A 115,343-nucleotide genomic window follows, 5' to 3' on the forward strand; every position below is an offset into this window, starting at 1 on the left:
CTTGATTGTTGAATCTGCGCTTGTCATCGATAGTTCGGCAACAGAGAAATACGGTGCTTTGCAGATAGCTCCTGATGGCAAAATATATATGGCTATTGAAGGAAGTGATTTTCTGGCTTCAATCGGAGAGCCAGAGCGAAATTCTGCCTCTGCCATTGAATATGAGAAAGAAGGCGTGAATCTTGGCGGAAAGAAAAGCGAGCTGGGTCTGCCAAGTATGGTTCAGGATTTTACTCAGGAGGCATCCGGCCCAGGATTTTCTGCGGATGGTTTTTGTACGAATGAACCGACAAATTTTGAAGCCGGGCCGATTTGTGATCCAAAAGAAGATACATACAGCTGGAACTTTGGTGATGGAACTGCACCTACTGCTCCATCCAAGGAACAGCAAACAGCATCACACATATACACGCAACCTGGCAGTTATTTAGTCAGTCTTTCACAGACTAACGACTGTACTACAATGGTTACGAGGGATACCATTGTAATTTATGAAACACCGCCTGCCATGAACCTCAGGGCTAATATCGATACTTGTGGACAATACATTCAGCTGGATATGGGTATTACGGCGCAGGTCTATGAATGGTATAACCGTGGTAGAATTATAAGTCGTTCGAGAACTTTACGGGTGACAGCTACTGGCCGTTACATAGCGGTAGCTTATAATGGCCCAAGCAGAGATTGTTTTACAGCGGATACAACGGAGGTCACACTCCGGAAACCACCTCCATTTGAACTCGGTGCCGATACAACCATGTGCCGCGACAGTTCTATTCTGATAACAGCGCCGGGATTGACATGGCGGGAATTTTTGTGGAATACCGGTGAAGATACCCGTAGCATAACAGTGCGCCAGCCTGGTACTTATTTTGTTCAGGTTAAAAATGGTAATGATTGTTTTAACTATGACACGCTTCAGGTTGCAGAATTGCCTTCGCCAATTTTGCGATTAGCACCAGAATATTATATCTGTATTCCAGACGGAGGCTCCACCATTCTAAACGCCAACGGAAGCGATGTCATACATTATGAATGGCCGCATTCCGGTGATACCACGCAGACGGTATCCGTCAACACTGAGGGAGTCTTTACTGTTTTAGCGACAAACAAAGAAGGATGTGTGGCCCGGCAATCCACAACGGTGCTGGATCAATGTGAGCCTCGCTTCTTTATACCGGATGCTTTCACGCCTAATGGTGACGGGCAAAATGAGAATCTGGATGTTTTCGGCGCTTATTATATCAATTATTCCATCAGAATTTACAACCGCTGGGGTGAAGTAATTTATGCAACAACATCCATTGAGGATAAATGGGACGGAACCTATAAAGGTGTAAAAGTCCAGCCAGGTGTTTATCCTTATGTAGTGTCCTATGAAGCGGAATATTTCCCGGAAAGAAATCCGGTCGTAATTCGCGGATCGGTGATGGTGGTGCGCTAGAAGTTCGGTTTTGCCAGTAAAAACGGTTATTTTTGATTAAAAAATCGTTATGTTTTAATCAGAACGTAACTTAATAGTAGCAAAACAGCTTATGCGCCAGGATTATTTGTCCGGAGATAAAGAAACTCTTTCCAATACTGACAAAGATATTGACCGGGCACTGCGTCCGTTGTCGTTTGAAGATTTTACAGGACAGGATAAAATTCTTGAAAACCTTAAAATATTTGTTCAGGCGGCCAAACAACGTGGTGATGCGCTGGATCATGTCTTGCTGCACGGGCCTCCGGGTTTGGGCAAAACAACTTTGTCACATATCATAGCGAATGAACTTGCTGCCGGCATCAAAATAACGTCCGGGCCGGTTTTAGATAAACCAAGCGATCTTGCAGGTCTGCTAACAAATTTGCAGGAACACGATGTACTTTTTATCGATGAAATCCACCGTCTGAATCCGATTGTTGAAGAATATCTGTATTCTGCGATGGAAGATTACAAGATCGATATTATGCTCGACAGCGGGCCTAACGCACGCAGTATCCAGATCGGCCTGAATCCTTTTACATTGATCGGTGCTACAACAAGGGCGGGTATGCTGACCTCGCCATTACGCGCACGTTTTGGTATCAATGCGCGGCTTGAATATTATGATGCCACGTTACTGGCTTCTATCCTAAAACGTTCTTCTATTATTCTGGGAACACCGCTGGAAGACGACGCAGCATTTGAAATTGCCCGACGCAGCCGTGGAACGCCTCGTATTGCGAATAATCTGTTACGCCGGACCCGGGATTTTGCACAGGTAAAGGGCACAGGTAAAATTACGATTCCAATTGCTGAAATGGCATTATTGGCCTTAGACGTTGATCAAAATGGACTGGATGAAATGGATAATCGTATTTTGTCCACCATTATAGAGAAATTTAAAGGCGGGCCCGTGGGACTTTCCACCATCGCAACTGCATGCGGCGAAGAGGCTGAAACGATTGAGGAAGTATATGAGCCGTTCCTGATCCAGGAAGGTTATATGAAGAGAACTTCCCGTGGGCGGGAGGTAACTGAAAAAGCTTACAGACATTTGGGGATACTGCCAAGACACCGATCGGGAGAACTGTTTTAACCCAAAACATGATCACGAAATTTTTATATTTTTATTTAACGGTAAAACCAGTGAAGTCTTGAAGATCAATTCAATACTCGCTGGTTTTTCTCGATTATACTCTGTACTTTTGCGGTAAATTTTGTGTCACCGTTGGGTATGGTCGAAAGTATTGTTGCTGTAAAATTAGTCGTCCGCGTTCCTTGCGCCATTATTGAACATAATGGTAAGGTATTAGCTGGTCAGCGCAGTGCTGCACTATCATTTCCTTTACAGTGGGAATTTCCGGGGGGCAAGCAGGAAGACAATGAAACGGACGAGGAAACGCTCGTTCGTGAGATCAGGGAAGAGCTTGACGTCGAAATTGATATAATTCAAAAACTGCCGGTTACAACCAAAGATCAGGGATGGCGGGAAATAATTCTCGTTCCTTTCGTTTGTAACCTTCGTACCTACAACATTACGCTTACCGAACATGAGCAGATCTTATGGCTCACACCAGAAGATCTACCCGCGCTCGATTGGACAGAAGCTGATTTGGGTGTAATCAAAAGTTACTTTGACTACCTAGCGGGAAAAAACTAATCTGCTTCCTTTGACGGTTTCGTCAAAATTCCCGTTTTCATAAGCCAGGTGGCCTGATACGAAAGTATGGGTGATAACGGAATGGAAATTTGTTCCTTCAAACGGAGACCAGCCACATTTTGAATACAGGTTTGAAGGTTGTACCGATGTCGTCCCGTCAAGATCAACCAATACCAGATCTGCCCAGTAACCTTCACGAATATATCCGCGCTCTTTAATCTGGAAACAATCTGCCACGGCATGGCTCATTTTTTCAGCTACACGTTCCAATGGAATTTTTCCTTTTTTACTGAATTCCAGCATCACATTCAACGTATGCTGAATCAAAGGCAAACCGGAAGGAGCCTGCCAGTATGGAAGTGCTTTTTCTTCGATGGTATGCGGCGCATGATCCGTTGCAATCACATCGATACGGTTATCCAAAAGTGCCTGGAAAATGGCTTCCTTATGATGGGGCGCTTTGATGGCCGGATTACATTTTATTTTATTCCCAAGCGTATGATAATCTTCGGCGTCAAACCATAAATGATGTACGCAGGCTTCCGAAGTTACCAGTTTTGGAGCTCCGTTTGGCAGCATTATCTGCCCGTTTTTACGCTCTCCTACTTCAAAAAGAGATACCTCATCTCCCGTTGATATATGCAAAATATGTAATCTCGTGCCATGTTTATGGGCAAGTGCGCTGGCAAATGAAGACGAAATCAGACAGGCTTCCTCATTTCTGATCAAAGCATGAATATCATAAGGAACATTTTCGCCGTATTTCTCTTTATAAAATTCCATTCTGTGACGAACGGTTGCTTCGTCTTCGCAATGTGTCGCGATCAACATCGGCGCATTGGCGAAGAGTTTTTCGAGCACTTCCGGCGAGTCTACAAGCATATTCCCCGTGGAAGAGCCCATGAAGATTTTTAACCCGCAAACCTGCGTTGGGTCTGTGCGCATTACCTCGTCATAATTGCTGTTTGAGCCGCCCATGAAGAAGGAATAATTGGCCAGTGAGGTTCTTTCGGCAATGTCGTATTTATCCTGTAACAATGGCTGCGTCAGCGCATTCGGAACCGTATTGGGCATTTCCATAAAAGAAGTTACACCACCTGCGACCCCGGCACGCGCTTCTGAATGAATATCTGCCTTATAAGTCAGGCCGGGTTCCCTGAAATGGACCTGGTCATCTATTACGCCGGGAAGTAAATACGTGCCTTTTGCATCGATAATTCTGTCGGCTGAAAGGTGTTGCAGGTTTTTGCCAATACGTTCAATGTGACCATTGCTAATATATACGTCAGATTCCTGAATCGTGTTTTCGTTCACGACGCGGGCATTCAGAATAAGGGTATTCATCGCGTAACCGGAATAGTTAAGTAAAAATCCAAAGATAGTCTTGAAGTGGTAAAGTTAATAAGTCTGCGCTGACAGGCTAAATAATTCGGTCATTCTCTCACTCCATCATTCAAAATTATTCATGAGCCTGATATCCATTTGGTTTGATTTTGTGGATTTAATTTTCCCACGTTGCTGTGCGGCTTGTGATAAAGGATTGATTGGCAATGAAAATGTCATTTGTACCGCATGCCGGATTGCACTTCCACGGGCAGGGCAGGATAGTATTTTCTCTGAAATGATCGGGCAAAAGTTTTTAGACCGTCACGAAGTAACAGAAACGCACGCCTTTCTTTTATTCACTAAAAAGGGAAAAGTTCAAAAGCTTTTGCATGCTTTGAAATATAAGGGACAGCCTGAGGTCGGAGTGGAATTGGGTTTTATGTTTGGGCAGGAAATGCTGGAAAATGATATGCTGCCTTATGCCGATTTAATTATCAGTGTGCCGCTTCATAAAAGAAAATTAAAGAGCCGCGGCTACAACCAAAGTGATAAACTGGCGGAGGGATTTTCAAAAGCAACAAATATTCCGTGGTCAGGCAATGTGCTTTTGCGGGTTAAGTATACCGAAACTCAGACAGGAAAAACAAGAAACGAGCGATGGGAAAATGTGCGTGGTGTTTTTGTTGTACAAGGAGATGTTAGAGGTAAAAAGGTAATTATTATGGACGACGTATTAACCACAGGTGCGACGATTGAAGCTTGTATCGAGGTTTTGCTGGAAGCCGGATGTACTGAGTTTATAGTCCTGACAATTGCCTCCACGCAGCATTAAGTGACTTTTTTAATATCAAAAAAGCCGTCGCCAAACAGGCAACGGCTCTTTTCATATTTTAACAAAAATATATTTCTTATTTGTGGCTACCCGTAGCGATCATTGCGCAACGGAAACCAACTGATGCAGTAGCAGAATCCTGATCCATGTAACGACGCGTTCCAGGAGACAACCAATACGCTACGTCCGACCACGATCCACCTTTGTAAACACGAAGGTTATCATTTACCAGAGAGTTGCCATTTTTAGCATCGTAGTTTTTTGCTTCATCCTGGTATCCGTCACGACGGAATGCATTCAAATCATTTACGTCATTATTGGAAAGCGGGCGGTAAACGTCATAAACCCATTCGCTAACGTTTCCAGCCATATCAAACAAGCCATTGTCATTAGCCGGATATGAACGAATTTCCTGCGTAATAATCGCACCATCATTTGATTTGCCTGCAATACCTGCGTAATCCCCAGGTCCGCGTTTGAAGTTAGCAAGCATTTGCCCCTGCTTACGTCCACGTGGCTGGCGCATTGTTGAGCCATCCCATGGGTAAATACGCTGGTTTGACTGGTTCTCGTCAGAATATTGTGTACCGATCATTGCGATGGCAGCATATTCAAATTCTGCTTCGGTTGGCAGACGGTATGGAGGCATCACGTAACCACTTTCGATCGTAAGTTTTGCAGGTTCCGCAGAAGCAACTGACTCAGCTTCGGCAGCAGCGGCAGCTTTCTTCTTTTTACCGATCGAAAATCCTTTTTTGGACTGACCTGCTTTTGCTCCGGCAGCGTTATTGCTTATGCTGACAGCAGCCGTTCTCCATGCACAATAATCATTTGCCTGAACCCATGAAACACCTACAACCGGGTATAAACGGAAACCAGGGTGACGAAGATACATCGTTACGTATGAATCATTAAAGGATAATTCATTGTACCAAACAGCGGTATCAGGTAAAGCTTTACTGTAAAATTCTTCAGATGAATCCTTTTGAATAGCATTTAAATATTCAAGGTAGTGAACGTTGGCAACTTCCGTCTGGTCCATATAGAACGACTGGATACTTACCGTACGTTTCGGATTGTCGCGTCGGTTCATAACATCTTCTTCCAAAGATCCCATGGTGAAACGCCCTCCTTCAATATAAACCAAGTCAGGACCAGCAGGCAATGCTTTGTATTGTTTCACCTGATATCCATCCTTGCCATTATACGCCAGGCCTGTTTTTGAACTTTCTTTTCCAGGCTTTAAGCTCGTTGGCCTTTTTTTCTTACTACAGGAAGTAGCCGCTAATAACACAATCAGTATCAACGCGATCGATCGGATACCCATCTTATGCATGCAAATCATTGCTTTAAAGTGACTTAGAGTGTTTGGTATTTAATAGTATGCGAAACTGCAAATGTATGAAATCAATCGAACTTATTTGCTATAAATCCATTATTGACACATTTCCACTAAAATCTTATGCGCCTGGTCAATACTTTGCACATTTTCATAGATCAGCATCAGTTTCCCTTTCTGGTCTTTCAATGAGCTTTGTCTTGGATGCATTTTAATATAATCGATAATTTTCCCAAACCTTGGCGACTGAAAAAACTCATCGTTCTGCGAAGTAACGAAGTATCCTTTCAATGTATTGCTTTTCAATGTCAATTTTTCAAAATACAATCCTTCTGCTTCCCAACGCAACCGGACTGTTTTCAGCAAATCCTCCACTTCTTTGGGCATCGGCCCGAAACGGTCAAGGATTTCTTTCTCGAAACCGATCAGTTCCTCATTTGTCTTCATATCATCAAGACGCGTATACAACGAAAGTCTTTCCGAAATATTTTTAACGTAAGTTTCCGGAATCAAGGTTGCAAAATCCGTCTCAATCTGACAATCCGGCAATAGTTTTTTTGGAAGACCAAGTGCATTGGAGAACAAATCCTTAAATTCATTATTTTTCAACTCCGCAACCGCTTCATCCAGCATTTTGTGATATAACTCATAACCAAGATCATTCACAAAACCGCTTTGCTCAGCACCCAGTAAATTTCCAGCGCCGCGTATATCAAGATCGCGCATCGCCACTTTGAAACCATCCCCAAGTTCCGAGAATTCTTCCAAAGTCTGAAGACGTTTTCTGGAATCACTGGCTAAGGTAGACGCGTTCGGTGTTAAAAGGTAACAGAAAGCTTTTCTGTTGGAACGCCCTACCCGGCCGCGCATCTGGTGCAGATCTGAAAGTCCGAACATGTGCGCGGAGTTGATTATGATCGTGTTGGCATTGGCAATATCAATTCCGGACTCAATAATATTGGTGGAAACCAGAATATCATATTCTCCCTCTATAAAATCTACCATCACTTTTTCAAGCTTGTCGCCATCCATTTGTCCATGCGCCACACCGATTCTTACTTCCGGAACCAGACGCATAATAATGTTGGCAATAGACTCAATATCATTCACCCGGTTATGCACAAAGAAAACCTGTCCGCCACGCTGCACTTCAAAACTGATGGCATCGCGGATAAACTCTTCACTGAACGAATGAACTTCCGTGGTTACCGGCTGGCGATTTGGCGGAGGGGTTGCTATAACCGAAAGATCTCTTGCCCCCATCAAAGAAAAATGAAGTGTTCTTGGAATCGGCGTAGCTGTTAATGTCAGAACGTCCACATTTACACGCATTTCCTTCAAACGGTCTTTTGCTTTTACACCAAATTTCTGCTCTTCATCTACAATTAAAAGACCCAGATCTTTGAAATGCACATCTTTGTTCAAAATACGGTGTGTCCCGATCAGAATATCAATTTTTCCTTCCGCCGCTTCTTTAAGCGTATCTTTTATTTGTTTAGTCGATTTAAAGCGGTTGATATAACCCACTTTTGCAGGGAAATCAGACAAACGTTCACTGAAAGTTTTGAAATGCTGCATGGCCAAAATCGTCGTTGGCACCAAAACAGCCACTTGTTTACTGTCACAGACTGCTTTAAAAGCAGCGCGGATGGCTACTTCCGTTTTTCCAAAACCAACATCACCACAAACGAGACGATCCATCGGATGGCCTTTTTCCATATCATCTTTGACACTGGAAATCGCCGTTGCCTGATCCGGCGTATCTTCATAAATAAATGACGATTCCAATTCGGCCTGCATATAATTGTCGGGAGAAAACTGGAAACCGGGTGCCTGACGACGTTTTGCATAAAGCGCAATAAGCTCGTGGGCGATATCTTTAAGCTGTTTTTTAACTCTTGATTTTTTCGCTTCCCATTCTCCCGAACCCAGTTTACTCATAGCAGGCGGCGTTCCCTCCTTGCCGGTATATTTGGCAATTTTATGTAGGTTATGCACACTCACATATAGCAAATCATTGTCACGATAAATCAACCGGATTGCTTCCTGCTCTTTTCCATTCACATCTTTCCGTTCCATACCGGCAAAACGGCCGATACCGTAATCCACGTGCGTAACAAAATCGCCCGGATGAAGCGATTTCAGTTCTTTAAGCGTAATCGCTTTCGACTTGCTGAATTTTTCCTTTAACCGGTATTTATGAAAACGGGCAAAAATCTGGTGATCGGTGTAACAGGCGACTTTAAGATTTTCGTCAATGAAACCTTCCCGAAGTGAAATATTCGGTATCGGCTGAAATTTGACAAACGGATCAAGATCTTCAAAAATCCTTTCCAAACGGTCCAGCTGTTTCGGTTGTTCCGCAACTATGATATTAACAAAACCTTTGGATTGATTTTCCGAAAGATCGTCCAATAAACGCTTAAAGTCCTTATTGAAAGATGGTTGCGGTTTGGAGGAATAGGGGAGTTTATTTTCAGTTTTAAAATAAAACCTGCGCCCGAATTCCACCGTTTTGAATTTCTTAACCTGATTTAAAAAACCACGTCTTGTTTCAAACAAATCGGCCGGATTCGAAACAATTTGAATTCCTCCGCTGGTAACTTCCTGCAATGCTTTTTCAGCTCTTTCGAAACAATTTTCAATGACTTCAAGCGTCAATTCTGCGTCTTTAAACCATAACACAGCATCCTCGTCCAGGAAATCCATGAAAGATTCTCTCGTCTCGTGAACCAGTTTTTGCTGAATATCAGGAACAATATTGATTTGTTTGGCCGTTTCAATCGAAAGCTGGGTATCGGGATCAAAAGAGCGGATACTTTCCACTTCATCGCCAAATAGTTCGATACGAAACGGATGTTCGCTGGCAAATGAAAAAACGTCCAGGATACCTCCACGCACGGAAAATTGTCCGGCTTCGAAAACGAAATCGGTAATTTCAAACCCATAACTATTCAGGAATTCCGTCAGGAATGACGGATCCAGCTTCTCGCCTACTTTCACAGAAAAAGTGTTGGCAATCAACGATCTTTTGTTAATCACTTTCTCAAAAAGCGCCTCGGGATAAGTAACAATCTGAAACGGTCCGGGTTTGGCCACGTTCAGTTTGTTAAGGATTTCTCCGCGCATCAGAACGTTGGCATTATCGACTTCTTCGTAATGATATGGGCGTTTGTAGGACGTTGGATAGTATAAAACCTCCGTTTTGCCCAGCAAATTCTGCAAGTCATTTTGAAAATAAGCTGCTTCTTCCCGATCGCTTAAAATGTATAAAGCCGGACTTTTCTTTTTTTTCTGAATGGCCGCAGCAATTACCGCATCCAGACTTCCGACTAATCCTTTGATCTGGATATGTGCGGCATCTTCTTTTTTCGAGGCAATTTGTGATATGAACAGATCGAGATAACTGTCACCTCCGTATAGCGTCAATAAATCTTTTACTTCCAAAAGTATATCTTAATTATTAGAGGAAATTTCCCCGGTTTTATAAACTATATCAAACACAAAAAGCCGTTCCAGGGATTTTCCCGGTCGGCTTAAATGATAACAACAGTTTTTCTACTTTTGTTGATACCATTGATTACTTTACAAAAATAACTGGTAAATAAATAGCATTTGTAATGAATGTGTTAATTTGATAAAATGATCGACTGGCTCAATCAATCCATAACTTTCGCAGGCTTAACCACAACGATTCTTGAGATATTCGGTTTTCTGACAGGCGCGATCTGTGTTTACCTTAATACCCGTCAAAATGTGCTGGGCTGGTTTTTCGGTATAATCAACGCCGTACTTTATGTGATCGTTTTCTGGCAGGTGAAATTATATGCTGATATGGGCTTGCAGGGTTATTATTTTTTCACCAGTATTTATGGCTGGTGGATGTGGTTGTATGGCGGGAAAAGCCACGATGGGATTTCGGTGAGTAATACACCAACCAGACTTTATATCATTTTCGCAGTTATTTTTATTGTCGGAACATTATCCTGGGGTTTTCTTCTGGATCGCTTCACCAATGCCAGCCTGACCTACGCAGATTCCGCGCTAACCATTGCCAGTTTGATTGGACAATGGATGATGGTCCGGAAATATATTCAAAACTGGATTGTCTGGATTGTTGCTGATGCCTGTTATACCGTCATGTATTTTTATAAAGACCTGCACCTCACCGCTATTTTGTATGCCGTTTTTCTGGCATTAGCAGCAATAGGTTATGTACAATGGAGACGGGATTTAAAGCACCGATAATTAAAAATTGATTGTAAATAATATCACATCCTTCCAGACAGGCTCCATCTTGAGAGATATTCAAAACGGTATAGCTATACGCAGTTAGGGTTACATAAATAAAAAGACTGAATTTTCCAAAATTTAATTAGTGGGTTTGCCTATTTTATGCTTTTCTTAATCACGGGTAGAGAAGAAATAGTTGATTTATTGATGAAATACAAATATTTGAACATTTTTATTATTTAATAAAATGTTGGCAAATTTTCCTCGTTAACTATTTTACAGTCAAGAAGTTATAATTTTTTCTGAATTAAAAAGTTGACAAAAAATGAAAAGTAACTTAGAGAAAGATTATCTTTGTTATGTCGAGTGAAAGGGCCTTTTACGAAAAAAGGATGATGCTTGCAACATCACCCTTTATAAACACCGATCTTACGTATGGAAGTACTTGTTGATCTGCTACATTGGTGGCAAAACCTATCTGGAACAGACCAGGTAGCCATGATTATTGCTCTTATCCCTATCGGTAGAGAAGTTACACTGTTCGTTGTACAACATATAACGCAGTATTTTAAGTAGTAGTGTTATAGCAACAACTTATTACTTTGTCGTGCTTCATTAACATCTGTTAGTGGAGCACTTCTTTTTATTACTGCTTTAACTTGTTTACAAAGATAATTGGATTGTTTGTAATTGTTTGTATGTATCTGTAATTATTTGTACCCTTTTGTACGCATCTTTTGTTTCTGCTTACAAATAGTATCTCCTGTAATATAAACTCACCTTAGCAAAACTTGATGCCCTACAATATTAATTCACTTCTTAAGTTATATTTCATCCTTAGTGTTAACATTATTTCTTAAAGTATCTGATCCATTGTATGGTCCAAGAGGTGTACCTTATAATTTAAATCAACAATCACCAAAAGGAATTTCCTGTTCTTCCAGAATGGTACGGATTCTTGGTGAATCTTCAAAAACAATTCGCAGCTCTTTTTTAGCAACATTTTCCTCGTCATCCATCCATTTCCAGTCTTCCGCAGTTGCGTCGAAAATGTCAATAAGTGCGAGAATTTTGTCGTCCGTTTTTTCTTTCGAAAGCCAGTCAGCAGAATTTGTGATATAAATAACAACCTTTTCCTCTGCGATCCATTCAAGATCGTTCAGCATTTCATCCAGCGCATCCAGATTTTTACCGGAATAATCTGGGAAATTCAGGGCCTGACCGATCTGTTCGTGAAAGTCCTTCATTGAAGTGGCTTTCTGGCCGTCAACCCTGCCGATAAATGCGCCCAAAAACGACTTACGAAGGTCAAATCCTTTTTTTGCAAGAAGAAAATGTGTGTTTTTCATAAAATATAACACTGATCAATCAGCTTAAAATTAAATAGTCAGACAAAGATAAGTACCTGCGATGAAAAGTTTTCACTCGATTTCGATAAATGAATTATAATGGTCCCGCGTATACCAGGCATGTTCATTTTCGCTGGTAACCAGACGTTCCGCACCGCGGTTTTTCCCGTTCTTTTTAGGGTTGACATCCCATTCCCTATACTTCATCGGTTTCCCGGATTTATCTTTTAAAGGCAAATGTTTTTCATAATTCCCGAATTTTCGGCCTCCCTGATAGCCTTCCGGTGCCCGGCCGGTTTCTCTCACATAAGCAAGTACTTTGTAAACCTTTTGAGGAATATCATTTCGCTGATTTTTCTGAAGATTTTCCCTGGCCGCTTTCCCGGACTTTTTTAAAGTCCCTTGCGTTTGTTCAGTCTTTTGCTCCGTCTGGGAAATATCCTGATTTGTATTTCCAGAACAGGCCACGGCAAATAAAGTTGCCACGGCAAAAAGTATTTTTTTTAAAAAATTCACAAAAGTCAGAGGGGAATTCTTTGTAGGCATATTAAAATAATAACAGTTAAAATCAGGGAATCGAACATAAAAGAACCTCATTGTCTGAACAATGAGGTTCCCGGAAAGTTATTTTTTTATTAATTCAAAGAGAACATCGGCAATCTTAGGGCCACAACATTATTAAACATTAGTTTGCAGATGGTTGGGTCCATGTAATCGATCAGCGGAAATTCTGACACCAGCGACATTACTTCAAACTCACTTTCCGCTCTTACCACGCACCAGAGTTTCATTCGATCTTCTGACAAAGCATAGGACATAAGCCGCCCCTGCTCCATCATTTCATTGATTTTCTTTCTCTGCGCCGGTATTTTTTCTGTGTATTCCTCCGTCATAACAGCCGGAAGTTGGATTTCAACCATATATTGACTCATGAGCGAAAGAGGTTAGTTACGTAAAAAGTCCAATTTATATTCTGCTCTTATAAAAGGATATGCGTAAGGTAATAGTTCCTGTGGCATATTCCTGGCCACGGATTTAAGATTTTTTAAGGTATGAATTGAAACCCTTGAACTTAGGTAAGTTAAAAAAAGTTTTTAATAATTAAATATCCCTTCCAACCCTTTGACAAATAATTGTGTCAATTAAATATTGAGCAAGCGTTTGGGTTGACCGATAAATAACAGATGGCGGATATTTAAGAATAAAAGCAGCCTCTTATTGTTTACAGTAGGAGAAAAAACAAAATAAATAAACCGGAAGTAGCACCCCTTGAGCTTCGGATGACTTTTAATGAACAGGAATTGGTGATTGGCTGTCAACAGCGCAACCGCGTCGCCCAGAAACAGCTATATGATGTTTTCGGGGGGAAGCTGTTTGCTATATGCCTGCGTTACACCAAAAACCGCACAGATGCGGAAGATGTTTTACAAGATGCGTTTATAAAAATTTATGAAAATATAGTTACGTTCCGAAACGACAGCCCGGTTGAGTATTGGCTTCGGTCAATTGTAGTCAATACGGCATTAAATCATTTGAGACAGCAGAAACATCTGAAGCAGCTGGACGACATTGATGGACATGAAAACGTGTTGGCGGGAAAAGAATTAGTCCTGGCGGATTTTCAATGGCAGCAGCTGATGGAGTTTATTAAAGAACTGCCCATTGGTTGCCAGACTATTTTTAATCTATACGCCATAGAAGGTTACCAGCATAATGAAATAGCCCAGAAATTAGGTATATCCGAAGGAACCTCGAAATCGCAATATTCGCGGGCTCGTACGCTTCTTCAGGAAAAATTGAACAAAGAAACAAGATTTGATGATGGATCCGTCCGAAAAAAATAGCTTTGAAGAGCAATGGAAGAAGGCGTTTCAGGAAGCTTCTGAAACACCTCCTCTCTCTGCCTGGGAAGGCATAGAGGCTCGCCTTGACAAAGAGGAGAGAAAAGTGGTGCCGCTATGGTGGCAGACACCACGGCTTTGGTATGCAGCCGCATCCGTAGCCGCATTGTTATTGGTTGGTATCGGTTTGTGGAATGGCTCTTACAATTCAGAAGAGAAAAAAGATGCACACCTGGCAGCCGGTAAATCAGAATTAGTCAGCCCGAATGCAGATACTAACACGAGCTCAAAAAATTCCGTAGAAGGTGAATCTGCGAAACAGAAAGAGGCGATTGAAGTTCCTTTGATCCAGCCGGAAACTGGTATTGCGCAAGTGGAATCTGAGAGACGGAGAAAAAATAGTGCAGAAAATCCTGCTATCATCAAGCAGAATGAGTCTCTGGCTTCGGCTAATACGGAAAAACAAGCAGAAGAAGATAGGGCTGCGCTTTCCTCTTTTAACAATAAAGTGGCAGTACGTAAGCTGGAAAATAATCCTGTTTCAGCGGAAACTATAACAGGCAATAATGATGTAATCAATGCTGATAAGTTTGCCGCTGCTCAAAGCAATAATGTTGCAGCTGAGCCTTTAAATCCTGCAAATCTTGATGCTGCAAGTCGCATTGTAGCTGAGTCACTTACGCCGATCGGATATAAAGATCTGGATGTTTATGTTCAGAAACGGTATGTGTTTTTCAAACCTGGTACGATTACGGAAAAACCAGTTGAAAAGGCACCCAAAAACCGCGAATATTATGCGGCTGTTGGTTTGATGCCTGCAACTTTTAATCCGGATGTTAAGGTTACTTCGGCCCCTGTTGCTTTTGCCAATGCCAATGCGTCGAGACAATCCCTGAGTGGAAATAGCCGTGCAGGAACTTCTTATGCTGTTCAAACCCAGGGTGGTAAGCGACTTTCCAAACATTGGTCTGTAGAAACAGGCGTAAGTTATTTGCAGGGAAATTCGACTTATGAGGACGAAGGGTATCTGCTGGATGCGGCGACAAGCCGTTCACAAAATGTTTTGCAAAGCGCATTGATGGATAAATCGGGACAGAATTATGGCGTTAACGGGCCGACGTCGAGCCCTCCTGCGAATTCGCTTTATATTGAAGTGACAAAGGATGTCCGTAACGATTATAGGTATCTTCAAGTGCCGGTACAGGCAGGATATACTTTGAATCCGGACAAGAAATTCAGTTATTCTGTACTTGGTGGGATGATGGCTAATTTTTTCATGAATAATGAAATTGAATCAGCTTCTGGTACCGTGATTACAACCACTGCGAGCGACGATGTGTACCGCAGCCTGAACTGGGCCGCGACAACGGGGCTTCGTTTTAATTACAGGTTATCATCTCAATGGAAAGCGACGCTAACGGGGTCATACCAAAAGTCGATTACGTCAGGATTTAAGAGCAACGAAACATTGGAATCCCGCCCCTACCTCTATGGAGTTTCATGGGGTGTTAGATATTCTTTTTAAAAAAACATGAATCTGGTTCCAACCATTCCAGCCGTGAAAGACTCATAGTAAAAGAAGCGGTTACTAAAAGCGGAATCGCTATCATGTTATATGCACATTTTATTTATTAGCCATGAATAAAATACTTAAAATCAGCAAGTTAATTATTGTATCCGTTGGCCTTACGGCTTTCGGATGCAATGATGACAACGTTGACTCCCGACCAGATCCGGTTCGCGCGGTGGTTATTCCTGAGAGAATTTCAACTGGAACCAATGATTTTGCCTTCGATTTTTTCAAAAACTTACAGCAGGTTGAGAATGCTGACAAAAATTTATTTGTCTCGCCGCTAAGCCTTCATATCGCTTTGGGAATGCTGCTGAACGGAGCAGAAAGTGAAACAGCTTCTGAAATTTTGAAGACGCTGAAAATGGAAGGCGTTTCACAGGCAGATTTAAATAAAGCTTACAAAACATTATTAAATGATATGCCGGCAGCGGATTCAAAAGTTACGCTGGGCCTGGCAAATTCGGTTTGGTACCGAAATACAGTTCAGGTAGAAACTGATTTCAAAAATGTTTTGAATCAATCATTTAACGCGGAAATTACCGGGCTGGAATTTAACAAGGCTGCGTTGGATAAGATCAACCAGTGGGCCAGCGATAAGACCAATGGAAAGATCAAGAAAGTGTTAGATCAGCTCGATCCTAATGATGTGATGTATTTATTAAATGCACTTTATTTTAAAGGCGACTGGGCGGCAAAATTTGATTCAAAAAATACTCAGGACAAGGCATTTCATCTTCAAAGCGGAACAGATAAGAACGTGAAGATGATGTATAACAATGGCGACTTTGTCGCCCTGACTTCGGATAAGTATTCAGCTGCCAAACTTCCGTATGGTAATGGCCAGTTTGAAATGACCATTTTATTGCCTCAGGCAGGAACTTCAATAAATGATGTTTTGAATTCCTTTACAACGGCGGAATGGACAAAGATCCGCTCAGCTTCAGGAACCAGAAAAGTTAATATCGGCTTGCCGCGTTTTTCATTGGATTATTCTATCCAGTTAAATAAAACATTGGCTGGAATGGGAACTAACAAAGCCTTTACGGATCTGGCGGAATTTGGAAAAATTAGTAAGTCAACTAAAACGCTGGTAAGCTTTATAAAACAAGATACTTATTTGGGCATAGATGAAAGTGGAACGGAAGCTGCGGCAGTAACGACAATTGGTATGACCACTACCAATGTCGGACCAGCTGAACCTCTTCAAATCATCTGCGACCGCCCATTTGGAATTATCATCAGTGAAAAAACATCAAATACAATTCTTTTTATGGGAAGGATAATGAATCCGGAAAGTAAATAGGCAATTTGGCTTTCGGCAATCGGCTGTCAGCTTTCAAATGGTAAGAAATTGCGACTTGGTTATGTGAAAGCCGATCGCCGACGTCCGAAGTGATATTTAAGATAACAAACGTTGGTGTCAATCGACGTTTTCGGGGTGCGTTATCGTCCGTTGGCATTGCTTACGGACGATTTTTTTTAGGCGGGTACCTGGTTTTGCTCATTAAAAACGGCCTCCACCAATTTGACGTCAGCGACCCTAAAAATTTGAAATAATTAAGCCTGATTCTGGTGTCAAAAGCTGAGCTTAAAAAGCTATTCCATTCATTTTCAGATAAATTTGCTTGAAAAGGTTACAACCTTTTAATGATACGCTGTGTCTTAGGATAAAACTGAGAAATAATATAAACTCAGGATACCTGACGAAAAACTCATCTATCATGAAAACACAACTACTTCCGCTGATTATCATCGTCTTTTCTTTTGGATTATTTTCTTGTAATGACCAATGCAAGGAGACCCGCGTAACACGCAGGCTCACGCCCTTTACCCGATCACTTGCTGAGATCAGAAGCAGTGTAAAAGCAGAAACAAAAAGGGAACTGGTCCGGCCAGGTAAAATTTACACCAAAGGTAATTATCTATTTATCAATGAAATAAAAGAAGGTATTCATGTGGTTGACAATAGTGACCCATCCAATCCGAAGTTTATTTCCTTTATCAATATTCCGGGTAATGGCGATATTGCTGTTCGTAACAATATTCTGTATGCAGACAGCTATTCTGATCTGGTTTCACTGGACATTACAGATCCTGCCAATGCAAAGGAAGTGGGACGGGTGCAAAATGTTTTTCAGTTTGGACAATTTGATGGTGTAGGCTGGTCTTTGATGGGACAGAATAGTGCTGCCGGCATGATATCAATTCAGGATTTTACAGTTGATTTTGTAACGGAGACTGTGACGACAAACTGTGAGGAAAACGTTTCTCCGGGACTTATGTGGTTTGATTCGGGGTTTTTGTCCTCAACTGCTTCTTTCAATTCTGCCGGGTCTGCGTCTTCAGCTCAACCCAACGGTCAGGCGGGATCCATGGCGCGTTTTGCATTGTATGACAAATTTTTATATACCGTTCAACAAAACAGGCTGCACTTGTTTAATATTTCAAATCCGGCGCAGCCAACTGATTTCACAACGGTCAACACAAATTTCAATATCGAAACCATTTTCCCATACCAGAACAAACTCTTTCTTGGAACAACAACCGGAATGATTATTTTCGACAACTCCGACCCTGCCGCTCCAACGCAGATTTCAGTATTCCAGCATGGGCGGGCTTGCGATCCTGTGGTGGTTCACAACGACATCGCCTATGTAACGCTGCGAACAGGAACGGCTTGTCAGGGAACGCAAAATCAATTGGATCTGGTGGATGTCAGTAACCCCAGCAACCCCAAATTGATCAAAACCTACCAGATGGAAAACCCGCATGGTTTAAGTATCGATTTCCCGACTTTGTATTTATGTGAAGGTGATAAAGGTTTGAAAGTCTTTGACGTGGCTGATAAAATGGAAATTGATAAACACATGATTTCGCATTTTAAGGATATTGATGCTTACGATGTTATTTCGCTTGGCAAGACATTGATGCTGATAGGAAAGGATGGGTTTTATCAGTTCGATGTAACAGATCCGAGAAATATTCGTGAGCTAAGTAAAATCCCGGTGAATAAGGCTATTCCATAATTACTGTGACCTTTTAAGCTATTTACTCACCTCCAAAACACATAAGCACAATGAAAATTCTTTTTTCTCTATTCATATCAATACTGGTTGTAAGTGCTGTTAACGCTCAGGACGTAGTGGTTAAAAATAGGTTTGTTAACCACACGGAATTCGGGGGACTGTTTGGCCGGGTCAAATATTCAAACGGCTCTACGCAAAATACGGTTGATGGCAGAACCAGCTTAACACTCCAGACTTTTAACGGAATTCAAGTGAGCAGAAAACTTGGTGCCGGAATAACACTTGGCGCTGACTGGTATAAAAATGCTTTGATTAACCCTGTTGCAGCAGGAATCCGCTATGACCTTTCAGGCAGACCCAATTCCCGTTTTTTTGTTATTGCCGACGCTGGTTATGGTTTTACATGGCTACATCAGGATTCAGATGGTTTTAAAACAAAAGGTGGCTGGATGGTTAACCCCGGTATAGGACTGAGAATTGGAAACGTGAATACCTCTTCTTTCACACTTTCACTTACCTATAAAAGACAGGAAGTTTCTGCTGAAAAGCCATTGCTCTGGAATCAGATCGAACGCAATGAAGAACGTGTTTATAACCGTATTGCAGCCAGAATTGGAATAAGTTTTTAATGAAATGGTCATGAGAAAATTTGCTTCACTCGAATTGATCGTCATTTTTTTATGGCTTTCAGCGGCTGGCTGTAAAAAAGAAAGTTGCTGTAATCCGGAAAATCAGGTTTTGGAAGGCACGTGGCAATTGGAAGGATATCGGGACCGTATAAATAATAATTTGAATGAAATTCCCGCTAACGATGGCAGAAATGTCGTTTATACATTTCAGGACGACGGTCAGAAAGGAACGATATCGGGTACGACTTATTCAAATACCGTTGGAGGTTCTTACGAACTTGTGGGAAGTTCAAAATTGAAGGTTACTAATTTCGGCGGCTCAAAAGTCGGGGAACCGGAGTGGAGCGGAAAAGCATGGTTTCGCCAGGGCGAATATCTTTACGAAATCCGGGACAATTCGTTATCTATTTACCAGGAAACAGATTCAGAAAAGATCATTTTCAGGAAAAAGTGAGTGTTTCGGTGTATGGCTTTTTCGATGGATGTTTGTCAAAAACCTCAACATTTTTTACAAACATCTCATTTCCCAGGTGGTACCAATGCCTGAATTTCTGTGACTGGTCAACGTGATGCGGAAGATAATCCAGCAGCACAGACAGGTTGAAGGTTTTCGAAGTAACCCCTGCGCCGGAGATTACGCCGTCTAATGCGTTACATTCCTGCTCATAATGATTAGGAACGGGCACCATCATTACAGGTTTTCCGAGATACATCGCCTCGCAAACAGATTCAAAGCCAGCCGTGGTAACCAGTGCCCGGCAGCTTGCCAGTTTTGTTAAATACTTTTGGCTGTTGATGCGGTGGAAGCTCAGCGTGCTGTCATGAATTAACTCATCCGGAGCGTCGGCTTTGTCCCAAAAACAATGCAGACGGATCTCCGGATGCGTGCGGTGCCATGAAATAATCTGCTCGCTGAGGCTGTGATGCGTCATGTATACCAGGAAGAAATCATCGGTGACAGGATGAAGATCCTGAATTTCCTGTCTTAAAAGCGGTGGGACAACAATCAGTTTTTCATCAGGCCTGGATTCCATTTCCCGGAACGACAAGGCGAGCCTTTGACTTGCTTTCCAGGAAGCAGCTTTGGAATTGAGGTTGATGAGCGCACGGTTGAGACGGCTGTCTTTGGGTGAAGTGAAATCCGGATGTAGGATCAAATATTGATGCGCGACACAAATCATCGGTATTTTATTACCAAAAACGATATTGTAAAGCCCGCTGTATGTTTCGTAAAAACTGATGATTAGGTCCGGTTGAATTCCCCGGATTGTTTTGTGTATATAGTGTAAGCTTTTGATATAGGTCGGAAGGTTTGTCACCAGACTTAAAAGTGTCTTTTTGGTGTTCATTCCTCCTCCGTTGTAAACGATGCTGGGTGCGTTAAAATAATAAACCTGACCCTTGATTTGTTCTGTGAAAAAGGAAGGAATTTCTCGTCCAACCGCACTGCCTACCATTACACCAGAAATTTCATGGCCGGCATTTCGTAAAATCTGCCCCATTGAAATGGCCTGTGTAAGGTGTCCACGACCTTCTCCCTGTACCAAAAACAATATTCTCATACTAGATAACCTGTCTTTTGTCCTGACCCAGGATCATGCCTGTAAAAGCAACCTGTTTGTCTACTGTCGGGAAATTTTCAATAACTTTTTTTTGAGCTGTTTTTTGTTCAGCTGGTTTTTCCTGAAAATCCTGTTGATTATAGTATACCAGATTCCAGTTTCCATCGAAATCTTCAACCAGAGCGCTTAAAGTTTCAACCCAGTCACCTGAATTCATATAACTGATCCCATCAATTTCCCGTATTGCCGGATGATGGATATGTCCGCAAATGACCCCGTCGCAATCACGTGAACGCGCCAGTTCAGTCAGTTTTTCCTCAAAATCCGACATGTAATTGACCGCCATTTTAACGGATTGTTTGATTTTCTGCGACAATGAAAAGTATGGCAATCCTCTCCATTCACGGTATTTGTTGTAAAATTTATTGATCCAAAGCAAAAAAGTATAGCCGATATCGCCTAGGTAAGCCAGCCATTTCAGATTCGTCGTAATCGAATCAAAAACATCACCATGCGTGACATAAAAACGCTTGCTTCCTGAATTCAGGATATAGTCTTTCCTGATCTGGAAATGTTTTCCTAAACGCAACGGAATAATCTGATCAAGGAAATCGTCATGATTTCCGCGTATATAGATCACCTTGGTTTTATTTTCCTCAATCATTTTAAGGACACGTTTGAAAAACATGGTATGTTTCCGTTTCCAGACACCATATTTTTTTAACTGCCAGGCATCAATAATATCACCATTCAGAATAAGCTTTTTACAAGAATAGCTTTTCAGAAAATTGGTAACTTCTTCTGCCTTCGAACCACCTGCTCCGAGGTGTAAGTCAGAAATGATAATCGTTCGAAAATGAGTTGTTTCTCCCATGTTACAAATATTCTCATTTCATGTTAACTGGATATTACTAACAGGTTATCAGTAAGTTAAGATTACCTGTAAAACTACTACGACGAATCTTTTTAATTTGTTTATTTTAAAACACTAAGTATAATTAAGGTAAATAATAGATTCTTTATATTTGGGAACAGCAAACTCACCCGACGCATGAAAAAAATATTATTAATCTTGTTACTTTTTGGATATCAGTCTATTAGCCAGAATGTTTATCAGCCACATGAGGTGGAAACGCAGGCAATTCCGAATGGTGGTGTTACGATTCTAAATGAATTCCTTAAATCCAACATTCAGATTCCTTTAAAATCTTCGATCAAAGGAATTAATGCAAAAGTATTTGTCAAAGGAGTTGTCGAAACAGACGGATCGATAACCGGTCTGGGTATAGTAAGAGGAGTTGATTCCTTGTGTAACCAGGAAGCGATTCGCGTGCTGGGGTTGTATAAGGCATGGCAGCCAGCCGTTTTAAAAGATCAAAAAGTCAGACAAGCTGTTGTATATCATGTGGCTTTTGTCAGTGAAACAAAGGAAAATTTTGATACGACTTTATGGAGTTATGTCAACTACTACGACGTCAAATACCAGCCAACAAAAATCCCGAAAGATTACAAATACAGAAGTGTTATGCCGGTGGATGAGCAGGGTTATCTGAAAGGTGATATTTCTTATGAAGGTCTGGAATGGGGAAAGTGGAAACAAATTAATGCTATTCCGTTTAAGCGGAAAGAATTATGGTATAAAGTAAGTGAGGAGCCCGGCGTGGATTCGGTGCAGGCATATCAATTATCAGCCGAAGATAATCATGAAAGCAATTATGCACCGTTTGTCACTTTTCAAAAAAATGGGAAATTGCTCGCTTACAGGCAGAACGGCATATCGGGCAAACCGCAGCTTACCAGAGAATACTACCTCAGTGGAATGCTGAAAAATGTTGAGACTTTTGAGGACAGCAGCAGTACGCGCATTACCTGGTATGGCAACGGGCAGATAACCAATGTCCTTACCATGCATATTAACAGAGCGCGGTATGAAGAAAATAAGGTAATTGGCGCATGGGAAGCCAATGGAAAACAAACGGTTAAAGATGGAAATGGCTGGTGGACGTATTCCAGTTCTGCGGACGACAAATTGGTATTAGAATCAGGTGCCATACATTCAGGATCACAAGACGGGAAATGGGTTGGTAAGTTTAAAGATAGTACCGTTTATTATATTGAAGAATATGAAAAGGGCAAACTGAAAGAAGGAACGCGCTTTGTCAACGGAGAAAAAATCAGTTACAAGAATAAGATAATCCAACCAAAATTTCACGGTGGAACGAGGGCATTTTATCAATTTCTTGGACAGAATATTGTATATCCTGTGAATGCAGCCAGAAGAGGGATTTCAGGAAAGGTACTTGTTTCTTTTACGGTTTGCGAAGACGGAAGCCTTTGTGATTATAACGTAGAAAAGGGTGTCATGAAAGATATTGATGAAGAAGCGCTAAGAGTTGTCAAAAAAATGAGCGGGAAATGGGAACCGGGAGAAATGCGCGGACAGAAAGTAAGGGTCAAGTATAATTTGCCGGTTAATTTTCAATTGCAGTAATATTTTGGATTGAAGCTGATGTACACACTTATCCAAACACGATGAAAAAATTAATTTTAGCCTTGGCTCTTTTAAGTTTTCCCGCGCTTAGCCAACAGATTTTCCAGGTTCACGAAGTGGAAAAAGCTGCTGAACCTGCCGGAGGTGCGGCGTTTTTAAATCAGTTTATTGCAGCCAATATTCAGATTCCTATCAAATCAGCAGCCAGGGGAATGAACGCAAAGGTTTTCTTGAAAGGCGTTGTTGAACCCGACGGAAGTATGTCCGGACTTGAAATAGCGAGATCTGTTGACAAATCAAGTGATGCAGAAGCAATTCGCCTTTTAACATTGTATAAAGCCTGGAAACCGGCTTTGATTAAAGATAAAGCGGTAAGACAAACGACCATTTTTCCTGTACCATTCAGAACCATCCCGATTCAGGAGTTTGACAGCACTGAAAATGCAATCATTGAGTATTTTGATAAGAAGAACGTTCTGACCAGCGATCCAAAAAAGTTTAAGTTTAGAAATATTATTCCGGTAGATAGCCTTGGCTTTGTCCGGGATAATATCTTGTATGAGGAACTCCGGCTTGATAAATGGAAAACGGTAAAAACAATTCCTTTTGAAAAGAAGGAAATTTGGGCTCATGTTTCAGGTACTGTTAAGCCGGATTCTGTGAAGGCTTTTCGTATTTCGGCAAAAATGGATGATTATGAAAGTGCGTATGAAGAGGTGATCGTTCAGCCGGACGGCAAACTTCTTTCGCACAGCACTTACCCCGGTAGCGGAAGGCCGCCTTCAACAGGAAAATTTTACTTTCTGACCGGGATGTTAAGAGAAAATCATGCAGATGTTAGCGGTACTGTCAAGATAACAGACTGGTTTGATAATGGGCAGGTTCACAGCGTAACAGAGATTGTGAATGGAAAAGGAAAGATTATTAAAGATGTGTGGGAACGTGATGGGAAACAGATCGTGAAAGATGGAGTTGGTTGGGGTAAAATCGATGGCGATTCATACAATGGAAATGCCACTTTTGAAGAGGGGAAAGTAATTAACGGAGAGAAATCCGGCCGCTGGACGAGCAAACTGGTAGACAGTACTTTAATTTTTGAAGAATTTTATGAAGCTGGAAAATTAATAAAAGGAATTCGGCCGGATAAAACAGAATATACTGCGGATGATGATAAGCCGGCACAATTTAAAGGAGGACCTTCAAAAATGTATCAGTTCCTGGGGGCCAACATTCAGTATCCCTATGAGGCCTCGCGACGTAGAATTACGGGAAGAGTTGTCATTTCTTTTATTGTTCTGGAAGATGGGACTTTAACAGATTATAAAATTGAAAAGAATGCAGAGAAAAGCCTGGATGAGGAGGCTTTAAGAGTTGTGAAAAAATCGAGCGGTTTGTGGGAGCCGGGAATTATGAAAGGGCAAAAAGTAAAAATCCGATATACACTCCCAGTAAATTTTGATACAAATTAAAGTATTTTACCACTCATCCAATCCCAAAGCCAATCAAAAGCTTTGGGATTTTTTTATACTTTTTTATAAAAATATTAGACTCGATTTCGATAACATTGTGATATCATTTTACTATCACTTTAAAGCTATGAATGAAAAAGAATTACGTTCGATGTCAGGCTTTTTGCTGTTCGCGATTGGTCTGATCATGTTGTTTGGTGGTGTTATTTTTTCGGTGATGGAAGGCCGTCCTAATATTGGTATTCTGGTTTCCATAATCGGATTTATTATTCTGATCGGACTTACCGTTATTAATCCGAATGAAGCAGTGGTGACAACATTTTTTGGCGATTACATGGGAACGATGAAACAAAGCGGTTTGCGGTGGGTGAATCCGTTGTTTCGCAGAAAAAAGATCAGTCTGCGGGCGAGAAACCTGAATGGCCAGAAATTAAAGGTTAACGACAAACTCGGTAACCCGATCGAAATTGCCGCGGTGGTTGTGTGGCGCGTTGGAGATACGGCCAAAGCTTCTTTCGAAGTCGATGATTATACTAAATATGTAGAAATCCAGTCGGAAGCGGCGGTGCGGCATTTGGCAGGTGTTTATGCGTATGATACAATGGAAGCTGAGGAAGTGGAAGTACCCGAATTTACACTGCGAGACGGAAGCGGAAAAATCAATGAAATGCTTGAAGCTGAGCTGACTGAGCGGCTGAGTAGGGCTGGAGTGGACGTTCTCGAGGCAAGGATCAGTCACCTGGCCTATGCGCCAGAGATTGCGGGAGCAATGCTGCAGCGTCAGCAGGCTTCTGCGGTGGTTGCGGCGAGGCGTCAGATTGTGAATGGTGCTGTTGGCATGGTGGATATGGCGCTGGCAATGCTTTCTGATAAAGGTATCGTTGAATTGGATGAAGAACGAAAAGCAGCGATGGTTTGTAATTTATTAGTCGTTTTATGTGGTGAAAAATCAGTTACACCTGTGTTGAACGCCGGAACCTTGTATCCTTGATATGGCAGAAAAAAAAGCGTTCGTTTTACGGATCAATCCTGATATGCTCAAAGAGTTGGAAGCCTGGGCACAGCAGGATTTTAGAAGTTTGAACGGACAAATTGAATTTTTACTTAGCGAATCGCTGAAAAAGCAGCGGCGCTCGAAAATAAAGGATATAAAATCTGATCCTGAGGAAAAACATGATTAGAATTAAACAGGCGATTTTTGGTACATCATCTTTACCAAAAATTGCCTGTTATTATGCTATTATGATCTGTGTATGGGATTTGCGTTTCAAAGTGTTAAAATTGCATTAGCAATTGTTTGTATAAATATTAATTCATATCCATTTTCAGATGAAGCATTTGATCAAAGCACTAGTCTTTGTTATTATTTCTTCTCCTTTATTTGCTCAAATACCTGATAATTTCCAGTGGCTGAACGACGGCAGTGGTTACAGAGATGTGGCAGAAGGAGAAATTGTAGAAATAAAATTACCCGCACAACAGTCTAAAATTATTGTTTCAAAACAGCAGCTTACGCCGAAGGGTGCCAGCGAAGCATTGGCAGTACGCAGTTATTCATTTAATCAGGCCGGTAATAAAGTATTGATTTATACCAATTCGAAAAGAGTTTGGCGTTATGATACCAAAGGCGACTATTGGGTTTTAGACCTCACTTCAAATACATTAAAACAACTTGGAAAAGGTCGTCCGGAATCTTCGCTGATGTTTGCAAAATTTTCTCCCGACGGGAAAAAAGTAGCTTATGTAAGTCAGCATAACATTTTTTCGGAAGACCTTCAAACCGGTCAGATCAAACAAGTTACCATCGATGGAACGGATCGCGTGATCAACGGAACTTTTGACTGGGTTTACGAAGAGGAATTTGATTGTCGTGACGGTTTTCGGTGGAGCCCGGATAGCAAAACCATTGCTTACTGGCAGCTGGACGCGCGGAAAATCCGTAATTTCCTGATGATTAACACAACGGATTCTATTTATTCCTATACAATCCCGGTTGAATACCCAAAAGTTGGACAGACGCCTTCGCCTTATAAAATCGGTGTTGTGGATGTTGTTTCAGCAAAAACCAAATGGATGAATATCCCTGGCGACCCGCAAAATACTTATGTGCCTCGTATGGAATGGGCGGGAAGTGCAAATGAACTGGTTATCCAGCAATTGAACAGAAAACAAAATGTCAGTACGCTGATGTATATCAATGCTAAAACGGGTGTTTCAAAATCATTTTATTCGGAAACTGATGAAGCCTGGATTGATATCAAAAGTCGCTGGGAAAGTAGTCCTGCCGGTTGGGATTGGCTTAGCGATGGAAAAGAATTCGTGTGGGTAAGTGAAAAAGATGGCTGGAGACATGCTTATCGCGTAAGTAGGGACGGGAAAAAGGAAACGTTGATCACGACCGGGAAATATGATTTGATCAGCCCGGTTCGGATTGATGAAAAAAGCAATGCTTACTATTTCACGGCGTCGCCGGAAAATGCGACCCAGGCATATTTGTACCGCGCGCCGCTGGACGGAAAAGGTGAAGCACAGAGATTATCCCCAGCCGATCAGGCAGGCACACACGGTTACGAAATTTCTCCTTTAGCAAAATTTGCGACACATAGTTTTTCCAATGCACGTATGCCAACAATGATGGAATGGATTACCCTTCCTGACCATAAATCGATTGACCCGGATAATTCGATCAGTCAGACGATGATGCGTATCAGACCGGCAAGTATGGATATCGAGTTTTTCAAGATCAAAACAGCCGAAGGTGTCGAGGTTGATGGCTGGATGGTGAAACCAAATAATTTTGATCCGGCGAAAAAGTACCCGATCGTTTTTTCAGTTTATGGAGAACCTGCGTCAAGTACCGTTCATGACAGTTATGGAACGGGAAGAAACAGACTTTATGCAGGGAATATGCAGCAGGACGGATATATTTATGCATCCGTAGATAACAGAGGTACGCCGGCGCCGAAGGGTCGCGCGTGGCGTAAAGCGATTTACCGCAATATCGGAATAATTAATATTAATGATCTGGCTGGGGCTGCTACCTCCATGTTTAAGCAATATTCATTTATTGACACCAGTCGCGTGGCTGTTCACGGATGGAGCGGTGGCGGTTCCTCTACTTTGAATCTTATGTTTAAATATCCGAAAATTTTCAAAACAGGTATTGCCGTAGCTGCCGTAGGTAATCAGCTAACCTATGATAATATTTATCAGGAACGTTACATGGGACTTCCACAGGAAAATCGAGAAGATTTTGTGAAAGGATCGCCAATAACTAACGCGAAAAATCTGGAAGGAAATTTGCTTTACATCCACGGAACAGGTGACGACAATGTTCACTATCAGAACGCAGAAATGCTGGTTAATGAATTGATCAAATATAACAAGCAGTTTCAGTTCATGGCTTATCCAAACCGCTCCCACGGGATTTACGAGGGCGAAGGAACGTCATTGCATTTGAAAACTCTGTTTACTGAATATCTGAAAAATAATTGTCCTCCGGGCGCGAAGTAAGATAGGAATCCCGGATCACGCACGATCCGGGATTTTTTAAAATAATGAAAGCGGGTTAATCGTCAGAAATTCCTGCCATGGTAACCCAGAATCTCCGATAAGATAGATTTTTTTAGAATTAAACTTTTTTTGGAAAGCAGACATTCCCGAGGAAGATTGTTTAGCACCACTTTTAATATCCAAACCGATAATCTGATTTTTGTATTCTAAAACAAAATCTACTTCCTGATCACGATCCCGCCAATAGTATACCTTGAACTGCTCTGAGAAGGCCTTATTTAACAAATGCGCGCCGATCGCCGATTCAACAATCCTTGCCCATTCCGCAGGATTTGATTTAATTTCTGAGAAAGTTTCCTGACGTTGTGCACTGATCAATGCTGTGTTATGGACCTGAAACTTGGGACTTGAAGATCTTTTTCTTACAATATCTGCTGAATATTTTTCAAACCCCGCCAACAGTCCTGCGGTATCTAATAAGTGAAGATAATGAGAAAGGGTCGTCGTATTTCCTGCATCCTGCAGTTGTCCCATTATTTTAGTAAATGACAGAATCTGGCCTGAATAATGGCAACCGAGTTCAAATAATACCTTCATTAATGCAGGTTTCGCGATGCGTGACAGCATCAAAATATCTTTGGAAATACTGGTTTCAATAAGGGAGTTGCTGACATAAGCTTTCCATCGTGTTTCGTTTTTTATCAAATCTGCTGATCCGGGATATCCGCCAAACCAGGCATATTCCTCCGGGCTCCACCCAAATGTGGAATGCATCTCATCGAAAGACCAGTGTCCCATATAGATTGTTTCAAATCTACCGGCAAGCGATTCTGTTAATCCTTCTTGCAGAAGCAATCTTGAAGAACCTAAAAGTATTACTTTGATATTTGTTTTTTCGCGCGTATCAGCGTCCCACAGAAGTTTGACCTTTTCACTCCAATTGGTAACCTTTTGAATTTCGTCTATAATAAGCAGAAACTCTTTTTCCGGGGAATTATTTAATCTCAGACGGGCAATCTCCCATTGCTGATGAAGCCAGAAGGAATCGGAAATAGGTATAGAGTCTGCTGAAACGAAGTGGTAATTCATCTTTGTTTTTTCTACAAGTTGCGTTACCAATGTCGTTTTTCCCACTTGACGCGGACCCATAACGATCTGAATGAACCGGCGTTGTTCATTGAGTCGTTCGCTAAGTTGCTTTGATTGAGATCTTTCGTACATAATTTACAATTTACTCAATCTAATGAGTAAATCCATTGAGTAAATTGTAAATTCTGATACTTTATTTCCCATAAAGTTTCTTCGCTGCCGCCTCATACTTATCTCCAGCAACCCATTGTGGAGCCGTTTTACGATCCGCAACAAGTCTTACGGTGTAGGTATAAGCCTGGCAAAATCTTAATAAATAGCCAAAATCGACCGTCTCTGGATTATCCGAAACCTGGTGGTAATTTTTCATAATATCACCATTAAATTCTTTAAAACCGGGTGTAAAGGTTGGTGCAGGAATTCCCTCTTTCGCAAAATTCACATTATCAGAACGGTCAAATAGTCCCTGTTCCGGCGATGGATCAGCAAAAACGCCCAATCCAAAAGCTTTGCTGGCAGTTTCAATTTCGGTTTTTACACCGGTACGGTTTAATCCCATAACAGAAACGATTGTCGTATCGTTATAACCCGCGCCATCAGAATTCAGATTGAGAATACACTTGTTCAATGGAAATAAAGGATGTGCCGCATAATAACGACTTCCCAAAAGTCCTACCTCTTCGGCAGTTAAAGCTACAATCAACACCGACCGCTTCGGTGGATTTTTGGCAAGTGCCTCTGCGGCGGTTAAAAGTGCAACCACACCAAATGCATTATCACGTGCTCCGTTGAAAATGCTGTCTTCGGAAGTAAAAGGTTGGCCGCCTTGCTTTCCAACACCGACATGGTCATAATGTGCAGTCAGCAGTACATATTCATCTTTTAAAACAGGATCAGAACCTTTGATATAACCAGCAACATTGTAGCTGTTTACCAGCTGACTTTTGCGGCCTGAACTCTTGAAAGTTACATTTTGTGCAGCGCGAAGTGCTCTCGTAATTTTAGCTTCCTTTCCATTTACCCAGGCATGGGGAATTGATTTTGAATCACTTTTTGAATCTGCCAGCGCAATGCGTTCACCTGCAAAATAGCGATTGACCATATTCCAGGGCATTGGTGCATTGAATAATTCTATAATGGCGATCGCACCTTTTTCTGTGGCTAGTTTTCTTTTTTCAGTAGACGAAGCGATGATTTCCGAAGGCGTCTGCACATCTGGAGTTCCGCTTTGTAACAGCACAATTTTACCTTTTACGTCAAGTCCTTTATAATCATCCCATCCTTTAGCTGAATTTTCAAGTCCATAGCTAGCATAAACCAGAGGAGCAGCCAAGTCGGTTGCTTCTCCATTCATTAAAATCCAGTCTTTTCCGCTTTTTAGTTTTTCGGCATCCGCAATAATTTCTCCTGTACCGTTTGAGCCAATCTTTTCAAAAGGAACATTTTGGTAATAACCGGAAGTGCCGGAAGCCGTATTTCCCGGAACGGGAACAACGCCTGATTTCCGGAATTGTTCAGCGATATACCGCGCAGCTACAAAATTTCCCTGCTCGCCTGTACGTCTTCCCATAAGCTCATCACCTGCCAGAAAACGTATATGCGCCTCTGTTTCTGATTGTTTGATGTTGAATTCTGGCGGGAGGTTTGTCTTCTTTTGGGCGAAAACGGTTAAATTAAGTAATAATAAAGTTGGGACGAGAAGCAAGGATCTTGATTTAAGGATTTTAAGATTAATAAGATTGGCAGAAATGAATTCTGTGGAGTTGTGAATGTCCATTTTAGTTTTTCTATTTGATTTTGAAATGTTTGGTTGTACTCCAAAGCTAAGAGGTAATTATGTTAAAATAGGTAACAAGATAATTATGATTTTGGGATTAATAGGATAAAAAAAGAGGCTTACTTTTTTAAGAAAGCCTCTTTTTTTATCGTTGTAATTAATCCTGTTTTTTGACAGGGTTTTTTATTGAGTTAAATATTTTTTTATACTGCAAACTGGTCGATCCAAAGTTAATTAGTAAGCCTATATCAAAGTTGTAAGCGATGAGATAATTTTTTGCTTGGGCAAGATGCGCATCTTCTAAATTTATCACTGCTTTCAATTCAATAATTATCTGATTTTGGACCACAAAATCTGCCCTGCGGGTTCCAACGCGAAAACCTTCGTAAAATATTGTTTGGTCTTGCTCTCTAACAAATTCTATTTCCAAACGTGTCAATTCAATAGCTAAACAACGCTGATATATTACCTCTTGAAAACCATTTCCTAATGTATTGTGTACCTTCATCGAGGCACCAATAATTTTATAAGTTAGTTGATCGAGCTCCATCAAACAAATATTAAATCTCATAAATTACCTTAAAGCTACATTGGCAAGGATAGATATTAGACGCAATAGTTATTTGTAGGTAATGGAATCCAGATTTAAATACCCGGAAATGGCAAAGTTTAATCCCGAAAATCAAAAAATCCTAAAATCAGGATCCTAATATCACAGCAGCTTCCTTCGCAAAATAAGTCAGAATACATTTCGCGCCAGCGCGACGAATACTCATCAAAACTTCCATCATCGCACGGTCGCCGTCAAGCCAGCCGTTCAGGGCAGCCGCTTTGATCATGGCATATTCGCCGGAAACATTATACGCTGCAATCGGGATATCAAAATTTTCATCAAGCTGGCGAATAATATCAAGATATGATAATGCAGGCTTAACCATCAGCATATCAGCACCTTCTGCAAAATCCAATTGTGCTTCCAGCAAAGCTTCACGGCTGTTGGCGGGATTCATCTGGTAAGTTTTTTTATCACCAAATTTCGGGGCAGATTCTAAAGCATCACGGAAAGGACCGTAGAATGCGCTGGCATATTTTGCAGAGTAAGACATGATACTGATATTCGAATGTCCTTCACGGTCCAGCGTATCACGCAGATAACCGATACGGCCATCCATCATATCGCTGGGTCCAAGAATGTCCGCACCTGCCTTCGCCTGTGCCAAAGCCATTTTCCCTAAAATTTCAATGGTTGCGTCGTTAACAATTTCGCCATTTTCAACCAGGCCGTCGTGGCCGTCAGAACTGTACGGATCCATCGCGATGTCGGTCATAATCACCAGCTCGGGGAATTTTTCCTTGATTGCCGTGATGGCTTTTAGATAAAATGTGTCTTCCTTATAACTTTCAGAAGCATATTTATCTTTTTTGGCTTCGGCATAATTTGGGAAAATATCGATAGCTCGGATTCCCAGATCAGTTACTTCTTTTAGTTCTTCAAGAATGGTATCAAGAGAAAATCGGTACATGCCAGGCATTGATTTGATCTCAACTTTCTGGTTGGTGCCTTCCTGAATAAACATTGGAAAGATAAAATCTGAAACCTGAAGTGTGGTTTCCTGGACCAAATCCCTGATAGCAGAAGATTTTCGGTTGCGTCTTGGGCGACGGGTTAAATAGATCATTTTATACGGGCAGTCAGCTATGGGCGATCAGCTTTCGCTTATGGCTTTTTTAGTAAATAATTTCTTACACAGAAAACCGCGGAGAAATAATTTGAGTTTCACCGCAGTAATTTTTCTGCCTTATCCAACCATTAATTTGAAACCTTCGCCGTGCAAATTCATGATCTGGATATTGGGATCTTCTTTGAAATGTTTCCGGAGTTTGGTGATATAAACGTCCATACTTCGTGCATTAAAATAAGAATCGTCTCCCCAGATTGTTTTCAGTGCATAACTGCGACTGATTGGCTGGTTAAGGTTCTGGCAAAAAAGTTTGAGTAACTCGGACTCTTTGCTGGTCAGTTTTGTATTTTTTTCGTCAGCAGATAATTGATGGTGACTATAATCAAAAGTATAATTGCCAACCTGAAATACTGCGCTTTCTTCGGGCAGATCCGATTGTTTTCGATATCTTCTTAGTATTGCTTCAATGCGCAGGATAAGTTCTTCACGGTCAAAAGGTTTTGTCACATAATCATCCGCACCAACCCGGAATCCCTGCATGGTATCTTCCTTCATCGATTTGGCAGTCAGGAAAATAATCGGGACATCACGGCCACTCATTCGTACCTCTTTTGCCAGTGAAAACCCATCTTTTTTTGGCATCATTACGTCAAAAATGCAGAGATCATATTGATTATCAACAAAAGATTGCCAGCCCTTCTGCCCGTCTGTGGCGAGGTCTGTGGGAAATCCCTTATCGATCAGATATTCCTGAAGTAGTAATCCTAAATTAGCGTCGTCTTCAACAAGTAAGAGGTTGGGCATTTTTTCCTGGCTAAAATTATTAATGTTTATTGCTTCCTTGCTTGTCTTAATTGGAATGCAGTATAAAACTAACGAACTTTCGGAGTAAAGAAACCTTCAAAAATCATAATATATGTTAAAAATTATTGTGTGGATCGTTGCCATACTGGCCTTACTCATCATCGTGTATTTTGTTGGTCCGAAAGTAACTGCCACAGTGCCAGACCCTGCACTTCCTCAGGTGAGCCACAATTTGCCTCAGCTTGAACAGGAAATCAATGCATCTGAAGCTGCGATAAAAGACATGAAAAGAGATAATCAGGCCAGAATAGTTTGGGCGGATACCTCTAAAAAAGAAAAAACACCATACAGTATTGTCTATATCCACGGCTTCGGCGCTAGTTGGGCAGAAGGAGAGCCAATTCACAGGAACCTTGCCAAACGATATGGCGCGAATTTATACCTGGCGCGTATGCACGATGCGGGCATCAGTGATTCCAATGCTTTTGATGACCTTACTTCGGAAAATTTTATCGCAGGAGCAAAACGTGCTTTGGCTATCGGTAAAGCATTGGGCGACAGCGTGATTATTGTAGGAACTTCTGCCGGTGGATTATTAACCGTTTATCTTGCCTCGACAAATCCTGAAATTAAAGGCATCGTACTTTATTCTCCTTGCATGGCCGTGGCCTCGCCGGCGCTGAAACTGATCACAGGTCCATGGGGAAAGCAAATTTTGCATGGAATTATGGGCGACCGACGCAAGTCAGCGGACACGATTCCTGACCGCGCTAATTTCTGGCTGCAAAGTTATCATACTAACGGACTCATGGCACTCCAGCAAACGATTGATGCAGTGGCCAAACCAGAGGTTTACGAAAAGATTAAAATGCCTGTTTTTCTGGCTTATTATTACAAAAATGAAGAAGAGCAGGATCAGGTTGTTTCTGTGAAAGCAATGCTGGATATGTTTTCAAAACTTGGAACACCGTCCAATCTGAAAGTTGAGAAGGCATTTCCAAATAGCGGCGATCATGTGATTGGTTCCTACCTGCGTTCGAAGGATGTTGAGGGAGTTTACAAAGCTACGGAGCAGTTTCTTGAAGAAAAATTATCATTAAAACCAGTAGAATCAATTAAATAATATCCTTGACTGCTACAATCCCAATGCTTTCTATTATAAAAAGATTGTGGTTTAAGCAGTCAAAATTTTGTTACTTTGTCGGCCAAAAAGGGCGTTAACTCGTAATTAACAATAAAAAATCATGGCATACGGTTTATTAAAAGGAAAAAGAGGGATAATATCCGGGGCACTGGACGAAAATTCAATTGCCTGGAAAGTTGCGCTGAAAGCAAAAGAAGAAGGAGCTACATTCACTTTGACGAATGCACCGATCGCAATGCGTATGGGCGCAATCAATGAATTGGCGAAAGTTTGTGATGCGAAAATTATTCCCGCGGATGCCACTTCTGTTGAAGATATTGAAAAATTATATACCGAGTCGATCGATGTGTTGGGCGGAAAAGTAGATTTTGTTTTGCACTCGATTGGTATGAGCGCAAACATTCGTAAGGGAAAACCGTATGGCGATCTGAACTATGACTACTACCTGAAAAGTCTTGATGTTTCATCTCTTTCGCTTCATAAATTTTTACAGGTAGCAGAAAAGATGGATGCCATCAACGAGTGGGGTTCTGTTGTAGCATTATCTTATATCGCAGCACAGCGTACATATCCTTTCTACACGGATATGGCGGAAGCAAAAGCGATGCTTGAAAGTATTGCGCGCAGCTTCGGTTACCGTTATGGAAAAGCTAAAAACGTTCGTGTTAATACGATTTCTCAGTCTCCTACCAAAACAACGGCAGGTTCTGGAATTGGCGGATTCGATGCTTTTTATGAGTTCGCAGAAAAAATGAGCCCGTTGGGAAATGCTACGGCTGATGATTGTGCGAATTACACGATCTCTTTATTCTCAGATTTGACGCGTATGGTAACGATGCAGAATTTGTTCCATGACGGAGGTTATTCTTCAACTGGTATTTCGGAAGAACTGGTTCAAATGATTCAGAATCAAAACAAAGCTTAAAACTGATTTTAAGGCTGTTTTTTTCTTAATAAATTGAAAAATCCCTCCAAAACTGACCGTTCTGGAGGGATTCTTGTGTGTTGATAAAATAATTAAACCGTCCATCCCGTTTGGCGTTGTATGGTTCTGACGAACTGAGTAGTTTCGTTCGTAAATCTAATGCCATGAATTTGCTTATTAATCAATAGTCTCCTATGCAACGTTCGTTCAAAATCAAATATGCTGTGCTTTCCGGGCTTGTGTTCTTATTGGCTGCCTGCGGTATTGAAAAAGAAAAAGCAGAGGCAACTCCCGATACTCCAATTTATACCTTGGTATTTTTAGATAAAACCCAAAGTGTCAACGTAAACCGGGCTTACGTTAATGAAAAATATCGGAAAACGCTTACTGACATCATGGAGACCAACATGAAAAATAAAGGCGACAAGCTGGAGGTTTACTACATACATGAAAATACTTCAAAAGCGCGGGCCTTATCGTTGACAATCCGTAGCGAAAAAGAGATCAATGACGGCGCGAATGCAACCGACCGTGAGGCCATTGAAACAGCGTTTCAGCTATCTTTACAGCGTGAGAAGGGTATTTTTTTAAGACAACTGTTATTAAAGTTAAATCAGCAAAATACAGGTTCTTCCAATCAGTCAACGGATATCTGGGCTAGTTTACCTGTCATTGCGAAGGCTGGCGAAAGTGGTGCGCAAGTCAGCGTATACTATTTCAGTGATATGATCGAGAGTGTCAAAGGTGCAGATCGTCGCGATTTTCATAAGCAACCGCCGGTATCAGACGCTCAGGCCGAAGAGGAAGCAAAATCCGACGTGAAGAAGCTGGAAAAATATGTGATTGGTTCGCCTCAGATTACCATCGTTTCGCCCTTTGAGGCGACAGCTTCATCAAAGGAAAATAATCCACATGTGACGCATTATTGGCAAACACTATTCCAGGAATTGGGCGGGGTAAGTGTTGATGAGTTGTAGAAGTATAAACTAATATGATACGCTCATGGGACTGGTAAATCATGTTATCTGGACGATTTGTTTACTAACTTCTCCTTCTACACCACAAGTTCACCAGGAATATGACCGTCTTATTGTTGGTGACTGGACATTTGTTAAAGTAGAATTAAAATATGAATCACCTGCGGATTCAATGGAGAAATCACCTCTGGAAATTGGATCTAAACCCGGTTATACATTTAGTGAATCTGGTTTTTGCGAAAACAAACTTGGGTATTTCAGCAACGATAACCGGGAATATATTCAGTTTTTGGGTACTGAGACGAAATATCGTATCGAAGGCAACCGATTGTTAATTTTTGATCTGGCAAATAATGTATGGGATCGATACGAAATTCTAAAGCTTGATAGTAAAGTTTTAAAACTTACATTAAATGATTCAGCCCATGTAATTTATGAAAGGAGTAATTACAAGTTGGCTCCACAAGTTCCATTTGATCAAATTATTGTTTCCTCTTCCGGTTGCCTTGGAAGCTGTCCAATAAATAATGTAATGGTATCACAAAGTGGCGAAGTGATCATCCATAATGAGCATCATACAAAAAACAATGGTTTTTATTCTTCTAAAATGTCTACAAAACAATTTCGGGAGCTTGAACTAAAATTCAGGAAAGCTAACTTGAAAAAGTTGAAAGTCAAATATGAGGCAAGTTGGACTGATGACAACGAAATAACGATTTCGCTCATAAAAAACGGGAGAATTTACAGAACAATAAGTGATTATGGATACCAGGCTCCTACGGAACTCTATTGGGCCTATTTTCCAATCAGCTTAATTGATCAAAAACTGATTCTTAATCAGTTACCTAACCGGGACAAATTTTACATTCAAAAAATTTCTTCGTTTGAGAAAGGTAATAAGTTGATCCGGCTTGCTAAATCAGAAAGCTTTTACCTGGCAAATCTGTTACACACTGCAAATTCTGTAAACAGGAAGTTTGTTGAGAAATACGCTTTACATGCCTACGGAGAGCAAGGGTCAATAAAGGCTACGACGGATGGACGATATTATAAAATCAAGTCAGAGGACGGCAAATATGTGACGCTGGATCTTGGATACAATTTTTTGCAGCAGAATGATTTATTGGTCAGAATTTCCGACAGACGGGACTATGAGAAATAAATATAATTTTCCTCAAAAGCCGATCATCGCCTTCAATCTGTCAGTCTCATCAAAAATTGTTTAATCGGGAATTGAAATGATACGAAAGATTTAAAATCTTAAAACGTATTTACTAATTCGTAATTAAACTTTTGTATTATTGTAATTGATAGCGGCATGTGCATTTCCTCTGGTTTTGTCCAACGTATAGTATTAATACGGTAAGTGCTGTTATTAAAGATTGCAATATCCATTATACACACTATCATTATGAAAACAAATTCAATCTCCTTCATTTTAGCATCCGTATGCTGTTTTCCCATTGCAGTAGCCGGTCAGCAAGTTAATTTTCCGGTCTGGATCAATCAGCACCAAAACGGGTAATTCTCTTACATAAGCTTATTAAAACTCTACGGTGACCCGCATATGGGTCATGATCAAATCTTTATATAGATGGGACAAATCTCCTCGCATGGTAAAAATGCGTTTGGGCAATCAGGCAGATTACAAGAGCTTGATGCACTACGCGGTCTGGCGGCATTGAGCGTCGTACTTTTTCATTATACCTACAACCAGCCACACATCAATTCCGATTTTACGTTCAGGTATGGTATTACCGGCGTAGATCTGTTTTTTATGATCAGCGGATTTACGATCAGCCTCAGTCTTAATAAAATTAGTCATTGGAAAAGTTTTGTTGTCTATCGCTTCGGCAGGCTTTATCCGGCATTCTGGATGTGTGTGCTCATCACCTCTGCCTTTGTTTTAATATACGACTTTCAACATTTCAAACTTTCAGATATTCTGGTCAATATGACCATGGTTCCGGCCTATTTCGGCGTTGAGGATCTGGACGGTTCCTACTGGACTTTGGCGGTAGAGTTAATATTTTATCTTTGGATTCTCTGTGTTTACATGACCGGTAAAATCAAGGATATTGAATTGTCCGGAATGCTCACGCTGCTGGTAATATTAGCCTTTCATTTTTTTAGGCCATTTTATCCAAGTCTGTATACGTTGGTCGTTACCAAAATTCAGCTCATTAACCACTTCCCGCTGTTTTTTTCTGGTATTCTTTTCTACCAGTTTTCATGCAAGGGTTTTTCCATAGAAAATCTCTTGCTAATGGGCATATCGATTTTTGGGTCGTTCTATCTGCACGACAAGGGCGGAAGAGCTATGTACCTTATTTCTGGCCAGGAGCATCTGCTGATCATCCTTTTTTATCATGCCGTATTCGCGATGCTGATTTATGGAAAGATGAAATTTTTGGCAAAGCCCCAGCTGGTTTTTTTAGGGACAATTTCATACAGTCTCTACCTCTTACATCAATACATGGGGCGCAAAATAATTGACTCTCTGGTAACGTATACCCACGCCAATAGTTACTTCGTCATTGCTCTTGTGGTTTTGCTCAATATTTTGCTTGCATACATCGTAACAAGATTCGTAGAAATTCCTGCAAATAAATTTATCCGGAATGGTTATAAAGCAGCAATCCAACAATCTTCCTTCAAAACTTTACACCCTTTTGAAATTGAACGGAATTTTCAAAACCACTCGCATCCACAAACCTGAAAGTACTACCCATTTCAACCTGCCCAGTTTTCCCGATCCAGACTCCGATACTGAATGGCCTCAGCCAAATGTTCTACCCGGATTTCATCGCTCCCGGCCAGATCTGCAATGGTGCGGGAAACTTTCAGGATTCTGTCATATGCGCGTGCCGATAGTCCAAGCCTGTCCATGGCCGTGCGCAAAAGGGCCGTTCCTGCTGGCTCAATTGTACAGATTTTCTTTACCATTTCCGGAGGCATCATGGCGTTTGAATAAATCTCTTTGTTATCTTTAAAACGCTCTGATTGTCTTTCCCGCGCCCTTATCACCCGCTCGCGGATTTGCGCGCTGCTTTCAGATTTTCGTGTGGAGGCAATCTGGTCAAAAGTCACGGGCGTGACTTCCACGTGAAGATCAATCCGGTCTAAGAGCGGTCCGCTGATTTTATTTAAATATTTTTGAACAACACCCGGCCCGCAAACACATTCTTTATCCGGATGATTGTAATAGCCGCAAGGACACGGGTTCATGCTGGCAATCAGCATAAAATTTGCCGGAAATTCAACCGTTAATTTCGCTCTTGAAATGCTTACTTTTCTTTCTTCCAGGGGCTGGCGCATTACTTCCAGCACTGTTCTTTTAAATTCAGGAAGTTCGTCCAGAAACAGGATTCCGTTATGCGCCAACGAAATTTCACCCGGTTGAGGAAAACTTCCTCCTCCAACCAAGGCTGCGTCGCTGATGCTATGATGTGGCGCTCTATAGGGCCGGCGCGAAACCAATCCCATGTGTGTCCCGAGCTTGCCGGCTACCGAATGAATTTTTGTCGTTTCCAGCGCTTCGGGTAAGCTCAGCGGTGGTAAAATACTCGGTATGCGTTTTGCCAGCATGGTTTTTCCGGCTCCCGGAGGCCCGATCATGATGGCATTGTGCCCGCCTGCGGCAGCAATTTCCAAAGCACGTTTTATATTTTCCTGACCTTGAACATGCTCAAAGTCGGCATCATATTCATTTTGTGTTGTAAAAAATAAATCCCGGGTATCGACAACAAGTGGTTCTATACTGCTTTTTCCTTCAAAAAAAGCGATCGCTTCTTCCAGCGTTTCCACGGGAATAACATCAATATTATTAACAATTGCCGCTTCTTTCGCATTTTCTGCGGGCAGGACAAAACCTTTAAAACCTTGTTTACGGACTTCAATCGCTATGGGTAAAACGCCTTTGATCGGGCGTAACTTTCCGTCGAGCGAAAGCTCGCCCATGATCACATAATCTTCGAGATTATGAACGGAGCTGATTTGTTCCGAGGATTGCAAAATACAAAGTGCAATAGGAAGGTCGTAAGCTGATCCTTCCTTGCGGATATCCGCAGGTGCCAGGTTGACAATCACCTTTTGCCTGGGCATTTTATAATTGAAGTATTTCAAAGAAGCTTCAACGCGGTGTTCACTTTCCTTAACAGCACTGTCTGCAAGGCCAACAATGTGGAAGTGCATGCCTTGTCCAACCTGTACCTCAATCGTAATCATTTTGGCATTGACGCCATATACAGCACTTCCGAAAGTTTTTGCAAGCATAATACTGGTTTTGATTTGATAGTGTGTGGAAGTCAGCAGACAAATCCTTTCCAAAATTAACAGGATTTGTGATAACCTTGTATATGCAAATCAAGATAAGCCAGGCGCGAGATGTTGTTATTCTTAATTTGATTAAAACCCTGCAAAAAGGTTACAGTAGTTGCTTCAAGGTTGAGTAGACGAGAGATGAGATCCGCCTATCGCTGGCATCAGGATTGATTTCAAATTCGAAGAAAGAAGTAACTATTATTTAAACACCATTTTCAAGTCAAGCTCAATATTAGTTACCGGATCCACAAATAAGGAATCTGTAAAATACTGAACTGAATTATCAGGTAAAAATAGTTGAAGTGTTTTGACAGAAGGCATCACGATCCAGGCAGATTGCACACCGCTTGGAAAATATATTTTCCTGATTTTTCCCGTTAAGGCGTCATAAGCCTGTGTCGGAGAAAGGATTTCAATTGCTGTGATTGGCGGCTCTGTATAAAGGATTATATCTTCCTCCCAGTTGAAGACTAAATTCTGAAAAATTGAGATATCAGGTTTTACCCTTCCGCTGAATAATTCAAGTTCAAGTTCAGGCATAACGTCAAATTTGGCGTCATATACGGAAAGTAGTACACTTAAACGATAAGTTAATCGAGAATGATTCAAAGACATGGTTTCTTCAAGAGGGGTTTCAATTTCCGTAATTTCAACTGCTCGTAAGTCCATAGCGTCTTTGTTTTAAACAAATATAAAAAATTAAATCTTACAACTGTCACTCCACAACCGCCGAAACACAAATATAAGTCGGGATAATTCCGGTACTCCTGATCCGGACTTCTGCGTCGATGGCTTGAGTATTTCCTGTTAAAACCAACGCAGTATCCAGTCCGAATTTATTCCCGCCGAGTATATCGGTATGCAGCGTATCGCCCACCATTAAAATATCCCTTTTACTGACATTCGGGTAGTTTTTGATGTGCTGATATGCGAAAATAAACATCTGAGGATCAGGTTTTCCGAATCGGATGAACTGTCTGCCGATGGTATCTTCAATCATTTTCGCCAGCGCTCCTACGGCGATGGAAAGGCGCGTTTTAGAAGCAGGATAAGTTTTATCTGTATTGGCAACGATTACGGGAATGTTGCGTTTACGTAATAGGTTTAGCGTTTTGGTCAGATCGGTATTCCAGTCAAACCCTTCATCATCCAGAAAAACCAAAGCGTTGACATCGTTGATGTCCGCCAAATCCAGTTCACGAATGGATAGTGTTTTAATATCATCTGTGCCAATGTAATGAGCAGAATTTTCTGTTCCGAGGTAAGCCACAAAGCCATTTCTGACCTTCAATTCCAGATACTCCCGGGCCAGCATTCCCGAAGAAATAATCCGGTCTGGCGTCACATCATTGATGCCTAATTTTACATAGGATTCTGCCAGTTGTTCAGGACTGCGGGATGCGTCATTCGTTACAACATAAAAATCCTTTCCTGTCTCTTTTAGGTACGCAAAAGTATTTTCAATTCCGGGAATCAATCCATTGTAGGTTTTAAGAACGCCAAATGCATCAAAGAAAATAACTTCGTACTTCGATAGTACGGACTTAAAATTGTCTAAAATCATGTAATTGGCGTCTTAAATTTACGATTTGTCTAAACTTGTTTTTTTCTTACCTGTCTTAACTGCTGGTGTTATATTGAGAACTTTCAGAATTTTATCCGCATCGAAAGTGTCAATGGACGGGAAGTAGAGCTCGTAAGCTTCTCGCTGCAATTTGGTAGAGTAAGTTCTATGAAAAAAGTATTTTCCATATTTTATTACATAGTTAAGAATAAAAAAGCGATATGCCTCTTTCATAAACCTAACTTCATTTTCCGACAGTGGATATACTTTATGGTATTCTTCCAGAAATATCATAAACCGGTCTTCCATCAGCGGCGTGATCAGATAACTGAAAACCGTGCGGTCACCAACATTGGAAACTACCCTGCTGAAAAAATAGAAATCCATGATACGCGACGAAACCCGGAACCAATCATAATCCCACCGCGAAAATAAATGCTGATCTTCTGTGACTGAGAAATTTCCTATATTCCAATCTACAAAAACCGGCATCATATCAAAGGAGATGACGTTTAATTTCTGAACATTTTTCAGAAAAATCTCACATTGTTCTTTCAAAAAGTCGACATGCATTCTGTGTTCATATTGCCCCGCTTCGGTATCCAGAATATCAAGCAAATGCTGAATATCCGTTCTCAGTTTTTTTGAAGATTTGGGAATAGATTTTCCGACACGGTAACAAGCCTGGTGAAATTTCGCCATTTCGCGGCCAAGTTTCCGGATATGATCTTCGTCCAGTCTTTTCGGCATCCGGTGCATAGCCCTGATCGGATTATAAAAAACAACCCAGGTATCCAGAAAATCTTCCTGATACCGGTAAGTGTAAACCTGATTATTTTTTAAAAGTGATTTGGCAACTACGTTCTCAAATGGATATAACAGATTGTTTGAAACAGCCTGGATGATCCGGTGATCTTCTTTAAAATGTTCGTATTTTCCAAAATAGGAAAGCTTGGCAATAACAATATCGTCGTTGTCTAAGGTTACTCTGAATACGTGATTGGTTGATACTTTGGCACTTATGTCTTCAACCAATTTAATGGATATGGAATCATCAAATCCCGCCCAGGCTTTTTCAATAATGGCTGGATAGTCTTTTATACGCATGAAATTACTCAAGATTATTAGTTCGTTTGTTGCTGAATTCGGGTACTTTTTAGTGATAAAGTGTTACAAAGTTAACAACTTCACTGATAGAATATATGTTCTCGTCTTTATGTTAATGATGGCTGTTTTTTATAAAATATTGACAATCAGAGGAAAATGAAATTGAAATTTTGCAATACTTCTTTAAAAAAGAATTTAGCATTAGTTTTGTGCCGAAACTTACCTTAATATATTTTGTATTTTTTCTATTTTTCCCGCTTTCTGATACGTTTCGCGCTGCCAATTTTCCTGCGTCGTCTGCTTGTTGTTAATTTTAAACAAGTACCAAAGAAGGGACCATTGTTACTCGCATCTAACCATCCGGACTCGTTTTTTGATGCACTTGTGATTGGTGCAACGCTTACGCAGCCAATTTTTACACTTGCCCGTGGCGATGCGTTCAAAAAACCTTCGGTGGCGTTTTGGTTAAGACAAATTAATCTTATTCCTGTTTTCCGGGGCTCAGAAGGCAGACTTGCGGTTAAAAATATTGACATCACGATGAAGGAAAGTCTGGATGCAATGAGTGCAGGACACGCTGTTATTATTTTTTCAGAAGGTGTTTGTGTGAATGAGTGGAAATTGCGTCCGTTAGGAAAAGGAACCGCCAGGATGGCGCATCAGGCCTGGTTTGGAGAAAGTAATCTGAAAGAAATGCAGGTGATTCCGATAGGTATGAATTACGAACATTACCGCGGAACGGGCAAACGTGCCGCTATTCGTTTTGGTGATGCAATTCATTATACGGATATCAAAACAAGCCCGGACGATTATGAAAAATGGCTTCGGGAATTCAACGAGATACTCTATGTCAAGATGAACCAGGAAATTCTGACAATTCCTGATAATGCAACAAAGGAGGAACGTGTATCTGCTATCAATAACTTTTTCGGACCCAATTCTATACCTTCGAAAGGAAACTTTTTGCTTCAGGGGCTGGGATGGTTCGGCCGGTTAATTCATCGCCCGATTTATCAGATTTTTCATAAAAAGGTCGCGAAAATTACCGCCAGAAGTGTTTTTTATGATTCCGCACTATTTGGATTATTATTATATATCTACCCGCTGATCGTCCTTTTAATTTCAGCTATCGTTGGAATATTTGCCGGATTTAAAGTGGCGCTTGCGGTTTTTGCCGCTTTGCCAATTCTGGCCTGGATGGGAAACCGTTATCGCTAAAATTTTGTTAAATTTTTTTTGCTACGAATACACAAATTCCACGAATATTCGTGATTATCTGTGTATTCGTGGCAACCCCATTTTTTTCAAAGTCTAATTTTTTACCCTGTTCAAGCCCATCATTTTCAACATCCAGTCGGGCAGTGGTTTCTGATGTTTTCTTTTTTGAATATCTAAAAACCAGCTGATTTTCTTCAAAATTGGCAATTTGTGTGTTTCTACCATTTCGATCAAAGTTCCGTCAGGATCTTCCACATAGGCAAACCGGCCTGCGGCTGATTCCATTCCGAATGATGATTCGCTGTCGACCGTAAATTTGTAGCCTTTTGCCTGCATTTTTGTTTTAAGCGTGGCCAAATCAAGCGCGTCGAAGCATAGATGGATATATCCGCAGTCGCCCCAATAACGGTTCTCAAAAACTTTTTTCGGCGTGCGGTCCAGTGCTTGAATTAATTCGATTTGGATATTTCCCAAAAGTCTGCTGAATGCTCCTTCCGGTGTAAAGTTTTTTCGAAGTAGAACTCGACGAAAACGCTGGCCTGAAATTGAAGTAGGCAAATCTTCAAATACATCTGTTTTGTCGTAAACGACTTCCAGATTTTGTATCAGTGTCTGATAAAATAAAATTGATTTTTGTATATCGGTAACACCAACAACTACCCCTGCAACACCACCTACCGGTTTTCCGGTGTTCTGGAACCAGGAAGTGTCACTCGTGATCTGAAAAATATTTCCATAAGGGTCGTTTCCCCAAAAGCCCTCGCCTTCCGGAAGTGTGACCAACGGTCCTACGGCCTCTTTTGACTGCGATTTAACCCAGGCATGTGCTTTCTTAACGTCAGGCGTTTTGAAACGAATGGCATTGATCCCCAAATCTCCAAGTTCCAGTTTGAAATTTGCGGGTTGTGAAACACGGCTTGTAAATGACCAGATTTCCAGTCCGCCGCCACCTGCCAGATTGAGGGCAAGTGCTGCATGTCTCTGATGAACTTTTCCCCCGGTATAGGGAGTCATCAAAGGAGCTTCGGCTTTATCGTCGAAAACAGGAACATCAAAACCAAGAATCCGGCGATACCACTGCCAAGCCTCTGGTACATTTTGAACACCAAGACCAACTTGTTGTATTCCGGAAATAAGAGCAGCACTCATGAAGGTGTTATATTTTTTTAGGTATTCGTTAAAAAGATTTTATCCAAGGGCAGAATTTACTCTATTGGAAGCCTTAGGACACGCAATTTTACAAAATAAAACAGCAATAAAGACTGGGAAATGGAATAAATAATGGCCTGAAATTAGCAGGAGACATCGGTAACTTCGTAGTTTAGAGATAATTCGTATAGTTTTACGTCTTATCAGCGAATACGGAATTTTATAAAATGCGTTTTAACTAAGTGGAACTAACTTAACCGTTCGCTGTTTTCTGGATAATTAGCCTTAACTCCTGACATATATGATTTCCTTCGCTTTCGTATTTTTGCTTGATATTTTTACACCGTTCCTGCCGATACCATCAGGAAATCCTGTTGCTGTCGAGTCTGTCCATATCTCTCTTTCTAAAAATAAATTTATTGTATTTTCCGGCTCTGACTGGTGTAAGGGTTGCATTCAATTTCGAAAAAAAGTACTGAGCGATTCTTCATTTGAATCTTTTGCTAAAGAAAACCTGGAAGTCGTAGTTGCAGATTTTCCGCAGCGCGCGAAACTTGCCAAAGAAGTTGTAGCGCAAAATGAGGCACTTGCAGAAAAATATAATCCAAAGGGAGTATTTCCAAATTTAGTGCTCATATCAGACGACGGGTCACAGTTTGAAACAGTAACTTACAGTAATCAAACACCGCAGGAATTTGTAAGTGAATTGAAAAACCGATTACAAAGATTGAATGGATGAGTTTCGTCTGGTTGAAAGGCTGATGGGTTCAGCCTTTGAGCTGATCATAAGAGACAATGATAAAGCGAGAGCAGAAACACTTCTTGCGGAAGGACGGAATGAAATCAAGCGATTGGAAAATCTGCTCACAGAATTTTCCGATTCGTCATGTACATCATTGATCAACAGACATGCCGGAGTCAAACCGGTTCAGGTTGACAGCGAGGTTTATCAGCTAGTTCAGCGTTGTGTCGGGCTATCCAATTTGACGCAGGGCTCATTTGATATTTCCGTAGGGCCTTTGAAAAAATTATATAATTTCAAGAATCAACAATTTGTTTTTCCTGATAAAAGTGCCGTTAAAAAAGTACTTCAATTCGTCGGTTTTCAACATATTTCACTCCTGCCTGACAATCATATTTTCCTGAAAAAGAAAGGGATGTTTATCAGTTTTGCAGCAATTGGTAAGGGATATGCCGCGGATAAAGTAAAAAAAATGTGGTTGGAAAGAGGCGTGGAAAATGGTGTGATCAACGCAAGCGGTGACTTAACAGTTATTGGTAAAAAAACAGAAGAAACACCTTGGAAGATTGGTATTGCCAATCCGGATCAAGCGGCGGATATTTTATGTTTTTTACCAATCGAAAATGCTTCGGTTGCAACTTCCGGAGATTATGAGCAATATTTCATGCGGGGTGGAATACGTTATTCACATACCATTGACCCCCGAACGGGAAATTCGGTAAGCGGAATAAAAAGCGTGAGCGTTGTCAGCCCGGGAGCTGAACTTTGTGACGCTTTAGCAACGGCCGTTTTTGTTATGGGCGTTGAGGTGGGGATTCATTTTATCAATCAGCTTCCGCAAACGCATTGTTTAATTATTACGGACAAAAATGAGGTGTTCCACTCGCGAAACCTTAACTTTAAGTATGCGGAGAAATAAAATTTACTGTTTGATACTTGGAGTCATTTTGACGTTCGGTGGGATCAGCTGTCAGGCTGTGAAACCCTACCAGCGTGTGTATCTCAATGATCCGGAGATGCAGATGGGCAGCAATTCAGGGAAAAAATTTGAGGATTACGTTGAGACGATCCGTGAAGGTGCCACGCCAGCCGGTGGAGCGAAATCAAGCGGGGGATGCGGATGTAACTAGCGTTTTATGAAAAGGAAATTTTTACTTGCCGGAATACTCAGTGCATTTTTATTACAATCCAAAGCCCAGAATGCGGATAGTTCCTATCAAAAAAGTACATTGTCAAAAACAGAAGTAGAGCTTGTCTACAACCACTATATTCAGGATGGGCATAATTCTGCTGTGACAGGTGGAATCGGGACAGAAAAATTGACGGTTTATTCACCATCCGTTCGAATTGGGCAAACATTTAAAGAGTATAACACGCTACGTTTTGTTGGAGGTGTTGATATCGTCAGTTCTGCGTCCGCGGACAATATTGACTTTGTCATGTCTTCTGCCTCCAAACGCGATGCGCGCTCCTATGGAAATCTCAATTACCAGCGGCAATTAAAAAGGAAAGACCTGAAGCTTGGGATTGGTTCTGGTTTTTCCATTGAGTCCGATTATTTGTCGATTCCTATTTTAGCTTCCGCGGAGTATACAAATCCCACAAAAACCAGAACCTATTCCTTTGATTTTCAGGCTTATTTTGATGATATGCGCTGGGGTCGCCTGGATCCCGATTATTACCGGCCTGTCAAGTTGATCTATCCGGTTGAGTTGCGCAACAGGAAATGGTTTGATACTTACCGGCGTGATTCTTATAATTTCAAGTTAGGTTTGACACAAATTATTAATCCAAGGCTGGTTCTAGGAATTTTTCCGGAAATCTCATATCAAAAAGGTCTGCTCTCGACGCCGTTCCACCGTGTTTACTTTAAAGACAATTCTTTGAAAGTGGAAAATTTACCGCAGGAGCGATATAAGTTTCCGCTCAGTATACGGTTGAATTATTTCATGGGAAGCCGGACAATCCTGAAACTGAATTATGGTTTTTACTATGACAGTTTCGATATTCTTGGCAATAGTCTGGAATTGGAAGCAGCGATTAAAACTTCACCCCAATGGACTATTTCTCCTTTTTTTAGATTTTATAATCAATCTGGCTCTGAATATTTTAACCCTTATAAGCAACGTGAAATTTCTGCAAAGTTTTATACCTCAGATTATGACCTTGCTTCATTTCAGAGTTATAAGGCTGGTGTAAATCTTAGATATTTGCCGTCGGCTTATGTGACGAAGCGGATTTCTTTTGATGAATTGAATCTTAGATATGGTTATTATCACAGATCCAACGGCCTAAATGCACACATGGTCACGCTGGCGGTTAAATTTGTGAGAGAGAAACATTAACTTTAAGAAAGAAACAGGTTATTGTTGAAATATTGATTGTTATGCTTAGTATTCTCTTTAGTATATTAAACCCAATAATTAATGTGTTAAATTATAAATTTCGAAATAATATATTAAAATAATTGATAATTCACGCATCCATTTTGGTCTCATCATCGTATATTTGATGAGCATTATATTTTTTTATTGAAATAATAAGAATGACTCAGTCCGTAGTTTTAGCACCCATTACCGAAAGTTTACCAGCGTTTATTAATTCTGCACAGTATTCGAAAGTTTTTGTAATAGCCGATACCAATACCCGCAAGTATTGTTATTCTTTGATAAAACCTCTTTTACCGAAACACAAATTAGTGACGGTTCCAAGTGGAGAAAAACATAAGATACTGGCGACATGCACAACTATCTGGGAATCTATGACCGATGCGGAACTTGACAGACATGCGTTGGTGATCAATATCGGTGGCGGCGTGATAGGTGATATGGGCGGTTTTTGTGCGGCAGTTTACAAACGGGGGATTGATTTTATTCAGATACCCACTACACTTTTATCACAAGTGGATGCAAGTGTGGGTGGAAAATTAGGAGTGGATTTTCAGGGATTTAAGAATCATTTGGGCGTTTTCAATATACCGAATAGTGTTTTAATTGATCCTTTTTTTCTCAAAACATTACCGGAAAGAGAAATCAGGTCTGGTTTTGCTGAAATTATCAAACACTGCCTGATCGCTGATGCGGACAAATGGAAGGTGATCCGTCAGAATGATTTTGAAGAACAAAACTGGGAAGATCTGATCGCCCACTCTGTGAAAATTAAACAACAGATTGTAGATCAGGATCCTACGGAAAAAGGACTAAGGAAAATCCTTAATTTTGGACATACCTTGGGCCATGCAGTTGAGACCTGTTTTTTAAGTAAGTCAGAAAGCGAAAGACTGTTTCACGGGGAGGCAATCGCAGTGGGAATGATTATGGAAAGTTACCTGGCTTATAAAAGAAATTTGATTGACAAGAAAACTTTAATTGATATAGAAGAATTTCTTTTTGCCACATACGGCAGAGTAATAATAAATCCTGACGATGTGGATGTCATCATTGGGCTAACACGTCAGGATAAAAAGAACAGAGGAAATGAGGTTCGTTTTTCTCTTTTAGAAGGAGCAGGAAAATGCGGTTATGATATCGCCGTTCCGGTTTCTGATATGCGTAAAGCAATAGCTTATTATATGGGGTAGTTCCGGGGAAGAAGAACAGCATAAGCTATTGATTAGTGGGTTTTGAACATTAGAGTGAATATATCTATTTATAACCTGACAAAAAGTAATGCTTATGCTGAAGTCTATTAAACCTTATGCCGCTTTATTAGTGATATTGATATTAGCGGGTTGCTCGAGTGGTCGTAAAGTATTTGTGGAGCATGACTACAGTTATGAAACAAATTTTAAAGATTACTCATCCTACACATTTCTGGAATGTGAGCGAGACACTAACAATCTTTGTACAGAAATTTACGAGGCAATCCGTCGTCAAATGCAGGTGAGAGGCTACAAACTTACCGCTGAAAAACCAACATTATTAGTCAATTACGGTATCTTCTACGACAATCTTCGTTACCAGGGTTATATGCAGCCGGTTATTAAAAACTGGGTGGATACTGAGAACGATGGGTTCCGGTATGAGCCAATAAAATATGCCCTCGATAAAGGTACTTTAATCGTTTCTTTGATTGATGCAGAGAGTGATCAGGTGGTGTGGAGAGGTTATGCTTCGGGTATTTTTAAAGGTGTTGAAAACTCAAATAATCACTACCGAAGCGTGGTTCGCAGGATTTTTGATCAGTATCCGCTTTTTGCCAAAGGGTATGATCCAAGACGATACAGTGAGGCTGTGGGCAGATAATTTTTACGGTTTTGAATTGATTTAATACATAAAAAATAAGCCAGCCGAATTTCCGGCAGGCTTATTTTTGGTTATCTTAATTTTAAAGTTGCCAGCGTGAAAATGGCGAGAATGATACCGACAACCCAAAAACGTGTCACAATTTTAGCTTCGTGAATACCTTTTTTCTGGTAATGATGATGAAGCGGCGACATGAGTAAAATTCGCCTGCCTTCTCCGAATTTCTTTTTGGTATATTTGAAATAGCTGACTTGCATAATCACGGAAACCAGCTCCGATAGGAATACACCGCACAAAATAGGGATCATTAATTCCTTCCGGATTGCCAGCGCCACGACTGCAATTACGCCACCCAGCATTAAACTTCCGGTATCGCCCATAAAAACTTGCGCGGGGTAAGCATTATACCAGAGAAACCCGACACAGGCCCCGACAAAAGCCGCGCAGAAAATTACAAGCTCTCCTGAATTTGGGATATACATAATATTCAGGTATTGCGAGAATTTCGTGTTACCGGATAAATATGCCAGCACACCCAGCGTCAAAGCGATAATCCCGGAAATACCTGCTGCCAGACCGTCAATTCCGTCTGTGATATTTGCGCCGTTTGAAACCGCCGTGATAATAAAGATTGCAAGAATCGTGTAGATTACCCAGGTATATTCTTCCGGAAGCCAGCCAAAAAGCAGCGTACGGTAATCAAATTCATTGTTTTTGAAAAAAGGAAGCGTAGTTACGGTCGGGTGAACGATGTCTTTATATCGTTGTACTTCCCCAATAGTAGAACTTAATAAAGGTTGTTCGTAAATACGAATTTTTACATGATCACTGAAAGAGAGTGTTAATCCTACAATTAACCCAAGTCCGACCTGCCCAACAATTTTGAAACGTCCGTGAAGTCCTTCTTTATTATTTTTGAATTTTTTCAGATAGTCATCAATAAAGCCTATCAATCCTGTCCAGATGGCCGTTATGATCAGAAGGACGATATAGACATTGGTGAGTTTTGCAAATAACAATACGGGAATCAGTAGTGAGGCGAGAATAATAAACCCTCCCATCGTCGGCGTTCCTGTTTTTTCCATCTGACCCTCAAGGCCAAGATCACGGATAGATTCTCCAACTTGTTGTCTCCGCAAGAAGTTGATGATCCATTTTCCATACGTGGCAGCGATGAACAAAGACAGCACGGTTGCACCCAGTGCACGGAATGAAATATATTGAAATACACCGGCTCCGGGTATGTTAAAGTGCTTGTCTAGGTAGTCGAATAGATAATAAAGCATGTAAATCGTGATTAGCGCTTGCAAAGTTGCCTTTTTCTTGCAGACTACGCAACGGGTCCTGTATTTTTATTCTTTTTGGGAATGAAAACTGGAAAATGCTTCTCTCAACACCTGCCTGTCGTCAAAGTTATGTTTAACGCCCCGAATTTCCTGGTATGTTTCGTGTCCTTTTCCTGCAATTAAAATAATATCTTCCGGATTTGCCTCAGCAACAGCTTTAAAAATTGCTTCGTGGCGGTCAGGAACTACGCTTGTATTTTTAAATTTTAAAGGCGGCACACCTTTCAACATCTGGTCCAGAATATCCTGCGGCTCCTCATATCTTGGATTATCTGATGTAAGAATAACACGTGTACTGAAATTACAGGCAATCTCGGCCATTTTTGGTCGCTTGGTAACATCACGATTGCCTCCACAGCCAACGATGGTGATCACCTGTTCGTTACCGCTACGAAGATGCGCGATCGTTTGCAAAACATTTTCCAGAGCGTCCGGTGTATGGGCGTAATCCACAATCCCAACGATGTTATCCACAGAATGGATTTGTTCAAACCTTCCCGGCGGACTGTTCAGGTTGGAAAGCGCAGTAAGCACTTCTTCGGGCGACTCACCCAACGCTACGGCCGCTCCATATACAGAAAGCAAATTATATCCGTTAAACCGGCCAATCACACGGAACCAGACTTCCTGATTGTTAATTTCCATGTGCATACCCGTAAGCGTATCCGAGAGAATTTTTCCGTTGTAGGTAGCGAGTGTTTGCAGGGAATAAGTTTCAATCCTCGCTTTGGTATTTTGAACCATCACCGAACCGCGACGATCATCGATATTGACTAAGGCAAATGCGCTTTTAGGCAACTGATCGAAAAAGCCTTTTTTTGCTGCAATATAATTGTCAAAGGTTTTGTGAAAATCGAGGTGATCGTGGGTAATATTTGTAAAAATGCCTCCTGCAAAATGTAGACCTGTAATCCGATGCTGCGCCACAGCATGGGAGCTCACCTCCATAAAAACATGTGAACAGCCTTTTTCATGCATCAGCGCCAAAAGTTCGTTGAGTGCAACAGCATCAGGCGTAGTGTGCGTAGAAGGAATAACTTCGTCTTCAATCTGATTCTGAACGGTTGATAACATGCCGCAGCGATAACCCAAAGCCCTGAAAAGCTGGAATAAAAATGTTGCGACAGATGTTTTGCCATTTGTACCGGTTACACCAACCAACGTTAATTTTTTCGAAGGCTGATTGTAAAAAGAAGCTGCAATAAAACCCATCGCAGACGCTGAATCCTGAACCTGAATATAGGTTATTCCCTCTCGCAGCTGCGCCGGTAATTCTTCGCAAAGGATCGCGGAAGCGCCAAGGTCAGAAGCAGTTTCAATATACTGATGTCCGTCCGTCTGCGTGCCCCGAAGGGCTACAAATAAACTTCCTGGTAGGACGCGCCTGGAATCAATGATAATTTTATTGACGCTGACATTTTCTGATCCGTGTACCGTTGCGCCAGCGATTCCACTGATTAAGCTATGAATTGGTTTTTGAATAATTTCCATAAATGGATTTACTGTAATGTTAACAGGATCGTTTTAAGGCCACTTTTGTTTGTGCCGGGAGGAAGCGATTGTTCCACAACTTTTCCGGAACCTTTAAAAGTCACCTTGAAACCCTTATTTTCAAGAATAAATAACGCATCCCGCATCGGCATTCCTTGCAGATCCGGGACATCTTTTGATTGGATATCACGTTGTTTCCAGTTGGTTTTTCCTTTTCCAACAATGGAACCGGAAAGATATTCCGTTTCTTGTTCGGTAACAGGTGTCAATTTCAGATAGTCGCTGATCACCTTCAGATCCGAAGTTCTGCCAGCCCACTTCACCGGTTTTTCTTCTCCATGGGTTGTGTCCTTCGCCATTTTTTGAATGCTAACGTCATAAGCATAGATTCGGTCAGCCACTTCTTTAAAAACCGGAGCAGCAACACTTCCCGCATAAAGCTGATAATTTTCCTTGGCACCACGAGGCGTATCAATGATCACGATGCAGCTGTATTTCGGATTATTTGCAGGAAAGTAACCGGCGAATGACGTGTAGTATTTACCTGCCGTATGAATTCCATTGATCAATTTCTGAGCAGTTCCTGTTTTTCCTGCGATTTTATAAAGATCTGTTCTGATATTTCTCGCTGAGCCGTGTTCTACAACACCTTCCAGCATACTCTTAATTTTTCGTAAAGTTTCGGGAGAACAAATCGGCTTTTCGGAAACGTAAGGCGGAATTTTATCTTCCACTTTTTCAGCGCTTCTTACTTCTTTCACGACCATGGGCCGGACCCAGTAGCCATCATTCGCAACAGCATTATACAAAGCGAGTGTTTGCAGTGGCGTCATTCGCATTTCATAGCCATAAGACATAAATGTGAGCGAATAATTATTCCATTGTTTCGACGACCGGTCTTTAATGTAAGGCGGATTTTCACCTTTCATGTGAATTCCTGTCGGCTCAGTTACGTGGAATTGTTTGAGATAATTCAGATACGTATCAGGTTTTGAGAAAAAATATCGCTGCATAAGCAAATGCACACCAATATTGGACGATTTTTCAAAAACCTGAGCAGCTGTCAATACACCATGTCCGCCTCGTTTTGAATCGTTTATAGAAAGCCCGCGGAAACGAACAGAGCCTGTTCCCGTATTGACAGTTACCTGATTCGGATTCATTTTAGTTTCTTCCAAAAGCGCCATCATCGTTGGCAGCTTAAATGTCGAACCGGGGTCGGTACTTCCCGCCAGGGCATAATTAAAAACCTCTTCGTATTTATTATCCGCCCTTTTTGTAAGGTTTGCCATTGCTCTGATTTCGCCCGTTGCAACTTCCATAATAACAACACAGCCAAATTCGGCATTAGCTTCTGTAAGTTTTCTGCGCAGCGCAATTTCAGCCATATCCTGATAGTTCATGTCCAGGGTTGTGTAAATATCCTTTCCGGTTTCCGGCTGAATATTAAGTGCATCACCGACCGGAATTTTAATTCCGCCTTCGACCTGTTCTACAAGATTGACTCCTTCTTTGCCTTCTAGATCTTTGTCAAAACTGGCTTCAACACCAATATAACCCCGTCCGCTTTTAGGATCAGTGCCACCGATGGTGCGGTCGGCCATAGGACTGAATGGTTTATAGCGTTTGTAGATCATTTCGAATTTTCCACCTCCACCCTTCTTTTCCTTTGCGAAAAAAGGCCATTCTTTTACTTTTTCTCTTTCAAGATATCCGATCTCTTTGTTTTTTAACCGCAGATACCGTTTGTTTTTGCTTACACGATAGCGCAGTATTTTGCTTTTGTAGCCATCAAAAGTATTTTCACCAAAGTTTTTTACGAGCAAACTGGCCAGCTGATCAATATTATTATAGAAATAGGCAGAATCAGCAACTTTGGTATCAAAACCTACATAATAATAAGGCAGCGAGGTCGCGAGCAGACTGCCATCATTTGAAAAAATACTTCCGCGCATCGCCGGTATCGTATCCAGTTTTAAATCATTTTTTACAGCATATTCCGACCAGGTTTTGCCTTTGTGGGAAGCATAATACTGGACATGTATAAGTTTAAAAAAAACCATTATCGCAAAAACAAACAAAACCAAAGCGACCATACGTGCTCTGGTAATCAATGCTTTCTTATTATTTTGGCCGCTATCTATATCGCTTTTCATTTGGGCTGGTCAATAAACGGAAATTAAATTTTACTCTTCTTTTTTGAGAACAATCTTTTTCGGCGGATTAAGATTTTCTTCCAATCCGTCGGGTTTAACTTTTTCTATCACCACAGACTGCTTTCCGCTTTTCATATATTCGGCCTGTATCGAAGTATATTCCGCCCGTAAATCATCGACCTCTTTTTTTAATTTGATACTATTTCTGACATATTCCTCAGACTGAAACCCGATTCTCTCGTAAACTACCAAAAGAACTACGATCCAACCGAAATAGTAAAAGTATTTCACCGGAACCCTTTCTTCCTGTCCCGGTACCTTATCTCCGAAAATTTTGTCGAGAGGTAAAAATCGGTTCAGCCAGTTGAATAAACTGTACTCACGTGGCGGTCTTGGTGGCTTTTCTGGTGCTATTTTTGGTCTTCGTTTATTTTCAGCCATGTTTTTTTGCCACAGAATATGTTATCAAAAATCATTTATTTCAATTTCATCAATCAGATTGACTGGTATTTTCTTCTGGTTTACAATTATCGGCAATGTCACCCCTTCGGGGTTTAAATTAGCCGATTTTGCTTATTTCTCTATAATACTACCATCCCTACGGGATTGAATAGCGTTTTGCAAATATTTCATCAAAATCCCAAAAGGGTGATCGTATTGTATTAAAACGTAATAGAATACTTCTTTAGGTTTACAATTTATCGGCAATGTCACCCCTTCGGGGTTTAAATTAGCCGATCTTGCTTATTTCTCTATAATACTGCCATCCCTACGGGATTGAATAGTGCTTCGTAAATACTTCATCAAAATCCCGAAGCGATGATAGTATTGAAAAAACATAATAAATACTTCTTCTGGTTTACAATTTATCAGCAATGTCACCCCTTCGGGGTTTAAATTAGCCGATTTTGCTTATTTCTCTATAATAGTGCCATCCCTACGGGATTGAATAGTGCTTCATAAATACTTCATCAAAATCCCGAAGGTTTAAATTAGCCGATTTTGCTTATTTCTCTATCAAACTGCCATCCCTACTGGCTTGAATAGCGCTTCGTCAATATTTCATCAAAATCCCGAAGGGATGACAGTATTGTAGAAAAACATGATAAAATACGAATCTAAAACCCGGAACGGGTGACAGAATACCGTTTAGAATTTATTGCCAACGATGTTCTATTCTCAATAATATCTATTCCGGCTTTTCCGCAATTCTCAATTTCGCACTTCTGGCACGCGGATTTCTTTTCACTTCTTCTTCCGTCGCTTCAATTGGCTTCCTTGTAATGCTTTTTAACGGCTTGATTTCATTACCATAAAAATCTTTTTCAACTTCCCCGTCAAATTTTCCCTTTTGAATAAAATTTTTGACCGGCCTGTCTTCCAGAGAATGGTAAGACATCACAACCAATCTCCCTCTCGGATTCAAAACTTCTGGCACCTGCATCAAAAACTCTTCCAACACCTTCATTTCATCATTCACTTCAATGCGCAAAGCCTGGAAAACCTGTGCGAAATATTTATTCTCGCGATGTTTCGGCGCATAACGCATCAAAATCCCTTTCAGATCTTCAACCGTCTCGATGGCTGCATTGTGGCGCGCTGAAAAAATAGCTTCCGCAGCGGTACGCGCATTGGTCACTTCTCCATAGCGGCTCAAAATAGATTGAAGTTCAGTCGCAGAACGAACATTCAAAACTTCACGAGCCGTTTTTTCATTATTCGGATTCATGCGCATATCAAGATCGGCTTGAAAACGTGTTGAAAAACCCCGCTCCGGCGTGTTGATCTGGTGTGATGAAACGCCCAGATCGGCCAGTATTCCGTCAACCTTTTCCGCTTTATGCAGTTTAAGGTATCGTTTTATATGTCTGAAATTGGCTGCTATGAATGTAAACCTGGGATCGTCTTTCCACTGTTCTGCATTGGCAACCGCATCCGGATCCTGGTCAAAAACCAAAAGTCGCCCGGTTGTTAATTTTTCTAAAATAGCCCGTGAGTGTCCTCCGCCGCCAAACGTAACATCTACGTAGATGCCGTCGGGGCGAATATTCAAACCATCCAGACACTCGGACAGCATTACGGGTTCATGATATGTACTTGGAAGATCCATTTATTAAAAGCAACGTAGATAGGAACTATTTCTTGCCATGAGGCCGTTACAAACTTAGCAATTTTCAATGGTACGAATTGCCCATCGGTAGGGATTTAATTTTTTTTGGACACCTGTAATTCTATATCAATAAATTGAATATGAGAGCAATAAAATTAATAATTGCATTATTTATCACAGGTGGCTTTCTAAGCTGCCAATCTTCGTCTGACAAAAGCCTGAAACCAGGAACCTGGCGAGCCACGTTGACGAGAGATGGGCAGACTCTTCCGGTAATTCTGGATATAGCTGAAAATCCTGATGGTAAGACTTATACAGTTTATTCTATAAATGCAGGTGAGCGCCTGAAAATGGATACTGCTTACTTCGAAAAAGATTCACTGCATATTCCGATGCAGCTTTTTGATTCTGAAATAACAGCGGCTGTTGATGGAGAAAAATTAACCGGAGTATATAAAAGACTGGACGGAGATAAGGTAACAGGTTCTCTACCATTCAACGCTGCATTTGGCGTTGATTATCGTTTTTTCAAAGAGGAAGCGGTTGAAGGTGTGAAAAATGTGACAGGTAAATACGCAACGATCTTTAAAAACGAAGTCACCAAAGACTCTACCGAAGCAGTCGGAAGTTTTACTCAAAAAGGAAATATTGTGGAGGGGTCGTTTCTAACGCCTACCGGAGACTATCGTTATTTGTCAGGAAACGTAAAAGGCGATAGTTTGTATTTATCAACTTTTGATGGATCCAATGCTTATCTGATTAAGGCTGCTATTTTAAAAGATGGTGTTTTGAAAGGTGCGATGTGGTCCGGTATCAAAGGATATAAAACGTTTACTTCTATCCTGAATGAAAACGCAAAACTTCCTGACGCTACAAAATTGACATATCTGAAACCGGGCTCGGAAACTGTGGATTTTACATTTCCTGATGCAGACGGAAAACCCTTATCGCTGAAAGATCCACGTTTTAAAGACAAACCGGTTATTATCCAGATTATGGGTTCCTGGTGCCCTAACTGTATGGATGAAACAAATTTCCTGGCTCCGTGGTATACGAAAAACAAATCGAGAGGTGTGGAAATTGTCGGGCTTGCTTTTGAGCATTCGGATGATCTGGCAGTGTCTGCTCCGAAGCTGAAAAGAATGGGAAGCCGGTTTGGAATTGAATACCCGGTTTTGCTGGCCGGAACAAACACAAATGAAGCTACTGCAAAAGCTTTGCCGATGCTGAATAAGGTAATGTCTTATCCAACAACCATTTTTATCGATAAAAAGGGGAAAGTTCGGGAAATTCACACCGGATTTTCGGGTCCGGGAACGGGTAAATATTATGATGAATTCGTTGCTGATTTTAACCAGCTTATGGACAAACTGATCAGCGAGAAATAAATATAAATTTGCGCACCGGATACAAAATGTGTCCGGTGCGTTTTTTTTGGAACAAAATTAGTATGCTTGCATAATATTAATTTGATTTATTACATTTGTGTACAGACATCACTGACACCGTACCAAGAGAAAAGATGCGCAAGGAAAAGACGATAGATTTTCAGATCAAGTGGGCGTGGCATTCTATTTCGCGAATGTACAATGCTTACGCTGCCCGTTTCGATACGACCATGGCAGTTGGTTATGTGTTGTTGAATATTGATATAGAGCATGGTACACCGGCTACAAAAATAGCACCGCTGCTGGGTATGGAGCCGAGAAGTCTGGTTCGTATGCTTAAAAATCTGGAAGAGAAAGGACTGATCCGCCGCGAGGTTGACGACAGCGACAAGCGTTTTGTCAGAATTGTGCTGACTGATCTTGGAAAGGAAAAACGAGAGCTTTCGAGAGAAGGTGTGCTTTCTTTCAACACGATGATCCGTGATAAGATACCTCTGGAAAAACTGGTTGTTTTTTTTGATGTAATCAAGGATATAAACCGGTTGGTTGAGGAAGAAAATCAGAAACTCAAAGCCGGAGAAATTACTGATGAATTCTGAGAATGCCGGGATCATTTCTGAAATGAGCTGGTTGCCGTAGTTAACTGCCACAACAATTAAAAACCAAAATCTTTAAATAATGAATCGTTCTATTCGTAAAGTTGCCGTTTTAGGCTCTGGTATTATGGGATCACGGATTGCGTGCCATTTTGCCAATATTGGTGTAGAAGTGTTGCTTCTGGACATTGTTCCAAAAGAAGCCAGCGATGCAGAAAAAGGAAAAGGGTTAACAACCGATCATCCCGCCGTCCGTAACAGGATTGTGAATGATTCTTTTCAACAAACATTAAAAGCAACGCCTGCTGCGCTATATAACCCGGCCTTTGCCTCACGCATTAAACTGGGAAATTTCGATGATAACCTGAAAGATATTAAAGATTACGATTGGGTTATTGAAGTGGTTGTTGAGCGGCTTGATATTAAAAAGAGTTTATATGAAAAAGTAGATGCGCTTCGGAAACCCGGAACGCTGATCACTTCCAATACTTCCGGAATACCGATCCATCTGATGGCAGAAGGGCGAAGTGAAGATTTTAGAAAACATTTCTGTGGAACACACTTTTTCAATCCGCCGCGGTATCTGCGGTTATTGGAAATTATTCCAACGCCGGAAACTGACCAATCGGTCGTTGACTTTTTGATGCATTATGGTGATCTGTTTTTGGGCAAAACCACTGTGCTTTGTAAGGATACCCCGGGTTTTATCGCAAACAGACTGGGGATTTTTGCTTTAATACAGACAATTCGTGTGGCTGAGGAAATGGGTTTGTCTGTGGATGAAGTGGATAAATTAACGGGTCCGGTTGTAGGAAGACCAAAGTCGGGGACCTATCGTTTGTCGGATGTCGTTGGGTTGGATACTACTGTTCATGTAGCCAATAATTTATATGCTTCCGGAGAAGGCACGGACGAATCTCGTGATGCTTTCAAACTGCCGGTTATCATGCAAAAATTATATGATAACAAATGGTTGGGAGACAAAACCGGACAAGGATTTTACAAGAAAATTAAAGACGATAAAGGCAAATCAGTAATTCTAGCAATTGATTTTGAAACGCTGGATTATAAACCTTCTGAAAAAGTAAAATTCGCAACGCTGGAAGGAACAAAGGCGATTGGTGATGTTGCGAAACGTTTTAGTGTGCTTCTGGCAGGAAAGGATAAAGCCGGAGAATTTTATAGAAAGACTTTTTCTGATTGTTTCAAGTATGCGACTTTCCGCATTCCTGAAATTTCCGACGAAATTTTCAGGATCGATCAGGCAATCTGTGCCGGTTTCGGATGGCAGCTGGGGTTGTTTGAAACCTGGGATGCCGTTGGTGTGAAAGAAATGCTTGGTATCATGGAAGAGCTTAATACAAAACCAGCGCCGTGGGTTTATGAAATGCTCGAAGCGGGAAACAGCTCGTTTTATAAGGTTGAAAATGGAAAAAAACTTTATTATGACATTTCTTCAAAATCATATAAAGTAATTCCTGGCCAGGATAGTTTTATTATTTTAAGCAACCTGACAAATAATATTGTCTGGAAAAATGCCGGCGCGAACTTGTATGACATTGGAGATGGAATTCTGAATCTGGAATTTAAATCCAAAATGAATACCATGGGTTCAGAAGTGATCGAAGGAATCCAGAAAAGTATCAGTCTTGCGGAAAAGGAATACCGCGGACTTGTGATTGGTAATGAATCGAGCGAGGCGTTTTCTGCGGGTGCAAATCTTGCGATGTTGTTTATGTTCGCCATCGAGCAGGAATTCGATGAGATCAATATGGTTATCGCTCAATTTCAGCAAACGATGATGCGGGCGCGTTATTCTTCGATTCCGGTCGTTACAGCGCCTCATTCACTTGCTTTGGGTGGAGGATGTGAACTTAACCTTCACGCGGATAAAGTCGTCGCCCATGCTGAAACTTACATCGGATTGGTAGAATTTGGCGTAGGAATTATTCCGGCTGGCGGTGGTACAAAAGAAATGGCTCTTCGTTGTTCTGATCTGTATCAGGCGGGAGATACAGAATTGAATATTCTTCAGACTGCTTTTATGAACATTGCGCAGGCGAAAGTGTCGACTTCTGCGCATGATGCCAGGGCTATGAATTATTTACAGGAAAAAGATCAGATTGTCCTCAACCGGAGCCGTCTGATTGCTGAGGCAAAACAGGCTGCGATTGATCTTGCCGATAACGGATATACCCAGCCAAAACAGCGAAACGATATAAAAGTTCAGGGGAAAGCGGGTATGGCACTCTTCATGACGGGAATTGCACAGATGAAAATCGCTAATTATATCAGCGAACACGATGCGAAAATTGCAAACAAGCTGGCATACGTTATCAACGGTGGAGACCTGAGTTATCCACAACTTGTCACAGAACAATACCTTCTTGACCTTGAAAGAGAGGCTTTCCTTTCTCTGTGTGGAGAAAAGAAAACGCTCGAAAGAATGCAGGGATTATTAAACGGAGGAAAGCCGCCAAGAAATTAAATCAGGATAACCACCGGGTTGGACTGCCGGTTTTATCAAAAAGTGTGTTCGAAATCTGGCCGAGGTAAAGATTTGTGTCGTTTTCGAACGACAGATCATTCAGGATCAGCAGGACTTCGTCTTTTGTCACTTTTCGATATTTGGGATTCATCGTCCCACCAAACTCACCCGGAATGGCTTGTGGATTCCACTGAAAATGTGGATCCACAAGGCTTCCTCTGGGAGCCATAATGGGCGGAGGTGTGGCGCTCCCACGATAATCCAGGACGGCTGGATGATCAAGGCCGAGGCTATGACCAAATTCATGGGCGGCGGTTGTGGAAGTCCCCAAATTATCTGTCGTCAGCCAATGCCCGACATTGTCACCCAAACCATAACCCATAAAAGACCGGGTGATGTGATTTTCATTTTCAATCCGTATATAATTATTTCTGAAATTCAGGTTTACGGCAGCTCTCAGCGTGGCTTCACCCGTTGAAATAATTTTATAGGTAATATTAAAAACAACCATTACCTGTTCGTTGCCAACATTGACAAATGCTTCCGGTTCATTGTACATCCGGTTGATTTCTTCAACAATAGCGATTCCAATATCATCTTTGGCTTCTGATCCATATAAATACAGCTTTGAAGCAATTTCAATCTGACGTTTTTCGATTTGTAATGTTGCGATAGCAGCCATGATGTGTGTGTAAGTGGTAGAAATTTGATTTTAATATTTGTATTTATTACAAATTAGTTTGAAAAGTCTATAAATTAGTAGAGTAAGCAGATTATTTTATAAAATTGTACCAATTAAACAGCTGCGTTGAAATCAGACGTTCTGATACACAATTCAATAAGTGAATAAAAATTGGATATTTTTTGTTTTAAACGATGAACAGTTCAGTTTAGCAGATGAATTACATGGAGGATATAGAGTTATCAGGACCATGTAAATTAGTATTGGGGCATTTCAGTATACTTATCAACAATGATATCAAAAAAAGCAAAGTACGCCCTTAAAGCGCTTAAAGTATTGGCGGAACAGTTCGGGAAAGGTCCGGTCCTGATTTCGTATATCGCAGAAAAAGAGAGAATTCCGAAGAAGTTTCTTGAAGCGATTTTGCTTGATTTGCGAAATAACGGAGTGCTTCAAAGTCAGAAAGGAAAAGGAGGCGGCTATTTGTTAAGAATTCCCCCGGGAGAAGTAAGCTTTTCGAAGGTACTTAGAATTATCGATGGGCCTATCGCTCCCGCGCTTTGCGTTTCCATGTTTTTTTATGGAAAATGTGATGACTGCAAAGATGAGGAGACATGCAGCCTGCGTACTGTTTTAGAAAGATGGAGAGACGCAAATCTTGCCGTTTTAGACCAGACAACGCTTAATGATTTGCTTGTGAAAGGAGCGGGAGAACATCTGCTTGCTGAGTAACGAGCCTGTCTTTTCGCACATAAAGTGTGACATCGTCAATCGTGGATATCAAAGTATAATGCTGATGGACAAAGTCAGCCACCGCAGGGAAACTATTAATTCCCTGCGTTTTTTTATCCTGCACCCATAGGCTGTATATGCCTACAGCGTCAAGAATCACCGCTGGTTTTGTCCTCTGTAAATCGCTAACATAACGAGCCAGGTACTTTTCCTGCATGGGATGTTTAAAAATCGATCGCTCTGAATGGTTTTCTGCCGTTCCCTGAGCAAGTTGCGCTTCCACATAGTATTTGCATTGCCAGCCCCAAACAACCATATAATCTCCGGGTTTTGTAAATTTCATCAATGCAACTACCACCGGACTTTTGTCCAGTTTGTTTAATCCATTTACAGATTCAAAAGCGTTCAGGCGGTGCTCGCGGCGATATGATATCGCATCATTACCGGCAAACCAGAGAAGCAAAATAATTGGCGCTGCAACAAACCAGTTGTTGCGTGTTTTTATACCATAAGCAGCCAGTAAAATCCACGGATAAATACAAAAATTCAAATAATGGATAAAGCTGTTTCCTGATTTAGTTGAGGAGTATATGCCTGTTAAAATGAGTAATATTATCGTAGCGGGAATTATAAAATCGGCTGTGGTTCTGGTTACCGCTGAGGGGCGGATTGCGATAAAGAGCCCAAAAATAATCGGAATAAGCAGAACCAGCGAATAAATACTAAAATCAGCACTGAACAATATCAGCTTAAAAAACTGAGCAGGAATTTCAATAAAACTGCTTCCTCCGGCATAAATGGCATTTCCAAAAATATAAAAATCAATGAAGTCCTGGAAAACATCGTTCGCAAGAATCCAGAGAAATAGCAATATCGGAAATGTCAGCCCACCCGCGAGCAGAAAAAACAAAGTTTTAATTTCTTTGGATCTTTTATAAAATTGGTAACAAAGCCAGAAAGCAGCCAGCACAACAACCAATGCCTGGGGAACCGACTGAAGTTTTGCAAAAGGCATCATTCCGGCTACAAGACCCAGAAAAAAGGTTACCCACGAGGAAATCTGTCTATGGTCTGTGATCCTGGAAAGCAGCCAGACGGTGCAGGCCAGAAGAAAAACAGGAAGTTGTTCGGAGGAATAATGGACAAAATCATTTTCCTGTGTGAAGGCAAGAAAAATAATCGGTGCTGTAAATGCTACCCGGGCAGTCGATTCTCCAAACCATTTTTTCATGGCCGAAAAAATGAAAAGCAAAGCTCCGATACAGCATAATAAACCCATCACCCTGCCGGATGTGTAATTGATCTGAAAGCCAAGTATTTTTGGAATAACCAGAAGATAATTGTCTAAAGGGCCAATCGTTGTTCCATCAACAGACCGCCAGTAGACAGGATCCTGGTAAAGTGTTATCGCGTGACTGAGCATCTGGCTTTCGTCTGCATTCAGTTCCCGGTTAAATACAATAGCCGGCATTCTCATGAATGACAATAAACCTATGCAAAGTACCACAAAAGCCCATCCAGGCACTTTTCTGTAAATACTTGCCAGAATAACAATCCCGCCAAGCAGATATCCAAGAAACCAATAAACTGTCGGGGAATTGTCGAAAGTGAGCATAAGATACTAGTTGATTGTATCTACCTTTTCAACAAAATCGCGGTAATGAATCGCTGGAATAAAGTGTTGCTGCGAACGATACTGCAATACCATAAATACCAGAAACAAGGAAATCAGGAAGGATTGAAGCATCAGAATGATCAATGTGCTACCTAATGTGGAAGCCCATCCCGGTGTTGCATTGCCAATAAGTTTCAGAAAAAGAATAATAACAATAAAGGCAACAGCGAGGCCGGACATAAACATCGAAAAGATCAGAATCCGAACGGCGGTAGTATCAACCAAAACTGAAATTGCACTTAATCCATGTAAAACAAGCGAAACAAAATTCATCTTGCTTTCGCCTGCCAGACGCGTAGCGCGGTCTGTCAGAACGGAATCATAAGGAATACGGGACTTAATAATACCACCGGGATAATTATTCCAGATTTCAGAAACGCGAACCAGATTCTGGAGTCGGTTTTGAGGAATAATGCTGAAATTCCCGAATGTGATCACTTTTCCTGTAAGTAACTTAAATACAGATTTATAGATCACATAAAAAAACCTGAAAAGGAAATTTTCAGTACGTTTATTTCTTTGGGCAAAAATAATTTTCCCAGGCACTTCAAGCGATCTGGCGACCAGCTTGTTAATGTCAGAAGGAGCATCTTCTCCATCAGCATCCATTACGATCACTTTATCGCAGGCAATATTTTCGGCTGCATAAGAAAGTCCGATCGCAATTGCTTTTTGGTGACCAAGGTTGCGGTACAGACGTAATACCTGAATGGCTTTTCCACCAAAAGGCACAAAAGGTTCTGTCCGGTCCTTTGCGGAACAATCATCAACCACAAGTATGGACGCATTTTTCAGCACGGAAGGATTTAAATCTGTGTTTATTTTCGTGATCAGCAGATTAAGCGCTTCCCAGTCGTTGTACTGAGGTATAATAATTACAAAGTTTTCCGGCATAGTGGTGAAGAAAATAACCTCCGAACAAGTATAAAGAATTTTACTGGTTCGGAGGTTATAAGGATTAACATATTATTTTACACTAGCCAAACGAGACGATATTCCGTCGTGGATCTGAGTAAGCGTTTCAACAAGACCATATTCCCAATTCCAACCCGGATAGTGTTCTTTAAATTTCGAAAGATCACTTACATACCAGATATGGTCACCGATACGGTTTGTTTCAGAATACGAATGTGAAAGTTTATTTCCTGTAATTTTTTCGCACAAATCAATGGCCTCAATCATTGAACAGTTGGCGAAACGGCCACCACCTGCGTTATAAACTTCGCCCGGACGAGGGTTCTGGTAGAAATGCCAGAACATATTAACAAGGTCATGGCTGTGAATATTGTCACGAACCTGTTTTCCTTTATATCCAAAAATCGTGTAGTGATTTCCAGTGATCGCACATTTCATCAGGTACGCAAGGAATCCGTGCAGCTGAGCGCCTGAATGGTTAGGGCCTGTAAGACACCCACCACGGAAAACAGCCGTTTTCATCCCAAAATAGCGGCCATATTCCTGCACCATAATATCTGCAGCTACTTTCGATGCGCCAAAGATCGAATGTTTTGTATGGTCAATGCTATGTTTTTCGTCAATACCGTTTTTGAAATACGGATGACTTTCGTCGATTTCCCAACGCGTTTCCAGCTCAACAAGAGGCAGATAGTTCGGGTTATCTCCGTATACTTTATTGGTTGAAGTGAAAATAAACACAGCCTCAGGTGTATGAAGACGCGTCATTTCCAGCATATTCAGCGTTCCAACCGCATTTACACCAAAATCGGTAAACGGTTCACGCGCAGCCCAGTCATGACTCGGTTGTGCGGCAGCATGGATAATCAATTTGATATCGTTTCCGTATTCTTTAAAGATCGGTTCCAGTTGGCTAACTTCACGAATATCAGCAGAGTAATGTTTGTAATTAGCGTAGGCAGATTCAATACGGCTTTTATTCCATGCAGTGTTTCCGTCTGCTCCGAAGAAATATTCACGTAAATTATTATCAACTCCAATAACCAGGTCAAACTTATCAGCAAGGAAAGCAACAGACTCGCTTCCGATCAATCCGGCTGAGCCGGTAACTAATGCTATATTCATATTAAGTATTAAATTCTGTTTTAAAATGTGGTATTAAAATAATACTATATTCAGATGTGTATAATATAGGATGTAAAGTAAAATAAAAACAGACAATTATCCCAACTGGTTTCTTAAGCGGCTGCGAAATAACATTTCATTTTACCAAAAAAGTAACCTTCGGTTGGTTGTTCGACGAAAAAAATTAACCGTTTGCAAAAAAAATAACCTATTTGACAGAAAAATTTCTATTCTAGTTCCTACTTGCATAGTTTTACAAAATATTCTCCCTCCTCATAAAAAGCTTTTTATTTCAGCATTCAACAAAGAAGTATCTGAGCTTCCGTCATAAGAATTATTATAACATACCTACCATATCCCGAAGCTGCTAACCGGCTTCCGGAAAAGGCATTGTGCCATTGATTTTTTTTGGTGATTTTAAGTAATATATGTTTGGACAAATGACTGCCGCTTTTGGTAAAGATAGCTTTTTAAGTTATTTATTGATTGCCGGTATTATACTTCGGGTTTTTCTGTATAGCACATTACCCGGTTTTGGCGTCGATGCTCACGGCGAAGTAATTAATTTTATTCTTGAAAAAGGTAGGCTTCCCTTAACGAGAGAGGTTTTTTGCGCTATGCACCCTCCTCTTTATTATATACTCGCACTGCCATTTTTTTATTTTGACAATATTCATAGCCAGAAAATAACCCAGATATTTTCGCTTTTGCTCGCATGTGGAAATTTATATCTGCTTTATATTTTATGTAAAAACCTGTTACCGGATGTTGTGGTCAGAAATGTGGCCTTTTTGCTTGCTGTTTTTTTACATTCGTTTGTTACATTCTCTTTATATGTTTCAAATGATACACTAGCCTATTTTCTGGGGACTTGTATCTTTTACGTACTTCACCAATATATCCAAAAACCGGCTTTAAGGAATGAGTTACTCCTTGCTGTTTTACTAGGTCTCGGACTACTTACGAAGGGAACATTTCTGGCTTTCGGACCGTCTCTTGGACTCGTAGTAATTTTGTCACTTTGGAAAAAGAATCTGCCGGTTAAAACGATTGTAGGACGAATTTTTCTTTTTGGAATCATAACACTAGTCGTTGGGTCCTACAAGTATCTGGAAAATTATTATGCAGAACACCGGTTGATCGCGCACAATATCGACTTCTTCTATTACATGCCCGCAAACACTTTTATCGGTATTAAAAGTATTTTATACTTTAACCTGAAACAGCTGGTCAAATATCCCACGTATTTTCAGGGAGATCCGATGCTGGAACATGTATACCCAATTATCTTTTACGCGACTTTTTGGTACAAATTTTGCGAACCGCTGAATGGTTTTGAACTAGGATCAAGAACTTCCTTTAAGTATATCGGAAGTGTTATTTACATCGTCGGACTTATTCCATCCGTTTTGATCCTGTTGGGGGCGTTCTTAAAATCACTATCTGTTTTTAGTTTTTTAGGAAAATTAAAAACAAAAAATAGCGAAAGTTTTAAAAAAGCATTGGAAGAGGCTGCGTGGTTAAGTATATTACTGATGAGCATCTTACTTGTAATCGTTGCCGGCCTGAAATACAATGTCTGGGTTTGCTTTCAGTCGAGATTATTTCTTCAGGCATTCTTCCCGATTATCTGGATTTTGTATGCAGGATTGAAATTTGTGAAAGAAAAATCAAAACTGACATTTTATTTGAGCGCATTTTCAATGCTGACAATATCCCTTTTGTATATTGTTTATTACTTCACCGAAGGTATCTATATCCTGCTGACATAAACTGAAATTGCCAGGCACAAAAAAAGATATCCTCAAAAATGAGGATATCCTGTTTATGAAATCTTAACCTGTTAGGAGACAGTATTATTGTTTTACTACGGCACTACCAGCTCCACTGAATAACTTAGCGCGAATTGCTTCAACACGTGGTTCAAGTTCAGGATTTGCTTCGTATTTGTTAGCCATCTGACGTGGCAAAGAATCAGGGCTTACTCCGTAAACATACTGATTGTCTGCATTTAGGTCTTTTTGTTCTTTGTGGTTATATTTTTGATAATCACAAGAAGATAATAATGCTACGCATGCCACAAAAGCGGCTATTTTACTGAATTTCATCTCTCTGCTGTTCATAGTAATACGCACAAAAATAACCGCCTTTTCCATAACCACCAAATGGTTCGGAAATGAATTATCAAATTTTTAATCGTTCTAACTCATTACGCACAAATTGCATGAGTTCGGTGATGTATTCCCTGGAAAAATCAAACGGAATATTTGCCGCTGCATATATTTCAGTAATTGGCGCAGTGTAACCTAGTTTGAGCGCATCAAGATATCCTTTCAGGCCTTCTTCCGGATTTTCGCGGTAGTTTTTCCAAACACCGATCGCGCCTAATTGTGCAATACCGTATTCTATATAGTAAAATGGAACTTCATAAATATGAAGCTGACGCTGCCATAAATATTTCCGGAATGATTCCAGCCCTGACCAGTCCAATACTTCATCCGTAAATTCTTGGTAAATTCTTACCCAGGCATCGGTTCGTTCGTCAGCGGTATGCGTCGGGTTTTCATACATCCAGTGCTGGAATTTATCAACGGTCGCAACCCAGGGAAGGGTTTCTATGATAGATTCCAGATGCTGGATTTTTGCCCGGCGAAGGTCGTTTTCGTTATCAAAAAATTCATCCCAAAAATCCATCGTAATAAGCTCCATCGACATAGAAGCCAGTTCAGCAACTTCTGATGGCGTATGCTTGAATGAATTTAGGGCAAGATCCCGCGTAACCAGCGAGTGAACAGCATGGCCGCCTTCATGCAGCAAAGTGATCATATCGCGAAGGTTGGATGTCGCGTTCATGAAAATAAACGGAACTCCGATTTCTTCCAATGGATAATTATAGCCGCCCGGCGCTTTTCCTTTCCTTGATTCCAGATCCAGATGTTTCATGTTTTTCATGATCTGGAGGCACTTCCCAAGAAATGGATCAAGACGGCTGAAACAACGGATTGTTTTATCAAGCAACTCTTCACCACTGTTAAATGGTTTCAATGGAGCCAGCCCTTTTGGGTCAACTTTCGTATCCCATGGACGAAGTTGGTCAACTTTTAAAGCACTTTTCCGGTTATTGGCCATATCATTTAACAACGGCGCAACGGCTTCTTTCACCGAGGCGTGAAAGTTAAAGCAATCTTGTGGCGTGTAATCAAAACGGCCCATTGCCGCGAACATATAGTCGCGATAATTATCAAATCCAGCGTTTTTTCCAACCTGATCCCGCAGGGTTACCAATTTATTTAATAATTCATCCAGCGCTTCATGATCCTGGTAACGTCTTTCCGCTACTGCGTGCCAAGCCTCTTCACGAACTGCTCTGTCCGTGGACTGCAGGCGGTCTGATGCTTTTTGCAAAGTCATTTCTTCGCCATCGAGCGTGACCGTCATAGCACCTGCAATGGCACCGTAACGCCGTTCTTCGGTTTGCATTTCCGTTTGCAGCGGAATATTCTCTTCGCGGAATAATTCAATGGCTTTTTTCATACCACGAATTGTAATCGAAAACCCCTGATCTGTCAGCTCGTTCAGGTATTTACTTTCCACAGCTTTTTTATCCAACTCATTTCCATATTCTGCAAGTTTTGGCTGAATTTCTGTAATGAAAAACTGCAACGCGTTGATCAAGCCTGTGTTTGCAGTATCACAAGTCTGGCGGATATATCTCCATGCAAAATTTTCTGACAAATATGATTCAAGTTCACTCCGGTCTAAAAACCACTGACGCAGGTCTGAAACAGAATTTATTTCCCGGGCTTTTAGATTATCATAAAACGGCTGAAGATCGCCCCAGCTTTTCAGATCAAATTCTTCTCCTATAAAAACCCGTTCAGACCGGGCCAATGTGCTAGTTTCCTGATTTATCATCTTTCCTTTGATTGTGATAATTATATCTTCAAAGGTAAGGGGGAATTGCCTGAAAGTGAAATGGACGTAATTTCTTCCACTTCAAATGACCCGATTATTTTATCAGAAAGTGTCATGGAAAATGTGCCGGACTGAATTGATTGGTTGGATAAATCATTTTGAACTAGTCCGTATATAATTGAAAACGGATCGCAAGGCCATACGAATTCGTCCTCATAAACTTCATTTCTGTTGATGGCGATCATTCCCAGCTCAAAGCGGGCAATAATTGAGGTGAGACCAATTGTGTTTTTCGAAAGCCAGGACAAAAAGTGCGGACCGATTTCTTCGATAAACGAGGAGTGATTGTTGGCCTGAAAGTATCGTGCAGTGGTCGTTTCCATTTGCCCGGTAGCTTTTAGAAACCGGGAAGTGAAAAAGCAGTATCGTTCCAGATGATTTTGGCGCCACCATAATGCAATCGCGCGAACGAGTTGTAGATTTGGTGATTTCGCTACAGAGTGAAAATAAGCTTCATCCCCACATTCCGGCAAATAATTGTCTTTTACAAGACCAAGTATCTTCTTTTGAAGATCAGCAAGTGGCAGGTGATTTTTCATAAAACAGAACTTTTAATTTTTTAAGTTCATTTAGAATGGCTTCTTGCCCGACGCGGTCAACAAACTCGTCAAGTAATTCATAGGTGATCGCTTCCAGGTTTTGTGGTTGGTAGCGTTCTATAACCTGGTGGGTTAAGTCAAGGGTGGCATCGCTCGTAAGCCCGGCGTGGATGTCTGTCATGAAGCCGCTGTCCATAAAACCACTGGCGATATGAAATTCTTTGATATGATTGAAATTCAGCTCATTAAGGAATAATTCGATATTCAATCCATGATTAAAGGCATCACATTCCAGATTGTATATGTCGAGAATCAGACCACATCCTGTACGTTCACAAATTCTGTTCAGAAAATCTGCATGTGAATAATTACTATGATATTCCGGAATAAGGCTGACCACATTTTCCAGCAAAAAGGGAATGTTGTAACGATCCTGAATTTTATCAACACGATCGCATACCATATCAAGTGTTTCAGCATTTCGGGGTAACGTGACCATGGTGCCCAGATTTACGCCGTCAACATACATATAAGCCAGGTGCTCGCTATGCCATTTTAAGTCAAGATTTCTAAAAAGTTCGTCCAGAAGATTCAGATAGTTTTTCGAAACACCGTCGTAAGAGCCGATTGATAAACCGACGCCATGAACCAGAAGGTCAATTTTGTCATTAACTCTTTTTAGTTCTTCAAGCTTTTCAGGATTAATACTGGCCACTCCTTTTCGAGAAGTGGCCAGAGAATCGGGACTGAATTCGAGGTAGTCTACAACGGAAAGAAGTTTTTCCAGAAAATCGGGACGGCCTCCTTCATAAGTAGTTCCAATCTTGATCCGTTTCATCAGAATGGTTGGTTGACCTCGATACCATTCAGAATTTTGAAATCGACGACGGATTCCAGTTTTAATGCTCTACCGAATCGCTCACGATCGATCAGGATATCATCGATTCCAATGAAGAGGTCCCGTCCACCTAGTCCACAGGCGGCACATCCGCTTTCTTTGTAAATTCTTTCCAAAATTTCGTTGATCTGATCTTTGGTCACGGACGGACGAACCTTAACGGCCAGTGTTGTTTTACTGGCTGTCAGTTTGCTGGTAATTGCTTGATCTACCATAATAGTAAGAGTTTAACAGATAAAATCTGGCAATGTTTAAAAGGAAATTGCCTTACCCCAACATTATTGCACACTGGCCGGAAAGGCTGGGAAGCGATAATGTAGAAGCTTAGTCGTCGGCGAAAGCTATTTTGGTAACATGATTTTAGAATTTTTTTTATCTGTTGAATAGAAACATTTTTATAATCCTTAAACTGCTGATACATAGTTGTTAAAAACACTTGATTTTACGTATATTTCCATCAAGTATCCGCCTAGCACTATGCCATTCTTTCAAAAAAAGTTCTCTGATGATGATCTGATTGAGGGGATTTTATCCGACAACGGCCAACGCCGCTTTTCTGAAAATCGCCTTTACGAAAAATATATGTATCTGATCCGCGGAGGTGAGTGGAAACATAAGCTTTCGCATGATGAATGCTCGATGGTTTATTCCGATACGATCCTTACGGTTATAGAAAACATTCAAAACGGGAACTTCAAGGGGCATTCTTCATTAAAAACGTATTTAAATCAGATCTTTTCTAACAAATGTGTTGACCTGCTGCGTAAAAATGCGACTAATCGTCAACAGATTCATCATGGCGAAACATTGGACGATTATGTCAATATGCTCCCCGACGAATCACGTGGCATTGTGCAGAGACTTATCGATCAGTATGATATAGAACTTTTACATAACCGGTTACGTGAACTCGGCGAGAAATGTCAGCAAATGATCAAAGCCTGGGGTGAAGGATATATGGATCAGGAGATTGCTGTTGAGATGGGTTATCAGTCGGCAGCCGTGGTGAAGACAAGTCGCCTAAGATGTCTTGAAAAGTTGCGCGATTTGTACAAAGGGGGTAAAAATGATTAGTGGCGAACAAATCAGATTATGGAAGAGCGAATAGACGATTATTTTAAGCAGCAGCTCCCAGAGCTGGAGCGGAAAAAGTTTGAGGAAGATTTGAAATCAAGTCCTGAACTGGCCGAATCTGTTGCGTTTTATTTGGTAACACAGGATGTTGCAAAACAGAATACCCGCGAAAAAGAGCTCATGGAGCGGCATGCAGCATGGCAAAAATTAGGTGTTGTTGAAACAAAAACAATGACCAGACAATTGATTTATTATGCTTCTGCGGCAGTCATCCTGATTGCTTTGGGACTTGGCTGGTTTTTCCTGAAATCAGGAACTCAGGACAGAGAATTGTTGGCGAGCGCATACGTCGAAAAAAACTTTTCAACGCTGAGTGTGCAGATGGATGCTGAGGCTGATAGCTTGCAGCGAGCTATTAATGCCTACAATAACGGTGAATATGGCAATGCCGAAAATCAGGTGGAAGTTATTTTGAAACGGGATCCTGAAAACGCCGAGGCACAAAAACTTGCAGGGATTGTTTCCCTTAAACTTAAAAATTACGACAAAGCGATTACCTACTTTCATCAGCTTGGAGAACAAGAAAATCTGTTCTCAAATCCGGGAAAGTTTTATGAAGCGATTGCTCATATTCAGCGAGGTTTGCCGTTAGATAAGAAATTGGCGGACAGCTTGTTGGAGGAGGTAATTGATAGTAACTTGGACGGAAAGGAGGAGGCTGTGAAGTGGGTAAAATAACAAATGCATACTTAAATTTAACCCCATCCCCAAATCATGAGTGCAAAACCTTTAAGAGCCGCTGTTCCCACAAGCCTATTGTCATATCTCAACAGTTTCGAGCGTGACAGAAACCACTATATCCTTGACCCGGAAGATGAGCGACGGGTCGTTGTCGCAAATCAACAAATATTCAAAGCTTCCACAAATGGCATAGAAAATACTTCTCTAAAAGTTGGAGATATTATTAGGCTTTTTCCAAAAGGTACGAAACTAGATGACGCCAGTAAAAGAGAAGAGGAGAAACAGGAAGAAATAGAAAGTAAAATAAAGGACGAAGTAGAAAGTAAAACAGAGGAAGAAGAAAGACTTAGGACAATAGAGGAAAAAAGAGAAGAGAGAATAGAACTTTTAGGTATTGAAGTTGTAGTTATAGGACAGAGTCTATGGCGTCCGGGGTTGCTATTGCTACAAGGAATAGATCTTCACAAGTTCAAGAGTGGGAGTTGGAAAAATCGCGATGAAGATATTGAATTTGAGACCATTGGTTGTAACATAGTAACGACAACTTCGGATTCCTTGCCACAAGCGCACGATCCGACCAGAACAAGTTATGGCGGTGTTCAGGCGCATGATCCTACAAGAACAAGTGATGGCTCTACAAGAAACATAGAAAATTTCTCGGAAGGGGTTTATACACATTTGGCTGTGGACCACTGCGTGCCTCTTACAGAATTTTGGTTAGGAAAAGCCAAAGAGCATAATGAAACTCACACAAACTCTCCAATAGTCGCAATCCTGGATACCGGAATAGATCTTCGATATGACTGGACCATGTCGGCATTTCCTGAACCCAACTGCCCGTTGTGGTTTAACGAAGAAGAAATCTCTCTCCCACTACAAAAAGACTTAATAGGCTGGAATTTCGTGGGGACCGGTAGTTTATTGAAGCCTTCCCAGCACAATAATCCTTTTGATGATGATGCTACCCACAAACACGGAACACGTATTGCGGCAATTTTGGCGCAACAATGCCAAAGGTATACAAAAACTGATCGATGTGACTATGAGAAAAATGTGGACGTGCGGTTAATGATTTTAAAAACACATGATTATCGGGGTATTGGCTTGCTGTTTGACATTTTTTGCGCTTTTGACTACGTACTTTATCATCCGGAGGTGGAAATCATCAATGCAAGCTGGGGGTTTTATGGAACTGAAGTTGCAGAGTTCACCACATATATGTACAAGTTTGAAAAAAGGAAAATCTGGTTTGTCGCCGCTGCAGGAAACAGCGGTGACTTTGAGGATAATTTCAGACCGCACGAATTGACTAAAAAATCTGATGCGGAGCATTATCCGGCTTGTTATAGTTTGGGATTCGAGAAGGTTCTTACGGTAACGACGGCTTTGTTCACTAGAAGAATTGATTCAAATGACGGATCGAAGTTATTTGAAATTCAGCCATATGAAAATTATTCAAAAAAATATGTCGACGTGGCAATTACAGCTGGTCGCGACGGCTCTTTTCCCGAGCCATTGAGACGAGTAGACCATGTAATAAGAGGTACGTCATACGCAACGGCCTATGCGATCGGAAAATTGGTGCGTTCCAATCATGTATCGGAAGGTAAAACCGAATTTTTAGGAGGTAACGTGTTTATTTCGCGTAGTAATAATCTGAGTAAATATGTAAGAAACGGTTGTTTTATAACCTCTGATGTCGATGAGGAAAAAGAACGAATTTAACTCGATTTTTTTTTCTGTATTAATATTGCTCTTTACCGGGCAAGTAGTTGCTCAATGCCCTGATTTTACAAAAATATGGCTCAATGTAAGTCAGCCGCTTGATCCGAATATCGACGACTCCGGCTTGGCAGCGCAGGACAAACTTTTGACTGATTGGTATAATCAATGGAAAGCCTGCGGTGCGAAGCCGGACTCAATTTTCGGTCTGCTTTTGCAGCGCCGGGGAGTTGTCAATTCGTGGACTAATCGTAAAAAGGAGGCTTTGAATTTTTACGAAATGGCGAATGCTGTTTTTTCGAAACCTCAGGGAGACACCAGGATAAGTTCTAAACCCAAGGTGCAGTTTTTGATTGGAGAATGTTATTTGTATGCCAACGAATATATAAAAGCCGAGTCAATATTTGAAGCTATTGTAAGATCAAAAACGGATAATAGTCATCGGAACTTTCAGGTAAAAAGCTACCTCAAACTGGCCTACATCAACAATTCGTCGGGTGATTATGAAAAAGCACTTATTGCATTGGAAAAAGGTATTTTACTGGCAAATGGTATGCAAGATTCGTTTGCGGCACTTGAATTGTCGATAGAAAAAGTTTACTCTTTCCATAAATTAAAACGATACAAAGAGTCTAACGCTATTGCGTATGGAGCGATAGCGTTAGCAAAAAAATTGAACCGTCCTAATGAGCAAATCAGTACTTATGAATATTTGGCAACAAATTATAGTTCGATCAATAAGTTAGATTCAGCAATTCATTTTTACAATAAAGTTATACGCCTTTGTGAGCTTCAGAAGCAGAAAGTCCCGGTTTATTTATACACAAACATGGGTTATATGTATTTCTCGGCCGGACAATATGACAATGCCACAGAGTATTATAACAAATCGTTACCTGTACAGATTGATCCATACCATAAGGCACTCGTCAATTATGATATTGCTATGGCGGTGTCAAAGAAGAAGGAATGGACTAAGGCACTGAGCTATTTTGATAAGGCGTTTTTATTATTAAATCTTACTTCATCAGGCTCAAGATCAAATAATCCACCTGCTTCATTAATGAAGATTGCAGCCAGAAAGGAATATTTACTTACCATGGTGATGGATAAGGGAAATATATTATTAAGCTATGCAAAAGATAAAAACACATCGAAGAAAGAATTGAAATATGCGCTCAAAACGTACATGTTGGCAGATACAATGATTGACTACATGCGTTGGGAACATACTGGAAAAGTATCGAAACTTTTTTGGAGGGACAATACAAAAAGGATGTATGAAAATGCCATTGAGACTTGTTATTTATTAAATGATCCTGTTAATGCTTTTCATTTCTTCGAAAAGAGCAGGACGGTTTTGCTTAATGACCAATTGAACGAGCTTGGAGCAAACCAGCAGTTGACTGAAAAGGACGCGGAAAAAGAAAAATTGATCAAACAAAAACTGGCAAATCTTCAAATTAAGTTAAGCGAAACGAAGTCTGATTCGAAAGAATATGCCACTATCAGAAGTGAATTGTTCAACGCGCAGGATGAACAGCAAACATTTATCCAACAGTTGGAAAAGCACAACCCGCAGTATTACGCTTATAAATACAATAACCGGGTGCCGGACTTGAAGGATTTAAGAACGAAGGTAATCCCCGAAGGTCAGACTTTTATTTCTTATTTCGTAGGTGATAGTGCTGTATATGGTTTGGGTATTAGCTTGAATAAAAGCATTTTAAAACGAATAAGTATTAAAGAATATTTGCAGTATACACAAGAGTTTCAAAACCTATTAGGTAGCAGACAAAAGCAAAACAAAGAATTTGGAAGTTATCTGGCGGTTTCGAACAAGTTGTATCAACTATTATTTTCACCTTTTGCTGTTGAGGCAGATCGCATCATCATTTCTCCTGATGGTAATTTTTTGCCGTTCGAGAGTTTAAGTTTTTCCCCTTCCAAGCCGGAGTTTTTGGTTCGGAAATATGCGTTTAGCTATACATATTCTGCGGGATTTCTGACTAAAACGACACGGCAGAAAAGTGCTTTACCTTCGACAAATACATTTTTAGGTATTGCTCCGGTTACCTTTTCGCCAAAACTTAAACAAGCATCTTTGCCCGGATCAGAAATTTCTTTGAAGGCGATCAGCGAACATTTCTATTTCCCTAAAATGCTCACCGAAGCAAATGCGTCCCGTAAAGCTTTTTTGGAGGAGCTCTCAGATTATAAAATTATACAGCTTTTGACCCACGCAAGCGCAGATAGTTCTGATATTGAGCCAACCTTGTATTTTGCTGACTCGACGTTGAGGCTATCAGAACTTCCGTCTTCTGTACTATCAAAAACGCAATTAATGGTTTTGTCAGCCTGCCGTACCGGTGTCGGGAAAAACCAAAAAGGTGAAGGCGTTTTTAGTCTTGCAAGAGGTTTTGCTGGTATCGGTATCCCCTCAACGCTCACAACCTTATGGAGTGTAGAAAATAAAGCTATTTATGAGTTGACTGAATTGTTCTACAAGCAGTTGGATAAAGGGCTTCCTTTGGATTTGGCATTACAGAAAGCTCAGATCGAATGGCTGAATACGGCTTCGAAAAGCGATCAGTTGCCGTATTCCTGGGCAGGAATGGTATTGGTTGGCAATACCGAGCCGGTTGAAACAGGAATTGGCCAGGTTGGTATTTACATTTTTAGTCTTGCAATAGTTGTGTTGATTCCTGTTATGTTACGCAAGAGGCGACAAAGGTCTGTAAGCAGCAAAGTAACTGGTTCATTTACCAATTAACAGCCGCGTATTGCATTATGGCTTGAATAGCCTGTTTGGTCAATTGCGGATGTGCCGAAAGCAAATGCATTTCACAGCCTGACACTTTTAACTGGTTATTTACCAGCCTCTTGTGTAACATCCGTCAAATTGTCCGTTACAATATTCTCCGTTTCTCTAACATTTGCGAAAGCATAATTCATTTTGTCGCGATCGAACTCTTTCTCATTGTTAGCCAGCCAGATCGTCGCCACACCGTTCCCGATAATGTTGGTGATCGCACGCGCTTCTGACATGAAGCGGTCAACGCCTAGTAATAAGGCCAGACCTTCCAGTGGGATAACTTTTATGGCTGTCAACGTGGAAGCAAGCACGACAAATCCACTGCCCGTAACGCCGGCCGCTCCTTTGGAGGTAACCATCAAAATACCAATAACAGAAAGGATTTGTCCTGCTGTCAAATGAACATTAAATACCTGCGCCAAAAAAATCGTGGCCATGGAAAGATATATGGTTGTTCCATCCAGATTGAATGAATAACCCGCCGGAATCACTAATCCTACAACAGGTTTTGAACATCCCATACGTTCCAGTTTTTCCATGACAGATGGGAGAGCAGCCTCAGACGAAGAGGTTCCTAAAACGATAAGCAACTCTTCACGAATATATTTCAGATAACCCCACATACTGATTTTGTACGAGCGAAGGATTAATCCTAAAACACCGAAAATGAAAATGGCCATGGTCAGATAAACCGTTCCCATCAGTTTTGCCAATGGTAGTAAAGTATGTATTCCGTATTTTCCAATTGTGAACGCCATTCCTCCGAAAGCACCGATCGGAGCGAAAATCATTACAATATGCAGAGCTCTAAAAACGTATTTGGAAGCATAACTGAGCCATTTTATGATTAGATCCTTACCCGAATATTTGCTCAGAACGGTACCCAGAACCAGCGAAGCAACGAGAACCTGCAAAGTGACATTATCCAGAAAAAATTGAAGCCAGCTGAAATCATGCACTTTGGAGGCATACGCCGAGATATCACCTTTTTGAAGATTTGTAGTCACCACGCCATCGCCGGGCCGAAGAATATTGGCGACGATTACGCCAACGATAAGTGCCATGGTTGTTACAACTTCGAAATAAAGAAGTGCTTTTGCACCAACCTTACCGACTTTTTTCAAATCACCCATGCCAATAATCCCCAGGGTGATGGTCAGGAAAATGATGGGATTGATGAATAATTTGACGATTGAGATAAAACCTTTGCCCAGGACATCCATTTTTACTGCGGTTTCAGGATCATAATGACCCAGCAACGCCCCGGCAGTAATGGCAGTAAGAACCCAGAATGTCAGGTTGGTAAATAGCTTCTTCAATTTTACGAATGTTTAGGAATTAAGAGTTACGGGAAAAACTTTCGTTGCGGCGATTCAAAAGATTTCGGATGGTAGTCAAGATACGATATAAAAGCACTTTTCAATAAGTAGAAGGGACAGAAAACTATTTTTTTATTATTGTTTATACTTGGTCTAAATAAAATTGTATATTTGTCAGCATAAACTTTTGACAAAATAGATTTCCGAACTATTTAAAAGATCTCAGGGCACTTAATTCAAGCTACTTATGCATAATTCCTCGCACGATTATTCGTCATTGCGGATTTTAAGTCAGTCGAAAAACGGTTATATAGGTCAGTGCCGCTGCTGCGATCATTACAATTTTGTATTTGGGAATGCGCTTTTCATTTTTTCGGAAGATGGCCTGAACGGATTTCATTCAGTCCTCTACGACGAGCATCAATTTCACACGATGAACACTGCTTTGCCGCATGGCAGAAACCATCTTTTGCCATCGCCCATCCCGAATTTTATGCTCTCGTTCAATGATGAGGAAGTCGAAGAGATAAAAGGACTTTTTCAGGAAACGCTGCTTGCATTAGAGATCGACCAGATATTTTCACGTAAAAAAGAATGAATACAATCATGCGTACAACAACTTTATCCAAAGTGATTTCTGTGTTGGTTCTCAGCTTTTTTCTGCTGCTAGATCCTAAGCTGGGTATTGCGGCGAAACCCCAGCGTATCGTTTCAGTTAGTGGGACTTTGAGCGAAATTCTGGTTGGTTTAGGTCTGGAATCACAAATTGTGGGGGTGGATGTTACGAGTACTTATCCAGCCTCGCTGGAAAAGTTGCCGAAAGTAGGACATAACAGAAGCATTTCAGCAGAGGGAGTTTTAGCGTTAAACCCGGATGTGATCGTTACGAGCGATCAGAGCATGATGTCTGCAAATGTGCTTAAACAGTTGAATAGTACCGGAAAAAAGGTTGTCACCTTTAAACAGGAATTTTCTGAGGAGGGCACAATTAATCTGATACGGGAGATGGGAGCGTATTTTAATGCCAAACCGCAGGCTGAAAAAATGATTAAATCTTTAAAGTCGGATATGGCAAAACTTCCAAAAACAGCTGCTCCCAAAAAACTGCTTTTCATCTATGCGAGAGGAACAGGGACTTTAATGGTTTCAGGAAAAAATACATCGCTGGACAAAATGTTCTCCTTAATCGGCCATAAAAATGCAGTAACAGATTTTACAGATTTCAAGCCCTTAACTTCCGAATCACTACTGGCTGCAAATCCCGACGTGCTTGTTTTATTTTCAAGTGGTTTGGAAAGTGTTGATGGAATCGATGGATTGTTGAAAGTGCCCGGTATTGCGTATACTAATGCAGGGAAAAATAGAAAAATTGTGTCAATGGATGGCCAGTATCTTACCGGCTTTGGTCCGCGTTTGGGAAAGGCTGCTTTGGAACTAGCGCAAAAGGTCAGGTAATGTTTGTAGAAGAAACGATAACTAAAGAAGAGACCAAAGTATCTCAAAAAGCAGGTCAGGATTTTAAAAAGCCGGTTTCGCCGGGTTGGGTTATCCTGATCTTGGGTGTTGCGTTACTGGTTTGCGGATTATTTTCCGTGAGCACAGGGGCATTACAAATCTCTTATGCTGAGATAGCAGGAATTGTTGCCAATAAAATTGGCCTTATTGAGACGCCGGTTTTGGAAGAGCAAAAATCAATCGTTTTCTGGGTGATCCGTCTGCCGAGAGTTTGTCTGGGAATATTGGTAGGAGCGGGTTTAGGCATCGCCGGAGCCGCTTTGCAAGGTCTGTTTCGAAATCCGATTGCAGACGCGACATTGATTGGGGTTACTTCCGGTGCCTCGCTTTTTGCGGTGATTGTGATCATGATCAACATAAAAGTTTTCGGAATTATCAATGAATATGCCGGTGCCTATACACTTTCTTTCGCAGCTTTTGTCGGTGCGGCGCTGACAACACTGATCGTTTATCAGCTTTCCAAAATGACAGGCGATGGTGGCGTGACGACGATGCTCTTATGTGGCATTGCGATCAACGCTTTTGTCGGCGCGCTGACCGGTCTTATGACTTATCTGGCAACGGATGAACAATTGAGAACAATAACTTTCTGGACGCTGGGTAGTCTGGGCGGAGCAAACTGGACGACTGTTATTGCTGTTGCTCCGTTTGTAGGTATCAGCATTATATTTATGCCTTACCTAGCAAAATCTCTGAATCTTCTGGTTTTAGGCGAAAGCCAGGCCGCTCATTTGGGGGTAAATATGAAGATTTTAAAACGGTCGGTTATCATATTGGCAACGCTCGCTGTCGGTTCTTCGGTGGCCGTAGCTGGAACAATAGGGTTTGTCGGACTGGTGGTCCCGCACATTATTCGAAGTGTTTTCGGGCCAGATAACAGATATCTTCTTGTAGGTTCTGCCTTTGGCGGGGCGATCGTGCTGACGCTGGCCGATACGATTTCAAGAACGATTGTTGCTCCGGCAGAACTCCCGATTGGTATCCTCACTGCCATTTTAGGCACTCCATTTTTCCTTTATCTTCTTTGGAATCAAAAACGCAGCCGTGTATGATGAAGGTTGAGAATATTCAGTTTGCGGTGAAGAATAAGTCTCTTTTGGAGAATATCAGTTTCGAGGCAAAGCCGGGTGAGTTTTGGGCGATTGTTGGCGCGAACGGTGCCGGGAAATCGACATTGATGAAACTTTTGGCCAAAGAATTATCGCCAACAACCGGTAAAATTTCTCTCCGGGGGAAAGATTTAAAAAGGTATAATTTAAGAGAACTGGCGCAAAAAAGAGCAGTACTGGCGCAGCAAAATGTCATCACGCTTTCCTTTACTGTACATGAAATCGTTCTGATGGGCCGTTATCCTTTTTATGACTCCAAGCCGTCGCAGCGGGATTTGTCAATCGTTGATCATTGTCTGCGAAAAGTAGGAATTATCCATTTTAAAGACAGGTTATACCCGACGCTTTCGGGAGGTGAACAACAGAGAGTTCAGTTAGCCAGAACTTTGGCACAGATCTGGGAAGTGAAAGAAGGGCTTATTTTGCTGGACGAACCTACTTCCGGAATGGATTTGCTACACCAGTATGAAACCTTTCAGCTCGCCAGAGAAATGACGCAAAAAGGGTATGGAGTTATTGCAGTGGTTCATGATCTGAATTTTGCCCTGCAATATGCAGACCGTATTTTGATGTTGAAAAATGGTAAAATGTTTGCGATCGGAACACCTGCCGAAGTTCTTACAGGTGACCATATCCGGGATGCTTTTGGTGTTTCGGTCAGAATAATCCAGCCGGATGATACGCCCTTCCCGGTGATCATTCCTGAGGGCAGTCCTGTTGTTATGATTTAAATAAATTCGAATAAAATAAATATCTCCGTATCAAATAACCATTCACTATGAAGACATTAGTAGCGTCTAACCGTGCGGCCCTGAAAGAAAGCTGGGCAGAATTTAAAGTCCAAAATCCTAAGACACGCATTCGTGACGCGGCAAGGGAATTGGATACAACGGAGGCAGATTTGCTGGCCACTGGGCTTGGTGACAATATAATTTTGCTCGAAGGAGATTTTCGTGAATTACTAAAAGAAATTCAATCGCTGGGTTATGTGATGGCACTTACGCGTAATGACCACGTGGTACATGAGCGCAAGGGTGTTTATGAAAATGTGTCTTTCAATAATCATGTCGGTTTGGTTTTAGGTCCGGATATTGACCTGCGACTATTTCTTGGCGACTGGAAGTTTGGTTTTGCGGTTCATGAGGGAGATCGTTACAGCTTGCAGTTTTTCAATAGTTTCGGTGATGCGGCACATAAAATTTACCTGACTGAGCAAAGCAACAAAGAAGCCTATGACGCTTTGGTAGAAAAATACCGTGCAGCAGATCAGGACGGAATGGCATTAACGGCCACGAAGCCAGAGAAAAAAGCGGAGGAGCCGGCCGGTGACATTGACACAGCAGCATTTCAGTCAGAATGGTTGAATTTGAAAGATACGCATGAGTTTTTCGGACTTTTACGTAAATACAAATTATCAAGAAAAGAAGCACTTCGCCATGCGCCGGAAGGATATGCTTATCAGATCAAACCCGAAAGTATGAAAGCTGTTTTTGATGCCGCTTCGGAAACAGCATTGCCGATTATGGTTTTTGTATCAAATCCAAACTGTATTCAAATCCATACCGGACCGATCAACAAGATATTCGTTATGGGTCCCTGGCTGAATATTATGGATCCGGCCTTCAACCTGCATCTGCGTGAAGATGCAATCGATGAAGCGTGGGTTGTTAGAAAACCAACAGAAGACGGGATTGTTACGGGTATTGAACTGATTGATAAAGAAGGTGTTATGTTTAATCAGTTTTTTGGAAAACGTAAACCAGGTTCACCGGAACTTGCTGCGTGGCAAGAGCTGGTTGAAAAAGCGGTCATCAAAAAATAAGAGTTTAAACAATATTAAAGACAATATATAATTTCGCCATAGTGATTTAAATGGGCTGTCTCGTTTCGGGACAGTCCTTTTTTATATCGATTCTGGGATGGTTTTTACCGGTTGGACGCCGAAAAAGCCGTCCGACCGGAGGCCCGTCCGACGGTTTTTTCTACCGTCGGACGGGTAACAAAAGGTGTAAATACCAAATTGTTGCGTCCATTGCGAAAACCATTGCGCCTATTGCGTTAAAAAAGACCTTATTCAACCCTCAACTTCCCTCCCCCCGAATAACTCCGATACTCCCCCTCATACATCGCATCCGCTGCTGCCGGGCCAGCTAAAAATGTTCCTTTTGAAACAACCCTGACCTGATAATAAAATGATTTTTCCCTTTTCTCAGCCGTTGTAAAAAAGTGGATCCTGTCATCACGGATATCGAAATAAGTTGGTATGGCTGCGTTTTTGATCCAGGGCATATCACGAGGATCAGTGAGCCGGGGGTTTTCAATTTCAAAACCAGCGGGCAACAAATCAGTAACAACAACATTTTCAATGGGTAAACCACTAGTACTCAAAAGTGACAATTTTACTACAACCAGATCATTCTGGTGTAAAATTGTTACCGGTTTTCCATCCCTGGTCAAATATTGTCTGCGGATACTCATTCCCAGATCTTCCTGCGTAAATGCCCCTGTTGAAGACATCCCTTCAGATTGTGAAAACCAATATAAATCGCCTTTCCCCTGGGTTGAGACAGTCAGTTTCTGGTTATTAATACCTTTGGCGAGTTTTAACTCCTTACCATCAAAACCTGCCATTTTTTTACCATTGACGCTAACTGAGCCGGTAACCGTGGAAGCGGAAGTTTTCTTCGCAATTTTCCCCAGTGCCAAAACTGCAAAACTTGCCTCCTGTGTATTGATGTATGGAGTGGAATTAATTGCAGCTGAAAGTTGGCGCCCTAGTGATGTTATTTGCAGATTGTCACCATCGGTTTCCAATAAAGTATTCAAAACCAGTCCCAGATTTCTCAGCGGAGAAGAATAACTATCATCGGAGACCATGCTTCCATTTTGATAAGCATAATTTTTCGGTAAAATGGCTCCGAAACTCCGCGTATCGCCAATTAATTGAAATGCTCCTGCCAGTAAATAACGTGCGTCCAGGGTCAGCAACTGAATATTTTGTTTATAATAATTCATTGCTGCCCGGTTAGGAGATCCGGCCAGGGCAAGTACGTATAAAGAATAAACAGCTTCTCTTCGGGCGACCGTTTTTCGGACCTGCGAAACAGATTCTTTTGGCAAACTGTTATTCGTACTGGCAATAGCAATTTCTCGTGTTGCAGTTGTGCCGGTTTTAGACGTGAGATAATCGATTGATTTACTGAGTGTTTTAGGATTTATTTCGAACCCTGCCCTCCGTGCTTCTTCCATAAAATGAACGGCATAAGCGGTTGTCCACCAGTCTTCGGTTAAGGAGCCTGGCCACATGATCGCGCCCCCGTTAAACAACTGCTGCGACTCAATTTTACGAAGAGCCTGCTGAACATTGGTAACCGGGTTAAAATCGCTTTCTCCTGTTTTGACCAGATAAACCGGCGTTGCCATGGCTTTTGTCAAGTCGGCAAAGTAGAGTTGCGGGAATGCTTTTGAAATAGTTTGTTCCAGACAGCCATAAGGGTAACCCAATAATGTCGATAAAGCTTTTCCCCCGCCGGCAACCAAAGGTGAGCGGCTTAATATAACCTGGCTGCTGCTGGTCGCCGGAATAAAGTTATTTGCAAGATTTATTGCTCCTTGCTGCCCACCGGCGATCAATCCCGAGCTGCTTGTTTTTAATAAAGGGGAAGCCGGGCGAACGGTGATATCCGTTTGCTGTGTGAATGTTTCCCCAAACGCATTCACTTTTACAGTCACTTTTCCAATACCAATTGCCTGTGCGGCTTTTAAAGAAAATATTGCTCTTGATTCTTTTCCCGCAGGAATAACAATTTTCTGAACGATCGGTGCGGTTCCGGTATTCAGCGGACCGCTCACTTGTAAAGTAACCGTGGCATTCGTTGATTTTTGTTCTGTATTACTGATATTTACAGGTAAAACAAGCTCGTCGCCCGGGCTTAAAAAGCGGGGTAATCCTGCACTGATCACCACAGGGTCAGCAACTTTCATATTTTTTGTAGCCGATCCAAAAGCGTTATCCTTGTAAGCAACAGCCATTATTCTCAAATCTCCGCTGAATTGTGGAATGTTGATATCAAAGGTGGCTTCTCCGCTCCCGTTTGTCATTAATTGACCGCTCCAAAAAGAAACCAGCTCCGTTCTTCCATTGCTTAACGGATTAATACGTTTTTCAAGATCATAACCATCACCGCCAAAACTGGACGTACCGGAAATGTTTAATTCTGGGAATAACAAGGCATATAAATTATGACTGGAAACTTCCAAGGCGCGTTTTTGATAAAAATATCCGTGAATATCCGGCGTCTTGAAATTCTTGATCTGTAAAATTCCCTCGTCCACAACTGCTATGGTCACCTGTGTATTGGGTTGCGTTTTAACACGGATTTGCTGTTTGATTTTTGATCGTGATTTATCCACAGACGTTATCGAAACTGCCAGATTTCGCTTTGCATCTTCCACCAAAACGGGAATAAAACCATTGGCGACGGTTAGCGGAAGATCTGAATTATCAAGCGGACGGATCAGCGTTGCGGTAACAAAAACGTTAGGCAAATGCTCTTCTTTCAAACTAATTTTCAATTCCGCTGCTTTTTTTTCTGTCGTCAGAACATGGTGCTCCAAAACATGATTTCGCTCGACAGTAACCAATAGTCTTCCGTCAAATGGAGTTTTAAACAATACTTTCGCCGTTTCGCCGATTTTATACTTTGGCTTATCAGTTTCCATCAAAACTCTGCCTTCGTTACTCACCTCGAAGGAAGAGTATTGCGTGAAACCGGAGCCATAAGCGTAAAAATTGGCGACACTGTAATGGGTTGCATCTGGCCTGCGGATTCTCACTTCATATTCACCCGAAACAGTCGGGACATAACGAAATGTATTCCGCCCGTTGGCCAAATTCAACAGGTTTGAATAAACGACTTTTTCACTTTTTCTTGATGTATAGGTGAGCTGCTCATTTTTCTTTTCCACCACAGTCTGATATTCCAGGCGAACAACTTCTACTTTTGCTTTTATACCGTTTTGCAATGTTCCTTTGCTATTAACACCCACAACCTCAATCGGAATCGGCGCATTTACACCGACATAAGAATCGGGCAGATGAATGCCATAAAAGGTGTTTTGTGTGAAAACTTCAAAATGATGCAGACGATTTACAGGGCGGCCATTTTCATCAAAAACGGTCACGTAAATCTTTCCTTCCAAAACACCTATATCTTTCAGTGCGGCAGTCAACGGGAATCTCTCTGTTGCCTGCCCCTGTTCATTGGTTATGCCTTGCCTGCGCTCTTTTTCAAAAGTTGTTTCAGCAGGAATATCGAAGGTATATTCAGGATATGCAGGTGCAGAAAACGATTTTCTTTTCAGCTGCGATTCCATTTCGTAGGTCCGGTTACTGGCAGGCGGACCGAATAAATTCAAAGCCGTAGCAGTCAGTGAGATCGTAGCTCCGGATACATATTCTTTTTGCGCACCGCTCAGATCAACCCTGATCCTGTCGGGCATAAATTCTTCAACATTTACAGATTGTGACGCCAATAATACGTCGTTGGCATTGTAAACTTCCAGCACATAAGTTCCCGTCAGCGCGGAGGTTTCCATTGCAACTTCTGTTTCGACTGCGCCTTGCTTGTTTGTACTTTTTCGCCACGTACGAAATTCTCTTCCATTGGGTGTGACCAAACGTAATTTTAACGGAATTTCCGCCGCAGTATGCCAGTTTTGATTTCGTACTACTGTATTAAAATGGAGTGTCTCGCCGGGCCGGTACATATCGCGCTGCCTGTATATAAAGGCCTGCAAACCAGAAGTATTATCCCGAAGCCCTTCCACTTCGAAGCGGGAGGTTTCGACGCGCGTATCTTCTAAAAGCAAATAATTGAAATCTTCTTTACTGCCCGCGGTAAGCATGGCCAGCTTAAATCCGGGTGCTTTTTCACTTAATTTATCTATATGAGCAATCCCATCTCCGTCTGTCGTCGCAGTATAGACGGACTGGTTATTGCTGCTGATTAACGTAATTTCAAGGTTCGAAAGCGGTTCATTGGTTTTGATTGAATTCGCAAAAACCCATAGCTCATCTTTTGCCTGTTTCGCAATCAGACCGATATCGGATATAGAAACCAGTTTAGTCGCGCCGAGGTAAGCTTCTTCCTTCGAATTTACTGAAACCAGATAAATGCCACGGCGGCCATTATCATCGGGTAGCGCAATATTTAATGCAGAAATTCCTTTCGTTTTAGGTAAATTTTCTGTTTCAACAACCTTATTGACAATCACATCGCTGAAATTTCCTTCATCGTCGCCGTTGTAGTTGAAAGTCCCGGTGGCTTTCCACTCTTCGCCAACATATCCGTATTCCTCCCATCGATTGGATCGGACATAATTGAGAATGTTATTGGCATAAAGTTTTGAAATTTTAACCTGCACTTTTGGTACGTTCACAATCTGGACGCCCATGTTTTTTGAACCTTTCGGTGTCATATAAAGTGCTTTTTTGTTGACGAAGGATATACCAGCCGGCATTTTTCCGAAGAATAGATCACGCGAAGTTTCCTCTTCCAAACTTTTACCAAGGACACCTTTCAGGTTTTTATTGATTAAAAGGGCATACGTATCGGTTTCATTAAAATCGCCTCGCAGAATAAATCCATTCTCTGTTACCTCACTTGTAACTGTCGCTGTCGGGTTTAATGAGAAACCATTTTCGATACTTTCCCGGACAATTTCCTGGGTTGTAATAATTCTGATAAAAGCGGAATTATTTTCAAAACCGGTTTTGATATCTGATACTTCCAGATGAAGCGGAGAAGGTATACTTGACGTTGTTTCAAGTACCTCCTGGGTTGTATACGTCGTATTTTGTGCTTTGAGACCTTTGTCCAGTTTAATGATAAGTGGAACGGAATTATTATCGGCGCCTCCTGTATTTGACAAACCCAACACCACATTTTCACTTTCAGCCGAGGGTAAAAGTTTATACGAAACAGTGTTGTCCTCAATCAATAATTTCAATCGTTCAGCAACCTGCTGGGTATTGACAGGATAATTGAAGATTAATTTCACGCGGGCTTCCTGTCTTCCGGTTTCTTTGGAAAGTGTCCACCAGCTTTCAGTGTCAATCAGTTGGAGGTAAGGTGTGTGAAAGCTGATCGCTTCGCCGGAAACATCATACTTTTTATCCGTTTTTGATTGTTTTAATAAAGCGTCTGTGAGTTTGGCCTTATAATCTGTTGCAGAAGCAAAACCTGCAACTGGCGAAAATACCAGCTCATTTGGCGCTGACCATTTAAATTTTCCTCGCACAGCAGGCTCAAAATTTATATACTGCGTGGAATCCCAGTCATTCAGCTGATTTTCCGAAACAAGATCTTTGTTAAAAGTAAAAACCAAATTTTGCGACTGACCGATCTCCTCCTTAAAGTTTGTCCCGGCAATCTTTACTTCATTAAGGGACGAGCAGCTGTTGAAAAAATACGAGAGAACGAGAATAGAGGATAGTAAAAGAAACGAGATTTTTCTCATGAGGATTTTAACGAAATTTTCAGACTAACAGGATTTGCTACCGGCAATAACGTTTTTTTATTCCAAATCAGGATATAAAAAACGGATGATTTTTTTAAATAAAAACCATCCGTCTAATTTAGTTGAATTCGTAAGAAATAAGATTCTGATCCGTTGAGAAATGTATATACGGCAGTTGTTATTTTTCAAAAAGCCTGCATCACTTCTTCAATTGGTTTTGCTCCTTCAAAATAAGATAAAAGACGCATCAGAATGCCTTCAACAACGGCATCCGGGCAGGAAGCGCCGCAGGTCAACATAATTTTTACAGGAGATTTTACAGGAAGATAATTTTCAGAAACTACTTCCTCTTTGGTATGGAGGTTAAAATGTCTGATCAGTTGTTTATCCAGAATTTTGTTAACTGATTCGATAAAATATGTTGGAAGTTTGGCCTCACAAAGTTCTACCAGGTGAGAGGTATTAGAACTGTTGTAACCACCTGCAACAATTACCAGATCCGCCGGATGTGTCAGCAAAGCATAGGTTGCATCCTGATTATCATTGGTCGCATAACAAAGCGTGTCCCGCGTATTGGCAAAACGCGTTTCCACTTCTTCTGGCCGAAGTTTGTAATGTTTTGTCATTACATTTTTCAAATAATCTGCAATGCCTTGTGTATCAGAGGCCAACATCGTCGTCTGGTTCACGACGCCAATGCGCTGTAAATCTTTTTCAGGATTAAATCCTTCTGAAAACTGGCCTTTAAAATCCTCGAAGAATTGTTGTGTGGGTAATTCGCCGGTAATGTAGGAAGCCAGGCGAATGGTTTGCGCCATATCTTCAACGACAATCGTCGGCGCATTTTCTTTGCTATGGGAAAAAGTAGCACGTGTTTCCTCATGAAATGGTTTCCCATGAACAACGATTGAATAATCTTTCTCGCCAATCTGCGCAGCGCGATTCCAGACTTTTTCAACGAACGGACAAGTTGTATCGTAGATATATGAATTGATTCCAAGCTCATTCAGCTTTTGCTGGTTTTCGACTGTTGTACCAAACGCCGGAACGATCACAATATCAGCCGGCGTAAGTTCTTCCCAGGGAATGAGTTGTTTTCCTTTTGTATCCATAATGAATTTGACACCACGATCTGTCAGGTCGCGGTTCACATCGGGATTATGGATCATCTCGCTTAACAGGAAAATTCTCTTGTCAGGATTTTCTGAAATGGCCTTATAAGCGATATCAATGGCGTTTTCGACACCATAACAAAAACCGAAATGGCGTGCGATGAGAAACTGTACCGGTCCGAAATCGAGCACCGTTGGCGTGAAATCACGTTTCAGTTTATCGTTTTTACGACGGAATTCCTTGATCGGTGTGATAATTTGGCTCCGGTAAAAATCGGGTATGTTAAACGTCTTCATTTACAGTTTCGGTAGATTACAATAAACAAAATAGACCATTTTTAAGCAATAGTCAAAGCCGGAGCTTTTCTTTTTAGTAACAAATGGGAGATTGGCTTTGTTCAAAAGGCAGTCGGCTTTCGGCAGTCGGCTTTCATAATGTTGCTAAAAACGGAATTTTAATGGTTGTAAGCCGATTGCTGGCAGCTGATAGCCGATGGCCGCCAAATTATTTTGTACCTTGATGCAACATCTGTATTCTTTTTTGTCTCTTTGATTCAGACGTTCAAATCTAAACCTTCTGCTTGAAAACGAAATTGTACACCGACCAGCATGTCGAACTGGTAGAGCGTTGTAAACTCGGAGAGCGCAAAGCGCAGTATGAGTTATACAAATGTTACTCTAAGGCTATGTTTAACATTTGCATGCGGATCATAAATCATATGGGAGAAGCAGAGGATGTCTTGCAGGAGGCTTTTGTGGACGCTTTTACCAACCTTCACCAATTTCGGCAGCAATCCACTTTTGGTGCATGGTTTAAACAAATCGTCGTAAACAAATCGATCAATCACCTCAGAAGCAGAAAGGTGAAATGGGTTGAAATGGATGAATTTAATGAAACGTTTGAGGAAAGTGAAGATATTGAAAAGAGTTTCGGCTGGTATGAAAATGATACAACGTTAGAAGTGGAGCGAATCCGGAATGCAGTGCTGAGATTGCCGGATGGATACCGGGTTGTTGTAAGTCTGTATTTATTTGAAGGTTACGATCACGAGGAAATCGGCGAGGTTTTAGGAATCAGTGAAACGACGTCAAGGACCCAATACATGCGCGGAAAACGTAAACTGACAGAGTTGCTGGGAAAGGTTTAATGGGAAGTAGCGCAACGCTGGCTATAAAAGAAGAGTAAACAGAGACAGTATCAAACTAAATAATAGTATCATTTGAATCAAAACTTTACACTTTATATGTTAATGATCAATGAAAAAGTCTTCTGATAAAAAAGATCGTCTAGAGAGGTTTGTGCGGGATAATAGGGATGGATTTGACGCTTTCTTACCTCAGGATTCTTTGTGGGACCGCATCGAAAGCAATATTCCCCAGGCACCCGCAGAACCGCAGCAAAAAGTAAAGCGTTTAAACAATCCTTATTTCGACTGGCGGGTCGCAGCTGGTGTCTTGCTTGCCTTAGGTGTTGGTTATCTCTTCTACCTCAATAATGAATATGGTGTTACGCGCGATCCCGGAGTAGCGCTTAAAGTGCCTGCTTATGCCCGAGAGTTCAATCAGTATAATACGTTGATAGAGGAGAAACGGAGCGAGATTTTGAAACTGGCCAGTAATAATCCGGAACTCTATAAGGATTTTTCTGCTGATCTCGAAAGTTTGGAAGTGAGTTATCAAAATCTTAAATCAGATTTGGGCAATGCTCCTAACCAGGAGGCATTGATTCGTGCCATGATTGAAAATCTTCAGTATCAGGTGGATTTGCTCAATCGACAGTTAAGTATTTTACAACGTATCAATAAGGCAACCCAAAGCCATGAAAAAGATAATTCACCTACTGTTTAGTATCACATTATTAGGGCCAACACTTGGTTTTTCAGCAGATCCGGAGCCCTTTATGCTTATCGAAAAACGAAGGCATGTGGTTAAAGTCTACGAAGTCACTGAACGAGATCAGTTGATGGTTGATAATCAATATGGAGAGGTTAAGGTTAATTTGTGGGGGAAAAACGAAATAAAAGTTGAAGTGATTATCACGGCAACTGCGCCCACCGAATCTCAGGTTTCTGAATATTTGAGCTCGATTCGGATTGGTGAAAGCCGTTTGAAAAATTTGATCAGTCTTCGGACAACGATCGACAAAAATAGTTTTGCGAGAACGGGTTGGAGTAATATGAAGTGGAAAGCCGGCGAGAAGAATTTTATTCAGATCGACTATACGATCTTTATGCCGAAGGAAAATGAGCTCGTTGTTAAAAATCAGTTTGGCAATACCAATATTCCATCTTTCGAAGCACCGCTGACAATCGATTCCAGACATGGGAATTTTAATGCAAATGTTCTGGGTAACGCGCAAAATGTTATCAACTCGCAGTTTGGACAGGTTACAATTGGAAAAATGGAAGGTGGCAATCTGGTATTTGAAAATTCAGATTTGAAAGTGGATAAGGTAAGAACGCTGATGTTGAATATTAAAAGCGGAGAACTATCAATTGGTGACGTCGACGAGCTGACGACCAATATTAATTATTCAAAAGCAATAATCGGGAAATTGCGTGGCAGTGGAAAAATCAGACTGAATTATTCCAATAATTTCAGAATGGAGGAGCTTCCTTCGTCGGATGAAAACCTGAATATACATGCGGAGTTTTCATCGGTAACACTCCCGGCTGAGTCTAACAGTTTTAATGTGACGGTAACCAACGGAGATTTCAGCTTTCCAACCAATGTGAATTTTTCCAAACAGCCGACCAGTGAAAGTAAATCGTCCAGCCAATCCAAGCAATATCAAGGCAAAATTGGCTCAGGATCTGGTGCAAAAATTACTGTTTTCTCCAATTTTGGAGACGTGAAATTGAAAAACTAGACCGTCGTTATTTGTCCTTTTCCTCAATGAGAACATTATAACGGAAATCCAGCGGATCAAACGCGGTCATCAGTTTGGAAATAAATGTCTGGTCGTTCAGATAAAAATTCAGGAAATTGTCATAACGTTCCTGGGAAGATTTGCCAGGAAATAATTTGTATTTTAACGCAAGAAGCTGATCAATTTCACTTTCGTGATTTCTTTCTTCCGCTTTTCTCAAACGTTTTTCAAGGTTTTCAAAAGAATGGCGAATCCGTGTTTCTTCTGCTTTCACAGCGCCTTCCATTGATTTATCGATTGCCATTGCCTTGTCGAGAATTGTTTCGAAAAGAGCATAAAACGATTCCTTTTCTTCGTTCAAATCCAGGACGTTTGTTGAATGGGTTTCGACAAATTTCTTACGCAATGATACCTCATCAAGAAATAAATCTTCATAACGCACTTTCAGCTTATTGACGCGCTGCCGTTGCTGATCCGTAATATACATAGCAAAATTCCGGGGAATCAGCATCGGAAAAGTGACGTTGTAATGATCAAAAATACCTTTTAGCTGCATCCAGTAAGGCACTTCTGATGGCCCGCCGATATACGCAAGATTTGGTAAAATAATTTCTTCATACAATGGACGAAGGACAACATTCGGGCTGAATTGCTCGGGATGTTCTTCGGCGAGCGTAAGGATTTCCTCCTCAGTGAATATCAGGTCGGTATTAACTACCTTGAAAAGATTATCTTCCTTAATAATGCGTTCCCGCAAGTTATCAATCAGATAGAATAAATTGATTTCCCGGGCGTGAAGTGGCGTATGATAACCGAGCGAAGAGAGTTTTGAAGTAGTTTCGGTAACAATTTCCGCAGATTTGGAAGTTGTAAGCTCCTCTTTGATAACAGGGAGAAAATGGCGTTTCAAGTCGGCGTTGTCAGCATCTATACAAATCAATCCTTCCCGTCCGAACAGTTCGTGCATATAACATCGAACAGCGTCAGCTAATGTTTCATTTTCAAGGTATGCTTTTGCAAACAATAATGGCTTGTCCGGCAGCATTTTCAAGATGCTGTGTAGTTCTTTAGGATTAAGTCTTCCCACAGCTCCGCTGTGCTCGCCTTCCCATCTGTGTGTTTTTCCAAAAAGATTAAATGATGCAATTTCCGCAAAATCGTGATCTTCGGATGCCATCCAGTAAACCGGTATAAAATTATATTCGGGATACGTCTCCTTTAATTTTCTGGCAAGCTTTATAATGGTTACAATTTTATAAATCACATAAAGCGGCCCCGTAAAAATATTGAGCTGATGTCCAGTCGTAACCGTGAAAGTTTTCTGGTCAAGCAGAACAGAGAAATCCGGCATATAAGGCTGTCCCTCATATTGCTCTTTTAAAACTTTAACCAAAGTCTGCCGTTTTTCCTGACTGAAATTTGCCCGCTGTCTGATTATTTCTTCTGCATTTTCAACCGTTGGAAATGTTCCATAAAACGCTTTCAGTGAAGGTTTTTGGTCAAGATAATCGAGAAGTAATGTAGGGAACTGACCCGTAGTACGTAAATCAACGGAATGAACTGTCATGAAAGGTGGTTTTTCAGTCTCAATTAAAGAATGCAAAGGATTCAGTGTTTAGGGTAACATGCATTATCAAAATAAACCCTGCATGGGGACTGAAAGTTCATGAAAAAAATTGAGTTAAACTACTTCCTTAACACTTGTTATGCAACCGGCATAGGTGCGAGCCACAAATTCAAACAAAAAGGCCGGAACTGAAACAGTAACGGCCTTTCAAATTATTAGTTTTGGTTTTTAGTTGTTCAGACTGTTCGTCTGACGTGTTCAAAATAAGTCATTAGCTAGGTTAATAAAATTCATTGTAATAGGGCAACAGATAATTATGTATTAAAAAATATAATCATTTTTTGCGATAAGCGCATCTGCAATACGACGACGCGCATCTTTAAGATTAAGCGGTTCAATTTTAGTAAACCGTTTCAAACCCATCAGCATCACACGTAATTCATCGCTTTCAGCAAAGCTTGTAATAGCCGATTTGCCGGCATTGTTCACGCGTTCCACCGCTTCATGCAAATAAACCATCGCAATATCAGTATGTAATGTATTTACGTCATTGCCGAGTAAATCGATTCTTTTTTCAACACGAAGCAGAACAGATTCTGCCGCATAAGTTTCGATAACCATGTCAGCAAGGTTCATAATGATCTCCTGTTCCTCAGAAAGTTTGGTCATGAATTTTTGAACTGCTGCGCCTGCCACCATTAAAACAGCCTTTTTCAAGTTTTTGATAACTTTCTTTTCAGCAGCAAATGGTGTCTCATCTTCATCCATTCCAAAATCTGGAATAGACATAATTTCTTTCCCAACAGCCATGGCAGGTCCCATCAGATCCAGCTGGCCTTTCATGGCGCGTTTCAAAAGCATATCAACAACCAGCAGGCGGTTGATCTCATTGGTGCCTTCAAAAATCCGGTTGATACGGCTGTCACGATAAGCCCTGTCCATCGGAGCATCAGCAGAATAACCCATGCCACCATATACCTGTACGCCTTCGTCCACCACATAGTCAAGAACTTCCGAGCCGTGAACTTTCATGATCGCGCATTCAATCGCTAACTCTTCAAGTGCTTTCAATTTCGCGTCTGCGTCGGTCAGTCCTTTTTCTTTCAAAGCAACGATCAGATCATCGATATTCTGTCCAACACGATATGCTGCGGATTCGGTCGTGAACATACGAATTGCCATTTCAGCAAGTTTGTGTTTTATTGCTCCAAAATTGGCAATGGAAATGCCAAATTGTTTACGTTCGTTCGCATAATTTATTACCTGTTTTGTCACCTGTTTTGATCCTCCAAGCGCTGCCGCAGCTAATTTTATTCTGCCAATATTAAGTATGTTCACAGCAATTTTAAAGCCATTTCCACGCTCAGAAAGCATATTTTCTACCGGAACGGCACAGTCATTAAAAAAAATCTGACGTGTATCTGAGCCTTTGATCCCCATTTTATGCTCCGGCTCATTCATGGTTATGCCACCGAAGGTTTTCTCAATGATAAAAGCGGTCAGGTTTTTATCCGTTTCGCCGTTCTGTTCAACAACTTTGGCAAAAACGATCAGCAGGTCTGCGAAACCTCCGTTTGTGATCCACATTTTCTGTCCGTTGATGATATAATTCTTACCATCTTCGCTTAACCTGGCTTTTGTTTTCCCCGAGTTGGCATCCGATCCTGAATCTGGTTCTGTCAGGCAATAGGCAGCTTTCCACTCACTTGAAGCCAGTTTAGGCAGATATTTTTTCTTTTGAGATTCATTTCCGTAATAAACAATCGGCAATGTTCCAATTCCGGTATGCGCTGACAGTGCAACAGAAAATGAGTTTCCCGCACCTGTCGCTTCCGCAACCAGCATGGACGTATTAAAATTCATCCCAAACCCGCCATATTCTTCCGGAACAACCGTTCCCATCAATCCTAGTTCACCGGCCTTATCCATTAAAGAAGACATCAATTCAGGGCTTTTTGCCTGGTCAATTTCATCCAGACGCGGCCAGATCTCGGTGCGCAGAAAATCACGGCAGGTATCAGCGATCATTTGCTGTTCCTCATTAAATTCTTCAGGAATAAAAATCTGTGATGCCAGAGTTTCCTTAATTAAAAATTCTCCTCCTTTAATCGACGTTTTTTTATCTTCTGCAACAGCCATAGGATATGATTATTTGAGTGATTTAACAGTTGGAGATAAATGGTATGCTTGCATACTATTTATCTCGTAGCAAATATATTTCCTTTCCTAGTATTATGCAAGCATACTAATAGGAAATTAATTTGTGTTCCGGAAAGTTGAAAATAAGTGAAAATTCAGAAGAAGAAACTGTTGTTAATATCAGAACTCGTCAATGATTTTTTGCCATTGTGCCACTCCCTTTTCTACGCTAAATTCCAGGGCTTTTTTCCGGGATTTTTCTTTGTCGAAAGTGGAAAGTTTTTTATTCCAGTCAAGCATACTCTGCACAAAGAGTGCAATGTCAAGATTTGGAATTACGGTGCCTAACTCCGGTGTAATAAACTCGGTCGGGCCACCGCTTGCGAAGGAGACAATTGGTTTTCCCAGCCAGGCAGCCTCCACCAAAACCATTCCGAAAGGTTCCTGTCTGGATGTTAACATAAATCCGTCGGCAGCATCCAGATATGAAGCATAATCTTCTTTTTTTGCGCCAATCAGATGGATTTTAACATTGGTAATTTGCTCACATCTCTTTTTTGTCCAATAAACAAGTCCGTCATTGCCCAGATTTCCTACCCAGACAAGATGTATTTTTGCATTTTCAGGAATCTGAAGGGCAATATCCGGCAACAGATCAAAACCTTTTCTGTCGGAAGATGTTCCGGACATAATCCAGACAAAATCATCCGGTCCGACCCCCCATTCTTTTCTTATTTTCCTGACTTTTTCAGTATCCGGCTTGAATTCATTCAGGTCGACAAATGGATAAAGTCTTTTTACTTTTTTACTGCCCGATTCTGCCAGACATTTACAGACGGTGTCAGAACAACCGATATGCATGGTGGAATCATTTATGGCCGTCTCAAAATCAGCGCTGCTCACCTGGGAAAACATCGCGGATAATTCATGAATATGCGAGATTACCGGCATCTGAATTTCCTTTGCCATTCGGATCACATCGGTCAGCATCACCGTATTGACATACCACAGATCCGCCTTGAATGTCTGTGAAATCTTTTTTATAGCCCGATGTGTCGGGTGAAACCCGAGGTGAAATGCGATTTTATCCTTTAAGGAAAATTTACCGGGTGCCAGAAAAACAGGAATATCCGATGGCAAATCGTTTAATAATTCCCCTTGCGCAAAAGCAACCAGTCCCGCTTCAAATTTACTTCTGTCCAGATATTTAAGGATGTAATAAATAAGCATTTCAGAGCCAGTGCGCGTAGCATAAGGCGTAAAAAACAAAATTTTCCGTCGGGTACTACGAACTTTCATGATTGGCTAATTAAATCTATATTCTCAGACGGTTTTATTTTGAATAACTGTTTGCTGCCAAGAAGTGTCGGCCAGAAATAGTTTAATAAAACGCCTGTCTTTTTTGTGAAAATGGCCTGCGTTTTCAACTGTGAAAATGGATTGCCATCGTTTTTGATATTAAAAAGCATTTTCCAGATAAAAATCACAGGAATCATGACCAGATAATGCAGGATCATGAACAGGTATGCCCCAACGCCATATTGTTTTCGAACCCACAACATGTTGGAAACCTGCATCTGGGCACTGAAACGGTTGATCCAGGAAATGTTGGAACGGCGAAAAGGATTGTCATTTTCAAGATGTATAAAAGTACAGTCCTGGAAATAACACAACTTCCCTTGTTTCCCTAAGCGCGCCGACCATTCGACGTCTTCGCCATACATAAAAAAATCTTCGTCAAAACCTCCCGCCCGTTCAACAGCTTCTTTTCTTACAAAAACAAAAGCTCCAACGAGCCAGTCATACTGATCAGGATCAGAATATGTTGGTTCGGGATACATTTTAGTCAGCATACGGTCCACAAATCCGCTTGGGGGCAGTATGAAAAAAGTTTTCCGGAACTCGTTAAAACTTTTGTAAAACGGCATCGGTTTGCCATCCGCATAATGTTGAAGAGCCCCAGCCGCCGCAATATCTTTCCGCATATCCATTCTGTCAACACAACGCCCGATCACGTTATCTGTCACAAGCGTGTCTGCATTTAAAATCAGGAAATAACGTCCCTCAGCAGCCTTCATCCCCTCGTTGTTCGCACGTCCGAATCCTGAATTGTAGGTCATGTCAATCCATTTGATTTCCGGAAATGCCTGCCGGACTAAATCTCCCCCACCATTCTCAGGATCATTATCAACAACAATTACTTCAAATTTAACGCCGGATGTATGTTTGTAAATAGATTGTAAACAATTGATAATAAGCTGTGGTGTTCGGTAATTTATGATGATGATGGATACATCCATGAAATAGCGGCATATAGTTGATGGGCAAAAATAAAGAATCTCCCCGGAAGAAAGGCAAATCTTCCGGGGAGACCGATGAAAATTAAGTATATACTTCGTGTGTGGTATCCTAATTCAGTCGCTCAAAAATCCCTGCAACACCCTGTCCGCCGCCAACGCAGGCTGTTACCATACCATATTTCTGATTCCTCCGTTCCATTTCATTAAAAAGCTGAACAGAAAGTCTTGCGCCCGTTGAGCCCAGCGCGTGGCCTAAAGCAATAGCACCCCCATTTGGATTGACGATTTCCGGGTCTATACCAAGCTCCTGAATGACTGCAAGCGCCTGTGCTGCAAAAGCTTCGTTTAACTCAATTTGCTGAATGTCAGTTAGTTTTAATCCTGCCTGTTTTAAGGCCTTTGGTACGGCAGCTACGGGGCCAATACCCATAATTCTCGGATCTACGCCGGCCGTTGCATAAGAGACCATGCGTGCAATGGGTTTTAAACCAAGCTCATTTACAAGTTTTTCAGACATAACGGCAACAAAAGCAGCACCGTCAGAAGTTTGTGAAGAATTTCCGGCTGTTACCGATCCACCTGCTGCAAAAACCGGTTTCAGTTTGTTCAACGCCTCCAGCGTGGTATCAGCGCGGGGTCCTTCATCCTTATCAACAATCGTTTCCTTAATTTTTTTCTTACCGGAAATAGGATCAAAAAAAGTTTCCTGCACTTTTATCGGAACAATACCGCTGTCGAACCAACCTTCTTTTTGCGCTCGTAATGCTTTTTGGTGCGAAAAAAATGAAAACTCATCCTGTTTATCCCGACTGATATTGAAATCTTTCGAAACCTGTTCCGCAGTTAATCCCATACTTAAATAATAGTCAGGATGATTTTGCGCAATTTCATAATTCAAAGCCGTTTTCCAGCCCATTGTCGGTACAAGTGACATCGATTCAGTTCCGCCTGCAATGATACAATCGGCCATACCCGCATGAATTTTTGCCGAAGCCATCGCGATTGCTTCAACCCCTGAACCGCAGTAACGGTTAATGGTTATTCCGGAAACGTTTTTTGGTAAGGACAACAGGGCTACATATCGTCCCATTTGCATACCTTGTTCGGCTTCCGGTACCGCATTTCCTACAATCACGTCATCCACACGCGTTGGATCTAACTGAGGAATTTTTTCAAGAATATATTTAATCACGTCAGCACCTAAATTATCCGGACGCGTGAATCGAAAACCACCACGAGATGCCTTACCTACCGCAGTGCGATAACCGGCAACAATGTATGCATTCATAGATTATATGGTTTTTGTAAGTCAATGATTGAATTCTGATGCTTTGATGTTAGTCGCAATAAAAATAGTATGCAGGCATACTATCGTAAAATTAATAATTATAAGTAAAACAAAAAACCGCCGGAATAGTTTTATTCCGGCGGTCTGTTAAATCAGTTTATTGATGAAGCGCGTTAGTGCGTGGCAGAGCTTTCGATGTGGTTCGTTGTTTTCACTCCTTTTGGCATCGCAATCCACATAACGATGTAGAATATGAAAACTGGGAAGTGAACCGGAATGAAGAATCCCATCACTAAAAGCACTCTGATAATGACTACGTCAATTTGTAAATAATTCGCTATACCGGCAGCTACACCACCTATTACTTTGTTATTTACGTCGCGGAATAATCTATTGTTGTTCATGGCTATGTTCGTTTTCTTTGTTATTGTTGAATCAAAGGTACTAGGTGATACACAGTAGTTGTTAATTATCTACATGAATGGTTTGCGCAGGTGAAAAGTGGTTGTTTTTGATGAAGAGTAATAGTACGAAAACACATTTGATCAGCCATATTTATTTTTTGTTAACCAGACATAACCATAAGCTGAAACGACAAATTTTTCGTTTAAAAATTAACGATTATGATGTGGTTCACGGAAAATATGGTGCTCCAGAGTTTCATGATTTTGTGATAAATGATGATGATAGAAAAGCTGAATCGCAGAGAATAGGCCTGAGAATGGAAAAATAAGATTAAAATACACTTAGGATTATTGTATTTGTTGGTAAATAGAATGCGCAATAAATTACATTTGTACTTGAAAATTTAACTGAATAGCTGACAATCTGGCATTTTGAGGCAATCAGGCGTAATATTTTTCAAACAAAATGAACGATTCACAATACATATACCATCATGTTTAAAATATTTTCGAAGCTATTCGGCACAAAATCTGAGCGCGATTTAAAGGATTTAACGCCTTACGTTGCTTTGGTAAACGCGGAGTACGCGAAACTGACTTCTTTGTCCAATGATGAACTCAGAGCGCAGTCAGAGGGTCTGAAAGCACATATAGCCGCAGGTCTGAAATCAATTGATGACCAGATAGGCGCGCTTCGGGACCAGGCCAACGACGAGCCAAATGTGGATAGCAAGGAAGCTATTTTCAAGAAAATTGACGCGTTGGAGCTCGACCGGAATAAAGAACTTGAAGTAATATTATTGGACATCCTCCCGAAGGCTTTTGCAATCGTGAAGGATACAGCCCGTCGTTTTAAAGAAAATGAAAGTCTGGAAGTAACTGCTTCCTACTTCGACCGTGAAATAGCAATGAAGAAAAGAAATGTTGTTATTGATGGTGATAAAGCGGTCTGGAACAGTACCTGGGATGTAATCGGCCAGCCTATTAAATGGAACATGCAGCATTACGATGTGCAGCTGATCGGTGGTTTGGTACTTCATCAGGGGAAAATTTCCGAGATGGCAACCGGTGAAGGAAAGACGCTTGTGGCCACTTTGCCAGCATTTTTAAATGCACTGGCAGGTCTGGGCGTTCATATTGTAACGGTCAACGATTACCTGGCAAAACGTGATGCGGAATGGAATGCACCTTTATTTGAATTCCATGGCATGAGCGTTGATTGTATTGACCGTCATCAGCCAAATACACAGGCGCGCCGCGATGCATATAAAGCTAATCTTACATACGGAACAAATAACGAATTCGGTTTTGACTACCTGCGTGACAATATGTCACGTACTACCGATGAGCTGGTACAGCGCAAACATCATTTCGCGATGGTGGATGAGGTCGATTCAGTTTTGATCGATGATGCCCGTACACCTTTGATTATCAGTGGTCCTGTACCCCGCGGAGACGAGCAGGAATATCTTGAGCTAAAACCTCGTGTTTCGAAAATTGTTGAAGCACAGAAAAAACTGGCAATGGATCTGTTGAACGAAGCCAAGAAAAAAATTGCTGCGGGTGACAAAAAAGAAGGGTCTCTCGCGCTATTCCGTGCACACCGTGGTATGCCGAAGTATAAGCCTTTGATTAAATATTTAAGTGAATCTGGTATTAAGCAGTTGATGCAGGAATCTGAATCAATTTATCTTGCAGAAAACCAGAAGCTGATGCCGCAAGCTGATGCTCCGCTTTATTTTACGATTGACGAAAGACATAACAGTATCGAGCTTACCGAAAAAGGGATCGATTTCCTTACCGGAGAGTCTGAGCAAACCAATTTCTTCATTCTTCCTGATATCGCAGTTGATCTTGATAAAATAGAAAAAGATCAGTCGCTAAGTGAGCAGGATCGCGTGATGCAGAAAGAAGCCTTGATTCGTGATTATTCTGTTAAAACAGCTCGTATTCACACAGTCAACCAGCTTTTGAAGGCGTATACACTTTTTGAAAAAGATGTGGAATACGTTCTTATGGATGGAAAAGTTAAGATTGTTGATGAGCAGACAGGTCGTATCATGGATGGTCGCCGTTATTCTGACGGACTTCACCAGGCGATTGAAGCAAAGGAAAATGTACGTGTTGAAGATGCAACACAAACTTACGCAACCGTAACGCTTCAGAATTATTTCCGTATGTACCACAAGCTTGCCGGTATGACGGGTACGGCTGAAACAGAAGCGGGAGAATTCTGGGAAATCTATAAACTGGACGTAGTATCAATTCCGACCAATGTTCCTGCGGTTCGTAAGGATCAGGAAGATAAAGTTTACCGTTCGGTTCGTGAAAAATATAATGCAGTAACGGATGAGATTGTAGAGTTGGTTGAAGCGGGCCGTCCGGTTCTTGTTGGTACCACTTCGGTTGAAAACTCTGAAATTATCAGCCGTATGCTAACCCTGCGGAAAATACCACATCAGGTATTGAACGCAAAACAACACCAGAAGGAAGCGGAAGTTGTGGCAGAAGCTGGTAAGCCAGGTACTGTAACCATTGCAACGAACATGGCTGGTCGTGGTACGGATATTAAACTAACCCCGGAAGCAAAAGCAGCAGGTGGTTTGGCGATTGTGGGTACTGAACGTCACGAAAGTCGCCGTGTTGACCGACAGCTTCGTGGTCGTGCGGGTCGTCAGGGTGATACTGGTTCTTCTCAATTCTTTGTTTCATTGGAAGATAACCTGATGCGTCTCTTCGGTTCAGACCGTATGGCGAAGGTTATGGATAAAATGGGCTTGGAAGAAGGCGAAGTGATCCAGAGCAGCATGATTACTAAATCAATCGAGCGTGCTCAGAAAAAAGTTGAGGAAAATAACTTTGGTATGCGTAAGCGTCTTCTGGAATATGATGACGTGATGAACTATCAGCGTGATGCCATTTACACACGTCGCCGTAACGCATTGTTCGGAGATCGTCTGGCTGTGGATATTGCCAATACGCTTTATGATGTTTGTGAGGAAATTGTTGGGAACGCAGGAACGTATTCTGAACTTGATCTTGCAACGATCACAACGCTTGGTATTGAGCTTCCGTTTAGTGAAAATGATAACGTTTCCCTGAAACCTCAGGAAAAAACACAGCGTTTGTACGAAGCGGCTGAAAAACATTATCAGGATAAAAATCATCAGATTTCAGAAAAAGCATTGCCAATTTTGCAATCTATTCATGCGGAGCGTGGTGCTACGATTACTGAAATCATGATTCCGTTCAGTGATGGAATCCGCCAGACTGGTATTGTTGTAAATCTTAAAAAAGCGTTGGCTAACAACGGTCATGAGATTACACACGAAATGGAAAAAGCGATCGTGCTTTCGCTAATCGATCAGGAATGGAAAGAGCATCTTCGTGAAATGGATGATCTGAAACAATCTGTTCAGAATGCGGTATTCGAACAAAAAGATCCGTTGCTGATCTATAAATTCGAGTCTGTTGAGCTTTTCAAACGCTTCCTGAGCAAAGTAAACTTTGACATGATCTCGTTCCTCATGAAGGCTGATATTCCGCAGGAGGAAGCTGCACCGGCAACGGCTGTCCAGCAAACGGTAAAACGTCCTGCTCCGGCGCCAGAACTTCACACAAACCGTGAGGAAGATTTCGTTGCAGATCTTGACGGGCCAAATGAGTATGCACGTCAGATGGAGTCTACGACCAAGGCTCAGCCAATCAGAGTGGACAGAATCGCTGACCGTAATCAGAAGGTTTCCGTACAGTATCGCGACGGACGTGTTTTACGTGATGTTAAATACAAAAAAGTAGAGCAGGAAGTTAAAAACGGAGACTGTGTTGTAATAGAATAATAGCTTCATTCTGTTCTGTGATTGTTATAAATTTAAGTTGAAAATCAGAAGCCTTGCCTTTCTAAATTAGATCGGCAAGGCTTTTTGATGAACGTAAAATCAAGATTTATACGATATTTGTATTGTAAAGACTAAAAGCGAACGAAATTCCCCTTTCATGAAACTTCATAAAGAAGGTTACACCATCATGGCGATCGCCGCCATTATATTGATTCTGATAAATTTAGGCATATATATGTTATTGCCTGATGGATACTGGATTCCGAGAATAACCTTAGTTGCCAGCATTTTTATTTTCTTTCTTATCGTTCAATTCTTTCGTGTGCCTTCACGTGTTGTGAAAACAAGTGAGACGCAGATCATTGCACCTTGTGATGGGAAAGTAGTTGTAATTGAAGAAGTGGTTGAAAACGAGTATTTTAAAGGTCCAAGACGCCAGATCAGTATTTTCATGTCGCCCATTAACGTGCATGTTAACTGGAACCCGGTGAGTGGTGTTATTCAATATTTTAAATATCATCCAGGTCTGTATCTTGTGGCCTGGCATCCGAAATCCAGTACGGAGAATGAGCGTACTACCATTGTAACCCGTACTGCATCAGGCGTGGATATTTTATTCCGTCAGATCGCAGGAGCTGCTGCGCGCCGTATCCGCTGGTACATAAAAGAGGGAGACAAAGTTGAGCAAAGCACTGAAATGGGCTTTATCAAATTTGGCTCCCGCGTTGATATTTATGTTCCGCTTGACGCAGAAATCAAAGTAAATCTTCAGGATAAAACAGTTGGTAGTGTTACCGTCCTGGCTGAATTAAAATAACCGCCAGGATAAAATCTGCTGGAAGAAATTAGGTACTGCATTGGGATAAACGATTGCCATAAATACCATTCCGAATACTGCACCATAAATATGAGCGCTGTGGTTGACGTAACTTCTGCCACGGCGCCCTTCGTATATCGAATAAGCAAGAAACAGGATTCCGAAGATGAATGCTTTCAGCTTGATGAAGAAATACAAATAGATATCCATTAGCGGATTAATCAGGATTGCTGCAAAAAGAATGGCAGAAACTCCACCAGAAGCACCCAGCGAATTATAATTCGAGTTGGTACGGTGTTTCAAAAATGTTGGAATATCTGAAACTACAATACCAACCAGGTATAAAAACAAATAATAAGCAGGTCCGCTTGTTCCGAAAAGCATATTGAAAAGCCTCTCGATTCCTTCGCCAACGAACCAAAGCGTCAGCATATTAAAAATTAAATGCCCAAAATCGGCATGAATAAATCCTGAGGTAATAAATCTGTAATATTCATTTCGCTTGCTGACCCGGTAAGGGTTCATGATCAGCTTATCCATAAAAAGCGAATTCTGGAGGGCATAATAACTGATACCAGCCGTAATGATAATTATTATGAGGGTGATAGACATAAGATTCGTATCGATGATTTAATTTAAAAGCTACTTATAATTTTAATAAATTATTGTTCCCGCTCAACCAGCTGATGGACAAATTCCAGTAAGTTCTTTTTACGTTCAGAAGGTGCAGGCAATCTTTCCAGAGAATCGATTCCCTTTGAAAAATAGCTGCTGATTTTTTCTTCTGTCAATGCCCGGATACCCAGCTTGTCATAAATTTCCCGAACTGCATTTACTTTTTCCTCCTTATCGAAAGTTTCAACGGAGAGCCATTTATTTAATTCTGTGGCTAAATCGCCTTCTGCTTTGGCAAGTGCTTCGATCAGTAAAAACGTTTTTTTGTTGGCAATAATATCGCCGCCGACCTGTTTTCCGAATTTTGCCGGATCTCCGTAAACATCCAGCAGATCATCTTTCAGTTGAAATCCGATTCCCATGCTTTCTCCTGCTTCATAAAGCAGCTGAGTAGCTTCGGTATCAGCTCCACCGATAATTCCACCAAGTTCCAGCGCAAAACCCAGCAGAACGGAAGTTTTTAGACGAATCATGTCAATGTATTCTTCCTCTGTAACATTCCAGCGGGTTTCAAAATTCATATCCAGCTGTTGCCCTTCACATACCTCGGAAGCGGTTTTGTTAAAACGGATCAGCACATTTCTCAAATCTTCCTTTTTGATATCGATCAAAAGATCATAAGCCCTGATCAGCATCACGTCGCCGGAAAGAATTGCGGTGTTCGCATTCCATTTTTCGTGTACTGTTGGCTTTCCGCGTCGCAAGGGTGCTTTGTCCATGATATCATCATGCATCAAAGTGAAATTGTGAAAAACCTCAACGGCGATGGCAGGTTTTAAGGCGTTATTAAAATCATCTGTATAAATTGACGCGGCCAGTAGTGTTAACAGCGGACGGAAACGTTTACCGCCCAAGGCCATGATATAACGTATCGGTTCATAAAGTTCCGCGGGAGATTCTCCGTAAGCGTTTTGTTCTATTTCAGTTTGCAGGGTTTGCAGCAGATTTTCTGTTGTTGTCATTCGTGGCTGATTACTACGCTTATCAATTCTATTGGAAACGAATTATTTCTACTATTAGGTTCTTTTGAAGCACTACGCAAAGTACCTAAATCCTGTTGAGAAACTCAAAGGTAACAGGATGAATGGTTGACTGACGAAATTAAATGTTCCTGCCGGGAAAAATAATTCGTGGTCATTAGCGTAAATTCGTGTATTCGTGGCGCTAATAAATTCAAAAAATGCCTTTTCATCTTTATTTCAACGGAGAGATCTCTCCACTAGATACGACGCTTTTTAAATCAAATGACCTGGGCATTTTACGTGGTTATGGTATGTTTGATTATTTTCGGACCTACAATGGCATTCCCTTCCGCTGGGATGACTATTGGCAGCGATTTGAGAATTCCGCGAAGTTATTAAAACTTCCGCTTCCATTAAACCAGGAAGAAGCAACTGAAATTCTGGCAGACCTGCATTCGCTTTCAGGAGAAAGGGAAGTTGCTTTTCGGTTTGTTCTGACGGGCGGTTATGCGCCTGATAGTGTCAGTGTGGTGAAACCAAATTTTCTGATCAGGACTGAACCTTTGCCGCAGGATAATCCGGCTGGTTTATTGAAGGGGATTAAAGTTTTGCCTTACCAATATGTACGTGACCTTCCTGAAATTAAAACCACCAATTATGTGCACATGGTTTTGATGGCTGATGAAATGAAAAAGCAAGGCGCATCGGATCTGCTCTTCTATAAGGATGGGGAAATAAGTGAATTGACGAGAAGTAATTTTTTTATTTTCAAAGGCGATACACTGATTACTTCTGATACCAATATTTTAAGAGGGATTACCAGAAAAGTAGTTTTGGAATTAGCTAAGACACATTTTAAAGTGGAGGTTCGCCCGTTATTATTTTCTGAACTGGAAACTGCTGACGAAGCATTTACTACAAGCTCAACAAAGTGGGTGATGCCTATCGTACAAATTGGAGATAGTCCTGTTGGCGATGGAAAAGCAGGAAAACGGACGCTTTCATTGCAGGATTTATTTAAGAAAGTAGTTTTGGAATGGGGGAAATGATTGTTTTCCATCCGACGGTTTTTTTACGGTCGGACGGATAAAAAACAGTTGATATTTTTTACTTATCTGTAAATGTTGAAATGATTTTAGTTCAGCAAGCCGATATAGTGTGGATGTTTTCTTACCGGTCCGACGGCGGAAAAAGCCGTCGGACCGGTGGCTCGTAAAAGCCTCTGGTATCATCTGAATTGCTTGAAATACTTATGAATTAGTTCCAGCCTTGTGCTGTGATCGGCACTCTGTTATCTCCTTTGGTATGAAGTAAAACTTCGTCCTTTTTATCGGTCATATATCCGATCACACTGATTTTCGGGTTATTTTTAATTTTGTCATAATCACTTTGCGGAACCGTGAAAAGCAATTCATAATCTTCTCCGCCATTCAAAGCTGCCGTTATTGGCCCGATATTAAGTTCTACCGCGCCCATATAAGTCTGCTCGTCGATAGGAAGTTTATCTTCAAAAACCAATGCGCCAACGCCTGATTGCGAACAAAGATGTAAAAGATCTGAAGCCAGACCATCCGAAACATCAATCATGGAAGTTGGGATACAACCAGCACCGGCAAGTTCATAAACCACGTCCATCCGTGCTTCAGGGCGAAGTTGTCTTTGAATAACATATTCTTTCCCGTCAAGCTGCGGCTGCATATTCGGATCGGCAAGGAAAACCTGCTTTTCTCTTACCAATAATTGCAGGCCAATATATGCGCCACCCAAATCGCCGGAAACGCATATAAGATCGCCGGCTTTTGCCGTGTTTCGATAGGTTATCCTGTCTTTTGCAACGCGTCCGAAAACACTTACAGAGATAAATAAACCCGATAGTGAAGAAGAAGTATCACCACCGACAAGATCTACATTAAAATCTTTGCAGGCCGCTTTCATGCCTTCGTACAATTCTTCAACGGCTTCAACTGAGAAACGGTTGCTCAGTGCCAGACCGACCGTAACCTGGCGAGGAATGCCATTCATGGCCGCTATGTCCGATACATTTATTGCAATCGCCTTATATCCTAAATGTTTTAAAGGAAAAAAAGAAAGGTCAAAATGGACGCCTTCTAAAAGAATATCGGTTGATAATAATCCAAATTCTGTTCCAAGGTCAATAACGGCCGAGTCGTCGCCGATGCCTTTGATACTTTCGGGTAAATTATTTTTAAGTCCCTCATTAAGTCTTTTGATAAGACCAAATTCGCCTAAGTTGCTGATTTCTGTTCTTGATTCTGCCATGTTACAAAGTTAGCTAAAATAGACGAAGCCATCTCCCGGAAGAAATGGCTTCGTCTGTTTCAATAATATTTTTTCCTTAAAAGTTCAATGCGTTCCACACGCCGCAAACTGATTTATGGATTTGATAGCGTGTATTGATTGATCGTATTTCCGGTTTTTACACTGGCATCTATTCGCGTTAAAACTACCTTGGTATCTTCTAACGAGCTTATTGTAAATTTAATGGTTCCATTCGTGCCGCTCGGAGCTGGATTCAAGCCAGAAAGTACCAACGTATTTTCGCCTTCCAAAGCCCATGTTCCATTAAATGTATTTTTATCAAATTCGGTGTAAGCGGCTGTTCCTGTGCTTGACAACGCCAGTCTGAAATTGGAATAACCCTCCTGAACGTTACCTGCACCTCCTTTGGTGTAAACAGTTGTTGTTCCGTACTTTACAGTCTCAGCTGTCCAGGTTTTTGCAATGCGCTCAGAAACCGGCTTTTTTGAATCTTTTTTACAACCTGCTGCCACAAGGGTGAGCGCCAGCATCATACTCCAAAGCAAAGTATATTTTCTTTTCATTTTATTTTTCACGAATGATTTTCTTAATTAAATGACAAGTTCAGATTTTTTAGTCTTATTATCAAAATATTCTGAAATGTCGGCTTAAATTCCGGGCATAATTATTGAGCGTATCCGCCGCGGCGGTAAAACGAAGTGCATGAAAGAGTATACAAAATCGCAGCTCGCATTGAGAAACGGGCAGGATCGGGAAGAGATATGGTGTGCCTATCAGGGGCTTATCTACGATGTTACCACCTCACGACTTTGGCGAAACGGTCACCATTATGAACATTGGGCGGGACAGGATCTGACCAAAGAGCTTGGAGATGCGCCGCATACCGAGCGCGTTTTTGAGCGGTTTAAAGTAATCGGTAAATTAACAGAACCATTTTAATTATCAGAATTTGAAACAAAATACTTACCTAATCGCCGATAGTGGTTCAACAAAAACCGATTGGCTGATAGCATATTCCGGAAAATCGCCGGTCCGTTTTCATTCAAGTGGATTAAATCCATTTTATCAGACAACGGATGAGGTTTCGGAAATATTAGAAAAAGAAGTCGTACCCTATCTTTATAACACAATTGATCAGGTATTTTTTTATGGTGCAGGATGTGCAGATAAGGCGACCAGCCGGCCTGTTTATGACGCTTTGGTCGATATTATTCCATCTGCTGAAATTATCGAGGTCGCTTCTGATATGCTTGGGGCTGCAAGAGGATTATGCCAGAATGACCCAGGAATTGCATGTATTTTGGGTACAGGTGCCAATAATACTTTTTACGACGGTGAAATGATGATCCATTCCATAGGGTCGCTGGGTTTTTGGCTGGGCGACGAAGGCAGCGGTTCTTATCTTGGAAAATCGCTTTTGGTTCACTTTCTTCAAAATGAGTTGCCGGAAGATCTTCATAAGCAGTTTGAAGAAAGTTATCCGGGGACGAATCGACTAGCTGTTTTGGAAAAAGTTTACCGGCAACCTTTCCCAAATCGTTATTTCGCAACTTTTTCCCATTTCATTTCAAAAAATATAAAACATCCGTTTATCCATAAAATGGTTACTGATGCGTTTATTCTGTTTACAGAGAAGTATATTTTAAAACATAAGGATGCAGAAAAGTATCCGGTTCACTTTACGGGGTCAATTGCGTTTTATTACCAGGATATTTTGAAATCCGTTTTAGAAAACAAAGGACTGACGCCAGGAAAAATTCTTAAATCGCCAATGGAAACGCTTTTTGATTATCATTTGAAAAGAGATATGTAAAAATCCCTGGCTGGCATATACTTTGATAACCATCCATTTTATTTAGAAATTATTTGATCAATGCCGAGACGCTCCATTCGCTGGCTTACTTTATTTTCTGCGCTTCTGATTATTGGCGTCGTGATTACCCAGATTTATTGGGTTAAACAGGCACTTGACCTGCGTCACCGGCAATTTAATCAGAATGCGCATGTGGCGTTGCAGGATGTTGCACAGGAACTTGCGACGGTCAATGGTGTCATGCAGACTTCCAATCCCGTTGAGCAGTTATCACCAGAATATTTTCTGGTTAATACGAATGCAACTACGCAGCCTGATCTTTTGGAACATTTTATCAAAGACAGTTTCCAAAAACACAATCTTATCACAGATTTTGAGGTAGGGATTTATGATTGTACCACCGATAGGATGCGGTATGGTATGTCTTTGAGCACAAAAACGAATGACAAAACCACCGTAAAAATTAATAACTGGGTGAAGACCGATAAATATCCCTATTATTTCGGCGTCAGGTTTCCACAGCAATCTGCATATATCGTCGGGAATTTGAATGGGTGGATATGGTCTTCCGTGCTGGTTTTGCTGGCTGTTGGGTTCTTTGCTTATGCTTTGTTTATTATTTTAAGACAAAAACATTTGTCGGAAGTTCAGCGGAATTTTGTTAATAACATGACACATGAGCTGCAAACGCCAATTTCCACAATACGTATTGCTGCTGATGTTCTTAATTCAGATATTATCACAACACAACCTGAAAGGCATAAGCGATATGTCCATATCGTTCAGGAGGAGATTTTAAGATTGCAAAATCAGGTGGAAATGGTACTTTCCATGGCCAAGGCTGAAAGAAATGCTCTGACATTAAAAAAGGAAATCGTTGATGTTCATCAGGTTATAGAATCTATTCTCCTGCCTTTTGAAGGAAAGGTACAGCTAAGATTCGAGGCCTCGCAGCCATGTGTGGAAGCGGATCCATTTCATTTGAGGAACATGATCACAAACCTGATCGATAATGCCATTAAATATTCCGTCGATAAGCCGGAAGTTGTCTTACGTACTTTTAATAAGAAAAGCTGCCTCTTTATTTGTGTTGAAGATAAGGGCGTCGGAATCGCGCCGGAGTTTCAAAAGAAGATTTTTAACAAATTTTTCCGGATTACCTCGGGGGATGTGCATAATGTAAAAGGCTCTGGTATAGGGCTCAGTTATGTAAAACAAATTGTCCGTTCCCATCATTGGCATCTGGAATTGGATAGTGCCTTGGGAAAAGGAAGCATATTTACAATTTCCATCCCACAGAAATAAACCATATCAAGCTTTAAAACCTAAAACCGAACAAGTTGAAAAAGAAAATTTTATACGTCGAGGACGATCCGAATCTTGCCTTCGCAACCAAAGATAATCTCGAAGCTTACGACTATGAAGTGGTGCACGCCGAAGACGGCGCAAAAGCACTTGACATTATTAACAAGGAGCATTTTGATATTTGTGTGTTAGATGTAATGCTTCCAAAAATGGATGGATTTACGCTGGCAGAAAATATACGTAAATCGGATAAGCAGGTTCCTATCCTATTTCTCACAGCGAGGTCTTTACAGGAAGACAAGATCAAAGGGCTTGAACTCGGTGCGGAGGATTATGTGACGAAACCTTTTAGTATACAGGAATTGATGCTGCGGATAGGTGTTATCTTGAGGCGGAATAATTCCGGAAAACCTGTCGCAGCACAGCCAAAAGTTAACTCGATCGGTAATTACAGTTTTGATTTTCAGAAACTTACTTTATCAATAAATGGCACTCTGCAAAACCTTACTTTCCGGGAAGCTGAGGTGTTGAAATATCTTTCGGAGCGCCCGGACCAGGTTATCAGGCGGGACGAATTATTAAAAGCCATTTGGGGAGACGACGATTATTTCATGGGAAGAAGTCTCGATGTTTTTATTTCGAGATTGCGTAAATATCTGTCCTCAGATCCCGTAATCCGCATTGATAACGTGCACGGCGTAGGATTCAGAATGACATACTAACATATTCTTTTTCAAATATCTTTCATTTTTATTTGCACTAAAATAATAAGTTCCTATATTTGCACCCTCATTTGGAAAAATTGATCGTCATGGCTAAGGTTTGTCAAATTACTGGTAAAAGAACACGCGTTGGAAATAATGTTTCTCACGCTAACAATAAAACAAAACGTAAATTCTTCCCGAATTTACAAAAGAAACGTTTCTTCCTTCCTTCATCAGGAGAATGGGTTACGTTGAAAGTAGCTACTTCTGCTCTTCGTACAATC

The 115,343-nt window shown here is 41.2% G+C and carries 98 protein-coding genes (2 of these 98 running past the window's edge); 53 read left to right on the forward strand and 45 right to left on the reverse strand.

The annotated features are described in order from the left end of the window. From AC1XUO_RS20380 to AC1XUO_RS20390, 3 genes are all read left to right on the forward strand, one after another. Positions 1-1,444, forward strand: partial view of a PKD domain-containing protein gene (locus tag AC1XUO_RS20380; protein ID WP_483331615.1) — the 3' portion only. The gene continues 1,439 nt to the left of window position 1, outside the view; the window shows 1,444 of its 2,883 coding nt (coding positions 1,440-2,883); the start codon falls outside the window, past its left edge; its stop codon occupies positions 1,442-1,444. 91 nt (positions 1,445-1,535) lie between these two features. Continuing rightward, positions 1,536-2,561 (forward strand): Holliday junction branch migration DNA helicase RuvB, encoded by a 1,026-nt coding sequence (gene ruvB / locus AC1XUO_RS20385; protein WP_483331616.1) that lies wholly within the window; start codon positions 1,536-1,538, stop codon positions 2,559-2,561. 138 nt (positions 2,562-2,699) lie between these two features. Continuing rightward, positions 2,700-3,125, forward strand: a complete 426-nt coding sequence (locus tag AC1XUO_RS20390) for a (deoxy)nucleoside triphosphate pyrophosphohydrolase (RefSeq protein WP_483331617.1) — start codon at positions 2,700-2,702, stop codon at positions 3,123-3,125. Here the strand turns inward: AC1XUO_RS20390 and AC1XUO_RS20395 are convergent. Beyond that, complete coding sequence (locus tag AC1XUO_RS20395; RefSeq protein ID WP_483331618.1) at positions 3,108-4,469, reverse strand: dihydroorotase; 1,362 nt, start codon at positions 4,467-4,469, stop codon at positions 3,108-3,110. The two genes, AC1XUO_RS20390 and AC1XUO_RS20395, sit on opposite strands and share 18 nt — an antisense overlap. A gap of 121 nt (positions 4,470-4,590) precedes the next feature. On the opposite strand from AC1XUO_RS20395, the gene AC1XUO_RS20400 reads away from it, so the two are divergent. Beyond that, positions 4,591-5,283 (forward strand): ComF family protein, encoded by a 693-nt coding sequence (locus AC1XUO_RS20400; RefSeq protein WP_483331619.1) that lies wholly within the window; start codon positions 4,591-4,593, stop codon positions 5,281-5,283. A 76-nt stretch (positions 5,284-5,359) separates the two neighbouring features. Here the strand turns inward: AC1XUO_RS20400 and AC1XUO_RS20405 are convergent, their stop codons facing one another. Both AC1XUO_RS20405 and mfd read right to left on the reverse strand, forming a co-directional pair. Next, positions 5,360-6,619, reverse strand: coding sequence for an SUMF1/EgtB/PvdO family nonheme iron enzyme (locus AC1XUO_RS20405; protein WP_483331620.1), 1,260 nt, complete (start codon positions 6,617-6,619; stop codon positions 5,360-5,362). A gap of 99 nt (positions 6,620-6,718) precedes the next feature. After that, positions 6,719-10,069 carry a transcription-repair coupling factor gene (mfd, locus tag AC1XUO_RS20410; protein ID WP_483331621.1) on the reverse strand — a complete coding sequence of 1,117 codons (3,351 nt, stop codon included), beginning with the start codon at positions 10,067-10,069 and terminating at the stop codon, positions 6,719-6,721. A gap of 195 nt (positions 10,070-10,264) precedes the next feature. Here mfd and pnuC point away from each other — a divergent pair, with 195 nt between their 5' ends. After that, a complete protein-coding gene (gene pnuC / locus AC1XUO_RS20415; RefSeq protein ID WP_483331622.1) occupies positions 10,265-10,870 on the forward strand; it encodes a nicotinamide riboside transporter PnuC in 606 nt (201 codons plus the stop codon). An 893-nt stretch (positions 10,871-11,763) separates the two neighbouring features. Here the strand turns inward: pnuC and AC1XUO_RS20420 are convergent. The 3 genes from AC1XUO_RS20420 to AC1XUO_RS20430 all read right to left on the reverse strand — a co-directional run bounded on the left by AC1XUO_RS20420 (position 11,764) and on the right by AC1XUO_RS20430 (position 13,136). Further along, positions 11,764-12,204 (reverse strand): barstar family protein, encoded by a 441-nt coding sequence (locus tag AC1XUO_RS20420; RefSeq protein WP_483331623.1) that lies wholly within the window; start codon positions 12,202-12,204, stop codon positions 11,764-11,766. Positions 12,205-12,276: 72 nt separating this feature from the next. Further along, positions 12,277-12,690, reverse strand: a complete 414-nt coding sequence (locus AC1XUO_RS20425; protein WP_483331624.1) for a guanyl-specific ribonuclease — start codon at positions 12,688-12,690, stop codon at positions 12,277-12,279. A gap of 149 nt (positions 12,691-12,839) precedes the next feature. After that, positions 12,840-13,136, reverse strand: coding sequence for a muconolactone Delta-isomerase family protein (locus tag AC1XUO_RS20430; protein WP_090340560.1), 297 nt, complete (start codon positions 13,134-13,136; stop codon positions 12,840-12,842). A 348-nt stretch (positions 13,137-13,484) separates the two neighbouring features. Here AC1XUO_RS20430 and AC1XUO_RS20435 point away from each other — a divergent pair, with 348 nt between their 5' ends. The 6 genes from AC1XUO_RS20435 (at position 13,485) to AC1XUO_RS20460 (ending at position 19,727) form a co-directional block, all read left to right on the forward strand. Then, complete coding sequence (locus AC1XUO_RS20435; protein ID WP_235151493.1) at positions 13,485-14,048, forward strand: RNA polymerase sigma factor; 564 nt, start codon at positions 13,485-13,487, stop codon at positions 14,046-14,048. Then, on the forward strand, positions 14,023-15,570 hold the full coding sequence (locus AC1XUO_RS20440; protein WP_483331625.1) for an outer membrane beta-barrel protein: 1,548 nt from the start codon (positions 14,023-14,025) through the stop codon (positions 15,568-15,570). Before AC1XUO_RS20435 ends, AC1XUO_RS20440 begins: the two co-directional genes overlap by 26 nt. A 112-nt stretch (positions 15,571-15,682) precedes the next feature. Continuing rightward, positions 15,683-16,921 carry a serpin family protein gene (locus tag AC1XUO_RS20445; RefSeq protein ID WP_483331626.1) on the forward strand — a complete coding sequence of 413 codons (1,239 nt, stop codon included), beginning with the start codon at positions 15,683-15,685 and terminating at the stop codon, positions 16,919-16,921. Positions 16,922-17,339: 418 nt separating this feature from the next. After that, on the forward strand, positions 17,340-18,644 hold the full coding sequence (locus AC1XUO_RS20450) for an LVIVD repeat-containing protein (protein WP_483331627.1): 1,305 nt from the start codon (positions 17,340-17,342) through the stop codon (positions 18,642-18,644). Between the two features lie 50 nt (positions 18,645-18,694). Further along, positions 18,695-19,273: a hypothetical protein gene (locus tag AC1XUO_RS20455; protein WP_483331628.1), complete on the forward strand. Its 579-nt coding sequence runs from the start codon at positions 18,695-18,697 to the stop codon at positions 19,271-19,273. A gap of 10 nt (positions 19,274-19,283) precedes the next feature. Continuing rightward, positions 19,284-19,727 (forward strand): META domain-containing protein, encoded by a 444-nt coding sequence (locus AC1XUO_RS20460; protein WP_483331629.1) that lies wholly within the window; start codon positions 19,284-19,286, stop codon positions 19,725-19,727. Here AC1XUO_RS20460 and AC1XUO_RS20465 read toward each other — a convergent pair. Together AC1XUO_RS20465 and AC1XUO_RS20470 are read right to left on the reverse strand one after the other, a co-directional pair. Further along, a complete protein-coding gene (locus AC1XUO_RS20465) occupies positions 19,714-20,835 on the reverse strand; it encodes a glycosyltransferase family protein (RefSeq protein WP_483331630.1) in 1,122 nt (373 codons plus the stop codon). The two genes, AC1XUO_RS20460 and AC1XUO_RS20465, sit on opposite strands and share 14 nt — an antisense overlap. Position 20,836: 1 nt before the next feature. Beyond that, positions 20,837-21,709, reverse strand: coding sequence for a UDP-2,3-diacylglucosamine diphosphatase (locus tag AC1XUO_RS20470; protein ID WP_483331631.1), 873 nt, complete (start codon positions 21,707-21,709; stop codon positions 20,837-20,839). A gap of 177 nt (positions 21,710-21,886) precedes the next feature. Here AC1XUO_RS20470 and AC1XUO_RS20475 point away from each other — a divergent pair, with 177 nt between their 5' ends. The 5 genes from AC1XUO_RS20475 (at position 21,887) to AC1XUO_RS20495 (ending at position 28,308) form a co-directional block, all read left to right on the forward strand. Next, positions 21,887-23,326 (forward strand): energy transducer TonB, encoded by a 1,440-nt coding sequence (locus AC1XUO_RS20475; RefSeq protein WP_483331632.1) that lies wholly within the window; start codon positions 21,887-21,889, stop codon positions 23,324-23,326. A gap of 41 nt (positions 23,327-23,367) precedes the next feature. Further along, the gene (locus tag AC1XUO_RS20480) at positions 23,368-24,795 is read left to right on the forward strand and encodes an energy transducer TonB (RefSeq protein WP_483331633.1); all 1,428 of its coding nucleotides are present in this window, start codon (positions 23,368-23,370) and stop codon (positions 24,793-24,795) included. Positions 24,796-24,922: 127 nt separating this feature from the next. Further along, a complete protein-coding gene (locus AC1XUO_RS20485; RefSeq protein ID WP_483331634.1) occupies positions 24,923-25,786 on the forward strand; it encodes an SPFH domain-containing protein in 864 nt (287 codons plus the stop codon). 1 nt (position 25,787) lies between these two features. Then, on the forward strand, positions 25,788-25,976 hold the full coding sequence (locus AC1XUO_RS20490) for a type II toxin-antitoxin system antitoxin (protein WP_483331635.1): 189 nt from the start codon (positions 25,788-25,790) through the stop codon (positions 25,974-25,976). A gap of 148 nt (positions 25,977-26,124) precedes the next feature. Continuing rightward, on the forward strand, positions 26,125-28,308 hold the full coding sequence (locus AC1XUO_RS20495; RefSeq protein WP_483331636.1) for a S9 family peptidase: 2,184 nt from the start codon (positions 26,125-26,127) through the stop codon (positions 28,306-28,308). A 36-nt stretch (positions 28,309-28,344) separates the two neighbouring features. On the opposite strand, the gene AC1XUO_RS20500 is transcribed toward AC1XUO_RS20495, so the two are convergent. The 5 genes from AC1XUO_RS20500 to AC1XUO_RS20520 form a co-directional block, all read right to left on the reverse strand. Then, positions 28,345-29,529 carry an ATP-binding protein gene (locus tag AC1XUO_RS20500; RefSeq protein WP_483331637.1) on the reverse strand — a complete coding sequence of 395 codons (1,185 nt, stop codon included), beginning with the start codon at positions 29,527-29,529 and terminating at the stop codon, positions 28,345-28,347. A 61-nt stretch (positions 29,530-29,590) separates the two neighbouring features. Further along, positions 29,591-31,174, reverse strand: coding sequence for a M20/M25/M40 family metallo-hydrolase (locus AC1XUO_RS20505; protein WP_483331638.1), 1,584 nt, complete (start codon positions 31,172-31,174; stop codon positions 29,591-29,593). A 157-nt stretch (positions 31,175-31,331) separates the two neighbouring features. Next, complete coding sequence (locus AC1XUO_RS20510; protein ID WP_483331639.1) at positions 31,332-31,724, reverse strand: GxxExxY protein; 393 nt, start codon at positions 31,722-31,724, stop codon at positions 31,332-31,334. A 148-nt stretch (positions 31,725-31,872) separates the two neighbouring features. Beyond that, a complete protein-coding gene (hemB, locus tag AC1XUO_RS20515) occupies positions 31,873-32,853 on the reverse strand; it encodes a porphobilinogen synthase (protein WP_483331641.1) in 981 nt (326 codons plus the stop codon). A gap of 120 nt (positions 32,854-32,973) precedes the next feature. Further along, on the reverse strand, positions 32,974-33,660 hold the full coding sequence (locus tag AC1XUO_RS20520) for a response regulator transcription factor (RefSeq protein ID WP_483331643.1): 687 nt from the start codon (positions 33,658-33,660) through the stop codon (positions 32,974-32,976). A gap of 112 nt (positions 33,661-33,772) precedes the next feature. Between AC1XUO_RS20520 and AC1XUO_RS20525 the strand changes: the two genes are divergently transcribed. From AC1XUO_RS20525 to AC1XUO_RS20545, 5 genes are all read left to right on the forward strand, one after another. Then, a complete protein-coding gene (locus AC1XUO_RS20525) occupies positions 33,773-34,783 on the forward strand; it encodes an alpha/beta hydrolase (protein ID WP_483331644.1) in 1,011 nt (336 codons plus the stop codon). A gap of 121 nt (positions 34,784-34,904) precedes the next feature. Further along, positions 34,905-35,729 carry an enoyl-ACP reductase FabI gene (locus AC1XUO_RS20530; protein ID WP_483331645.1) on the forward strand — a complete coding sequence of 275 codons (825 nt, stop codon included), beginning with the start codon at positions 34,905-34,907 and terminating at the stop codon, positions 35,727-35,729. A gap of 194 nt (positions 35,730-35,923) precedes the next feature. After that, positions 35,924-36,706, forward strand: coding sequence for a hypothetical protein (locus tag AC1XUO_RS20535; RefSeq protein WP_483331646.1), 783 nt, complete (start codon positions 35,924-35,926; stop codon positions 36,704-36,706). Positions 36,707-36,731: 25 nt separating this feature from the next. Further along, entirely contained in the window at positions 36,732-37,868 is a 1,137-nt protein-coding gene (locus AC1XUO_RS20540; protein WP_483331647.1) for a DUF6438 domain-containing protein, read from the forward strand. A gap of 432 nt (positions 37,869-38,300) precedes the next feature. Further along, complete coding sequence (locus tag AC1XUO_RS20545; protein WP_483331648.1) at positions 38,301-39,425, forward strand: acyltransferase family protein; 1,125 nt, start codon at positions 38,301-38,303, stop codon at positions 39,423-39,425. A 14-nt stretch (positions 39,426-39,439) separates the two neighbouring features. On the opposite strand, the gene AC1XUO_RS20550 is transcribed toward AC1XUO_RS20545, so the two are convergent. From AC1XUO_RS20550 to AC1XUO_RS20565, 4 genes are all read right to left on the reverse strand, one after another. Beyond that, positions 39,440-40,981, reverse strand: a complete 1,542-nt coding sequence (locus AC1XUO_RS20550; RefSeq protein WP_483331649.1) for a YifB family Mg chelatase-like AAA ATPase — start codon at positions 40,979-40,981, stop codon at positions 39,440-39,442. A gap of 246 nt (positions 40,982-41,227) precedes the next feature. Next, positions 41,228-41,698 (reverse strand): Uma2 family endonuclease, encoded by a 471-nt coding sequence (locus AC1XUO_RS20555; RefSeq protein WP_483331650.1) that lies wholly within the window; start codon positions 41,696-41,698, stop codon positions 41,228-41,230. 46 nt (positions 41,699-41,744) lie between these two features. Then, positions 41,745-42,593 (reverse strand): TIGR01459 family HAD-type hydrolase, encoded by an 849-nt coding sequence (locus AC1XUO_RS20560; protein WP_483331651.1) that lies wholly within the window; start codon positions 42,591-42,593, stop codon positions 41,745-41,747. Positions 42,594-42,611: 18 nt separating this feature from the next. After that, entirely contained in the window at positions 42,612-43,700 is a 1,089-nt protein-coding gene (locus tag AC1XUO_RS20565) for a hypothetical protein (RefSeq protein ID WP_483331652.1), read from the reverse strand. A 234-nt stretch (positions 43,701-43,934) separates the two neighbouring features. Between AC1XUO_RS20565 and AC1XUO_RS20570 the strand changes: the two genes are divergently transcribed. After that, complete coding sequence (locus AC1XUO_RS20570; protein ID WP_483331653.1) at positions 43,935-44,918, forward strand: 1-acyl-sn-glycerol-3-phosphate acyltransferase; 984 nt, start codon at positions 43,935-43,937, stop codon at positions 44,916-44,918. A 93-nt stretch (positions 44,919-45,011) separates the two neighbouring features. Here the strand turns inward: AC1XUO_RS20570 and AC1XUO_RS20575 are convergent, their stop codons facing one another. Further along, positions 45,012-46,067, reverse strand: a complete 1,056-nt coding sequence (locus tag AC1XUO_RS20575) for a VOC family protein (protein ID WP_483331654.1) — start codon at positions 46,065-46,067, stop codon at positions 45,012-45,014. A 301-nt stretch (positions 46,068-46,368) separates the two neighbouring features. Here AC1XUO_RS20575 and AC1XUO_RS20580 point away from each other — a divergent pair, with 301 nt between their 5' ends. From AC1XUO_RS20580 to AC1XUO_RS20605, 6 genes are all read left to right on the forward strand, one after another. Next, positions 46,369-46,806: a thioredoxin fold domain-containing protein gene (locus tag AC1XUO_RS20580; protein ID WP_483331655.1), complete on the forward strand. Its 438-nt coding sequence runs from the start codon at positions 46,369-46,371 to the stop codon at positions 46,804-46,806. After that, positions 46,799-47,728 carry an FAD:protein FMN transferase gene (locus AC1XUO_RS20585; RefSeq protein WP_483331656.1) on the forward strand — a complete coding sequence of 310 codons (930 nt, stop codon included), beginning with the start codon at positions 46,799-46,801 and terminating at the stop codon, positions 47,726-47,728. Before AC1XUO_RS20580 ends, AC1XUO_RS20585 begins: the two co-directional genes overlap by 8 nt. After that, the gene (locus tag AC1XUO_RS20590) at positions 47,715-47,939 is read left to right on the forward strand and encodes a DUF4266 domain-containing protein (protein WP_483331657.1); all 225 of its coding nucleotides are present in this window, start codon (positions 47,715-47,717) and stop codon (positions 47,937-47,939) included. Before AC1XUO_RS20585 ends, AC1XUO_RS20590 begins: the two co-directional genes overlap by 14 nt. Before the next feature lie 6 nt (positions 47,940-47,945). Next, the gene (locus AC1XUO_RS20595) at positions 47,946-49,154 is read left to right on the forward strand and encodes a DUF3570 domain-containing protein (protein ID WP_483331658.1); all 1,209 of its coding nucleotides are present in this window, start codon (positions 47,946-47,948) and stop codon (positions 49,152-49,154) included. A 200-nt stretch (positions 49,155-49,354) separates the two neighbouring features. Beyond that, positions 49,355-50,389 (forward strand): 3-dehydroquinate synthase, encoded by a 1,035-nt coding sequence (gene aroB / locus AC1XUO_RS20600; RefSeq protein WP_483331659.1) that lies wholly within the window; start codon positions 49,355-49,357, stop codon positions 50,387-50,389. Between the two features lie 88 nt (positions 50,390-50,477). Beyond that, complete coding sequence (locus AC1XUO_RS20605; protein ID WP_090340468.1) at positions 50,478-51,053, forward strand: DUF4136 domain-containing protein; 576 nt, start codon at positions 50,478-50,480, stop codon at positions 51,051-51,053. A 71-nt stretch (positions 51,054-51,124) separates the two neighbouring features. Here AC1XUO_RS20605 and mraY read toward each other — a convergent pair whose 3' ends face one another. The 5 genes from mraY to rsmH form a co-directional block, all read right to left on the reverse strand. Continuing rightward, positions 51,125-52,339: a phospho-N-acetylmuramoyl-pentapeptide-transferase gene (mraY, locus tag AC1XUO_RS20610; protein ID WP_483331660.1), complete on the reverse strand. Its 1,215-nt coding sequence runs from the start codon at positions 52,337-52,339 to the stop codon at positions 51,125-51,127. A 66-nt stretch (positions 52,340-52,405) separates the two neighbouring features. Then, positions 52,406-53,890, reverse strand: coding sequence for a UDP-N-acetylmuramoyl-L-alanyl-D-glutamate--2,6-diaminopimelate ligase (locus AC1XUO_RS20615; RefSeq protein WP_483331661.1), 1,485 nt, complete (start codon positions 53,888-53,890; stop codon positions 52,406-52,408). Between the two features lie 8 nt (positions 53,891-53,898). Further along, positions 53,899-56,046, reverse strand: coding sequence for a penicillin-binding protein (locus AC1XUO_RS20620; protein WP_483331662.1), 2,148 nt, complete (start codon positions 56,044-56,046; stop codon positions 53,899-53,901). Positions 56,047-56,076: 30 nt separating this feature from the next. After that, positions 56,077-56,487 carry an FtsL-like putative cell division protein gene (locus tag AC1XUO_RS20625; RefSeq protein WP_483331663.1) on the reverse strand — a complete coding sequence of 137 codons (411 nt, stop codon included), beginning with the start codon at positions 56,485-56,487 and terminating at the stop codon, positions 56,077-56,079. 748 nt (positions 56,488-57,235) lie between these two features. Further along, complete coding sequence (gene rsmH / locus AC1XUO_RS20630; protein WP_483331664.1) at positions 57,236-58,156, reverse strand: 16S rRNA (cytosine(1402)-N(4))-methyltransferase RsmH; 921 nt, start codon at positions 58,154-58,156, stop codon at positions 57,236-57,238. Positions 58,157-58,296: 140 nt separating this feature from the next. Here rsmH and AC1XUO_RS20635 point away from each other — a divergent pair, with 140 nt between their 5' ends. From AC1XUO_RS20635 to AC1XUO_RS20645, 3 genes are all read left to right on the forward strand, one after another. After that, positions 58,297-59,544 carry a peroxiredoxin family protein gene (locus AC1XUO_RS20635; protein WP_483331665.1) on the forward strand — a complete coding sequence of 416 codons (1,248 nt, stop codon included), beginning with the start codon at positions 58,297-58,299 and terminating at the stop codon, positions 59,542-59,544. A 134-nt stretch (positions 59,545-59,678) separates the two neighbouring features. Further along, positions 59,679-60,143, forward strand: coding sequence for a MarR family winged helix-turn-helix transcriptional regulator (locus tag AC1XUO_RS20640; RefSeq protein WP_483331666.1), 465 nt, complete (start codon positions 59,679-59,681; stop codon positions 60,141-60,143). A gap of 79 nt (positions 60,144-60,222) precedes the next feature. Further along, entirely contained in the window at positions 60,223-62,628 is a 2,406-nt protein-coding gene (locus AC1XUO_RS20645; RefSeq protein WP_483331667.1) for a 3-hydroxyacyl-CoA dehydrogenase/enoyl-CoA hydratase family protein, read from the forward strand. Position 62,629: 1 nt separating this feature from the next. Here the strand turns inward: AC1XUO_RS20645 and AC1XUO_RS20650 are convergent, their stop codons facing one another. Next, positions 62,630-63,310, reverse strand: a complete 681-nt coding sequence (locus tag AC1XUO_RS20650) for a zinc metalloprotease (RefSeq protein ID WP_483331668.1) — start codon at positions 63,308-63,310, stop codon at positions 62,630-62,632. Positions 63,311-63,601: 291 nt separating this feature from the next. On the opposite strand from AC1XUO_RS20650, the gene AC1XUO_RS20655 reads away from it, so the two are divergent. Then, complete coding sequence (locus tag AC1XUO_RS20655; protein WP_483331669.1) at positions 63,602-64,042, forward strand: RrF2 family transcriptional regulator; 441 nt, start codon at positions 63,602-63,604, stop codon at positions 64,040-64,042. Here the strand turns inward: AC1XUO_RS20655 and AC1XUO_RS20660 are convergent. The 3 genes from AC1XUO_RS20660 to AC1XUO_RS20670 all read right to left on the reverse strand — a co-directional run bounded on the left by AC1XUO_RS20660 (position 63,993) and on the right by AC1XUO_RS20670 (position 67,757). Beyond that, positions 63,993-65,657 (reverse strand): hypothetical protein, encoded by a 1,665-nt coding sequence (locus AC1XUO_RS20660; protein ID WP_483331670.1) that lies wholly within the window; start codon positions 65,655-65,657, stop codon positions 63,993-63,995. The genes AC1XUO_RS20655 and AC1XUO_RS20660 overlap by 50 nt on opposite strands. 6 nt (positions 65,658-65,663) lie before the next feature. After that, on the reverse strand, positions 65,664-66,611 hold the full coding sequence (locus AC1XUO_RS20665) for a glycosyltransferase (protein WP_235151538.1): 948 nt from the start codon (positions 66,609-66,611) through the stop codon (positions 65,664-65,666). 72 nt (positions 66,612-66,683) lie between these two features. Next, complete coding sequence (locus tag AC1XUO_RS20670; RefSeq protein WP_483331671.1) at positions 66,684-67,757, reverse strand: NAD-dependent epimerase/dehydratase family protein; 1,074 nt, start codon at positions 67,755-67,757, stop codon at positions 66,684-66,686. Between the two features lie 440 nt (positions 67,758-68,197). Between AC1XUO_RS20670 and AC1XUO_RS20675 the strand changes: the two genes are divergently transcribed. Then, positions 68,198-69,529 (forward strand): phospholipid carrier-dependent glycosyltransferase, encoded by a 1,332-nt coding sequence (locus AC1XUO_RS20675; RefSeq protein WP_483331672.1) that lies wholly within the window; start codon positions 68,198-68,200, stop codon positions 69,527-69,529. An 84-nt stretch (positions 69,530-69,613) separates the two neighbouring features. Here the strand turns inward: AC1XUO_RS20675 and AC1XUO_RS20680 are convergent, their stop codons facing one another. From AC1XUO_RS20680 to AC1XUO_RS20700, 5 genes are read right to left on the reverse strand one after another with little or no spacing between them, the layout of a single operon-like run. Further along, positions 69,614-69,913 carry a hypothetical protein gene (locus AC1XUO_RS20680; RefSeq protein WP_483331673.1) on the reverse strand — a complete coding sequence of 100 codons (300 nt, stop codon included), beginning with the start codon at positions 69,911-69,913 and terminating at the stop codon, positions 69,614-69,616. A 28-nt stretch (positions 69,914-69,941) separates the two neighbouring features. Continuing rightward, positions 69,942-71,672 carry a M3 family oligoendopeptidase gene (locus AC1XUO_RS20685; RefSeq protein ID WP_483331674.1) on the reverse strand — a complete coding sequence of 577 codons (1,731 nt, stop codon included), beginning with the start codon at positions 71,670-71,672 and terminating at the stop codon, positions 69,942-69,944. A 20-nt stretch (positions 71,673-71,692) separates the two neighbouring features. Further along, on the reverse strand, positions 71,693-72,271 hold the full coding sequence (locus AC1XUO_RS20690) for a hypothetical protein (protein WP_483331675.1): 579 nt from the start codon (positions 72,269-72,271) through the stop codon (positions 71,693-71,695). Next, positions 72,246-73,109 (reverse strand): MbnB/TglH/ChrH family RiPP precursor modification enzyme, encoded by an 864-nt coding sequence (locus tag AC1XUO_RS20695; protein WP_483331676.1) that lies wholly within the window; start codon positions 73,107-73,109, stop codon positions 72,246-72,248. Before AC1XUO_RS20695 ends, AC1XUO_RS20690 begins: the two co-directional genes overlap by 26 nt. Continuing rightward, a complete protein-coding gene (locus AC1XUO_RS20700) occupies positions 73,109-73,384 on the reverse strand; it encodes a hypothetical protein (RefSeq protein ID WP_483331677.1) in 276 nt (91 codons plus the stop codon). Before AC1XUO_RS20700 ends, AC1XUO_RS20695 begins: the two co-directional genes overlap by 1 nt. Positions 73,385-73,646: 262 nt before the next feature. Here AC1XUO_RS20700 and AC1XUO_RS20705 point away from each other — a divergent pair, with 262 nt between their 5' ends. From AC1XUO_RS20705 to AC1XUO_RS20720, 4 genes are read left to right on the forward strand one after another with little or no spacing between them, the layout of a single operon-like run. Beyond that, positions 73,647-74,243, forward strand: a complete 597-nt coding sequence (locus AC1XUO_RS20705; RefSeq protein ID WP_483331678.1) for an RNA polymerase sigma factor — start codon at positions 73,647-73,649, stop codon at positions 74,241-74,243. 18 nt (positions 74,244-74,261) lie between these two features. After that, positions 74,262-74,981 (forward strand): hypothetical protein, encoded by a 720-nt coding sequence (locus AC1XUO_RS20710; RefSeq protein WP_483331679.1) that lies wholly within the window; start codon positions 74,262-74,264, stop codon positions 74,979-74,981. 36 nt (positions 74,982-75,017) lie between these two features. Then, on the forward strand, positions 75,018-76,709 hold the full coding sequence (locus AC1XUO_RS20715) for a S8 family serine peptidase (protein WP_483331680.1): 1,692 nt from the start codon (positions 75,018-75,020) through the stop codon (positions 76,707-76,709). Continuing rightward, on the forward strand, positions 76,687-79,479 hold the full coding sequence (locus AC1XUO_RS20720; RefSeq protein WP_483331681.1) for a CHAT domain-containing protein: 2,793 nt from the start codon (positions 76,687-76,689) through the stop codon (positions 79,477-79,479). The genes AC1XUO_RS20715 and AC1XUO_RS20720 overlap by 23 nt, the downstream gene beginning before the upstream one ends. A gap of 95 nt (positions 79,480-79,574) precedes the next feature. On the opposite strand, the gene AC1XUO_RS20725 is transcribed toward AC1XUO_RS20720, so the two are convergent. Beyond that, on the reverse strand, positions 79,575-80,840 hold the full coding sequence (locus AC1XUO_RS20725) for a cation:dicarboxylate symporter family transporter (protein ID WP_483331682.1): 1,266 nt from the start codon (positions 80,838-80,840) through the stop codon (positions 79,575-79,577). A 247-nt stretch (positions 80,841-81,087) separates the two neighbouring features. Here AC1XUO_RS20725 and AC1XUO_RS20730 point away from each other — a divergent pair, with 247 nt between their 5' ends. From AC1XUO_RS20730 to AC1XUO_RS20750, 5 genes are read left to right on the forward strand one after another with little or no spacing between them, the layout of a single operon-like run. After that, positions 81,088-81,438 (forward strand): DUF6686 family protein, encoded by a 351-nt coding sequence (locus AC1XUO_RS20730; RefSeq protein ID WP_483331683.1) that lies wholly within the window; start codon positions 81,088-81,090, stop codon positions 81,436-81,438. 8 nt (positions 81,439-81,446) lie between these two features. Next, complete coding sequence (locus tag AC1XUO_RS20735; protein ID WP_483331684.1) at positions 81,447-82,295, forward strand: heme/hemin ABC transporter substrate-binding protein; 849 nt, start codon at positions 81,447-81,449, stop codon at positions 82,293-82,295. After that, on the forward strand, positions 82,295-83,407 hold the full coding sequence (locus tag AC1XUO_RS20740; RefSeq protein ID WP_483331685.1) for a FecCD family ABC transporter permease: 1,113 nt from the start codon (positions 82,295-82,297) through the stop codon (positions 83,405-83,407). Before AC1XUO_RS20735 ends, AC1XUO_RS20740 begins: the two co-directional genes overlap by 1 nt. Further along, positions 83,404-84,195 (forward strand): heme ABC transporter ATP-binding protein, encoded by a 792-nt coding sequence (locus AC1XUO_RS20745; protein ID WP_483331686.1) that lies wholly within the window; start codon positions 83,404-83,406, stop codon positions 84,193-84,195. Before AC1XUO_RS20740 ends, AC1XUO_RS20745 begins: the two co-directional genes overlap by 4 nt. 47 nt (positions 84,196-84,242) lie before the next feature. Continuing rightward, on the forward strand, positions 84,243-85,286 hold the full coding sequence (locus AC1XUO_RS20750) for a hemin-degrading factor (RefSeq protein ID WP_483331687.1): 1,044 nt from the start codon (positions 84,243-84,245) through the stop codon (positions 85,284-85,286). A 248-nt stretch (positions 85,287-85,534) separates the two neighbouring features. Here the strand turns inward: AC1XUO_RS20750 and AC1XUO_RS20755 are convergent, their stop codons facing one another. Both AC1XUO_RS20755 and AC1XUO_RS20760 read right to left on the reverse strand, forming a co-directional pair. Then, a complete protein-coding gene (locus AC1XUO_RS20755) occupies positions 85,535-90,985 on the reverse strand; it encodes an alpha-2-macroglobulin family protein (RefSeq protein WP_483331688.1) in 5,451 nt (1,816 codons plus the stop codon). A 185-nt stretch (positions 90,986-91,170) separates the two neighbouring features. Continuing rightward, positions 91,171-92,394: a 4-hydroxy-3-methylbut-2-enyl diphosphate reductase gene (locus AC1XUO_RS20760; RefSeq protein ID WP_483331689.1), complete on the reverse strand. Its 1,224-nt coding sequence runs from the start codon at positions 92,392-92,394 to the stop codon at positions 91,171-91,173. A gap of 284 nt (positions 92,395-92,678) precedes the next feature. On the opposite strand from AC1XUO_RS20760, the gene AC1XUO_RS20765 reads away from it, so the two are divergent. The 3 genes from AC1XUO_RS20765 (at position 92,679) to AC1XUO_RS20775 (ending at position 94,966) form a co-directional block, all read left to right on the forward strand. Continuing rightward, complete coding sequence (locus AC1XUO_RS20765) at positions 92,679-93,245, forward strand: RNA polymerase sigma factor (RefSeq protein WP_483331690.1); 567 nt, start codon at positions 92,679-92,681, stop codon at positions 93,243-93,245. Positions 93,246-93,354: 109 nt separating this feature from the next. Next, the gene (locus AC1XUO_RS20770) at positions 93,355-93,945 is read left to right on the forward strand and encodes a hypothetical protein (protein WP_483331692.1); all 591 of its coding nucleotides are present in this window, start codon (positions 93,355-93,357) and stop codon (positions 93,943-93,945) included. Continuing rightward, positions 93,917-94,966 carry a hypothetical protein gene (locus AC1XUO_RS20775; RefSeq protein ID WP_483331693.1) on the forward strand — a complete coding sequence of 350 codons (1,050 nt, stop codon included), beginning with the start codon at positions 93,917-93,919 and terminating at the stop codon, positions 94,964-94,966. The genes AC1XUO_RS20770 and AC1XUO_RS20775 overlap by 29 nt, the downstream gene beginning before the upstream one ends. A 7-nt stretch (positions 94,967-94,973) precedes the next feature. Here AC1XUO_RS20775 and bshC read toward each other — a convergent pair whose 3' ends face one another. The 6 genes from bshC to AC1XUO_RS20805 form a co-directional block, all read right to left on the reverse strand. Beyond that, a complete protein-coding gene (gene bshC, locus AC1XUO_RS20780; RefSeq protein ID WP_483331694.1) occupies positions 94,974-96,533 on the reverse strand; it encodes a bacillithiol biosynthesis cysteine-adding enzyme BshC in 1,560 nt (519 codons plus the stop codon). Positions 96,534-96,854: 321 nt separating this feature from the next. Then, on the reverse strand, positions 96,855-98,672 hold the full coding sequence (locus AC1XUO_RS20785) for an acyl-CoA dehydrogenase family protein (RefSeq protein WP_483331695.1): 1,818 nt from the start codon (positions 98,670-98,672) through the stop codon (positions 96,855-96,857). 180 nt (positions 98,673-98,852) lie between these two features. After that, positions 98,853-99,971, reverse strand: a complete 1,119-nt coding sequence (locus AC1XUO_RS20790) for a glycosyltransferase (protein WP_483331696.1) — start codon at positions 99,969-99,971, stop codon at positions 98,853-98,855. Beyond that, positions 99,968-100,972 (reverse strand): glycosyltransferase family 2 protein, encoded by a 1,005-nt coding sequence (locus AC1XUO_RS20795; protein WP_483331697.1) that lies wholly within the window; start codon positions 100,970-100,972, stop codon positions 99,968-99,970. The genes AC1XUO_RS20790 and AC1XUO_RS20795 overlap by 4 nt, the downstream gene beginning before the upstream one ends. A 109-nt stretch (positions 100,973-101,081) precedes the next feature. Beyond that, entirely contained in the window at positions 101,082-102,260 is a 1,179-nt protein-coding gene (locus AC1XUO_RS20800) for an acetyl-CoA C-acyltransferase (RefSeq protein ID WP_483331698.1), read from the reverse strand. 173 nt (positions 102,261-102,433) lie between these two features. Then, the gene (locus AC1XUO_RS20805) at positions 102,434-102,664 is read right to left on the reverse strand and encodes a PspC domain-containing protein (RefSeq protein WP_483331699.1); all 231 of its coding nucleotides are present in this window, start codon (positions 102,662-102,664) and stop codon (positions 102,434-102,436) included. 494 nt (positions 102,665-103,158) lie between these two features. Between AC1XUO_RS20805 and secA the strand changes: the two genes are divergently transcribed. Both secA and AC1XUO_RS20815 read left to right on the forward strand, forming a co-directional pair. Then, a complete protein-coding gene (gene secA / locus AC1XUO_RS20810; protein WP_483331700.1) occupies positions 103,159-106,503 on the forward strand; it encodes a preprotein translocase subunit SecA in 3,345 nt (1,114 codons plus the stop codon). 157 nt (positions 106,504-106,660) lie between these two features. Then, a complete protein-coding gene (locus AC1XUO_RS20815; RefSeq protein ID WP_483331701.1) occupies positions 106,661-107,320 on the forward strand; it encodes a phosphatidylserine decarboxylase family protein in 660 nt (219 codons plus the stop codon). Here AC1XUO_RS20815 and AC1XUO_RS20820 read toward each other — a convergent pair. Continuing rightward, positions 107,312-107,932 carry a rhomboid family intramembrane serine protease gene (locus AC1XUO_RS20820; protein WP_483331702.1) on the reverse strand — a complete coding sequence of 207 codons (621 nt, stop codon included), beginning with the start codon at positions 107,930-107,932 and terminating at the stop codon, positions 107,312-107,314. The genes AC1XUO_RS20815 and AC1XUO_RS20820 overlap by 9 nt on opposite strands. A gap of 50 nt (positions 107,933-107,982) precedes the next feature. Next, positions 107,983-108,957 carry a polyprenyl synthetase family protein gene (locus AC1XUO_RS20825; RefSeq protein WP_483331703.1) on the reverse strand — a complete coding sequence of 325 codons (975 nt, stop codon included), beginning with the start codon at positions 108,955-108,957 and terminating at the stop codon, positions 107,983-107,985. A gap of 218 nt (positions 108,958-109,175) precedes the next feature. On the opposite strand from AC1XUO_RS20825, the gene AC1XUO_RS20830 reads away from it, so the two are divergent. Next, positions 109,176-110,006 (forward strand): aminotransferase class IV, encoded by an 831-nt coding sequence (locus AC1XUO_RS20830; protein ID WP_483331704.1) that lies wholly within the window; start codon positions 109,176-109,178, stop codon positions 110,004-110,006. Positions 110,007-110,214: 208 nt separating this feature from the next. On the opposite strand, the gene thiL is transcribed toward AC1XUO_RS20830, so the two are convergent. Continuing rightward, positions 110,215-111,237: a thiamine-phosphate kinase gene (gene thiL, locus AC1XUO_RS20835; protein ID WP_483331705.1), complete on the reverse strand. Its 1,023-nt coding sequence runs from the start codon at positions 111,235-111,237 to the stop codon at positions 110,215-110,217. Between the two features lie 113 nt (positions 111,238-111,350). After that, entirely contained in the window at positions 111,351-111,800 is a 450-nt protein-coding gene (locus AC1XUO_RS20840) for a hypothetical protein (protein WP_483331706.1), read from the reverse strand. Positions 111,801-111,939: 139 nt separating this feature from the next. Between AC1XUO_RS20840 and AC1XUO_RS20845 the strand changes: the two genes are divergently transcribed. The 5 genes from AC1XUO_RS20845 to rpmB form a co-directional block, all read left to right on the forward strand. Next, positions 111,940-112,176 (forward strand): cytochrome b5 domain-containing protein, encoded by a 237-nt coding sequence (locus tag AC1XUO_RS20845; RefSeq protein WP_235151575.1) that lies wholly within the window; start codon positions 111,940-111,942, stop codon positions 112,174-112,176. 10 nt (positions 112,177-112,186) lie between these two features. Beyond that, a complete protein-coding gene (locus AC1XUO_RS20850; protein ID WP_483331707.1) occupies positions 112,187-113,050 on the forward strand; it encodes an N-acetylglucosamine kinase in 864 nt (287 codons plus the stop codon). A 60-nt stretch (positions 113,051-113,110) separates the two neighbouring features. Next, complete coding sequence (locus AC1XUO_RS20855) at positions 113,111-114,355, forward strand: sensor histidine kinase (protein ID WP_483331708.1); 1,245 nt, start codon at positions 113,111-113,113, stop codon at positions 114,353-114,355. A gap of 35 nt (positions 114,356-114,390) precedes the next feature. Next, positions 114,391-115,077: a response regulator transcription factor gene (locus AC1XUO_RS20860; protein WP_483331709.1), complete on the forward strand. Its 687-nt coding sequence runs from the start codon at positions 114,391-114,393 to the stop codon at positions 115,075-115,077. A gap of 89 nt (positions 115,078-115,166) precedes the next feature. Further along, positions 115,167-115,343, forward strand: the 5' portion of a protein-coding gene (gene rpmB / locus AC1XUO_RS20865; protein ID WP_031528537.1) for a 50S ribosomal protein L28. It continues 63 nt past the right edge of the window; 177 of the gene's 240 nt are visible here — the first part of the coding sequence; its start codon is at positions 115,167-115,169; the stop codon falls past the right edge of the window.

Source organism: Dyadobacter sp. HNCC25DJ186, assembly GCF_056895235.1.

Coding starts and splice junctions, on each gene's coding strand:
- AC1XUO_RS20735 (WP_483331684.1), top strand. CDS start 81,447: ATGCGTACAACAACTTTATCCAAAGTGATTTCTGTGTTGGTTCTCAGC.
- AC1XUO_RS20710 (WP_483331679.1), top strand. CDS start 74,262: ATGGAAGAGCGAATAGACGATTATTTTAAGCAGCAGCTCCCAGAGCTG.
- AC1XUO_RS20660 (WP_483331670.1), bottom strand. CDS start 65,657: ATGCTCACTTTCGACAATTCCCCGACAGTTTATTGGTTTCTTGGATAT.
- AC1XUO_RS20540 (WP_483331647.1), top strand. CDS start 36,732: ATGGGACTGGTAAATCATGTTATCTGGACGATTTGTTTACTAACTTCT.
- AC1XUO_RS20680 (WP_483331673.1), bottom strand. CDS start 69,913: ATGGAAAAGGCGGTTATTTTTGTGCGTATTACTATGAACAGCAGAGAG.
- AC1XUO_RS20520 (WP_483331643.1), bottom strand. CDS start 33,660: ATGCCCAACCTCTTACTTGTTGAAGACGACGCTAATTTAGGATTACTA.
- AC1XUO_RS20635 (WP_483331665.1), top strand. CDS start 58,297: ATGAGAGCAATAAAATTAATAATTGCATTATTTATCACAGGTGGCTTT.
- ruvB (WP_483331616.1), top strand. CDS start 1,536: ATGCGCCAGGATTATTTGTCCGGAGATAAAGAAACTCTTTCCAATACT.
- AC1XUO_RS20590 (WP_483331657.1), top strand. CDS start 47,715: ATGCGGAGAAATAAAATTTACTGTTTGATACTTGGAGTCATTTTGACG.
- AC1XUO_RS20855 (WP_483331708.1), top strand. CDS start 113,111: ATGCCGAGACGCTCCATTCGCTGGCTTACTTTATTTTCTGCGCTTCTG.
- AC1XUO_RS20555 (WP_483331650.1), bottom strand. CDS start 41,698: ATGGACTTACGAGCAGTTGAAATTACGGAAATTGAAACCCCTCTTGAA.
- AC1XUO_RS20760 (WP_483331689.1), bottom strand. CDS start 92,394: ATGAAGACGTTTAACATACCCGATTTTTACCGGAGCCAAATTATCACA.
- AC1XUO_RS20560 (WP_483331651.1), bottom strand. CDS start 42,593: ATGATTTTAGACAATTTTAAGTCCGTACTATCGAAGTACGAAGTTATT.
- AC1XUO_RS20485 (WP_483331634.1), top strand. CDS start 24,923: ATGAATGAAAAAGAATTACGTTCGATGTCAGGCTTTTTGCTGTTCGCG.
- AC1XUO_RS20675 (WP_483331672.1), top strand. CDS start 68,198: ATGACTGCCGCTTTTGGTAAAGATAGCTTTTTAAGTTATTTATTGATT.
- AC1XUO_RS20640 (WP_483331666.1), top strand. CDS start 59,679: ATGCGCAAGGAAAAGACGATAGATTTTCAGATCAAGTGGGCGTGGCAT.
- AC1XUO_RS20650 (WP_483331668.1), bottom strand. CDS start 63,310: ATGGCTGCTATCGCAACATTACAAATCGAAAAACGTCAGATTGAAATT.
- AC1XUO_RS20470 (WP_483331631.1), bottom strand. CDS start 21,709: ATGGGAGAAACAACTCATTTTCGAACGATTATCATTTCTGACTTACAC.
- AC1XUO_RS20670 (WP_483331671.1), bottom strand. CDS start 67,757: ATGAATATAGCATTAGTTACCGGCTCAGCCGGATTGATCGGAAGCGAG.
- AC1XUO_RS20435 (WP_235151493.1), top strand. CDS start 13,485: ATGACTTTTAATGAACAGGAATTGGTGATTGGCTGTCAACAGCGCAAC.
- AC1XUO_RS20525 (WP_483331644.1), top strand. CDS start 33,773: ATGTTAAAAATTATTGTGTGGATCGTTGCCATACTGGCCTTACTCATC.
- hemB (WP_483331641.1), bottom strand. CDS start 32,853: ATGATCTATTTAACCCGTCGCCCAAGACGCAACCGAAAATCTTCTGCT.
- AC1XUO_RS20495 (WP_483331636.1), top strand. CDS start 26,125: ATGAAGCATTTGATCAAAGCACTAGTCTTTGTTATTATTTCTTCTCCT.
- AC1XUO_RS20615 (WP_483331661.1), bottom strand. CDS start 53,890: ATGGAAATTATTCAAAAACCAATTCATAGCTTAATCAGTGGAATCGCT.
- AC1XUO_RS20700 (WP_483331677.1), bottom strand. CDS start 73,384: ATGGTAGATCAAGCAATTACCAGCAAACTGACAGCCAGTAAAACAACA.
- AC1XUO_RS20830 (WP_483331704.1), top strand. CDS start 109,176: ATGCCTTTTCATCTTTATTTCAACGGAGAGATCTCTCCACTAGATACG.
- AC1XUO_RS20750 (WP_483331687.1), top strand. CDS start 84,243: ATGAAGACATTAGTAGCGTCTAACCGTGCGGCCCTGAAAGAAAGCTGG.
- AC1XUO_RS20770 (WP_483331692.1), top strand. CDS start 93,355: ATGAAAAAGTCTTCTGATAAAAAAGATCGTCTAGAGAGGTTTGTGCGG.
- AC1XUO_RS20455 (WP_483331628.1), top strand. CDS start 18,695: ATGAAAATTCTTTTTTCTCTATTCATATCAATACTGGTTGTAAGTGCT.
- AC1XUO_RS20645 (WP_483331667.1), top strand. CDS start 60,223: ATGAATCGTTCTATTCGTAAAGTTGCCGTTTTAGGCTCTGGTATTATG.
- AC1XUO_RS20745 (WP_483331686.1), top strand. CDS start 83,404: ATGATGAAGGTTGAGAATATTCAGTTTGCGGTGAAGAATAAGTCTCTT.
- AC1XUO_RS20690 (WP_483331675.1), bottom strand. CDS start 72,271: ATGAAAAATCACCTGCCACTTGCTGATCTTCAAAAGAAGATACTTGGT.
- AC1XUO_RS20625 (WP_483331663.1), bottom strand. CDS start 56,487: ATGGCTGAAAATAAACGAAGACCAAAAATAGCACCAGAAAAGCCACCA.
- AC1XUO_RS20390 (WP_483331617.1), top strand. CDS start 2,700: ATGGTCGAAAGTATTGTTGCTGTAAAATTAGTCGTCCGCGTTCCTTGC.
- AC1XUO_RS20785 (WP_483331695.1), bottom strand. CDS start 98,672: ATGGCTGTTGCAGAAGATAAAAAAACGTCGATTAAAGGAGGAGAATTT.
- AC1XUO_RS20695 (WP_483331676.1), bottom strand. CDS start 73,109: ATGAAACGGATCAAGATTGGAACTACTTATGAAGGAGGCCGTCCCGAT.
- AC1XUO_RS20705 (WP_483331678.1), top strand. CDS start 73,647: ATGCCATTCTTTCAAAAAAAGTTCTCTGATGATGATCTGATTGAGGGG.
- AC1XUO_RS20665 (WP_235151538.1), bottom strand. CDS start 66,611: ATGCCGGAAAACTTTGTAATTATTATACCTCAGTACAACGACTGGGAA.
- AC1XUO_RS20450 (WP_483331627.1), top strand. CDS start 17,340: ATGAAAACACAACTACTTCCGCTGATTATCATCGTCTTTTCTTTTGGA.
- AC1XUO_RS20395 (WP_483331618.1), bottom strand. CDS start 4,469: ATGAATACCCTTATTCTGAATGCCCGCGTCGTGAACGAAAACACGATT.
- AC1XUO_RS20715 (WP_483331680.1), top strand. CDS start 75,018: ATGAGTGCAAAACCTTTAAGAGCCGCTGTTCCCACAAGCCTATTGTCA.
- AC1XUO_RS20790 (WP_483331696.1), bottom strand. CDS start 99,971: ATGAAAGTTCGTAGTACCCGACGGAAAATTTTGTTTTTTACGCCTTAT.
- secA (WP_483331700.1), top strand. CDS start 103,159: ATGTTTAAAATATTTTCGAAGCTATTCGGCACAAAATCTGAGCGCGAT.
- AC1XUO_RS20490 (WP_483331635.1), top strand. CDS start 25,788: ATGGCAGAAAAAAAAGCGTTCGTTTTACGGATCAATCCTGATATGCTC.
- AC1XUO_RS20740 (WP_483331685.1), top strand. CDS start 82,295: ATGTTTGTAGAAGAAACGATAACTAAAGAAGAGACCAAAGTATCTCAA.
- AC1XUO_RS20575 (WP_483331654.1), bottom strand. CDS start 46,067: ATGAGTGCTGCTCTTATTTCCGGAATACAACAAGTTGGTCTTGGTGTT.
- AC1XUO_RS20585 (WP_483331656.1), top strand. CDS start 46,799: ATGGATGAGTTTCGTCTGGTTGAAAGGCTGATGGGTTCAGCCTTTGAG.
- AC1XUO_RS20550 (WP_483331649.1), bottom strand. CDS start 40,981: ATGCTTGCAAAAACTTTCGGAAGTGCTGTATATGGCGTCAATGCCAAA.
- AC1XUO_RS20420 (WP_483331623.1), bottom strand. CDS start 12,204: ATGAAAAACACACATTTTCTTCTTGCAAAAAAAGGATTTGACCTTCGT.
- AC1XUO_RS20795 (WP_483331697.1), bottom strand. CDS start 100,972: ATGGATGTATCCATCATCATCATAAATTACCGAACACCACAGCTTATT.
- AC1XUO_RS20845 (WP_235151575.1), top strand. CDS start 111,940: ATGAAAGAGTATACAAAATCGCAGCTCGCATTGAGAAACGGGCAGGAT.
- AC1XUO_RS20730 (WP_483331683.1), top strand. CDS start 81,088: ATGCATAATTCCTCGCACGATTATTCGTCATTGCGGATTTTAAGTCAG.
- AC1XUO_RS20465 (WP_483331630.1), bottom strand. CDS start 20,835: ATGAGAATATTGTTTTTGGTACAGGGAGAAGGTCGTGGACACCTTACA.
- AC1XUO_RS20445 (WP_483331626.1), top strand. CDS start 15,683: ATGAATAAAATACTTAAAATCAGCAAGTTAATTATTGTATCCGTTGGC.
- AC1XUO_RS20430 (WP_090340560.1), bottom strand. CDS start 13,136: ATGAGTCAATATATGGTTGAAATCCAACTTCCGGCTGTTATGACGGAG.
- AC1XUO_RS20655 (WP_483331669.1), top strand. CDS start 63,602: ATGATATCAAAAAAAGCAAAGTACGCCCTTAAAGCGCTTAAAGTATTG.
- bshC (WP_483331694.1), bottom strand. CDS start 96,533: ATGACAGTTCATTCCGTTGATTTACGTACTACGGGTCAGTTCCCTACA.
- AC1XUO_RS20545 (WP_483331648.1), top strand. CDS start 38,301: ATGGGACAAATCTCCTCGCATGGTAAAAATGCGTTTGGGCAATCAGGC.
- AC1XUO_RS20815 (WP_483331701.1), top strand. CDS start 106,661: ATGAAACTTCATAAAGAAGGTTACACCATCATGGCGATCGCCGCCATT.
- AC1XUO_RS20605 (WP_090340468.1), top strand. CDS start 50,478: ATGCTTATGCTGAAGTCTATTAAACCTTATGCCGCTTTATTAGTGATA.
- AC1XUO_RS20820 (WP_483331702.1), bottom strand. CDS start 107,932: ATGTCTATCACCCTCATAATAATTATCATTACGGCTGGTATCAGTTAT.
- AC1XUO_RS20400 (WP_483331619.1), top strand. CDS start 4,591: ATGAGCCTGATATCCATTTGGTTTGATTTTGTGGATTTAATTTTCCCA.
- AC1XUO_RS20565 (WP_483331652.1), bottom strand. CDS start 43,700: ATGCGTATAAAAGACTATCCAGCCATTATTGAAAAAGCCTGGGCGGGA.
- AC1XUO_RS20535 (WP_483331646.1), top strand. CDS start 35,924: ATGCAACGTTCGTTCAAAATCAAATATGCTGTGCTTTCCGGGCTTGTG.
- AC1XUO_RS20505 (WP_483331638.1), bottom strand. CDS start 31,174: ATGGACATTCACAACTCCACAGAATTCATTTCTGCCAATCTTATTAAT.
- AC1XUO_RS20460 (WP_483331629.1), top strand. CDS start 19,284: ATGAGAAAATTTGCTTCACTCGAATTGATCGTCATTTTTTTATGGCTT.
- AC1XUO_RS20530 (WP_483331645.1), top strand. CDS start 34,905: ATGGCATACGGTTTATTAAAAGGAAAAAGAGGGATAATATCCGGGGCA.
- AC1XUO_RS20480 (WP_483331633.1), top strand. CDS start 23,368: ATGAAAAAATTAATTTTAGCCTTGGCTCTTTTAAGTTTTCCCGCGCTT.
- mraY (WP_483331660.1), bottom strand. CDS start 52,339: ATGCTTTATTATCTATTCGACTACCTAGACAAGCACTTTAACATACCC.
- thiL (WP_483331705.1), bottom strand. CDS start 111,237: ATGGCAGAATCAAGAACAGAAATCAGCAACTTAGGCGAATTTGGTCTT.
- AC1XUO_RS20595 (WP_483331658.1), top strand. CDS start 47,946: ATGAAAAGGAAATTTTTACTTGCCGGAATACTCAGTGCATTTTTATTA.
- AC1XUO_RS20440 (WP_483331625.1), top strand. CDS start 14,023: ATGATGGATCCGTCCGAAAAAAATAGCTTTGAAGAGCAATGGAAGAAG.
- AC1XUO_RS20800 (WP_483331698.1), bottom strand. CDS start 102,260: ATGAATGCATACATTGTTGCCGGTTATCGCACTGCGGTAGGTAAGGCA.
- AC1XUO_RS20825 (WP_483331703.1), bottom strand. CDS start 108,957: ATGACAACAACAGAAAATCTGCTGCAAACCCTGCAAACTGAAATAGAA.
- AC1XUO_RS20620 (WP_483331662.1), bottom strand. CDS start 56,046: ATGAAAAGCGATATAGATAGCGGCCAAAATAATAAGAAAGCATTGATT.
- AC1XUO_RS20475 (WP_483331632.1), top strand. CDS start 21,887: ATGAAAAAAATATTATTAATCTTGTTACTTTTTGGATATCAGTCTATT.
- AC1XUO_RS20775 (WP_483331693.1), top strand. CDS start 93,917: ATGAAAAAGATAATTCACCTACTGTTTAGTATCACATTATTAGGGCCA.
- AC1XUO_RS20755 (WP_483331688.1), bottom strand. CDS start 90,985: ATGAGAAAAATCTCGTTTCTTTTACTATCCTCTATTCTCGTTCTCTCG.
- AC1XUO_RS20685 (WP_483331674.1), bottom strand. CDS start 71,672: ATGATAAATCAGGAAACTAGCACATTGGCCCGGTCTGAACGGGTTTTT.
- AC1XUO_RS20720 (WP_483331681.1), top strand. CDS start 76,687: ATGAGGAAAAAGAACGAATTTAACTCGATTTTTTTTTCTGTATTAATA.
- AC1XUO_RS20580 (WP_483331655.1), top strand. CDS start 46,369: ATGATTTCCTTCGCTTTCGTATTTTTGCTTGATATTTTTACACCGTTC.
- aroB (WP_483331659.1), top strand. CDS start 49,355: ATGACTCAGTCCGTAGTTTTAGCACCCATTACCGAAAGTTTACCAGCG.
- AC1XUO_RS20500 (WP_483331637.1), bottom strand. CDS start 29,529: ATGTACGAAAGATCTCAATCAAAGCAACTTAGCGAACGACTCAATGAA.
- pnuC (WP_483331622.1), top strand. CDS start 10,265: ATGATCGACTGGCTCAATCAATCCATAACTTTCGCAGGCTTAACCACA.
- rsmH (WP_483331664.1), bottom strand. CDS start 58,156: ATGGATCTTCCAAGTACATATCATGAACCCGTAATGCTGTCCGAGTGT.
- AC1XUO_RS20805 (WP_483331699.1), bottom strand. CDS start 102,664: ATGAACAACAATAGATTATTCCGCGACGTAAATAACAAAGTAATAGGT.
- AC1XUO_RS20840 (WP_483331706.1), bottom strand. CDS start 111,800: ATGAAAAGAAAATATACTTTGCTTTGGAGTATGATGCTGGCGCTCACC.
- AC1XUO_RS20405 (WP_483331620.1), bottom strand. CDS start 6,619: ATGCATAAGATGGGTATCCGATCGATCGCGTTGATACTGATTGTGTTA.
- AC1XUO_RS20510 (WP_483331639.1), bottom strand. CDS start 31,724: ATGGAGCTCGATCAACTAACTTATAAAATTATTGGTGCCTCGATGAAG.